The organism is Bacillus cereus group sp. MYBK15-3 (genome assembly GCF_051916765.1).
GTDB classification, from domain to species: Bacteria; Bacillota; Bacilli; order Bacillales; family Bacillaceae_G; genus Bacillus_A; species Bacillus_A cereus.
In genome coordinates this window covers 115,343-212,018 of record NZ_JBQAHG010000007.1, presented here as the reverse complement: position 1 = coordinate 212,018, position 96,676 = coordinate 115,343, and the positions used below count along the sequence as shown (strand labels likewise).

The window sequence follows — 96,676 nt, the reverse complement described above, 5'->3', positions numbered from 1 at the left end:
GTTCATCCTGAGCCAGGATCAAACTCTCCAATAAAGTTAGTTTGTCTAGCATCTAAAATAAAAATTGACGTTTCACGTTGTTTGTTTCGTTCAGTTTTCAAAGAACTACTTAGTCGCTCATTCGCGACTTCCTTATGTTAACATCTTCATTTTTCAATGTCAACTAAGTTTTTCAATTTCTTTTTTGTCGTTTTCTGCGTTTCCGCATCAGCGACGGTTATTAATATATCATGCAGTATATACAGGGTCAATACTTTTTATAAAAAAATTTCACATCCCGTTAAAAACTTTAAAACCGCTGTAAAAATCATTATAGCGTCCATTCATTCTTCATGGTCCCCCTCCTATTCATTTCATATCTTATCCCTTTATCAATTTACATGAGAGTGAAAATTCTAAATTTTATGTTATATTATTAGTATAGGAGCGTGGTGAGAATGAGCATTAAGTATTCAAACAAAATCAATAAAATCCGGACCTTTGCATTAAGTTTAGTATTTATCGGCCTCTTCATTGCATACTTAGGTGTCTTTTTCCGCGAAAACATTATTATTATGACAACGTTTATGATGGTTGGCTTTTTAGCTGTTATCGCTAGCACTGTCGTTTACTTTTGGATTGGTATGTTATCTACTAAGACTATCCAAATTATTTGCCCAAGCTGTGATAAGCCAACAAAAATGCTCGGCCGTGTCGATGCATGTATGCACTGCAATCAACCTTTAACACTAGATCGAGATCTAGAAGGAAAAGAATTTGATGAAAAGTATAATAAGAAGAGTTATAAATCATAAGTATCAAGGGAAATACGAATTTGCAACACTACAAACGTTTCAACTCATTAAAAAGTTGATTTATTAAAAAATCAACTTTTTAATTGTTTTATTAAATTTATTACACCTATTTTTTCGAAATAACAGTAAACATCCCTGTCATATTAGGCGAATAATCTTTAAAATCATATTTTTCGTAGAATGATGTTTTACCTTGCGACGCAAACAAACCAATGAATGCTTTATCTGGAGCATTCTGATTTAAGTATTCTACTAAAGTATTCATTATTTTCTTTCCAATACCATTCTTTTGATACTCTGGATGAACCACTATATCTTGAATATAGAAATAGATAGCCCCATCACCAACAATTCTCCCCATGCCGATGATTTGATTATTATCCTTGACTGTTATACAGTAAATCGAATTTTGAAGTGATATTTCCGCCACCTCAAAGTTCATATAGTTAGTCCATCCCACAGAATCACATAAATATTTATATTCTTCCAATGTTGGAATGTTATTTTTAATCTCATATTTCTTCAAAATGTCCCCTCCCAGAATTCATTTCCACCAATACAAAGTAAATTCGACAAACTTTTATCTAACCCTCCTTACTAACTTAGCACTGTAAATCCCGATTAACCTCACGCTAATCCTTATATAATAAAGAAAGAGGCTGACGTATAGCCGTCAGCCTCTTTCTTTATTATATATTACGCCTTATGACACTCTGGACAAACGCCATAAATTTCTAAGCGATGACTATTGATAACGAAGCCTGTCGTTTTCGCAGCTTCCTCTTCCAGCTTTTCCAAGCCTCCATAAGGAAAATCAACAATCTTACCACATTTTTCGCAAATCACATGATAATGTTGACTTGTAACATAATCAAATCTACTTGAAGCGTCTCCATAAGTTAATTCCTTTACAAGTCCAACCTCTTTAAACACACGTAAGTTATTATAGACAGTTGCAACACTCATATTTGGAAACTTACCTTCTAATGCTTTATAAATATCATCCGCTGTTGGGTGCGTCATTGATTCCACAAGGTACTCTAAAATAGCATGACGCTGTGGAGTAATGCGTACACCCGTATTTTTCAGCATTTCTAGCGCTTCTTTTAATTCTTCTTTGACCACCGTCATGCACCCCGATTCTATACGGATTATTATTTTATAATTCTTATAAAGAGTGTACTCCTTTTCTTATAAATCGTCAATATTTCTACTATAAGTATGTAGTTTATTTTTATATTCAGGACTTGTTTTTATGTATCTTTCCCTTTTTTCTTCATATATTCCATAGAAAAAAGTGCGACATAATCGCACTTGGAATACTATCATCTGAGGAGGTATGCCCTACACTTCCACTTTATGTAAGGCAGTAAAATATGTATAGACACTTGCCTTGTTTCTACATATTTTATCCCCAATGTAGATTTATTTTATATAAGAAAGAACATCCTCAATATGTCCTTTCACTTTCACTTTACGCCACTCTTTTACAAGTTCACCGTCTTTATTAATAAGGAATGTAGAACGCTCGATTCCCATATACTCTTTCCCAAAGTTCTTTTTTAACTTCCAAACATCGTATAACTCTGCTACTTTATGATCTTCATCTACTAAAAGTGTAAATGGCAATTCATGTTTCTCAATGAATTTCAAATGTCTATTCGCTGAATCAGGACTTACTCCAAGAATAACCGTATCCTTCTCTTGAAATACTCCATACGCATCACGAAAATCACATGCTTCAGTTGTACATCCTGGCGTCATATCTTTCGGATAAAAATAGAGAACTACATTTTTACCGCGGAAATCAGCTAGGCGAACTTCTTCTCCGTTACTTCCCTCTAATGTGAATTCTGGTGCCATTTCTCCTACTGTAATCATAGTTATCACTCCTACTCTTTTCCTTTACTATAACAAATGCTTCCTTATTTTTCATTGTCTATTACAGACCTCATCACAAAAGCAAAAGGGAGTGTATATCCAATTAGCGCTTCTGCGATTGCAATCCATCGCCCAATTCCAATCGGAGATATGTCACCATATCCAACAGACAATAAAGTAACTGCGCTAAAATATAAACAAACTTCGACGAGTTGAAAAGAATGAGCGTTCAAACTTTCTCCGTCCTCTTTCAAAACTGCGAAACCCATTTCCTCTAATACAACGTAACTTAATCCAAATGCGATTAGTACTGTTGTATAGATTAAAAATAATGTGGCCAAATTATAGAGCGAAAAAAAACGCGTTGAATCCGAATAGGAACTCCATAATAATTGGACACTTTTCAAAATAGCGATTGCTGCAATTAATAGAATAAATCCCCATAACATGTCCTCCACCTCATTTTATATGTATGAGGTGGAGAACTGATTTATCCCTTAGAAACGAACAAGCTTCTATAATTAATTACCCGCGCCACGATACCTTTTTACCCCTTGGTTCCAGAGGGTGATTGCAATCGTAAAACAGATAATACCAACCATTGGCGTCGCAAATGCATAACTATTCCATTCTGTTTTTCTTAAAAAGTATGCCCCTGGATATACTCCAACAAATGCAAACGGTAAAACAAACGTTAAAATGAAACGAATTACACGATTATAAATATTAACAGGATAGCGCCCGTAATTACCTATGTTATACATAAGAGGCATAATTGAACTTTTCGCATCCGACCAAAAACCAAGGCTCGCCAGCGTAACAAATATCCCTCCATATACAAGTGCTCCTCCTCCTACCATCAATATAAATAAGAAGAAATCATACCAGTAAAAAGATAATTGTAACTCCACAGCTGCATATCCCATTACAACAATCCCTGTAATAGCTCCAATTAAAGATTCAAGTTCCATTCTTTCTAATATAATTTGAAATAGGCTATGGATCGGTCGCGTTAATACACGATCCATCTCCCCTTTAATAATGTATCGATCATTAAAATCCCATATATTAAAGAAAGCTGAAAAGATGGCAAATGGTACTAAAAAGAAACCATAAATAAAGATTACCTCTTCTCGACTCCATCCCTTCAATGCTTGTGTATGCCCAAATACAACGAGAATAAATATTAAATTAACTGCTTGAAGCGATAAATCAGAAAGTAAACCAACGATAAAATCGCCTCGATACTCCAATTTCGTTTTTATATATTGACTTGCATATTGTAAAAATAAGTTTATATATAGCATCTCATCATCCCCCTTGTACAATTAGACGTTTTCTCGCCGTTCTCCACATGAGTACAATTGGAATAATAAGTACAATCGCCCAAATCACTTGAAATACTAAAGCCTCATACAACTTACTCCCCTGTATACCTTCAGAAAAAATCATACTTGGAATATAACTAATAGCCTGAAACGGTAAAAACATCATTGCTTTTTGGGCCCATAACGGATAAAAACTAATTGGTAATAATAGACCTGAAAATAAATCAATAACAACGCGTTTTGCATACATAATTCCACTATTATTAAATAGGAAAAACGTAAGCATTCCCGTCATTAAATTAATTTGTGTATTAATAATAAAGCTAAATATTAAAGATAAGAAGAAATATAACCAAGTTTGAAAATTCGTTGTAATTTGCAACGAAAATAATAACGTAACGATAACCATGCCTGGAATGGAAAAGAAGGCAAAACGGAATATTCCCTCGCCAAGACCTTGCATAACTTTCATTCCCAAATAGTTATACGGACGAATTAATTCTACAGCCACACGTCCTTCTTGAATCTCCATCGCAATTTCCCTATCTATATTATTAAAATAGAAGGCACGTGCCATCCACGCGATTGCGATATACGTGGTCATTTGCGAAATAGATAAACTTTCAATATTCTCTTTTCCGCTATAAATTGCTTGCCATAAAAAATAGTAAGCACCGATATTAATCGTATAAATTAAAATCCCGCTATAGTAATTTGTACGATACGCAAGCATCATTAAAAAGCGAATTCGAATCATTTCAATATACTTACCCATGCGTAATACCTTCTTCATAAATGTTACGAATAATTTCCTCTGTAGACACTTCGTTAATTTTTAAATCTTTAATTTGAAATGCTTGTACTACTTTAGAAATAAGCATTGAAATAATAACTTCTTCATTCGGAATTTTTGCAACCCATGCATTTTCCTCTTTCGCTTTCGACCAAACAACATGATTATCTGGCATAACCATTGATAAAGCCTGATAGGAAACTGGTGCAACAAACTGAAAGTGAATTTCCTTCTCTGCTCCCCACTGCGTACGAAGATTACTTAAAGAACCGTCATACATAATATTCCCTTCATCCAGCATGATAACGCGCTCACATAAAGCTTCAATATCAGTAATATCGTGTGTTGTTAATAAAATTGTTGTTTTATAACGTTCATTCATTTCTTTTAAAAATTCACGTATTTTCAATTTCACAAGTACATCTAACCCAATTGTTGGCTCATCTAAAAATAATAACGGTGGATTATGAATTAAGGCTGCCGCTAATTCACAACGCATCCTTTGACCAAGAGATAATTTTCGAACTGGTTTATCTAATAAAGGCCCTATATCTAACGTTTCAATTACGTGCTCCATATGCTCCTTATACTGAGCGTCTGATACACCGTACACTTTCTTTAATAAACGAAACGATTCTTGTACTGCAATATCCCACCAAAGTTGCGAACGCTGTCCAAAAACAACACCAATTGTTCTTACAAATTCTTCTCTTTGTTTATGTGGGTTCATTCCATTTACTGTGATTTGCCCTGATGTCGGAGTTAAAATCCCCGTAAGCATTTTAATTGTTGTTGATTTACCAGCACCGTTCTCACCGATATAACCAACCATTTCACCTTGCTTTACAGTAAAAGATACATCATTTACTGCTGGTACTATTTTATAATTACGATTTAATAAATCGCGAAATGCACCCTTTAAGCCCGGACGACTTGAATAGGCTGTAAACTCTTTACGTAACCCTTGTACCTCAATTACCGATTTCATAATCGGACCCCCCTCCTAAATGTCACAACGAATAGTTTACCCAACTGCCTGCGCTATCACAAACAATACGTCTTTTCAAAAAACATGTTAGAATAATACATAGATTTTTGTAAGGAGATGAATTGTAGTGAAATTCACAAAGTCAGAAGCATTACATAAAGAAGCTTTAGAGCATATCGTTGGCGGTGTTAATAGTCCTTCTCGTTCTTTTAAAGCAGTTGGCGGCGGCGCTCCTGTTGCTATGGAACGTGGGAAAGGCGCTTATTTCTGGGATGTAGACGGAAATAAATATATCGATTATTTAGCAGCATACGGTCCTATTATTACTGGACATGCTCATCCGCATATAACAAAAGCAATTACAACAGCTGCTGAAAATGGGGTACTTTATGGAACACCAACAGCGCTAGAGGTAAAATTCGCAAAAATGTTAAAAGAAGCAATGCCTGCATTAGATAAAGTCCGTTTTGTAAACTCTGGTACAGAAGCAGTGATGACAACGATTCGTGTTGCTCGTGCTTATACAGGCCGCACAAAGATCATGAAATTCGCTGGTTGTTACCACGGTCATTCTGATTTAGTACTTGTGGCAGCTGGATCTGGTCCTTCTACTTTAGGAACTCCTGACTCAGCTGGCGTACCACAAAGTATTGCACAAGAAGTTATTACCGTTCCATTTAATAATGTAGAAACTTTAAAAGAGGCTTTAGATAAATGGGGTCATGAAGTAGCAGCTATCCTTGTAGAACCAATCGTTGGAAACTTCGGTATTGTAGAGCCTAAACCAGGATTCCTTGAAAAAGTGAATGAACTTGTTCACGAAGCTGGCGCACTAGTAATTTATGATGAAGTTATTACTGCTTTCCGCTTTATGTACGGTGGTGCTCAAGACTTACTTGGTGTGACACCTGACTTAACAGCGCTTGGTAAAGTTATTGGCGGCGGCTTACCAATCGGTGCTTACGGTGGTAAGAAAGAAATTATGGAACAAGTTGCTCCGCTTGGACCTGCATACCAAGCTGGTACAATGGCAGGAAACCCTGCTTCTATGGCATCAGGTATCGCTTGTCTAGAAGTACTTCAACAAGCAGGGCTTTATGAGAAATTAGATGAACTTGGTGCAATGCTTGAAAAAGGAATTTTAGAGCAAGCAGCGAAACATAATATCGACATTACATTAAACCGTCTAAAAGGGGCTTTAACTGTATACTTCACAACAAACACAATTGAAGATTACGATGCCGCACAAGATACAGACGGTGAAATGTTCGGTAAATTCTTCAAGCTTATGCTTCAAGAAGGAGTTAACTTAGCACCTTCTAAATACGAGGCATGGTTCTTAACTACAGAACATACAAAAGAAGATATTGAATATACAATCGAAGCTGTCGGCAGAGCATTTGCTGCCCTAGCAGACAATAAATAATCCCGTCATTAAAAGGAAAAAAGAAAGCTCACCTTTCTTTTTTCCTTTTTTCTATTTCATAAATTCCGTATTAATAGTATAATTATTCATAATTATCTGTTTTATATTCTTTTACAGCATTACTATCTCTGTGTACAAGGTGATTCGCACCTTAAATAGTAAGATTATTCTAACTTTTACAAGAGGGGGGATTGACGGATGCTCAATAAAAAAAATACATGGACACCGTCTTTATTTCGAGATTATAGAAATGCAGAACATGATGCGTGTGGAATCGTTTCCGTTATGGAGAAACGAAAAATTGCTACAAAAGAAAACATTGACCTTTGCATACAATCACTCGTCAAAATGAATCATAGAGCTGGTTTCATTAATGGTGAGGGCGATGGCATCGGCATTCACATTGATATACCAAAAACGCTTTGGAATGAAAAACTAAAAAGTAGCGGATATAATCCAACGATTGTGGATCATCCCCACTTTATCGTTGGACATTTTTTTCTAAATAAAAAAGAAGACATTACTGCCTTAAAAGATTATATTCGTACGCAATTAAACAACAAAAACTTTACTATCATTTTCGAAAGTGATGATGTAACAAACTCAGATGCACTCGGTCCACTTGGTAAACAAGAAGAACCTTTATTTTGGCAAGTTGCCCTTATCGCAGAAAACGAAATTACAAATATTGAGCAAACATTATTTTCTGTCACAATAAAAATAGAGGAAAACGAAGCAATTCATGTTGCTTCATTAAGTCGTAATCATGTTGTATATAAAGTTCTAGGTGCTGGTGATACGCTTGTTGCCTACTATAATGATTTACAACATCCGCTTATCGCTTCAACTATGACATTAGGACATAACCGCTACTCTACTAATACATTATCTAATTTTTTTCGTGTACAACCATTTAGCATTCTCGGACATAATGGTGAAATTAACACAATTGCGAAATTACGCGATCAAGCTGAAATGATTGATGTACCACTTACTGCAGGAGGCAGTGACTCTCAAGATTTAAACCGCACCTTAGAAACCCTACTTGTTCAATACAACTACAGCTTATTTGAAGCAATGGAAATTCTATTCCCACCAATTATTAATGAAATTAAACTTTATGAAACACCTTTACAAGATTTATATACGTATATACGTGAAGCGTGGGGACATTTTGCCCAAGGACCAGCTGGCATCATTTCCCGTTTTAAAGATGAAGCTGTTTTCAGCGTTGATTCCCTTGGATTACGCCCAGTATGGAAAGTAGAGACAGAGAGCTCTTATATTTTCTCTTCTGAACCTGGAGTTGTATCACCAACTAAATATGTAGCAGAACCAAAACCACTCGCTCCTGGAGAAAAAGTCGGATTAAAATGGAATGAACAAGATGAACTTGTTCTTTATGAATATGACAAATATCAAATCCAAGTATATAACCGTTTTAAAAAGCGAATTGATACTACCAATTACCATTTAAATTTATCTATCCCTGAAACGAAAAAAATCCAAGGGCTATGTGATTCTGTTCAAGTTGAAACGAAACAATACGTCGCTTTCGGATGGGACCGAGAACATATTCAACTCCTTGAACAGATGGCAACAAAAGGCGTTGAGCCAATACGCTCACTTGGGCATGACTCACCACTTGCCGCACTTGATACTGATAGACGAAATATCGCTGACTTCATTAAAGAAAGTGTAGCTGTTGTTACAAACCCTGCAATTGACCGTGACCGTGAAATTGAACACTTCTCTACACGTACTGTACTTGGAGAGCGTCCAAGTTTATTAAGCGGCGCAAAACGGCCATTTGTAGTTGAAATGCTTTCACCAATTATTTTAGAAGGCAGCGTGGCACAACCTATTGCAGAGGAATTACACACAATTACGTACGAACAACTCATAGAGCTATTTAAAACTCATAACTCTATCGCCACAATCTCTGCTACATTCAGCTCGTCAGAAACTCTACAATGTGCATTAAGCCGCATTAGTTCTGAAGCGATAGCTGCTGTTAACAATGGTGCTTCCCTACTAGTATTAGATGACGCAAAAGCCCATCTAAATGAGCGATTGTGGATTGATCCACATTTAGTTACTGCTAAAGTACATCAAGCATTAAGTGAAAATAAATTACGCCGCAATTGTTCTCTCGTTATACGTTCTGGTGCCCTTCGCTCCTTACATGACATTGTCACGCTATATGGATTAGGAGCAGATGGTATTAATCCATATTTATTATTCGCGACTGTAAATGACGGAACAAAAACACCAATTACGAATCTGTATAATGCACTTAATAAAGGATTAGAAAAAGTCATTTCAACAATTGGAATTCATGAGTTACGTGGTTACGGACGTCTCTATTCATCTATTGGGTTACATGAAGAAATCGCAAATATATTACAGATTACAAATTTCTTCGGTTCAAATGATTTAGCTTTTTCACTTGAATCACTTGTTGAAGATGCAAAAATGCGAGCGGATGATTATAACAATCCTAAAATTAGAATGCGAAAATCATTTCATATATTCCCGCGAATTTGGAAAGCAATCGGCGATGTTGCAAAAGGAAATTCTTATGATGATTACCGTGACAAGTTAAGTGAACTAGAAGAGAATAATCCCATCGCAATCAGACACCTTGTTCAAACGAAACAAACAAAACATGTCGTTCCAACTGAAGAAGTATCTATCGGCATTAAAAACCATGATTTTCCATTTATTATTAGTTCTATGTCATTTGGTTCTCAAAACGAAATTGCCTTTCGCGCATATGCAGAAGCGGCCGATCAGCTAAATATGATTAGCTTGAACGGTGAAGGCGGCGAAATTAAAGATATGATTGGAAAATATCCACATACACGTGGACAACAAGTGGCATCTGGGCGATTTGGAGTAAATGCCGAACTACTAAACTCATCGAACTTAATTGAAATCAAAATTGGTCAAGGCGCAAAGCCTGGGGAAGGTGGGCATTTACCTGGTTCAAAAGTAACAGCCAAAATCGCTGAAGCACGTAATGCGACAATTGGCTCAGATTTAATTTCACCTTCTAATAACCATGATATTTATTCAATTGAAGATTTAGCTCAAATGATTACGGAAATTAAAACAGCTAATCAACTTGCCAAAGTAGCCGTGAAAGTCCCTGTCGTTCCTAATATCGGAACAATTGCTGTCGGTATCGCCAAAGCTGGTGCTGATTTTATTAACATTAGCGGATTCGATGGCGGAACAGGTGCTGCACGTATTCACGCCTTGCAACATGTAGGTCTTCCTGTAGAAATTGGTGTTAAAGCCGCTCACAACGCTTTATTAGAAGCGAGCATGAGACATAAAGTAGAGATTTGGGCAGATGGTGGTATTCGAAGTGTAAATGATGCCTTGAAAATCATGCTTCTCGGAGCAAACCGTATTGGATTTGGCACACTATCAATGATTGCAATCGGCTGCACTACTTGCCGTGGGTGTCATCTAGATACTTGCCATGTCGGAATTGCAACACAAATCGAGTCTGAAGCACAAGCAAAGGAACATGGGTTACGCCGCTTCGTCCCACGCGAATTAGAAAGCGCAGTTACTGGCCTGCTAAATTTATTCACCTCTTTCGGTATAGAACTAAAACGATTAACAGGACAGCTTGGGTATACAAATTTACAAGCAATTGTTGGGCGTTCTGATTTATTAGAGCAAGTTCGAGGCGAAAATTTATTAAACTTACGTAATTTATTACAAATAATAGAACATCCATCTGTTACAACAACAGATGGTGTACCAGAAAAACAATTTAAGACAGTTCATTCCGCTGACTCAAAAGAATTAGTAGGCGTTGGTGTAGAGCAACGCGTTATGGGTGGTCTAGAATCATGTTATCGCGTTCGCAGTAAACTATATGAAGCTACTCAACTTGAACCACTTACATTAAAGTATACGAATGGTTCTATTCCCGGAAATGGGTTAGGCGCTTACAATAGTGAAAATTTATTTATACACGTAAATGGCGGCGCACAAGATGGCATTGGTAAAACTTCCTTTGGTGGTGGGATTTATATAACGAAATCAAAAGGAAAAGACGGAGTATATTATAACGGTTCTGTCGGAAAAGGATTTGGATATGGTGCACAAAAAGGGGCACTATACGTGCAAGGGAACGCTGATGCTCGCGCTGGCATTCGCCTTTCTGGGGCAGACATGATAATTGGAGGTAGAATAACAAAACCACTCCGTGAAAAAGAGCAAGGAAATATAGGGGCATACTCCAATATTAAAGGTTTTGCTTTTGAATATATGACAAATGGGCGAGCGCTTGTTTTAGGTGACCCTGGTCCATGGATTTGCGCTGGCATGACTGGCGGTGTTGTTTATTTGCGTCATGATTCAAACTTAGGCCTAACAGAACAGGCCTTAAAAAGAAGAATTGCAAAAGGGGCAAATGTTACATTACAACCAATTAGTAAAAATGGTTTGAAAGATGTAACTGAATTATTGCTAGACTATATTCGTGTACTAAACGAACATGAGCAATATGAGGAAGTTGCTTTATTAACAGCATTATTAGATGATATACAGAACCAGTTTTTTGAGATTATCCCGAAAAAAGAACAGGCAGACCCATCTATCTCAACAGAGTAAAATGAGTAATTTTCATTATTAAGAAAAAATTGACGAAGTACGCTTCTCATAGTAATCTATAGTAACAATTTGAGACCTGCTGAAATTCAGCAGGTTTTTTTACTAAAAACTGATGTTTAAAAGGAATTAGGAAAAATTATAAAGTGAAACTTTAATTAGCCCACACCAATCGAGCGTTTACCGGCATCTAGCTTCTAATTTTTGAGGCAGGAATCTTACTACTCACAATTAGCGGGATAAAATGAACACTAATTTCTTTTAACGTCACTAAAATATCACTTGCTAACATATTGTAATGAATGTATAGTATCATGTTGTACATTCATTATGACAAGAGAAAGGATCTTATTAAGGGTATGAAACTTGGTGCTCGCATTTTAAAAACGGGTATTGCCATCACGTTAGCTTTATTTGCTTGTATTTTACTTCAATTACCGAGTCCGGTATTTGCGGGAATTTCAGCTATCTTTGCTGTTCAACCGTCTGTATACCGTTCTTATTTAACAGCACTTGAACAAATTCAAGCAAATGTAATTGGTGCGATATTTGCTATCGCATTTGCTACTGCTTTTGGACATAATCCTTTTATTATTGGATTAACATGTATATTAGTAATTGCTCTTACATTACAATTACGATTAGAAAACACAATATCAATTGCTTTAGTAACAGTTATCGCCATTATGGAGTATCAAGGCGAAGATTTCTTTAGTTTTGCCTTACTTCGATTTGCGACGATTATGATTGGTATTATTGCGGCTTCACTTGTAAATTTAGTATTTATGCCGCCAAAATATGAAACAAAACTTTATCATCGTATCGTTGATAATACAGAAGAAATTGTAAAATGGATTCGAATGAATAGCAGGCAGGCTTCTGATTTTACAACGCTAAAAACTGATATTGATCGTATGAAAGAAAAAATGATCAAACTAAATCATTACTATTTGCTGTATAAAGAAGAAAGAAGCTATACGAAAAAAGTAAAGTTCGCAAAAATTCGTAAGCTCGTTTTATTCAGACAAATGTTAGCGACAACAAGCCGTGCTTTAAGTACGTTAAAATCATTACACCGTACTGAAAATGAACTGCGCTATATGCCAGAAGAATTTCAGGAATCTATCCAAAACGAACTTGACTCATTAACGCATTATCATGAACAAGTTTTATTAAAATTTATTGGTAAAGCAAAAAAACAACAATCAGTTGAAATGCTTGATGAAGTTGAAACAGGTAAACAAGAATTAATTGATATCTTTATGGAATATCAAAATAAAGACGATGAAGAAGCATATAAAACATGGTTACATCTCTTCCCTCTTATTTCTTCCATCATTAACTATAGTGAAGAAGTAGAGCATTTAGATTTGCTTGTAGATAGCTTCTACACATATCATAAACCAGAAAAAGAACTCCAAATCGATGATAAAAAAGAAGACGAATAAAAAAACAGCTCCTTTTATGCTAAAGGAGCTGTTTCTGTTATATGTTGAAGTTGATATAAATTGTAATAAAATCCTCTTTTTCGCATTAACTCTTCATGAGAACCAGTCTCTTTAATCTCACCGTCTTCAATGTAAATAATCGTATCAACATGTGTAATCGTCGCTAATCGATGTGCAATTATAATCGTTGTCCGGTCAGCAGCTAACGTCTGAAGCGCCTCTTGAATATACCTTTCATTTTCTAAATCTAATGCTGAAGTTGCTTCATCTAATATAAGTACCGACGGATTCTTTAGAAACACTCGTGCAATTGCCACGCGTTGTCTTTGCCCGCCTGATAGCTTCACACCACGTTCTCCAACGACAGTATTATAACCATCTGGTAAGTCTATAATAAAATCATGAATTTGCGCAGCTTTGGCAGCTGCAATCACTTCTTTCTCTGTAGCTTTCGGATTTCCATATAAAATATTAGCTCCAATTGTATCGCTAAACAATAAATTATCCTGCAGTACAATTCCAATATGACTACGCAAATTTCTCATATTGTACTTTCTTACATCTATGCCATCTACATAAACCGCGCCTTCAGAAACATCATAGAAACGCGGGATTAAACTAGCAAGAGATGACTTTCCTCCCCCACTCGCTCCTACAAGCGCTACTTTCTCTCCAGGCTGCATAGTTAATGACAAGTTGTGTAATATCTCTTTTTCATCTGCATTATAACGAAAAGAAACATTTTCAAATACAATTTCTCCATTTAATTTTTTCGTTTGTACCGCATTTGGTACATTAACAATATCGTATTTTTCATCTAACAGTTCAAACACACGGTCCATCGATGCAAAAGATTGTGTTAATGTTGTAGATGAATTAACAAGGCGGCGAAGCGGACTATATAAACTATCCATATATCCAACAAAAGCTACCATCGTTCCTAGCGTTAACTGCCCTTGAATTACTTCATATGCTGCAAAACCAATCACAAGTAACGGACCTAAATCGGTTAACGTATTTACTGCCGAAAATGTTCTTGCCGTCCAACTTGTATGGGTTAATGCTTTCGTTAAAAATTCATTATTTCTTTTTTCAAACTGCTTCCCCTCATACTCTTCTAACGCAAAGCTACGTGTCACTTGCATTCCTTGAATACGTTCATGCAAATACCCTTGCATCGTCGCTAACGCTTGTGAACGCTCTTTCGTCAATTTCCGAAGACGTCCGAAAAAATATTTCACTGCAATTACATAAATAGGTAAAATCAATAACGCAACAAATGTTAATTTTATATTCATAGAAAACATAACAATGATAGCAATAGCAATTGTTGCAGTATCTAACCAGACGTTCATCAAACCAGTAATTACAAAATCCTTCGTTTGTTCTACATCATGGATGACACGCGAAATAATCTCCCCTGTTTTTGTATTGGAGTAATAACGTAAACTTAACTTTTGTAAGTGACCGAAAATATGCTTCCGCAAATCATACAGTATTGTATTTGCGATACGTTGGGCGAAATATTGACGATAATATTCAATCGGTGGTCTTAATACCGCAAAAATAAAAAAAGCAATTCCAATCGCTGTTATTAATTGAGATGTTTTATCTTGAAGTGAGCCCGCGCCTTGAATTACATCATCGATAATATACTTTAATAACCACGGCATAATAAGTGGGATACCGAACTTAACTAGTCCAATAATAATTGTAATAGCAATAAGCCATCGATATGGTTTAACAAATTGTAAATATCTTTTTATGCCTTGCACATAATCCCCCCTCTAATAGGACAAACCTGCCGGGAAGCCCCCTGCAGGTTTGTTTTAATTTCTGTACATTAAATATCGTTCATACCACATATCTACGAAGTCTGGTGCAAATGGACCTTTTCTTTGATGAATCCACTGTGTTAAATGTGCTACATTTCGTTTTAAAATTGTATCAATAACAGGTGGATACTGCATAATTTGACTATGTTTTTCATACTCATCTTCATCTAGAAGCGTATATGTCATATCTGGATATACTTTAATATCTAAATCATAATCAATATACTTTAATGCTTCAGGATCATACGCAAAAGGTGAGCTTAAATTACAATAATAATATACGCCATCTTCCCTAAGCATCCCAATCACATTAAACCAATAGTTGGCATGAAAATAACAAATTGCTGGTTCACGAGTAATCCATGTTCGGCCATCCGATTCTGTAACTACTGTACGATCATTCGCTCCGATTACAAGACTCTGTGTCCCTTTTAAAATTGTTGTTTCTTCCCACATTCTATGAATGGAGCCATTATGTTTATAACTATGTATTTGTACTTTTTCTCCTTCTTTGGGAAATCCCATATATGCTCCCTTCTTTCAACTGCAAATGCCCTTTGAACGGCATTCACTTTTTTTCTATTATAACTTTTTTGTCGAAATTTTAAAACTAAAGGGATAAGACTCTATTTTTCAAACTGAATATGCAGGAGGTTTATCGTTGAATACTATGCCCCAACTCTTCTTAAGAGATAGGGATTGTACTGCATTATTTATAAGCGAGGACATGTAATAGAAAAAGCCCTTCTCTATTTCCATACAAAGAAGGACTTTTCACCTGAAGATAACAATATATCTTACCCTAAATTTGAAATCATTTTTTCAGTTGCAAAAGATTGAATTACACTATTCGTTTGTTCTTCAAATTTCTCATGTAACATCTTCAACGCTACTTCTGTTCTATATATTTCCTGACGGATAAAATGCAGTTCTTTTTTATCGCACGTATCTTTTTCATTCATTTCGATTTGTTGATACTTCTCTAGATGTGCTTGTAACTTTAACAACTCATCCATCGTTTCTAATTGCTCCCCTACCAACTTATCAAAATCGTTCATTACTTACCCCCTTTTGGACTTATTCATCAGTTATTATTCCTAATTACATAATTCTAATTGTTAACTTCCTTCTCCTTTGACTACATTTGTTGACTTATTAGAAGTTATGTCGTTCGCTTTCTTTTCATTACAACGATCCACGCAAAAAGAAAACACTTCTCCCGAATTAGAGAAGTGTTTTTCTTTCATTACTGATTTGAGCTAGAAGATTGTGATTGTTTTGCAGCTGACTTAGCATTTTGTTTTTTCACAGAATGCACGTCTGTTTCAGTTGCAAATTCTGTACCATAACTAGCGTTTGCACTTTGTGCACCAGAAGCTTGTGCTTTCTTTGCTTCTGATTGTGCGTTTGCTTGTTTTACAGCTTGTACATCTGTTTCAGTTGAAAACTCTGTACCATAACTAGCATTTGTACTTTGAATGCTAGCACCAGAAGTTGCTTTGTTATAACCTTGTTGTTTTTTACTCATCTTTCTCACCTCCACAATCAATAATGTAACCAATTCACTTAGAAGCTATCCGTAATTTTCTTTTTTAAAATTTCCGCATATAACTTTTGTTACTCATTCAAACTATAGAAAATGGAGGTGTAAATATGTATATAGGACGCGATATGACTGAACTAACGATGATTTCAAAAAATGAATGGAAAGAAGATGAATTAGCTTATTTTCATCACTCACTACAACAGGTTCTGCCTTATTTAAATGTAGAAGGGCAAAGTATTTACAAAGAAATTGTAGTAGAAATCGAATCAAGAGGCGGCTTACAAGAAGGTGAAGCTAGTTGGACTCATGGGACAAAAATTTCTTACGATTAAAAAAGTGTTCCCTAGATTGGGAACACTTTTTTATTTATTGCATTGTAATTTTCTCCACACAATTTTCATAAATAGTACGGTGTGATTTTGAGAAAGGTAATTGCTCAAATACCTCTTTTGATACAAATTTTAATGTATCTGTATCAACAATATTACCTGTTACTTTTCCGTAAAATACAAATATATCCCAAGTACGATGTGTAAACGTATGTTGTACATTCATTGCGTATTCATCAATAGAAACCTCGAGCTCAAATTTTTCTTTCATATAATCTATAAGCTGTTCCTTCTGATTTCGAATACTTTCTCCAAGTTCCACATTCGGAAACTCCCACATGTTAGCTAACAAACCTGTACTTGGACGTTTATTAATAACGTAACGACCGTCTTCAGTTTGAAGTACACCTGCAACAATAGGTACCATTTTAGGAGCTTTCGCTTTACTTTTTACTGGTAATTCTTTTTGAACACCTTCAGCATATCCTCTGCAATGTTCACGTACAGGACAAAGTAAGCATGCTGGATTTTTCGGAATACAAATTAGTGCACCTAATTCCATCAATCCCTGATTAAAATAAGATGGGTTTTCTACTGAAATAATTTCACGCACAATCTCTTCAAAAACTTTTCGAGTCTTTGGTTTTGCAATATCATCCCATACTGATAAAATACGAGATAATACACGCATAACATTTCCATCAACTGCCGGCTCTGGTATACCATATGCGATACTTAAAATAGCACCTTTTGTATATGGTCCGACTCCTTTTAACTTTTCAATTTTCTTTACATCACTTGGTACAACTCCGCCGTATACTTCTTTTACCTCTTTTACTGCCGCATGTAAATTACGTGCTCTAGAATAATATCCTAAACCTTCCCATGCTTTTAATACTTCTTCATCATCTGCATTCGCTAACGCTTCAAGTGTAGGAAACTTCCCCATAAAATTTGCGTAATATGGTTTTACAGCTTCTACTCTTGTTTGCTGTAACATAATTTCAGAAACCCAAACGCGGTATGGATCTTTATTCTTTCTCCATGGTAAGTCGCGCTGTTCTTCTTCAAACCAACCAATTAAATCATTTTGAAACTGCTCTATATTAAAATTGTTTAGTATTTCAAGTGTCAAACTTGATCCCCCTCATTTTTTTGCATATAAGTACTATTATAAAGATTTTAGGAAAAAATTTAAGTAAGATGATACAGGAAATAGAAGGCAAAGGACTTGAGGTATCGAATAAAAAGAGTTACATTAATAAAAAACGGAGGTGGATTTCTATGGACACAGCCACTCACCTTGTTATGGGTATCACTTTAGGTAGCTTAGCAACATTAGATCCAGCCATAGCACAAAGTGATATTGGCCCCCAAGCTGTTATGCTTGCTACAATTGCTGGTTCCAACATTCCTGACATTGACACAGTTTTAAAATTGCGTAATAACGCTAAATATATAAGAAATCATCGTGGGATTACTCATTCTATTCCTGCGGTAATTCTTTGGTCATTCCTTATAAGTGGCATCTCTTTCGCCTTCTTTTCAGACGCTCCATATCTTCATCTACTGCTTTGGTCATTTATTGCTGTCTTCCTTCACGTCTTTGTAGATATTTTCAATGCCTATGGTACACAAGCATTACGGCCTTTCACAAAAAAATGGGTCGCACTCGGCGTGATTAATACATTCGATACCGTAATTTTCTTTATCCATATACTTGCAATTGCTTGCATGCTCGTCGGTTCTCATAAGGGATATACAGCTTTAGCGGCATATATATTAATGATTGTTTACTATATCGGACGGATTATGATGCACAGAAATATAAGAAGCGTTGTACACAAACGTTTCAAAAATGTCGAAAAGATTATCATTTCTCCTTCTTACCGATTTTACCATTACCATTTAGCAATCGTTACGGCTGATTATTACTACGTTGCGAGATGGCACCGTGGTAACATCATGATATATGATAAGTTCGATCGGGTACCGTTCCCAGACAATAATATTATGCGAGCAGCTAAACAAGATGAAAACATCTCGGCCTTTCTATCTTTCTCTCCTGTATATCGCTGGGATATTTTTGATCATGACCATTATTATGAAGTACGATTCATTGATTTACGATATCGAAGTAAAGATTATTATCCATTTGTTGCAATCGTTCAGCTCGACCACAATTTAAATATTATTAGTTCCTATACAGGATGGATCTTTAGTGAAGAAAAGCTTCGAAAAAAACTGGAATTACTTCCACATTAAAAAAAGCGACTTAAGTCGCTTTTTTTAATGTTTCAAATGATCTTCTTGATTAATTAAATGACTATACTTCGGATTATTTGTACGCATTTCATGAAGGCGTACACCATGATTATTAATCCATGATCGTACCACTTGTTCTGTCATTTCATCGCCTTGATAACGACCTGATTTTGCATAAGTTGTTTGAAAATCTTCCCATAGTAACTCAACCCACGCACGAGCTTGTGCGTAAGAAAGCTTGTCATTCTTGTCTAATAATTCTTTCGTTAATGTTTCATAAATATCATTCATATTATAATCTCCTTTTACCTATTTATCCCTTCATTTCTAAAGGATAGTTTCTTCAATTTTGCACATTCTATAATTGATACTTCTTAAAGAGGTATCAACCGATAATGAGGAGGGCGTTCGTAATGGGTAAACAAGCCGAATTTTGGTCTGAGTCAAAAAACAACAGCAAAATCGACGGTCAACCGAAAGCGAAATCACGCTTCGCTTCGAAACGACCTAACGGCACAATTAACACGCACCCACAAGAACGTATGCGTGCTGCAAATCAGCAGGAAGAGTAATACAAATTAAATTAACTTCCTACACGAGGTGATAAAGATGAGCTACCGTGATCGCTTAGATAGTCGTTCTGAATTATTTAACCATACGTGGACTCGTCCAAAACATGCGAAAGCGCAAGTTAACGGACAGACGCAACAAACCCAGTCTCTCATTATATTGGCAAATGAATGTAAAAAACGCCAATTTTAGAATCTCCTATCTCCTTTAACGCCTACCAAAGATGAAAACCAGAGAGATATATGCTCTCTGGTTTTTATTTTTCTTGCAATAAGGAAATTGGTATGCCAATCTCTTCATTATCATTTTGCTTATATCCCCAAGCAAATACCCCATTGAAATACGTAATTTTAAATAATACACCAGGTTCTTCTACTAATTCATATGTTTCACCAATACGGAATTTGTTTATATCCGTCATATAAGCACGAGCCATTGCCATTTTTCTCATTAATACATCAAATTCATTGACAATCCCAAGCTGCTCAGCTTTTACTGCTTGCTCCTTCAAAGCGCCAATTTCTTCCCTTAGCTCATGCGGTGTCATTTCACTGTAGCGTTTTGGCATATTCATCTTATTCTCCTCATTCCTCTTCGCGTTTCATTTGCAAAAATATCTCGATTTCATCAATAGAGAATCCTTTTCGATATAACGCTTGTTTCATCTTGTTTTCAAATGTCCATCCATCATGCTTCTTATATTTCTCATAATATTTATTCCCATGATAGTGTAACGCTTCTTGTTGCTTTTCGTCATCTTTTTCGTCTTTCAATTCTTCCAAACAAATTTGAATTACTTCTCTAGAATATCCTTTTCGAACAAGCATCTCATCTAACTTTAGTTTCATTTGTAAAAAAGAATGTTTTTGATAAGATTTTTTCTTCTTCTCTATGAGAAACAAGGCATTCTCAATTTGCTTTTCCTTCGGATATTCTTGTAAACTATGTGTAATAATTAAATCCTGAACACCTTTATTTAATAACTCTCTTTTAATAACAGTTGGACCTTTTCGATTCACATTACTTTGCGTTCGCGTATATAAAACAGCATACTCTTTATCATTAATATATCGGTCATGTAATAATTTCGAAACGACTTCAGAGATGATGGCCTGTCCCACTTCTTTTTTTCGTAAAAAATCTTCTATTTCTTGTTTTGTTCTCATTTGATAGGATAAATAGGAGATTGCTTGTAAATATGCTTTTTGCACTTCTTCATTGTACAAAATATTTCCTAACTCGATTTCATCAATTTCTAAGCCTTTTTGTAATCCATGTTTTATTAAGATTACTTGATCCACACTAAATCCGTACTCTTCGCCTTGACCTTTATCAATATAAATATTAAATCGTTCTTTCGATCGTTTTTGTACTTCTATTTTTGTAATGACAGCCATACTCTCACCTCTCTATTATTTTAACATAGTCGAGGAACATTTTTTCTTTTCAAGAATATATATAATGAGGAGGAAATACTTGTGAAAATCGCAATTTCTGGTGGTACAGGCTTTATCGGTAAATCCCTTTCTACTTTTTTTATTCAAAAAGGATATACTGTTTACATTCTCACACGAAAAAAAACTACTGAAACTTCCGATCCTAACCTTCAGTATGTTCAATGGACACCAGATTTACAAACCTTCCCCCTCTCTTCTATTGATGTAGTTATTAATCTAGCCGGAGAGTCTATTAATAGTAGATGGACAAAGCAACAAAAGAAAGCCATTTTAAACAGTAGAATTCAAACAACAAAAGGACTCATTAAACAATTGCAGGGACTCCATACAAAGCCACACACATTTATTAACGCAAGTGCTATTGGATACTATGGAACGTCTGAAATAGAGTCTTTTACAGAACAGCATGAGACTCCTGGAAATGACTTTTTAGCAAATACAGTATATTCATGGGAACAAGAAGCATCTAAAGCACGTTCTCTCGGAATACGAACAATCTACGCAAGATTTGGAGTTGTATTAGGTGCAAATGAAGGAGCTCTTCCAAAAATGCTACTTCCCTATCAATTCTATATCGGCGGCACCATTGGTTCTGGGAAGCAATGGTTATCATGGATTCATATAGACGATGTCGTTCGTATGATGGATTTCATTATACACAAAAAAGAAATTGATGGTCCTCTTAATATGACAGCACCAACACCTATAAGAATGAAGGAATTTGGAGAAACCATTGCAACTATAATGAAAAAGCCTCATTGGTTGCCTGTACCTTCTTTTATCATTCAAACTTTATTAGGTGAAATGAGCATACTTGTACTAGAAGGGCAACGTGTATTACCCATTAAAGCAATTGAACATGGATACCAATACACATTTCCAGAAATAGACCATGCATTACAAAATATACTTTCGCATACAATGTAGTACTTCTAAAACACAATTTTACATGGGCTCTTTCAAAACTTTCATTTTCTAGGATCCGAAGCATTACCATACAAATAACCTTTCAGTTACTTTCCCTTAACTTCCATTAGCATTATAAAGTAACAGAAATGAGGTACCTATGAAAATATTGCTCAAACAAGCCATTGTATACCCTATTACATCTCAAAAGTTTCAAGGAGATGTACTCGTTACAGGAGAGCGAATTACCGAGGTCAAACCTTTTATTCCACCTACTCAAGATATGACCGTTATAGATGCACGAGCACTCCATCTCTTACCTGGCTTTATTGATGTCCATACTCACCTTGGTCTCTATGATGAAGGTACTGGTTGGGCTGGAAATGATGCCAATGAAACATCTGAAGTTTCAACACCACATATTCGTTCTTTAGATGGAATCCATCCTTTCGATATTGCCTTTCAAGACGCTGTACAAAACGGAATTACAACCGTTCACGTTATGCCTGGCAGTCAAAATATTATCGGGGGTACTACTTGTGTAATAAAAACAGCTGGAACTTGTATTGATCATATGATTATTCAAGAACCTGCTGGTTTAAAGATTGCCTTTGGAGAAAATCCTAAAAAAGTCCATAGTAATGGAACAAAAGAATCCATTACACGTATGGGGATTATGGGGTTACTTCGGGAATCATTCTATGAAGCACAACACTACGGGCACGAAGCTGATTTTCGAATGCTTCCTATTTTAAAAGCACTACGTCGTGAAATACCCGTACGTATCCACGCTCACCGAGCAGATGATATTAGTTCTGCTCTACGCTTTGCAACAGAATTCAATCTCGATTTACGCATTGAACATTGCACAGAAGGACACTTTATTGTTGAAGAACTTTCAAAACACAATTTGAAGGTTTCAGTTGGTCCCACTCTGACACGCCGTTCTAAAATCGAACTAAAAAATAAAACATGGGATACTTACCATATATTATCAAAAAATGGTGTGGAAGTTTCTATCACAACAGATCATCCTTATACACCCATTCAATATTTAAATGTTTGCGCTGCTGTTGCAGTAAGAGAAGGGTTAGACGAGAAAACAGCACTAGAAGGAATCACCATATTCCCAGCACGAAATTTGCGTTTAGAGGATAGAATTGGAAGCATCGAGGTTGGAAAAGACGCCGATCTCGTGCTATGGACTCATCATCCTTTCCATTATTTAGCCAAGCCTGTACTAACTATGATTGATGGAAAAATAATTTACAAAAAAAATAAAAAAAACTAGTTTATTTTTTTGACTAGATAAAGTATTATACGATTATAAACTGAATGAAACCATAATCAATTTGTGTCGTGATTATCATTTTCAAATTGATGAATGGGGAAGGCAAATGGTGCGCCACCAGCGTTAGAAACTGGTTCTAGTGGGTTCGATTCCCACCCCGAAATTTTTTAAAGATTGATATAAAAATTTCGAGGGTGGGGTGTTTTTTCGTCATGCTACCCTCGTGTGAGGAGGAGTTAGTATGTTGAAAAAACGCGACTTACACGACAGCCACGTTCTATACGAGTTAATGGTGGATCCAGCTGTCTTCCCTTTTGTGCGTCAAAAGGCTTATTCTTATGAAGAATATTTATTCTTAACGAAACAAACGATTGAAGCTGAAGAGCGTGGTGAATTAATTTCACGCACAATTTTAGATGAATGGGGTAACCCTATCGGAACAATTACTTTATTTGATGTGCAAGAAAAAGCTGGATTTCTCGGGACATGGCTTGGCAAACCATATCATGGAAAAGGCTATAACAAATTGGCAAAAGATTCATTTTTTAGTGAACTTTTCTATGAATTAGATATTGAAACAATTTTCATGCGTATTCGTAAAATAAATATTCGTTCTATTAAAGCTGCAGAAAAACTGCAATATGTGAATCTAGCAAACGAAACAAGAAAAGCCGTATATGATGAAATTAACGCAAACGAAGAAGTGTATAACTTATATGAAATTCCAAAAGATCAATACACACTTGCTACAATGCGAGATACAACCTTCCAAGATGCTCATCAATTAAAAGAAGCGTAATCTAAATTTTCTGAAATGATAATCAATCGTTAACATTTTCCATATGCGTATATCCCCTCATGTCTTTGGAAACGATAAATAGTAACTTTAAGACACGAGGTGATTTGTAATGGATAAAAAGAAACGTGATAAAGCAAAAAACACATTATCTAGTACACAAGAAGTTCTCTATCAACGCGAATTTCAAAAAGCAGATCGTGCAGCAGGATATCGCTCGAAAAGCATTTAAAGTGAAAATGAATAATTAGAAGTTTCCCCCCTAATTATTCATTTTCATTACATAATTTTCTCGACTGATAGAAGTAAGCAAAAAAGCCCCTTATACATAAGGGACTTTTTTGCTGTGGACAACTTTATCCACAAAACCGATGAAATTGTTAGTAATTTTCAAAAACATTTAATATTTTTCTATATTAAAGCATATATCAGCTGTTTTAATTGTGGATATTTTTCTAAAAATTGTGGACAATGTGGATATAGTTGTTAATATTCCGACTTTACTGTTTAATGAAAGCGCAATCCTTTTGTGGATAACTCACTAAATTTTCTTTAAAAATAATAAAGAACCCTCTTTACATATACAAAGAGGGTTTCATATTAAGTAAAAGATTGTGCAAGAGCAGGTGATTTAATAGGTATATGACGCGGTTCTGCATGATTTTCCGCCAAAATTGCATCTACAATATGGCCAGCTGGCTCTGGAAGATAGATGCTTTTCATTGCTTCTTTCATTTGAAGAAGCTTCACATCATCTTGTAATAATGCCTCTGTTTTTGCAAAAACCTCACTATCATCGCGAATGACAACTGCTGCTCCCTTTCTTTCAAAGTACATCGCATTTTCATTTTCTTGTCCTGGAACAGGCTTATATAAAATGACAGGTACTTGCAACGCTGCTGCTTCACTTAATGTTATTCCGCCTGGCTTTGTAATCATACAAGAAGTAACACGGAATAATTCATCAATATTTTCAACATACCCAAACACTTTTAATGCATCGGAATTTTGCTTCTGTAAACTTAATAAATCCTGTTTTAAAGCTTCATTTTTCCCACAAACGACAACTACTTGTAAATTAGGCACTGACATAAATGATTGGCATAGTTCTTTTACATTTCCTAATACCCCATGAGCACCTGCTACAATTAGTAAAATCTTTTTATTCTTACATAACTGATATTTATTATATATGATTTCTGGATTTACCTTTAACTCAAAACTACTCCGAATTGGAATTCCTGTTTCAACAATTTGTTCCGCAGGTACACCGATATCAACCATCAATTCTTTCACATGATCCGTTGCAACAAAATAACGATCTACTTCTCGATGAATCCATATTTTGTGCACGCAAAAATCCGTTAATACGTTATAGACAGGAATTGAAATACCTGTTTGTTTCTTTAATTCTGGTACAGCGATAATTGGAAATGTATTAATTACAATATCTGGTTTCTCCACCTGTAAAAGTGTTTTCAAACGTTTCCTTCCAAAGTTCGCATACCAAGATGCTATTTTCTTATCATAAATTTTTTCTACCCCGTAATAAAACAAACGATATAATTCTTTTCCTATTGTATAACTTTTTAAATATAGATATTTTGTAATGTCAGTTATAAATGGATGTGATTCTCCAAACAAGTCGCATACAATAACATCTTCAATTCCTTTTTGGCGAAATGTTTGTTCTAATGTTTTTGCTACTTGCACATGACCATTACCGTAATGTGCAGTTAATATTAAAACCTTGGGGTTTTTTATCAAACAAATCCACTCCTAGCTTTTTGTTTCTCCATATTGCATATACGACAATAGGAAAAACATTTTCCTTAAAAATTACATAAACAGATTTTAATAATTCCCTTTCAGCTATGTACCTGTCGTGGATATGCAAAGCATATAAGATTGACCCCTTAATCCTATCTGTGCTCATATCTTTACATTATACTTTCCTATAAGAGCTTTCGCAATAACTTACAAATGTTCTCTATTCCATGATACTCACTCTTTTACTTCTTAATTCTTTTTACTATTTTGATTTCCCTTTACAATTATGTAAATTTCTCCATTTATTCCGTACAAAATTATGGATATTCTATTTTCAGTATACTCTTTTATCAATATATACTCTAGATTTTATTGTAAAGAAAGCAAAAAGCCTAATCCAATATTTGGATTAGACCGCTTGTAAAATATATTTAGCATGTTCTACATTTTTCTCAGTAGGTGGTTCTACATTTGCGAGTGGATACTTGTGTCCAAGCGCCTCCCATTTATATACACCAAGCTTATGATATGGTAACACTTCAACTTTTTGAACATTAGACAGACTTTGAATAAAGCTAGATAGTTTTTGTAGATCCTCTTCATTATCCGTAACACCAGGAACTAATACGTGTCGTACCCAAATCGGTTTATTCTTATCCGATAAATAACGAGCAAATTGTAAAATATGTTCATTTGGTTTCCCTGTTAATTTACGATGCTTTTTGGAATCGATATGTTTCAGATCCAATAAAACTAAATCTGTATAATCCATTAAAATATCTAGCTTATTTTGGAATTCTGGTTCCTCAGAATAACAACCACCAGAAGAGTCGATTGTTGTATGGATACCAGCCTCTTTACACTTTTTAAACAACTCAATTAAAAAGTCTAGCTGTAATAATGGCTCTCCACCGCTAACTGTTATACCGCCTCCGGAAGCTTCAATAAATGGAAGGTAACATGTCACATCCTGCATCACTTCTTCAACTGTTATTTCTTTACCTTTACCGATTTCCCACGTATCAGCATTATGACAATATTGACAACGTAATAAACACCCTTGTGTAAATATGACATAACGAATCCCTGGGCCATCAACAGTACCACAAGACTCTACAGAATGTATTCTTCCTTTTACCATGTTACTTCCTCCTTTATTGAAACAGCCTCCCTTCGCTATATATTAAGAGCGAAGGGACACTTTTTTCATTTACATGCTTTCATGCATTGTACGGTTAATTACATCAATTTGTTGTTCACGAGTTAATTTAATAAAGTTTACAGCGTAACCAGATACGCGAATTGTTAATTGTGGATATTTCTCAGGATGTTCCATTGCATCCATTAATGTTTCACGGTTAAATACGTTAATATTTAAGTGGTGGCCTTCTTTTACTGCATAGCCATCAAGCATTGATACTAAGTTACGTACTTGTACATCATCTTCTTTACCAAGTGCTTTCGGAATAATAGAGAATGTATTAGAAATACCATCTTGTGCATCTTCATATGGTAATTTAGCCACAGATAATAATGAAGCTAATGCACCTTTTGTATCACGTCCATGCATTGGGTTCGCACCTGGTGCAAATGGTTCTCCAGTACGGCGGCCATCTGGAGTATTACCAGTTTTCTTACCGTATACAACGTTAGATGTGATTGTTAAGATTGACATTGTATGAACAGAATTTCTGTATGTTTTATGTTTACGAAGTTTATTCATAAATGTTTTTACAAGATTTACAGCAATCTCATCTACACGATCATCATTGTTACCGTATTTAGGGAAATCTCCTTCAATCTCGAAGTCAACTGCAATACCATTTTCATCACGAATTGGTTTTACTTTTGCGTATTTAATTGCACTTAATGAATCTGCTACTACAGATAGACCAGCAATACCTGTTGCCATTGTACGAAGAACGTTTGTATCATGAAGTGCCATTTCAATACGTTCATAGCTATATTTATCATGCATGTAATGGATAACATTTAATGTGTTTAAATATAGACCCGCCAACCATTCCATTGTCATATCAAACTTATGCATAACTTCTTCATAATTTAATACTTCAGAAGTAATTGGTGCGTACTCAGGACCAACTTGTGCTTTAGATTTTTCATCTTTACCACCGTTAATCGCATATAATAATGCTTTCGCTAAGTTTGCACGAGCTCCGAAGAACTGCATTTGTTTACCGATTCTCATTGCAGATACGCAACATGCAATACCGTAATCATCGCCGTATTCAGGGCGCATAATGTCATCATTTTCATATTGAATTGCTGATGTTTTAATAGACATTTTCGCACAGTAGTTTTTAAAGTTCTCTGGTAATTGTTTAGACCAAAGAACAGTTAAGTTTGGTTCTGGAGCTGGTCCTAAATTATCTAATGTATGCAAGAAACGGAATGAGTTCTTTGTTACTAATGGACGACCATCTAATGCCATACCACCGATAGATTCAGTTACCCAAGTTGGGTCACCAGAGAATAATTCATTATAATCAGGTGTTCTTGCGAATTTCACAAGACGTAATTTCATAATGAAGTGATCTACAATTTCTTGTACTTCTTCTTCTGTTAAAGTACCATTTGCTAAATCTCTTTCAATGTAAATATCTAAGAATGTAGAAGTACGCCCAAGACTCATTGCAGCCCCGTTTTGCTCTTTAATCGCTGCAAGGTATGCGAAGTATAACCATTGGAATGCTTCTTGCGTGTTTGTTGCTGGCTTAGAAATATCGAAGCCATGAGAAGCGGCCATTTCTTTTAACTCTTGAAGTGCACGCATTTGCTCAGATAACTCTTCGCGTAAACGCATTGTATCTTCGCTCATTACACCGCCAGTTAAATTTAAATCAGCTTTTTTCGCTTCAATTAAATGATCAATACCATATAACGCTACTCGGCGATAGTCACCGATAATACGTCCACGTCCGTATGCATCTGGAAGACCCGTAATAACACCTGATTTACGTGCATTTCTCATTTCTGGTGTGTATGCATCAAATACACCTTGGTTATGAGTTTTTCTCCAATCTCTAAAAATACGACTAAGTTCTTTATCCATTTCGTATCCATAAGATTCACAAGCTTGTTCTGCCATACGAATACCACCATATGGTTGTAAAGAACGTTTAAATGGTTTATCAGTTTGGAAACCGACTACTTTTTCAATATCTTTATTTAAGTATCCAGGGGCATGTGATGTAATAGAAGAAACAATTTTTGTATCCATATCAAGAACGCCACCGTTTTCACGTTCTTTCGTTGTTAAATCCATTACTTGATCCCAAAGTTGTTTCGTTGCTTCAGTTGCTTCTGCTAAGAAAGATTCGTCTCCTTCGAAAACGTTTACATTATTTAAAATGAAATCGCGAACATCAATCTCTGCTTTCCATTTTTCACCTTTAAAGTTTTCCCATGCGTTTTTAACATTTTCTAATACTTGAGTCATCCTAATCTCCTCCATTTTTGATTAGTACAGGACTAAGATTTTTTATATAACAGCTTACACACTTAGAATACTACTTTTTTACGAAAGTGAACGAAATAGTTGTGACATGTTTGTGAAATATTGAGCAAACTACTATATATATAGTGTTAACTTCATTTAAAAGTCTTTAAAATTAACCCTTTCCTTAATTGTATTTTTTTGGTATCCTTATATACGAGTCCTATTTTGTAATATAAGAACAATACCCATTGTAGAGCTGTAATACTCTTATCTCCTAATCTGTTATAGTTTTTATAACAGAACAAAAAAGTGTACACATGTTGTACACTTTTTTTGTTACTTCTATAAAACATCTCTTTTTCTATTGCCATCATAGAATCCGCCACGATTGTCTGTTAATGAAATTATTTGCTCTAGCCCCTCTATATGATCACCTATAATTCGAAGTACAGCTGGAGGGTGACCTATTTTTGCGAAATGTTCACTGGGACGAATACGGTTCATCTTATCAACCTCAACACGATATACACATGCAATTTCAAATCCAGACAGAAGAGCCTTCACTTGTGCTACACAAGGTGACAATAAAGATTTATACCCAATTGCTTTCAAACACTTTTGGCTAAATGCATTAGGTACCGCAATAAGTGAGCCTACCCCTAAATCCTTTCTATCACAAGCTAAATTTAGTGCATACTTAAATGCAGTTACAAGATGAAGCGGTACTCTTAAATCTAAATAATGATTTAAATCATTTAATGCGACGTCCTTTCCATCTGCTATAGCTTTTGCAAAAGGATATAGCTCACTCGCTGGAATAACAAAATCGCCGTCTATAAATAACACAATTTCTCCTTTTGCAAAATACGTTCCAAGTGAGCGCCCCACATCATTTCCGAGTGCTTCTTTATATACAATTGTCGTTGCCCCTTTGTCTTTTGCAATTTTTTTCGTTTTATCTGACGAACCATTTACGACAACGATAATTTCGAAGGGTTCAATTTTGCGAAGCTCTTCTATAACGTTTCCGATTGTTTTCTCTTCATCTTGTACGGGAATAACAACAGATAGTTGCTTTCCTTTATACAAATTAGATGTGACGCTCCATCCTTGATAAAACTCTTCAAAACTTAAAGTATGATAGCCACTATCCCTTTTCCTATTTCCATCATAATATCCTCCGCGCTCATCACTGCTTAATATCCGTGCCGCTACTGCTTCTATATGATCACCTATCATTCTTTTTTCAGATTGGGAAAGATTTGTTCCATATGCAGCATGTTGGAATGGACGAAATTTATTTGGCGTAATAACGTCAATGGCGCAATGACGACTAATTCTCCATTTACTTTGAAGTAGGCGTAAATGAGCCACAATAGGATTAACAAAACATTCATATCCGATGCTTTGAACGACTTCTTTCGTCAGCGCATGAGGTACATCTAATAAAGAATTAATTTTTAATTCTTCACGCTCTAACATTGCATTTAATATTTGGCGCCATACTGTAATAGAAGTAGGTTTTTGCCTTTTTAAAAATAATGCATCCAAATTATTTAAAACTACATCTGCCTGATCGTATAAAATCGGATTAAGGAATAATTTTAATTTTGAAGTTTGAATAGCAAAATCACCATCTATAAATAGTAATACATCACCTATCGCATGTTTTGCGCCGACTGCACGTCCAACATCGTTCCCTAGTAGCTCTGTATGTTTGATTACTTTACACCCTAAACGATCTGCAACATCTTCTGTTCCATCATTACAACCGTTTGCTACTACAATAATTTCTACTGGATTTAATGGTCTTACCGATTGAATAACGTCTGAAATCGTATCGACCTCATTACATGCAGGAATAATAACAGATAATGACTTAGCCATTGTTTTGTTCACGAAACCACTTAATTGTTTCCTTCAATCCGTTTTCCCACGTTACTTTCGCCTGAAATTGAACAAGCTTTTTTAATTTTGTTACATCTGGTCTTCTATTTGGAATTTCTTCAAAACCATGAGGATATACTTCTTCAAAAGGCACTTGTACAATCTTCGAAGAAGAATTCGTTAATTTTTTAATTACTTCTGCTACTTCTTTTATACTCTGTTCATTCTCAGAACCTATATTAATAATCTCACCATTTACCTTCTCATCCATTGCCCGAATTGTTGCTTCTACCGCATCACTCACATACGTAAAACAACGTGTCTGCTTTCCATCTCCATATACGAGAATGTCTTCGCCTTGCAAAGCCGCACTAATAAATCGCGGGATTACCCCTGCATACGGACCATCTTTCGCTCTTGGACCATAAATATTAAAATATCGAACAATCGTTACCGGTAAACCTTCTAATGCGTATCCTAAACATAATGTCTCTTCCAACGTTTTACAAACTGCATAACTCCAACGAATTTTAGAAGTTGCCCCGTATAATCGATCTCCCTCTTCAGAGAAAGGCGGCTTGGCCTTACCATATACTTCTGAAGTAGAAGCAAAAACTACTTTCTTCTTTCCTTTTAACGCTGCTTGTAAAATATTTCTCGTCCCATCAAAATTCGTTTCTATGAGCTCTATACTTTTTTCCATTGTTGTTTTCACACCTAAAATTGCTGCTAAATGAAACACGACATCATGCTGATCTACTAATTCATAAATAGAATTTTTATCTAAAACACTTATTGGAATAACACGGATTTTTTTCATTAACTCTTCATGGTACTTATTTTTACCTTTATAAAAGTTATCCACAACAGTGACCTCATAACCTCTTCTCATCAACTCTTCAGCTAAATGCGACCCGATAAATCCGGCCCCACCTGTAATTAAACATTTCTTACTCATTTACTCACCTTCTTTACAATCCCGCGTGTATCTATTACTCGGTCCATTCCTTTAAAAAGCTTCCAATCAATATTAGAATGATCCGTTAAAATTAAAATACAATCCGCTTTTTTAACTTTTTCTTTATCTAAAGAAACAGATTGATACACCTTATCTCCAATTTCCGCGAAAGAAATATAAGGATCATGATATTCTATCTCGTATCCTTGATTTCTTAATAATTGAATAATCGGTAACGCTGGTGATTCTCTCAAATCATTTACATCTTTTTTATACGCAATCCCTACAATTAACACCGTTGCAGGTGATTGCACCACACTTTTTACTTTCCGGACCATTTTCTCTGGCATTTCTTCATTAATTATATGTGCTGCCTCAATTAATTGACTAATTGCCCCATTCTTTTTTATTCTCCATTGAAAATATAAAGGGTCTACTGGAATACAGTGTCCCCCTATCCCTGGCCCTGGCCAATATGGAGTAAACCCAAATGGTTTTGTAGATGCCGCTTCAATGGCCTCATAAAAATCAATGCCTAAACTTTCACATAGTGTGTTTAGTTCATTTACTAAAGAAATGTTAACTAAGCGCTGAATATTTTCAAATAGCTTACACATCTCTGCTACTTTCGGAGAGCTAACAGGTACAACTTCGTCAAAAATGGTACTATATAAATCCTGTACCTTTTGTCTACACTTTTCTGTTTGTCCACTAATAACTTTTGGAATAGCTTGAACTGAATATTGACTATTTGCTGGATCAATTCTCTCAGGCGAATATCCGATATAGAAATCTTCCCCTACCTTGTTACTATTTTGAGAAATAATAGGTAGGATGACTTCTTCAAGTGTGCCTGGATATGTGGAGCTTTCAAAAATGAAGGTTTGTCCTTTTTGAAGGTTTTGTTGTATATAATGCGAAGCTGAAATGAGGGCACTTAAGTCTGGTTCTCTTTGTTCATTAATTGGAGTCGGGACAGTGACAATAACATAATCACTACTTTGAAAATCAGCAATGCCTTGATCCGGTGTGTTTACTGTTAATTTTTTTTTCGTCAATAAACTTTGTAACTCTTTAGAAGAAACATCTGGAATATAACTTTCTCCTTTTATAATTGAGTCTATTTTTCTAATATCTTTATCTAATCCAAGTACTGTATGCCCTCTTTCTGCAAAATGTACCGCTAAAGGAAGGCCAACATACCCTAACCCAATAATAGCTACTTTACTACTATTCATTTGTATTCTCTTCTTCCCTTCTCAATTGTTGAATGATATCTCTATCTCTATCTCCATCAGTAAAGCCACCACGTTCGTCCGTACGTTGTAATAAATACGTAACCGCCTCAAGTTGATCACCGAAAATACGATCAAACGCTGAAATACGCCCATTTACAAATTCGTGTTGCTCTGGACGTACTTGATTTGTTTTTATAACATCTACTAACTCTACTGTTGTAATAGAGAATCCTTCTAAAATAGCTTTCACTTGTGCTAATGGCGGAATGATAAGGGAGTTATATCCTATTTTCTCTATTACCTTCTTATGAATGGCATGTGGTACAGCAGTTAGTGAGTTATTCCATAAATCTGGTCTTTTCGCTACCAAATTCAAAAAGTATTTTCCCATACTAATTGGATCCGCTGGATGAAACATATCTAATAAGCATTGTAAATCATTTAACACCACGTCATTTCCATCTTCAACAGCATGTAAAAATGGAGTGAGTTTTTTTGCTGGAATAACAAAATCACCATCAACGAATAAACAAATATCTGCCGTAGCATGCATGGCCCCTATTGCTCGTGCTACATTATGTCCAAGCGCCTTCGTAAATTCAACTACAATAACATTCTCTAGCTTTGCCTGTTTAACAGTCTCAACATCTGCTCCATTCGCGACAACTATAATTTCATCTACACCTGCTTCTTTCACTTCTTGTATAACAGACCTTATAGTTATTTTTTCTTCTGATACCGGGATAATGGCACTATATTTCGCTTTTTTCTTTTGTAATAAAACTGGTTTATACTTTCCTACAAACGCTCTATCTCTATTGTCCTCTGAAAAACCACCGCGATTACCGTATGTTTCGATTACGTATTGTAAAGCACGCAAATGATCACCCATAATACGACTAGTCGCTTTCGGATAAGGCGAGCCAGGTGATGTGCCCGTATGGACAGGACGAACTTTATTTGTGTAAATGACATCAACTGAAGCCATATCAGAAATATCTACTCCTCTAGACATCGCCATCGCTTGAAATAATGCTGGATCTGCTAAATTCCACCACCCCAGTTTTTCAATCACTTTACGACTTATCGCATGTGGTATTGCAATTAAAGATCCTACAACAAACTCCTTCTTGTTCAAATAACGATTTAACATATATTTTCCAACCGTCGTATAATGCGGTCTCATCTTCAAATAAACGGACCATGTTAAATTATTTAAAACAATCTCATGTCCTTGCTGTATTCCTTTAATAAAATTGTATAATTCTTCACTTTTCATGACGATATCACCATCTAAAAATAAAACAATTTCACCTTTTGCTTCTCTAGCACCAATTGCCCGTCCCACATCATTACCAAGGGAATATCTATAATAAATTACACGGCAATTATGCTGTAGCGCTATTTCTTTCGTACCATCTGTCGATCCATTATCTACTATGATAATTTCATATGGTTCGAGCTTTCTTACTTCTACTAAAACTTTTGATAAAGTACTTGCTTCATTATGCACTGGAATAACAACTGACACTCTCATACTTGTATCACTCTTACCCTTCCAAGCGAACATAAGCAATAATAGGAATACGCACAACTACATCTTCTGGTGGTCCATAAGAAGGAGAAGTACGAACAATTACTGCCCCATCCGTCACAGATAAAAGAACGCCTGCAATGATTTCTACAGCTGTCACAACTTGCACTAGTTCCCCAACATGGTTACGTAATTCATCAGTAAATAACATATATAACGCTCCTTTCTTACGCTTCTTTAATTGATATAATACTTGTAAATGGTAATAAAACTTCTGTTCCTATTCCTTCTTGCAATGTTAAGAAGTCATCACCAACTGCTACAATAACGCCTGTTAACTGTCCCACTGTCACAGTAATTTCTACGTTTTTACCTAAATACTGCTCTGCAATTTCTTTAAAAGGTGATGTAGTACATTCTTTTAAAATTTTACAAATAATAGATTGAAATCTACTTGATTCAATAACTTCTTCAGTAGCTTGCTTAGAGTTTCTTTGGATAAATCTCGCGAAGTTTTGTGAAAATAAAAGTCTTTCCACAGCAGGTAATAACTTATTATCTAAAAAATATTCTAATTGCCTATTAAACACTCTCGATAATTTATGCCAATATTTTCTGAACAGACACATACACTTCTCCTCCTATTATTTTTAGATTATAAAATTTCACATCCATACATCTTAATGTATACAAAATAGATATTTTTGTGATAGGTAAGACATACATTTTCTAAAAGAAATATTTGGTTCAAGGCATAAAAAAAACTATCCAAAAGGATAGTTTCTTACACTTCAATATTCCGCAATATCGAATAAATATCGTTATTCACTTTACCAAATGATTTAATGTTATTTTGAATGTTAGATAATAAAACAACATATACACTACCATTTTTACTAAATCCGTTTAAGCAATTCCATCCTGGCATTACACCGTGATTCGAATAGCTTCCTGGGTCTACGTACCATCCAAACCCGTAATCCTTTTTTCCACCCGTAAACATTTGATCGTAACTCTCTTTTGAAATTAATTTACCAGAGAATAGTGCTTCGTTAAATAAATATAAATCATGCGCACTTGTGTATATATCACCACAACCATATAGTTGTGACATGCTCGGAATATTAGGTGTTGTCATATTATTATTTACTATTTTATAACCCGTTGATGGGAATCTTGTTTGTTCTAACGCTGTACCAAAACCAGAATGTTTCATACCAGCAATAGCAAAAATATGTTGTTTAATATATTCTTCGAGCGACTGTCCACTTACCTTCTCGGCAATGTATGCAAGTATAGAGTAGTTCGAATCAGAATACTTCCACTTCTCTCCTGGATCACCGATACGCTTTTGATTTCCTATCCGCTTTATCAGTTCTTCATGAGAAATATCTTCTTTTCCCTGCTCATATTCGGGAATCCCTGATGTATGTGTTAATAGATGTTTTAGCTGAATACTATTACCTTGAGGAAAATTTGGAATATACTTTGCAACAGTATCTTCTACTTGTAATTTATTTTGATCTTTCAACTGCATAATAGCAGTTGCTACAAACGCCTTTGAAATAGAACCAATATAAAAAGTCGTCTCTGAATTATTCGGTACTTTCTGTTCTTTATTTGCCATACCGTACCCTTTATTCAAAAGAACTTTTCCGTTCTTCACAATAACAGCTGTCCCGCTAAATCCTGCGTTTTGTAAATACTGGTCCAATTGAGCGTTTTCATTAATTTCTTGAGGTGGTCCCTCGGGAAGCTTCTCCACAGCTTGCGCTTGCTTCACTTGTTCTTCCTGCTCTTTTTGTTTTTGCTTCTGTACTTCTTGTTTCTTTTTTTCTTCTTTCTTTTTTAGCTCTTCTTGTTTCTTCATTTCTGCTGCCGCTTTTAAAGTTTCTTCTTTCTTATTATGCGCAACAATTTTTGTATACATGAAATATACAAGTGATAATAGTAAGACGAGAATGATTGTTCTTTTTATGTATACAATCGGCCGACGTACTTTCCCATTCGCATTATTTTTTTCCTGATCCATAATTGCTTTTTTCCCCTTACTCACCAATAATTTAATTCCTTTACTAAAGATTCGTTTTAGTAGATTATGGATAATCCACTCTATATCATCCCTACTTTATCACGCACTGCACATATTACCAACCTATATGTACAAAAAAGAAAAAGAAAATTTACAAAAGTAAGATTCCCGTTAAATTATTAACAAAAAAAAGAGGATATCCTCTAAAAAATTGATGTTATCAATCTTTTTGGACATCCTCTTATCTCATTATTTATACGTGTTTTTTCATATCATCGGCAACAGATTCAACATTTGTACCTACGATAACTTGGACACTTGTATTACTTAATTTCATAACACCTTTTGCACCAGCACGTTTTAATGCTGCTTCATTTACTTGACCAGCATCTTTTACTTGTAAGCGTAGACGTGTTGCACAGTTATCAATAACTGTTAAGTTTTCTTTTCCGCCTAAAGCTGCTACGTAAGTTTCACCAATTGAACCTGCAACTGGTGCCTCACCATCTTCAACTAACTCATCGTCATCTTCACGACCAGGAGTTTTTAAATCGAACTTCTTAATTAAGAAGTAGAATACTATGAAATAAATTGCTGCGTAAATTAAACCGATACCTGCTAGTAAGACTGGTTTTGTTGCAATACCGAAGTTTAAAGCGTAATCGATTGCACCGGCACTAAATGAGAAACCATCATGAATGCCAAGCGATGTTGTAATGAATAAAGAAAGACCTGTTAATACAGCATGAATACCATATAATACTGGTGATAAGAACATGAATGAGAATTCAATAGGCTCTGTAATACCAGTTAAGAATGAAGTTAATGCTAGACCAGCTAACATACCAGTAACTGCTTTACGCTTTTCTGGTTTAGCAGCTGCAATCATTGCGAAACATGCTGCTGGTAAACCGAACATCATAACTGGGAAGAAACCAGTCATAAACATACCTGCTGTTTTGTCACCTGCAAGGAAACGAGCAATATCACCATTAACAACATTACCTGCTGCATTTGTAAAGTCCCCAAATACAAACCAGAAGTATGTGTTCATTACGTGGTGTAAACCAATTGGGATTAATAAACGGTTTAATAAACCAAATAATCCTGAACCAATTGCACCTAAATTAACAATTCCATGAGCTAATGCATCAATACCATTTTGAATTGTTGGCCAAATTTGTGCAAATAGAATTCCTAATATCAGCATCACGACTGATGTAACAATTGGAACGAAACGTTTTCCAGCAAAGAAACCTAACCATTCTGGAAGTTTAATCTTATGGAATTTATTATAAAGAAGTCCTGCTATAACACCAACAATAATACCACCTAAGACTTTCATATCTACTTTAGTCGATAATTCAGCAGCCTTAGATACTTGTGTCATTGTATCCGCAAGCTTAGATGGATCTACATTTGCGCTATTACCTATTAAATCTTGGACTTTACTTAATTTACCTTGTAATTCAGCAGTTGAATACCCTTTGCTAAGTGCATCAATACTATTTTTCATAACAAGATAACCAATTGCACCTGCAAGACCTGCTGCACCACTACCATCCACTGAAAGACCGATTGCAATACCAATTGCAAAAATAAGTGCTAAGTTATCAAAAACTGCTGCGCCGGCCTGTGCCATAACAGGAATATCAAATACATCTGGTTGCCCTAAACGAAGCAATAATCCTGCTGCTGGTAGTACTGCGATCGGAAGCATTAAAGCTTTACCAATACGTTGTAAAAACTGCAACATTTTAATTCCCCCTAATCAAATTTATGAAATCGTTATCATTATAAGTACGCTTTAGAAAACGCTTTCTATTACATAACCATAATAACATATAGTTGTATAGATGTGTAGTTTTTATTTCTGAACTTTTTATGGATAAATCTCCTATTTCCAAACTGTTATATAAAAGGAAAATTCTCCTTTTTAAAATACAGAATACTCGAAACGAAAGACCTATTATAGCACATTGAACTTTCGTTTTATCATTCCACTTTTTCATGTTATTATTTATTTCCGAGCATATCGGGAAAAGTAAACTTAGTTAATTCAAAATAGGAGCGTTGGTACTATGCAGTGCATTGAAACAAACAACTTACAACAGTTGTTAGAACAAGTAAAACCATATACGAAAAAAGGAAAACTTGCTACTTATATCCCCGAACTAGGAAATGCAAATCCAGACGATTTAGGGATTGCCATTTTCCATAAAGAAACAGAATATATCCATGCAGGCAACTCACAAACACTATTTACTCTTCAAAGTATTTCCAAAGTAATTACACTTGCCCTTGCCCTTTTAGACCGTGGTGAAGAATATGTATTTTCTAAAGTTGGAATGGAACCAACGGGTGACCCATTTAATTCTATTATTAAGTTAGAAACGACAAGTCCATCCAAACCCCTTAATCCAATGATAAATGCAGGGGCCTTAGCTATTACAAGCATGCTAGCAGGAAAAGATAACGAGGAAAAAATGGAACGTATTCTTCATTTTGTACGTGAAATAACAGATAATCCTACTATTAATTATTCCTCTAAAGTTGCCGATTCAGAACTAGAGACAGCTTACCTAAACCGTTCACTTTGTTATTATATGAAACAAAACGGAATTATCGATTGTGATATTGAAGAACTTATGGATTTATATACTCGTCAATGCGCAGTTGAAGTAAACTGCATCGATTTAGCACGTATCGGCTTAATTTTTGCAATGGATGGATATGATCCATATAAGAAAAAACAAATTATCCCTAAGCATATTACAAAAATTTGCAAAACATTTATGGTCACATGTGGTATGTATAACGAATCTGGTGAATTTGCAATTCGTGTTGGTATTCCTGCAAAAAGTGGTGTAGCCGGTGGTATTTTTGGCTGCGTAAAAGGAGACATGGGAATCGGTATTTTCGGACCAGCTTTAGATGCAAACGGAAATAGTATTGCCGGTTTTAAAATTCTTGAACTTCTTTCTGCTCAAGAAGGTTGGAGCATTTTTTAATCGCGAGTTATCCTGCTATACTAGCAGGATTTTTTATTTCGCCAAAACCTCACTTTTGTCAGTTATCAATCCTCTTACAAAAACAGTGCTGAAAGTTTCTCTATATCATGCATATTTGTTCCCCCCTCCTGAATAATATAGTACAACCTAGCGCTATATGTGGAGGTGTGAAAGATGAAACTAATATTTCAAATGGGAAAACAACCTGTTCTTGAAAAAACAATCCTTCTTTTTATATTGAGTATTGTAGAAAGCTTGAAGTTAAAAGTTGTTTCACTCGACGAAGCTCACCGATACATATTCAATTTAGAAGTACTTGAATTATTAATGGATCGGAACATCGATGATCAAGTACTTGAACTTATTCATTTCGGGATGGGACTTGAAGACATTTATCATGTGCTTCCTGAAGAACTTGAGCATACGATTGAGGAATTAAAGTGGCTTTGCATTCAAGTATTAAGTGAGTACAGTATGCATGAAGAATCCGAACAATTAATTGAAGATATACGGTAAAAAAGCACCTATGTAGGTGCTTTTAATGTTTTTTTAAACTATTTTTATACGCCTCAATATTTACTGGTAGCTCTTCCTCTTCCAAAGTATGTTCATTTACATCTTTATGAATGAACGCACCTTTAGGTGGTTGATGATCATGCCCTTTTTTCTTATGATCAAATGCTTTCCCGCGTCCCATACAAATCCCCCTTTCTTAAAAGAAATCCGTATTAGTATGGAGAAAAGTACGTCGATATATGCAATCTCTTGCTGTATTTCCAAGGAAATACTCGAACCTTGTTTTCTACTCTCCTTACAACAACTGATCGATCCCAATAAGAATTAATAATAGTCCTGCGATAACTGTCGCCCATTTCCCTAAGTATTCTGCTAAAAATCGTTTTCCTACATACGCAAAACCACTAATACAAATAAAACTAAACACCCCAGAAATAGTCGCTGTAAGCCAAAGATTTAAATTTGTTACCCCTGCATCAAATCCACCTGCAATATTATTAATAGACAACGCAACTCCTAAAACAATTGCTTCTGAGAAACTAATTGTTTTAGAACCATCAAAATCTGCTTTTTCCGGATCACGTAAAATGCCCATAAGTACATTATCATCTTTAGAACCTGCAGTATTTTTTTGACCCAAGAAAGGCTGGCACAAAATAAACACACCGATTACCCCTAAAACGATTGCTCCAATCAGATTTGCTGTAAACTCTGAAATAAATAACGCAATCCAGTTTCCAAAAAATCCAGCTAGTAAAGTAAATAAAAATCCAAAGAATGCGATGATAAAATTGTTAAACCACGAAATACGAATTTTACGAATGCCATATGCAATTCCAACACCTGCATTATCTAAATTAGAAGCGATCCCGATTAAAAAAATTGAAAATAAGCCTGCCGTACTCATAAATAGTCACCCCTTTTTCTCACTTTTCAATGCATATTATGAAAATGTTGAGCAACTGTGCCTGTCTGTTTCATATACTTGTAATAAATGCTCAATATTTTTTCAATACTAAAAAAGGAGTGCCTACACTATGGCTAATGAAAACCCGAATGATCGGCTTGGCAAATTAATAAAAAAACTTTTAAAAGAACGCGCCTTATCTATGCGCCAACTAGGAATACTTACAAATATTGATCCTGCGACAGTCTCAAGAATTATTAATGGTAAACAACCGCCAAAACAAAAACATCTACAAAAATTTGCAGAATGTCTTCAAGTTCCACCCCAATTTTTATTTGATGAAATGTACCCTGATTCTCCTCACATTAATAAAGAAAAAACAGATATGTACACATCTCTTGATACCATTCAGCAAACGCTGCAATCCTCTAACTTATTCGATTTCGATTACACTACAACTCGCGTAAAACAAGAACTCGAAAATTACGAACGCTATGCCCAGACAACAGAAGGCGAAAAACGTATTCATGACAGTTTCGCAAGCAAATTAGAGCAAATTGATAGTGCTGGTCCTTTTATTGAACAATTAACAGATATGTATCAACAATTTTGCAATGAAACCATTTCAAAAGAAGAACGTGCAGTTCTTGGAAGCGCATTACTGTATTTCATTTTATCGACAGATATTATTCCCGACTATCTCTTTCCAATTGGCTATTTAGATGATGCGATCGCCGTTGAATTAGCAAAAGAGAAATTACTTGAAATAAAACGAAAAACATAGCAAAATAAAGAACTATTTCAGTTGTTTATTTTCACCTCTGAAATAGTTCACTAAAAAATCGTACAAGTATACATACTCGTACGATTTTACTATACAAATCTATTTTTTCGTGTGGCACCATTCATATATAAATGCTGTTATTACTTTTGTAAATTCAATTAACTGTTCAATTTCAACTTTCTCATTTACAGAATGTGCTTCTTCTAATGTACCTGGTCCATATATAATCGCTGGAATATGAAACTCACTAAACCAACCGCCATCAGTTACCGTTGCAGACATATCTAAAATTGCATTTTTTGATAAAATAGACTCGTGTACTGAGCTAAGTTTTTTTACAGCTGCATGTTCCCTATCTACTTCTAATGAAGGGAAAATTTCACCACGATCTACAATCATTGATTCTCCGCCCCACTTAAATTGTGGCGGATTTTCGCTTAACCATGGATCGGCAGCTGCTACCTTTCCAATATATTCTTCAATTTCTTTTATTATTTGTTCATGTGTTTCGTTCGGATAGAAGTGCACGGTTATCCATAACTGGCACTCATCCGCAATAAACGCCGCATGCCTTCCCCCCTCAATAACAGCTGGATTAATTGTTGTTGTTCCAGATGGATAGCCTTCATATGTTTTCATGACTGCCCAGTGACGCTCTAATTCTTGTAAGCTCTGCACAATTTTCATCATTTTTTCAATCGCACTCGCTCCAAATAAACGTCCTCCAGCATGGATCATTTGTCTGCGCGTTGCATCATGAAACGTTTGCGGACTTTTCACTGTAATCCATCCAGTAATTACACCACCTTGCCCTTGCATATGTAAATCACTCGTATCCACTACGACTGCAAAGTCAGCATCGTAACCTCGCCTGCAGCATTGAAGTGTTCCTGCCTCTCCAACTTCTTCCCCTATTACTGATTGAAAGATTAAATCTCCAGGTAATTCAATACCAGCTTCTTGTAAAAGTTGAATGGCAAATAGCGCTCCAGCCAGCCCACCTTTCATATCTGCTGCGCCACGTCCAACTAACCAGCCATCTTTTATAAATGGATCAAATGGATCTGTTTCCCACGCCTCATCTGCTGACACTTCAGCTACATCCATATGACCATTAATAATAAGACTTTTATATGAGTCACTTTTTATTCCTTTTTTTACCCCAACAACGTTCGGATCATTCGGATATACATCCCATTTATTAATACTAAAATTTCGTTTTCTTAAAAACTCTGCAACAAATTCTTGCGCTTCATTTGTATTTCTCGCTGGCGGTGCTGGTGTTTCAAAACGAATTAATGTTTTTGTAAGTTCTAACAATTCCTCTTTCCTTGAATCTATTTGTTTTAACAACTGCGAAATTTCTCGATTCATCGCTAATTCCCCTTTGCATACATAGTATGTTTCCAGCTTTATTTTCACAAAAAAAGAGACTGTTTACAATTTTACAGTCTCCTAATTGATCACTATTATAAACTCTCTACTTCCGTTGTATTTGTCTTTTCAATATGCTCTACATTACTTCCCTTATTTCTTGTAGCACGATAAAACAGTAAACAAACAATCATAAATGGAATACCACAATACAATGCCATTCTTTGTTCTGGAATAAAGGCCATGCCAACGATTACTGTTACATTTAATACTAACGCAAGCAGTGGTACGAATGGATACAGCGGTGTTTTAAATTTCAGGTCTTTCACATCCCCGCCCTGCTTTATGTATGACCTTCTAGCTAATAAGTTAGATAGAGCAATAGATGCCCAAACTAGTATCGCTCCAAATCCAGCGATAGAAAGCAGCCATAAATAAACTGTATCTTCCGCATAAATACCTGATAATAATGAGAGACAACCTACAATTGTGCTTACAATCAATGCATAAATAGGAACACCGTTTTTAGATAACTTACCAAAAATCGGACTAATCATTCCTTGATTAGACATAGACCATAGCATACGAGAAGTTGCATATAATCCTGAATTCGCAACGGATAGAACTGCTGTAATAATAACGAAATTTATAATATCGGCTGCATAAGGAATACCAATTTTATCAAATACAACTACAAATGGACTTTCTATTACTCCTGCTTGCTGCCAAGGGAATAGTCCAGCAAGAATAAAAATAGATAGTACAAAGAAAACAAGTATACGCCAAACTGTATTGTTAATTGCCTTCGGGATCGTTTTCTCTGGATTTTCACTCTCACCTGCTGCAATACCAACTAGTTCTGTTCCTTGGAAAGAAAAATTAACTGCAATCATCGTAATTAAAATGGCTGATAATCCATTCGGAAACAGTCCCCCGTAATCAGTAAAGCTAGAGAATATCGGTGCTGGTTCATTTCCTTTCATATCTAGAAAACCAAACATTGCCGCCCCGCCTAAAATAATAAATGCAATAATTGTAATTACTTTAATACTTGCAAACCAAAATTCCACTTCCGCAAAACTTCTTGAAGATAACGCATTAATAGCAAAGAGCAGTACCGCGAACACTACACACCAAATCCATGACGGTACATCAGGAAACCAACGTTTCATCAAAATACTAACTGCAATTAATTCAATACCTATCGTAGCAGACCAGTTTAACCATGACATCCATCCCACTACATAACCTGCTGCAGGGGAAATATGCTTTGTCGCATACGTTTGATAAGACCCTGCGTCAGGCATCGCAACAGCTAATTCTCCAAGACAGAGCATCGTTAAATACATTACAAATCCACCGACAAGATACGCTACAATTGCTCCTCCAGGTCCAGCCTCATGAATCGTATAACCTGACCCTAAAAAAAGTCCTGTACCAATAACTCCACCGAGTGCAATCATAAATATGTGCCTACTTTTCAATTCTCTTTTTAATCCTTGGTTTTGATCCATCATATAAATCCCCCCTTTTCACTTTGCCAACCCATTTAATGTAAGCGTTTTTAAAAGTATTCATTGTAAAAATAATGATTGAAAAGAGCAAAAATACACGTCACTTACATTAATCACTGCCTGTTACTAAAAGGTCATCCCTTACTGTTATTAATAATTTTTGATCAGCAATAGCTTGTCCTTCTACTACTTCTAATGATTCAATATAACCACTGATCCCTATCTTAATTTCTACTTTCTGTTTATCTATTGTTTCAATTAACGCTAATTTCTCCCACTCGTATACGTAAGAACTTTCCGTAACAAATAACTTCTCTACTTTTCCATAACAAGGACTATACACACCTTCTATAACTGTCTTCACTTTATAAATTCCTCCCTCTTATTAATTGACACCAAAACGTTGTATATCCTGTAAAAATTCATATTCTCCCCTCTAGAGATTTCGAATATTATTTATGCAAAATACGTACCAAGTCTCTAATTCATATATTAAATGAGAGTTTCATACAAAAAAATGTGCACAACCGCAAAATTTTTCGATCATTTAAAAAGTTTTAAACGAAAAATAGCAAAATTTTTTTGCGATTTTATAAGAATTTTAATAAAATTATAAAAAGTCAGTCTTCATAGGGTGAAATGAGGAGAAGATGTTACATGCATACAGAAGAAATTAATTTCAAACAACTTATTGAAATGAATATGCTATATGAAACTTTAATCAATGAACTCGATATCGGGATTCATATTATTAATGAGGAAAGTAAAACGATTGTCTATAACCGCAAAATGATGGAAATTGAATCAATGGAACGCTCAGATGTATTATATAAAAGTCCTTTAGAGGTATTTGCATTTGAAGAAAATAAAAATAGTACTCTTATAGAGGCATTAAAATTTGGAAAAACAAAGAAAAATATAAAACAAACGTATTTTAACAATAAAGGACAAGAAATTACAACGATTAACGATACTTTCCCTATAATAGAAAATGGAAAAATTAAAGGCGCTATTGAAATATCAAAAGAAATTAGTAACTTAAAACAAACGATAAAAATAAGTCCTTCTCGAAAACAAAGCACTAAATTTACCTTTGATCACATAATTGGTGATTCTGAAGCCATTCAATCAATCATTACAGAAGGAAAAAGAGTAATTCGTACATCTTCCTCCATACTTCTCGTAGGGGAAACAGGCACTGGTAAAGAACTATTTGCACAAAGCATCCATAATGAAAGTCAGCGTTCAACCAAACCCTTTATTTCACAAAACTGTGCCGCTATACCTGATACCTTAATGGAAAGCCTACTATTTGGCACAAATCGAGGTGCCTTTACAGGAGCAATAGATAAATCAGGCTTATTCGAAGAAGCGAACGGAGGAACTTTGTTATTAGATGAAATCAACTCATTAAGTCCAGCACTTCAAGCGAAGTTACTACGAGCTATACAAGAAAAAACAATACGAAGAATCGGAGGCACACACGAAAAAGAAATTGATGTTCGTATTATAGCAACTATCAATGAAGATCCTTTCGAAGCCATCGCACATAATCGATTAAGAGAAGACTTATATTACCGATTAAGCGTCGTTACTTTATGTCTTCCGCCTTTACGTGAAAGAAAAGAAGATATTCCAGATCTTGTTCAGCACTTTATTGAAAAATATAATACTCAATTTGGGCTCAATGTAACCGATGTAGATGTAAATGTAAGAGAATTTTTCTATGCATATGATTGGCCTGGAAACGTACGGGAGTTGGAACATATAATTGAAGGTTCCATGAACTTGATAGAAGATGAAACCATCATTACAGCGTTTCATATGCCTACTCGCTTTCGTGAACGAATAAAAACAGAATTCAATATGCAACATGCACTAACTAATCACAATACTCATGCACCTAAAACTTTAAAACACACAATAGAAAAAATGGAAAAGAACTACATTAATCAAATTCTTAAAGAGAATCATGGCAACATTTCACAAGCTGCAAAATTTTTAGGATTAAGTAGGCAAAACTTACAATATCGAATTAAAAAACTGCATTTACACATATGAAATAAACATGTCTCCAAGTGCAAAAACAACTTGGTAAAATATGTTATAATAAACATATAACATGCTAGAAAGGGGCTATATATGAGTAATGATAAAAAATTAAAGTTATTACACTACTTATACCTTCTCCCTGCTGTTCTATGTATAATGTTATTCATTAATGGTGATATGAGTAGCTTTCCTTATGCAAAGCTATTAGGAACAATTAGTGGCTCCTTTGCAGCTATTATGCTTGCTGCTTTTTGGAATTTGAAGCTACGTATAAAAAACGAGAAATCTTCGTAATACTAAAAAAATCGAGCTACTTAGCCCGATTTTTTTATTTGCCATTAAAACTCAACATTCTCTAAATACAACCCACTTGCCTCAGCAAGACAATTAATTTGATTGCGCTGCTTTTCCTCTAAAATGTTTGGAATTGCTTCAGCGTCTAATTGTCCTAATCCAACTTCAATTAATGCCCCGACAATTTTTCTTACCATATTATGAAGGAAGCCGTTACCACTTACTCTAATTTGTACAAACCCTGCCTCTTCCATCACATCAAGTGTATATACTTCTCGAACCATAGATTTTTTCTTTGATTTCGCATTTGAAAAAGCAGTAAAGTCATGTGAACCAACTAAATGTTTCGCAGCTGCTTTCATGCTTTTCACATTTAATTTTTTATTCACATGCATGCTGTATTTACGCATAAATGGATTTGTATGCTCTTCATTCCAAATTTTATACAGATATGTTTTTGCTTTAGAATTGTAACGAGCATGGAAACGATCATGTACTTCTTCCACATTCGTAATGCTAATATCATTAGGTAAATATTGATTTAAATATTTTTTCACTTTATGTTCCACTAACTTCTCATCACTTTGAAAGTTAGCAACTTGATTCAAAGCATGTACACCAGCGTCTGTTCTACTACAACCAATAATTTCAATTTCTTTTCCGACCATTTCAGATATGACACTTTCGATTTTTCCTTGAATTGTATTATCGTTATTACCGAGACGTTGCCATCCTTTAAAACGTGCGCCATCGTACTGAATTGTTAATTTATAATTATGCATAATATTCTCCTTCATAGAAAATATTCCCTCATACCATGAGGGAATATTAATAAACTTTACTTTCTAACAAGCTTCACTACATTTTCTACGTGAGCTGTATGCGGGAACATATCAACTGGTTGCACATACTCCACTTCATAGCTCTTCATTAATGCTTGTACATCACGTGCTAATGAAGAAGGATTACAAGACACATACACAACTTGTTTCGGCTTCACCTTTAAAATTGTTTCCAGTAATTTATCATCGCAACCTGTACGTGGTGGATCGACAACAATTACATCTGGACGCCATCCTTCTTTTACCCATTTCGGTAACCATTGTTCAGCTTTACCTGCTTCATATTTCGTATTTGTAAATCCGTGACGCTTTGCATTTTTTCTTGCATCTGCAATCGCTTCTGGAATTACATCCATACCACGTACTTCCGCTGCATCATTTGCAAGCCAAAGACCGATTGTACCAACGCCACAATACGCATCTACAATTTTCTCATCGCCTGTTAACGCAGCGGCTTTTTTTGCTTCATTATATAAAACAACGGTTTGCTCTGGATTCAACTGGAAGAACGCACGTGCTGATAATTCAAATGATAAATCACCAAGTGTTTCTTGAATTACTTCTTTTCCAGCTAATTTAAATGTTTTGTCGCCAAAAATAACAGATGTTTTACGCCAGTTTACATTTTGCATAATTGATTTAACCGCTGGCATCTGTTTTTGTACTTCTGCAATAAATTGTTCTTTATTTGGTAATTCTTCTTTTGTTGTAATAAGTGTAACTTGTACTTCACCTGTTTGAACTGCAGTACGTGTTACAATTGTGCGTACTAAACCTTTTTGTTTTTTCTCATTGTAAATAGAAACATTTAATTTTTCTAAAATACGTCTTACAACTTTTGTCGCTTCATTCGTTGCTTTATGTTGAATCATACAGTGAGCGATATCAATTAACTGATGTGAGTTTTGTTTATATAGCCCTGTAATAACCTTTTCGTCTTTACGCCCCACTTGTAATTGACTCTTATTACGATAATGCCATGGATTTTCCATGCCAAGCGTTGGACGAATTTTCTCTTCCATACTATTTTTCATGTACTTCTCAAATGCTTGTACAACGATATCACGCTTTTGATTCAATTGTTCTTTATAATCTAAATGTTGCAGCTGACAACCGCCACACTCCTCATATACTGGACACGGTGCTTTCACACGATGCGGTGAAGCTTTACGAACTTTTTTCACTTTCGCTTCAGCGAAGCCACGCTGAATTTTCGTTGTTTCTGCAACAACTTCTTCTCCTGGTAATGCCCCTGGAATGAAAACAACTTGTCTCTTAAAATAACCAACGCCTTCTCCGTTAATCCCAAGACGTTTAATTGTCACAGGAAACGTTTGACCAACTTCCAACTTACTCTCATGTTGCTTTTGTATCATTATTACACCTCTACTCTATACTTTTCCATAAATATAACGCTGCATAACTGCAGTATGGTTCACACTCTTGTTTCAATTTTTCTAAAAATGCATCATCAGGTTTATCATCTAATTGAAATATACCTTGCACTGCACGCTGAATCCCAATGTCCGCTTTCGGGAACATATTTTTCCGTCCAAGCCCAAACATTAAAAAGTTTTGCACTGTCCATGCACCAATTCCCCTAATTGGCAACAATTGTGCTGAAATGTCTTCTTCCGTCCCATTTTCTATACTCGCTAAATTTAATGTACCACTGACAATACTTCGACCTAATCCTACTATATATTCAGCCTTTCGCTGACTAAACTTCTGCTCTCTCAATTCTTCTATTGAAATATTTGCTACTATTTCCGGAGTGGGGAAAAAGAATACACCGTTCTTCTCTGTTCCATACCGTTTCACAAATTGTTCTGTTAACACAGTAGCAAATTTCAAATTTATTTGTTGGTGAATGATACAGCGAAGCAGACAAGCAAAATAATCAAATTCTAAAATAATTGGAGTATAAGCATATGTTTCAAATAGTGGACGTAATGATGTGTTTAAAAAATGATTTTGTATATCTTGAAACGGTTCATTCCAATGAAAAATGGCTCTCATTCGTTTCATGACTTTCTCCGGATTTCCTGTCTGACTAGAAATCCAAAACTGTGGATTTTGAACAGTACCAATCCCTTGTAAGCGAACAACAACCTGTTCCTCGTCGATACAAAGCGGGATATAAATAACTTTCTCATCTAATTGAATGACGTTAAGAGGATCAAAAGATAAACGTTTTAATACCTCTTCAAAATGATACGGATACTCTAACGTAACATGCTCGCTCCACATACGTTTCCCCATCCTTTTTACACATCATTATAGCATGAGAAAACCGTAAGCATACATGCTTACGGTTGATTGCCTTTTACTAAGTCATCTAGACTTTTAAAATGATACCCTTTCTCGCGCAAATCATCAATGATTTTTGCAAGTGCTTCTGCATTATCTTTTGATATTGCATGAAGTAATAAAATAGATCCTGGATGAATCATCGTCATAACATTATTATGCGCATATTGCCATCCTCTTTGCTGATCCACTTTCCAATCCAAAAATGCAAGTGACCAAAATACATTATAATAGCCCATTTCTTTCGTAAGAGCTAACGTTCTTTCACTAAATACACCGCGCGGAGGACGTACATATTTCACTTCTTTTTGCCCAGTTACTTTTTTAATTTCTTCTGTTACACTCGTTAATTCTTCACGAAGTTTCTCATCACTTACCGCTGTAAAATCAGGATGACTCCAAGAATGGTTTCCAATAATGTGTCCTTCATCCTTCATTCTTAACAATAAATCTTTTTGTGTTTTAATGTAATGTCCCGTTACAAAGAAAGTTGCTGGTACTTTTTTCTCTTTTAATACATCTAATATTTTCCCTGTGTATCCATTCTCATATCCATTATCAAATGTTAAATAAATATCTTTTTTCTTCGTATCTCCTAAATAAAACCCGCCATTTTTTTGTAGTAAATCTGTATATAACTTTCCTGCATCTGGTACTGTTTCATTTTTAGGACGCGGGATTCCCCAGTTATGTGGAGTATTTGTATAAGCCAGTGCTGAAACTGGAACAAGTGCCATCATAATTGAAAAAATGAGACCGATATATAACCATTTATATTTCATAAATAGTCTCCTTTCCATATATAATCGTACTTGTAGTTTCTGTTGCAACGCATTCTTTCATGCTGAACATGTTTTTCTATATATACCAAAAAAATGCATCTCGAATCATTCGAGATGCATTTTTTATTTACTTAAATACTGGCTCTTTAAAGCTAGCTAATTTTTCAAGTGATGTTTTATCAACATCTGCATGTAAGCTATTACCATGAGAGTCCATCGTTACAACTGCTTTAAACCCGTCGATACGTAAATGCCACATTGCTTCTGGAATACCAAATTGTAAGAAATCAACATCTTTCACTTCTTTAATACATTCAGCATAATATTGCGCTGCACCACCGATTGCGTTTAAATATACACCGCCATGTTCTTCTAAAGCCGCTAATGTTTTCGCACCCATACCGCCTTTTCCAATGACAGCGCGAATACCGAATTTCTTCATAATATCGCCTTGGTACGGTTCTTCACGAATACTTGTCGTTGGACCTGCCGCTTTAATTTGCCAATTGTCATTTTCATCTTTCACAACAACTGGACCACAGTGGTAAATAATTTGTCCATTTAAATCTACTGGACAATCATTATCCATTAAATGCTTATGGATTGCGTCACGACCTGTATACATCATGCCATTAATTGTTACAACATCACCAACGCGAAGTTCACGAATTTGCTCTTCTGTAATTGGTGCTTGTAATACAATCTCACGTTGCTCTGTTTTTTCTTGTACTTCATGCTGAAGTGTATCTTCCCCTTCTTGATATAGCCAATCCATAATGTCTCCTGTTTCAGGATGGATTTTCACACCAAGGCGACGATATGCCCAGCAATTATACGCAACAGATACATAGAAACTAGCTGGCAAACGATTATAGACGCCAATTTTACAACCAAGTAAAGTTGTTTCTCCGCCAAATCCCATCGTACCAATGCCAAGCTTGTTCGCATTTTCTAATACGTACTCTTCAAGATGTTGTAACTCTGGTACTGGATTGACATCATCTAATGTACGGAATAATTGATTTTTTGCTAATTCATAACCTGATGTGCGGTCTCCCCCGATACCAACACCAATTACACCAGCGCTACATCCTTGCCCTTGTGCTTGATATACTGCATGAAGAAGGCATTTACGAATCCCTTCTAAATCACGGCCAGCTCGTCCAAGTCCTTCTAGTTCACACGGTAAGCTATATTGAATATTTTTATTCTCACAGCCACCACCTTTTAGGATTAAACGTGCATCAATATAATCTTTTTCCCATTGTTCAAACTTAATCACCGGTGTACCTGGTCCTAAATTATTTCCACTATTGTCTCCAAAAAGAGAATCAACAGAATTGGGACGAAGTTTACCATCTTTTGTCGCCCGCTCAAGCGCATTATAGATAGCTTCCTTCAACTTTAATTGATTCACACCAACTGGTGTATAAATTTTAAACGTTGGCATCCCTGTATCTTGGCAAATCGGCGAGATGTTATCATCGGCCATTTTAATATTATTTGTAATTGTGCCAAGTGCCATCGCAGAACGAGTCCCTGCATTTTCTCGCTCTTTCGCTTGTTGAATCGCACGACGAACATCTTTCGGTAAGTTCGTTGACGTTTCAACAATTAGTTGATACATGCTTTCTTGAAGCTTTTCCATTGTTACTTCCCCCTCAATTGTGAACGCTACCAAAACGTTATGAGCTGAAAATTCAATTGTTATGCTCTTTAGCTATTTATTTCACGCTATTAGAGCATAAATGAAATTTTTCACAACTTGATTATACCTCTTTTTCTATCGTCCTTCTATTACCCGAACAGAAAAAGGCTACCAAATTGGAATTGGTAGCCTTTTTAATATATTATTCGTCTTTTTTAAATTGCTCACATTTTAATTCTAATTCATCTAACATTGCAAGAAGACGATCTACATCTTCTAATTCTACTTCTTCGGGTTCAATTGTATCAATTACTTCAATGAACATATTTAAACGTTCTTTTAAATATACTAATTGTGTATCTTTATCTTGAATTGCTTTTCCCATGAAGGCACTCTCCTTTTAATTCGAGTTGCTTTTATTATACCGCAAAAACGATTGCTATGGGCATGAAATTTCATCAATTTTGTCATAGTCATCCACTATAATGTAAGCCCTCTCTCTTTTCATGATAAAAAGTTTCACTTTATAAAAAGCACATATTCTTCTATTATAGAGAATGGACAAATTGTTATTTCAATAGTCAAAGGAGTATTTCATATGACGATATCACAAAAAATGAAGCCGATTACTCCTTCTTACGATCCATGGGAAGCGTATATGGACCTTGAAGAGTACGGCAAACTACTATTAACAAATGTTGAATTTACAACGACGACGTTATGCAATATGCGCTGTGAGCATTGCGCTGTTGGTTACACGTTACAGCCGAAAGACCCAAATCCGCTTCCGATGGATCTTTTATTAAAACGATTAGATGAGATTCCTCATTTACGTTCTTTAAGTATTACTGGCGGAGAACCTATGCTTTCAAAAAAATCCGTCGACAACTATGTAACACCACTCTTAAAATACGCCCATGAACGAGGCGTTCGCACTCAAATCAACTCTAACTTAACTATAGATTTAGCACGTTACGAACAAATTATTCCTTATTTAGACGTATTGCATATCTCTCATAACTGGGGAACAATCGATGACTTCGTTGAAGGCGGATTTGCAATGATGGAGCGTAAACCTACTTACGAACAACGTGCAAAATTATTCGAAAGAATGATTACAAATAGTAAGGCTCTATCAGATGCAGGTGTACTTGTATCTGCCGAAACAATGTTAAACAAAAGAACTCTACCACATATTGAACATATTCACCGCCAAATCGTCGAAGAGATGGGCTGTAAACGTCATGAAGTTCATCCAATGTATCCAAGTGACTTCGCGAGTAATCTAGAGATTTTAACAAAAGCTGAAATTCGTGATGCGATTGAGCATTTACTAGAAATTCGCGATGAAAATGTATGGATGTTATTTGGAACTTTACCTTTCTATGCTTGTAGCGATGACGAGCGAGACATTGCCACATTTAAAAAGTTACAAGAGAGCAAAAATGTAACTGTTCGTAACGATCCAGATGGTCGTTCACGCTTAAATGTAAATATTTTTGATGGCAATATTATCGTTACTGATTTTGGTGATGTTCCACTTCTAGGAAACATACAAACAAACACATTACAAGAAGCTTATGAAAAATGGAGCGCTTCAAAAACAGCAAAATCATTAAGCTGTCACTGTCCTGCAGTAAAATGTCTTGGACCAAATGTTCTTGTAAAAAACAGCTACTATCCGACAGAAGATTTCTTATCAAAAACAGCAAACATTACATTATAAAAAAACGTCAGCTTATAAGCTGACGTTTTTTCATGTTATTGCGAGTGGGAAGAAGAAATGAATTTAAAATACAAATGATCATGAATTGGAATAGCAGCTCCAATTCCTTGAGAAGTAATATTTTTCACAACAAGTCTTTTTTGATTTCCCTTTAATACAAGATACACTTCTCCAAATGTTACTTTTCCTTTTTCATTTACTGCTGGTGTATAAGCGTATAAATATCCGAGTTGACTCGGACTAATATTATACACACGCTCATGTCCAGTACCATAACCAATGGTCGTTTTAAACGAAAGGGGGAATTGTACTTTTTCAAGTGCTTTGAGAAGCATCATTTTTTTCACATCTGCAGCATCTTTCATATCTGCTGTTAAATCGCCTTCAACCGTCTTTTGTGTTTCTTGCTTATAGCGAAGTGGATATAGGCGATCTCCTCCACGATTATCGTAAACATTGCGATTTACTTGTTTATATTCCCAATTAACCGATGTATCAATCGATTCATAATGTAAAGCCCATTGCCCTAAATAAATCTTTGCTCGGTACCCTACCGCAAGCGGCGCATTCGAAATTGTCGTTTCATTAAACATTCGAATTAAGTCCGGATTTTCAATTTTAATATTTGCTGTTTTTAATAATTCTTGAGCAAACTTACTCGGCTGTAAACGCGGTAAATCTTGCGCATCATTTGGAAATGTATTGTCTTTAGAAATATTTAAAACAGATGAAGGCATTTTTGTTCCTACTGTTGTCTTTGCAAAACTCATGTTAGGAAATAATAAAATAAACGAGACCATAGTTGAAAGACATATGCTGTATACTCGTTTCACCTGTCTGGCTCCTTCCTATGTAGGTATATATACTACTTCGTTTATTGTTTTCTCTGAGTGCAATTGTTATGCCTATTTTTCATAATAAATAAAAACCAATTCCCATAATGACATACGCCGCTAGTAAAGTGCCACCTTCAAACCAGTTTGTATCTCCATCATTTGAAATCGCAATCGTTAAGAAAACAGCTGTAATCATAGACACAAGTTCTGGTATGGTAAATACTAAAGGCATCCTTTGCGCGAAGAACATAGATAGCAATACTAATACAGGAGCAACAAACATGGCGATTTGTAATGTAGAGCCTATTGCAATTTCGACTGCAATATTTACTTTATTTTTATAAGCCATAATAATTGCAGACGCATGTTCCGCTGCATTCCCAACAATTGCAACGATAATAACCCCTATAAATAACTCTGACCAGCCAAATGACTTTGCAACAGTTTCAAAAGTATGTACGAGTGCCTCTGACACATAAGCTACTGCCAGTGTTGCTATCGCTAAAATAAGGAGCGCCTTCCCTTTTGACCACTCTGGCTCTTCTTCATGCGCTACTTCGTCACTTTTATGTTGATATACACCACGGTGCGTAACTAACTTAAATAGTAATGCAGCAAGGTACATGATAATCATAATAATAGAAACACCTATACTTAATTGATACGTCTTGCCAGCGTTCATCTTCATTGAAAAGATCTCTGGAATAACAAAGGCCACAACAACAGCAAATATTAATAAAGCTGAATTATGCCTTGCATCATATACATTAAAACTTTGTCTTTTGTATTTAAGACCTCCAACAAAGAAAGATAACCCTCCTACCAATAATAAATTTCCAAGTACAGAACCGGTTAAAGAAGCTAACACCACTTCAATTAACCCTGCTTGAAGTGCAAAAATTGAAATGATAAGTTCAACAGCATTACCGAAAGTAGCATTTAATAATCCGCCTATTCTAGGACCAGAAACAATTGCTAGACTCTCTGTTGCTCTCCCCATAAAACCAGCTAATGCGATAATCGTAATACAATACACAGCGAACATAATTGTTTCTGGCCAATGAAGTGTTTTTCCAAGTACAGATAGTGGTACACCTATAAGCGCTACTATAAGAAATATTTTATTAAACATGCTTTTCATCCTTCCATCGTATGTATTTCTCCTCAATATTATTATTATTCTTCTCCTAACTTGTCCGATTTCATCACAATTACGTTTAAAAAATCGGATTGAAGAAAACAGTATGAAAGATATTTAAATTATCTTGTTTAAACAGACAGAATTATAAATTGTGAAAAGGGGTTAAAATTATGCACTTAAAAGAAAAAATCGCAACTATTATTCAAGGTCAACGTACCGGTGTATTATCTACAGTACGAAATGAGAAACCTCATAGCGCCTTTATGATGTTTTTCCATGAAGATTTTGTACTATATGTTGCAACAGATCGACAATCAAAAAAGATAACAGATATTGAACAAAATCCTAATGTCCATGTACTACTCGGACGAGAAGGAAAAAAATTAGATGAAGATTATATTGAAGTTGAAGGGTTAGCTTCAATCGAGGAAGACTCAACATTAAAAAACAAGTTTTGGAATAATAGCTTAAAACGTTGGTTACTCGGTCCTGAAGACCCTAATTACGTATTGATCAAAATCAATCCCGACACAATTTATTACATTGATGGTGCGGGTACGACGGAGCCTGAGTTTTTACGACTATAAAATAAAACAAGCCCCCCCTTAGGTGGGCTTGTTTTGTCGAAAAGTTCTTTTAAAAAAAATAATAAAATAGGTGGAACTTTCCAAAGATTCTGTTATATAATAGCAGTAACTTAAATAAACTGTATTAAAACAGATTGAGAGGAGAAATAAAATTGATGAAGAGAGAAGAACGCAAAAATATGATTGAATTTATTGAAAAGAAAAAAGGGATTGAGCGTGACGAATTATTGTTTATGACAGACGATGAAGTAGAACATATTTATAATGTAACGTACTTTTTATATGAGGAAATTGCAGAGTAGTATAATAATCCCCACCTTATTAAAAATATAAGGTGGGGATTATTTCGTTATTTAGCCCACTATTTACAGGCAGTAAAACTCCCACCTTAAAATTCAGGTGGAGCAAGAAGTTAAGTTGAAGTCGCGCTTTCTATAAAGCTCAATTGCTTCAACTTTATACATGAGAATCATTTTCATGTATAATACTGTAAGATTGGAGGAATTTTACTATGAGTTCGTGGCTCTTATTTGCACTATTATCAGCAATTGCTGCTGCCCTTGTATCTATTTTTGGAAAGTTTGGTTTAGACGGCATCGATGCAAACGTTGCAACAACAATTCGATCTATTATTATGGCATTATTTATGATAGGCGTTATTATCATACAAGGTAAATTTCAAAATATCGGCGACGTACTGCTAAATAAAAAAGCACTGCTATTTATCACATTAAGTGGGGTTGCAGGTGCTTCGTCATGGCTATTTTATTTTCTTGCCCTCAAAACAGGAAAGGTTTCACAAGTAGCTCCTGTCGATAAATTAAGCGTCGTATTTTCTATCATTCTCGCTATGATTATCCTCGGTGAAAAGTTAAACTTTATGACCGGTGTTGGTGTAGTCTTTATTACAGCTGGTGTATTATTTATTGCTTTCAGCTAAAAAACCGCTATTAGCGGTTTTTCTTTTTCTTTATGTACAACCATACAACACATGTAACAACTGCTGAAATTAATAAAATCCATATTCCATAATGATGTAAACTATACTCAACGAAGCGCCACTTCTCGCCTAACTTCCAGCCAAGCCCAATAAAAACACTTATCCAAATGAGCGCACCACCGTAAGCGTACAAACAAAAACGCCAAAGTGTCAAATTTGATACCCCAGCAAAATATGCCGTTAAATGACGTACTCCCGGTATAAAATAACCAATCATTAAAAGAAATGGCCCATATTTTTCAAATAAAATATGTGTTTTTTCAATGTGATGTTCTTTAATTCTAATTTTCGGCCCATATTTCTTTAAAACAGGGAGCCCAAGTTTTAAACCTAATATGTAGCTTAACGTGATCCCTAACATCGCACCAGCCATCCCACTTAAAAAAGCAGCAGTTCCTGACATAACTCCTTTTGAAACATTATAACCAACAAAGGTCAATAAAAACTCGTCTGGTATCGGTAATCCGACAATCCCACCAGCCAAAGCTATAACAATTCCAAAATAGCCATAATGCGCGATTAACTCGCCAATATGTTGTTCCATTCGGAAGACACATCCTATGCACGATCGTTATTCCACATTGTACCCTTTCTATCTTTAAGGCAAACATGGTATACATATTCACTATACATTGTTTTTATAATGAACTCTACTTCTATTCTTTCCTTTAACAGAGATAAAGTGAAACTTTAATCAGTGGGAGTTTTGTTCATCCTCTACTAATTATTAACCTATGCCAATCTTGCTTCTACAGACATCCCGACTCCCACATAACTTACTTACATTCAACAATTTTGAGATTAGATTCTTACTGCCCGCAAATAACCCGATAAAAAATAAAAATTCATATGCGTGTTTTTTTGTTACAATAAAGGAAAGTTACTTTTCGCAACGGTTTAACTCTCAAGAAAAATGATATATCTAGCAAAAACATAGTTTGGTCTATATAATGCAACTTCTACCTATTAAAAGAACATACACCCTTTTACATACGACATCATTTTTCTAAATTATACAGGGGGGAACGAACATGACCATTGAAAATCAATTTATTCAAAAAGTTTACTATAAAACATTTTTAACAGAAGAAACTTCTACTCCTGCATCCGAAGTACTCGGTGAAGCATATATAAATGAATCTAAAAATGAATTCTCCAACATTTCTAATATTCGATTTGCTCAAGGTGAATTTTATTATCAAAATAAAGATTTTGAAGCAGCTATATTTAAATGGGAAAAAGTAAATAATGCTCTTGCACTTTGGGCGACAAAAAATATTGCAGATGCTTATTTTGAACTAGGATTCTTACCAAAGGCAGAAGAAATTTATCAATCTATTCAAACGGAAGATACAACTCTTACGATGGAGGTTTCCTTACAACTTCTTTCTCTTTATATCGAACAAGATCGTTTAGGACTCGCTTTTAAGACGATTAGTGAAGCTGTTGCATTCCAACCGGATTATCCAAATATTACTGCAATTGCACGTTCTTTCTATGAAAAACAAGAAGATTGGAACAACGCTATCGAACTAGCTGTTCAAGAAGGTATTCGAACACAATCTTTACACTGGTTTGATACGTTAATAAATTACATAAACAAAGGATTTACAAAAAATATTAAGCCTGAATATTTCTATGAGTCTTTAAAAGCTCTATATGCTGTTGATCAAGCTCAATTTAAAGAACTTGTTATTGCTCTTTGGAATAGCTATCAACATGAATCCTTATACCTTCCTTGGATTCAAAGTATTAATCATTTATTCTTGCATATTGAAACAGACAATAATGACGATTGGAATGAAATTTCTACTCGCTATCAAGAAACATACTTTGCATTAATTACCGGAAATCATTTTATGCATGAATTAAACGGACTTGTACCAAATTTATTAACAAATTGGTTTAGTTTAACGAAAGCAAAAGATTCTCTAGTTGTCTCTGCAGCAGTGTTAGCATGGAATGAAGTCTCACCTACAACTTTAGAATCATTACTTGTAAAAAGTGCTGGATCCTTACTTTCTAATACATCAGCTGAAGCAGATGTAAATATGGAAACAGTTTCTCATTTATTCGAAACAATCGCTGTATGGGCTGAGAAAAATGATGTAGATTTAAGTCATCAATTTACGCTACTAGTCCATGAACTATGTGATTTAAATGTCACACCACTACTAATAGCTGGAACTAGTGACCATGATAAAACATCATTTGTTAATTCAATATTGGGAGAGAACATCTTAACTGAAACTTTAACAACTCCTATTCTATTTAAAGACGCTAGTCAAACTGAAATAACAGAATTTACCGAGTTAGATATACGAAATATCCCTAACCTTGATGAATTCCATCAAATAACGGCTACATCTGCTCAGTCAGAAATTGAGAAAAAATGTATAGAAATTAAGCTACCAAGTAGGTTTTTAAGAAAAAATAAGTTTACATTTCTTCTTACACCATCCATTCAAGAGCAATTGGATAAAAACAATGCATACTTTGAATACTTACAAGCAGCAGATAGTCTTGTTTACGTATTAAATTCTTCTTCACCATTGCATAGTAAAGAAATTGATACATTAATTTATTTACGTGAACAAGTACCAAACTTACAAATTCACTTCGTATTACACACAAATAATACGACTACTAATGAAAAACTAATTAGTAAACTTAAAGTACATTTTCCAGATGCACAATTCTTCCCATACTCTCCTTCGCAAGAGAGTAGCCAGCAACTTGGAGATGTAACAGAATCTATTCTCTCTACTCTTGCAAAACGCGATATAGAAAAAGAACGTATAGAAAAGCTAATATGGTTTACACAAAAGACAATTGCTTATCTCATAAATGAACGTGTGGAATTAGAAAATACATTAGTAAAATCCGTACGCTGGAATAAACACATCTCAGTGAAACTTACCGGATTTATTAATAACCTTACTGCTCTTGAAAAAGATAAAATTCGCTCTATTACCGAATCCTATCTTTTAACGAAAGAAGAAATTACACGAGATATACATTCTCAAATTCCTGAATTATTACAGAGTTGCTCTGATCTTGTTCAAGAAGATAGTGATTTCAAACTAGTTCATGAAGAATTAAATGCTGCAATGAATGAACGTGTTCAAAAGCATGTACAACAGGTACTTCTTCCTAAATTTACTGGGTCTATTCAAGAATGGATTGAAACCGCACATAATGAATTTATTCAAGCTCAAGCTTATTTAGATGAAATGAGTGAAACGTTTAATAAATTATATAAAGAAGAACGTATGAAACTTCCTTGCGATTTCAAATTATTAGATGATTGGAATCGAGATGTTGCACGAATGACAAATCGAATTACAGTAACGAACATCAATATTTTATTACGCTTTACACCGACACAGTTTTTCTTAAAAAGTGCCGGAAAATTATTTGGTAATATGCAAAAAAACCAATCTATGCTCGCCAACAAATATAAACAATATATTGAAACAGAAGACTATACAGAAATTGCTCACACAATTTCCAAACAATTCTTCCTTCAATTTGAAGTATTTGAAGGTGCATTAGAACGTGATATCATGATGTTCTTCAAAGATCCACTTAATATATTGAAACAAAATGTAGATGCAGCTCAACTTGAGATACAGGAAGACGAGCAAACATTAGCGACGCTAAGAAGCAATCCAGAAACATATCATGATCCTTTGGCGTTATTTAAACTACAATTACTACAACATAAATTTGTTTTAAGTACTACAAAGAAACATGAAGATATCTTTGTATCAAACGAATCTCCTATTGTTTAACAAAAAAACCAAGCAAACTAAAATTTGCTTGGTTTTTTTTACTTTATTATTTTCATATGTTCAAACGGATAATAAATGCCTGCTAACTTTCCTAACACATCTTCTCTATCAATAAAACCTAAACCATTTCTACTATCTTTACTTATTAAGCGATTATCTCCCATAACAAAAATCTTATTTTCAGGAACTGTAATCGGTCCAAAGTCCTCTGTTAAATTCATAAGTTTTTTTTCTGCTTGTTTTTTATTACTATCCAAATACTCTTCATCTTTCACTTCATAATTTACATATAATTGATCATTTCTCATCTCAATTATATCTCCAGGCAATCCAATCACTCTTTTGACATAAAAATTATCTGTTTTCACAACAATAATATCTTCTCTCCCATAGCTTTCAAATTGTTTTGCTAACTTATTAACAATCACCTTATCTCCATCTTGCAACGTTGGCCTCATAGATGCTCCTTTTACAGTCGTCGGAAAAAACACAAAAATTTTCGCCAAAAACACCAATAAACATGCAATTGCAATAGTTCCAAAGAATTCACGCCAACGTTTTTTCTTTTGCATCATTTCACCAACTCATCATCTTTTTACTTTTATTATAAATAATACGACCGATGATTTTCTACAAAATTCTGAATTATAAAATTATAATATTAGAAATTTTAAAATAAAAATACTGATCAAATTAACAAGCAAAAAAGATACTCTCAAAATAGTCTATCCACTATTTTTGAGAGTATCTTTTTATAATCCCACATATATAATACACATTTGAGCAGCTACATATGTAAACCAAATCCAAAGTGGCTCATACTTCAATTTACGCCCTCCGATATCTGTCACGCCAATAATGAAATCAGAAATTACAAACAGTAAGCCACCAAACGCTGGTATCCACCATATCCCTGTATTTTCATAATATAAGGCGAATGCAAAGCAAGCCATTCCTCCAACCCACAATCCGTAAATTAGAGCTCCTATCGTAAACAACTTATCCTGCTTATCATTTCGGATAAAGAAGAACCATCCTACAATTAGAAAGAGCCCATATACGAGTAAGCCAATCCAAAAACCATTCCATGAAATTCCTGTTTGCAAAAATGCTTTTACATAAAAACAATGAGCAAGAGCGAAAGTAACCATCCCTCCAATTAATCGATGACCAATTGGAATCAGCCCAGCCATAAACAAATCTCCCACAGTCGATAAAGTCATACCAAGTGCAACCCACGTACTATACTCTACAGATGGATCTTGTAACCATATGCAAATTGCACTACCTGTTAAAGAAAAACTAAGAATAAGACGAATTGCTAAAGGTAACGGCATATTATCTTTCGTTCTTTTTGTCTGCCCCATTGCATAAATTGCACCAATAAAAAAAAGAAATATTTGCCCAATTAACACCACATAAAGTAGATTCATAATATTTTCTCCTCAATAAATGCTTTTTGTATCTTTTTTCGTTACACTTAGTCTATTATCCTTTTTCTATAAAAAAAGAAGAACAGTACTGTTCTTCCATTGTAATCGCTTTTCTGCTCTCTATGCTACTTGTTTTTCTTGCTCCATTTTTTGCTTAGCTGGTGTCCTATTTACCACAATGATTCCCGCGGCTACACATGCTAAACCGAGTAGCACAAATGAATGAATTGCTTCACCTAAAATCATGCTCGATAATAACACACCAAATACGGGTATAAAGAACATATACATAGATACTTTTCCAACCTTGTTATACTTCATAATTGTATTCCAAATGTAAAAACCAGCTGCAGATAAGAAAGATAAATAAATTAGCATAAGTAGTGCATGTAGACTAAATGTAAATGGCATGACTCCAACTTGTAAAGCCCCTATACATAATAATCCTATAGAACCAAAAATCATTTGGTATGCTGTCATATAACCAATATCTAATGTTTTACTACCTTCTTTTGCTAATATGTTTCCATATGAATACAGCATTGCTGCACTAAGAAGTAATAAGCTTCCGATCCCAAAATGAAATGATAAGCTACCATCACTCGGCACATTTACTAAAATGACGCCACAAAAACCAATAGATACCCCAATTAATTTTCTCATATTGAGAGCATCATCTTTATATAAAAAATGGGCGAGTAAAATTTGAAAGAATGATGATGTTCCTGAAATGATAGCTCCTTCAATTCCTGAACTATAACTCATTCCAATGTAAAAACAGATATATTGAAGAAACGTTTGGAATAAACCAATTTGTATTAACTGTTTCCCTGTTCCTTTTTTGAAGCTCATATCTTTTCCTAACACTTTAAAGAATAATAAGAGCATGACTCCAGATAAAAAGAAACGATAACCGGCAAATAATATTTGCTCTCCAACTTCTTGTGGTTGAATTCCAAGTTCAACATAACTTAATTTAATAAAAGGAAATGCGCTTCCCCATAAAAAAGTTGCTACTATTGCAGCAATAAATACGCCAATCGGATGGGTAAAAATTTTCTCTGTCTTCACTTGTTGTCTTCCTTTCCGACCTTTTTATGAACAATATTCATATATACCAGAGGAGTTGCGAAAACACAAGTTTTCCGTTTATACTTGAAACAAAACCGTACCATCTCATAAAAACATATGATATACTATAGAATAATTACAACATAAGAACTATTAAAAACAGATTCAACAGAAATGCTGCTATCCATTATGGATGGCAGCTTTCGTCGTTTTATAGGGGTTTCGATTTTGATTATTTTTCTCAATAAGAATGCGGAAGGAGCGGGTAGTAATGAACTCAGAAGTAAAAACGTTACAGTCAAAAGAAACAATTTCCCATCCCTCTTTATGGGACACATTAAAAAAACATTATGAACTTGTATTTGCAGTAGCATCTGGTATTTTTATTTTAGTTGGCTGGTTATTCACAAAGAACGATGTAATGAATGTAGGTATTACTTGCTATATCCTTGCTTATATAGTTGGTGGATATGCAAAAGCGAAAGAAGGCATTGAAGATACGATTGAAGAAAAAGAGCTAAATGTTGAAATGCTAATGCTCTTTGCAGCTATTGGTGCTGCAATTATTGGCTACTGGGCAGAAGGGGCTATCTTAATCTTTATCTTCGCGCTCAGCGGTGCTATGGAATCTTATACATTAAGTAAGAGCCAAAAAGAAATTTCCGCTCTTCTTGACTTACAACCCGAAGAAGCATTACGCATTTCCAACGGAACTGAGGAACGTGTTCCTGTTGGAGAGTTACAAATTAACGACATTATTTTAATTAAACCAGGTGAACGTGTTCCTGCTGACGGTACGATTCATAACGGTGAAACAAATATCGATGAAGCAGCAATCACGGGAGAACCTATTCCAAATGAGAAAAGACATGGCGATGAAGTATTTGCAGGTACTGTAAATTTACGTGGTGCTATCGAAATTAAAATTACGAAGCCGAGCGATCAAACATTATTCCAAAAGATTATCCGTCTCGTCCAAAGTGCACAAAGTGAAAAATCACCATCACAACTATTCATCGAAAAGTTTGAAGGAACATACGTAAAAGGTGTACTACTCGTTGTTGCGCTTATGATGTTCGTTCCTCATTTCTTACTTGACTGGAGCTGGAATGAAACGTTTTATCGCGCTATGATCTTACTTGTAGTCGCATCTCCTTGTGCACTCGTTGCTGCCATTACACCAGCAACGTTATCTGCAATTTCTAACGGAGCAAGAAATGGAATTCTCTTTAAAGGTGGCATACATTTAGAACGCCTCGCTTCAGTAAGAGCAATCGCCTTTGATAAAACAGGTACATTAACGGAAGGTAAACCTACCGTAACAGATGTATATGTTCGAGAAAATATAACAGAAAAAGAAGTACTTTCTATTACAGCATCCATTGAAAGTCACTCTACACATCCTTTGGCTGAATCTATTGTTAAATATGCACAACATGCGTACGACATTACATTAAAAAAACCTGAAAAGGTTGAAGATGTAACTGGTTTTGGGCTAAAAGGAATATTCGAAAACAACGCTTATAAAATAGGTAAAGCTGATTTTATCGGTGAAGAAACAAAAACATTTCATAATGGTATTTCTGCCTCACTTGAAAAGGAAGGTAAAACTGTCGTTTATATTAGTGATGAGGGAGGCATTCTTGGACTTATCGCTTTAAAAGATACGCTTCGCCAAGAAACAATAGCTGCTATTCGTGAATTACAAAGCATTGGTGTCGAAGCAATTATGATTACTGGAGATAATGAAGAAACGGCAAAAGCAATTGCCTCTGAAAGTAATATAAAGGAATATTACGCATCATGTTTACCAGAAACAAAAGTTGAAACGATTAAAAAGTTAAAAGAAAAATACGGTACAGTAGCAATGGTCGGAGACGGTATAAATGATGCACCTGCACTAGCTACTGCTAGCATTGGTGTCGCAATGGGAGAAGGAACAGATGTAGCTTTAGAAACTGCGGATGTTGTACTGATGAAGAACGAACTATCTCGTCTTTCCCAAGCAATTCGTTTATCAAAACGAATGAACCGTATTGTGAAGCAAAACGTAATCTTTTCGCTAGCCGTTATTGCCATGCTAATTTGTTCAAACTTCTTGCAATTTTTAGCTCTTCCATTCGGTGTTATTGGCCATGAAGGAAGTACGATTCTTGTCATTTTGAATGGCTTACGATTATTAAAAGGCAGCAAATAAAACGGGTCCCTCATAGAGGACCCGTTTTTTTTAATGATAGCTATTATGACCGTTCGCACTGCTACTCGTTTTATGCTTTGGATGCGAACTGCTCTTTTGTTTATTATTACTTTTATTGTTATGGTTCTTTTTATTATTACTCATGAAATATCCCCCCTGTTCCTTTTTATTATGGAACAAGAGCTCATTATTCATTACGGGAATTATTGTCACCGGTTCTATAATGGTGGAGTAAACCATTAATTTCACCGCCAAGTAAAATTACCCATCCAGTTAAGTAAAACCATAACATTAAAATAATGATACCACCGAGACCACCATATGTATTGGCGTAATTCGCAAACTTATCTACATAATAAGCAAATGAGTACGATACCACAATCCATCCTACAGTAGCAAATAACGCCCCTGAAATAACTTCTCTTCTTTTTAACTTTCGATCTGGGGCAAATGTATATAAGAAACTAAACAAAGCAAATAGCACGAAGAAACTCGCTACTAATCGTGTAATGCTCCACACGAAAGAAAAACTATCTGATAAACCGAGTGCTTTAAACACTGCTGCTCCAATAACTTGTCCGAATACCGGAACAATTAACGCAAAGACAATCATAAAAATAATGGCTAATGTAAACACAATTGATAACGCTCTTGTTGTAATAAAAGAACGTGTTTCCTTCACGTCATAAGCGCGGTTAAAAGCATTCATAACCGCATTAACACCATTTGAGGCAAACCATAACATGGATAATAAACCAAATGATAATAAACCACCATTTTGCTGGTTTACAACTTTATCTACATTTACCTCAATTAAGTTCATTGCATCATCTGGTACATAAACCTCTAATAAACTAAGCACATCCTCTGTTTGAATGGGAATAAATCCAAGAAGCGTAATTAAGAAAACGAGCCCAGGAAAAATTGCAAGCAAGAAGAAATAAGCGAGCTGTGCTGCCAAGCCCGCTACATCATCGCGCATCGTCCGGTCATATAAATCTTTACCAAACGAATAAGTACGATTTCTTCTCACCTTTTCTAAAATTTTTCTCATATATGTTTAAACGCTTTTCTTCTCTTCTTTATCTTGCTTTAACTCAATGTACGCTTCAGTTTTTTTTTCCACTGCATTTGAGTCTTTCATAAATAATTCACGCGCTTCTTTCATACCACCATCTTCAGCAACTACTGGCTCTTCTTCTGCTTTCAGCTCATCTACCTTTGGAGATACAGCTTGAATTTCAATCGTTTCTGGCTTTTCTTCTGGCTCAACTTTTTTCTTACTAAAAATTTCTTTCGTTTCTTTTAACGTCTCTACAACAGATGGCGTTAATTTTTTAATTTCTGCTACTTTCGCTTTTACCACATTGAAATCAGCAAGTTCGCGTCCTTTATCTGTAACAGTTTGCACTTTTTCTTTGATCTTTGCATTTTCACCAATTTCAATCATCTTTGTTTTTGCTTTTTCTGCTGTATTTTTTACTTTTTCACGGTTTTCTTTCTTTAACATGGATACAGCTACACCTGCCGCTACACCAATCGCAATGTTTCGAGCAATATTATTTTTCTTTGCCATATTCCTTCACCCTTTCATTTCTTATGTTAGAAAGTATTTCTTTCTAAGCTTCCTCATATTCCTTGTTCATTTCGAATGAAAGCTAATAGCTTTGCACACCCTTCTGTTACAAGGTCATATACTTCTTGGAAATTCCCTGTATAGTAAGGGTCAGGAACGTCTGTCCAGCCACCGTCTGGAACAAAGTCGGACAGCCTACCAATATAGCCTCCAGTTTTACCTAAACTTTTTAAATCTGCTATATTCTTGTTGTCCATGGCAATAATATAATCAAACTTTGTTAAGTCTTCTTTTTCTACTTGCCTTGCTTTAATTCCTTCAAAAGTGACTGCATTTTCTTTTAAAATTTTTTGTGTTCCTTTATGTGGCGGATGGCCAACATGCCAATCTCCAGTTCCTGCAGAATCAATGACAATTTTCTCTTCAAGTCCCTCTTTTACGACAAGATTTCGAAAAATCGCTTCTGCCATCGGAGAACGGCAAATGTTCCCAAGACAAACAAACAATACTTGAACCATACTTTTGTTTCTTCCCTTCTTGGTGCATTTCTTAATATATACTTATAGTATAAACAACCAATTATTAAATATAAAGGAAATCCCTACTAATTTAATGGGATTGAAAAGATTCATTAACGAAAATGATAAAAAATGTTAAGATAGCCTTATGTTATTTTAAAGGGGGACACTTCGGTGGATTTATCCGTAAAGTCAGAAGAAAACGTTGAATATATGGTCGAAGCTATTAAAGAAAAATTACGTATGGTTAATGCTGGAGCGATGAGAGCTGCTAGTTTTAACGAAGAAATGTACGAAGATTTACGTGACATTTATGATCATGTTATGAAACGTGAAACATTCAGCATTAGTGAAATGCAAGCTATTACAGAAGAATTAGGTACATTAATTAAAAAGTAAAAAAGCCTCTCTTATATGAGGCTCTTTTTTATTTCCAACAAATTCATGACAACTCATCTCTTTCCCTCAACCAACTGTAAAATATTGTACAATAGAAGTAGAACCTCATCTTAGATTTTTTCTCCATACATACTACTCACAAATAATAGCAACACTACCATTGCTAACTGTTTTTACTGGAGGTGCTTACTTATGAGCAATTGGTACAGTAAGACGAAAGATCAAACATTAATTGACCTAGAAACAAACGAACAACACGGTTTAACAGATGAAATTGTAAGTGAACGTTTAAAGCAATACGGTTCTAATGAATTAGCTACAAAACAAAAACGCACTTTATGGCAGCGTATTTTCGCCCAAATTAATGACGTCCTCGTATATGTCCTTATTATTGCTGCCCTTATTTCTGCCTTTGTAGGTGAATGGGCGGATGCCAGTATTATCGCGCTTGTTGTAGTTTTAAATGCTGTTATCGGTGTTGTCCAAGAATCTAAAGCAGAACAAGCTTTAGAGGCACTAAAAAAGATGGCAACACCTAAAGCTATCGTCAAGAGACATGGTGAACTAAAAGAAATTCCATCTGAACACGTCGTTCCAGGGGATATCGTTATGCTCGATGCCGGACGATATATCCCATGCGATTTACGCCTTATTGAAACCGCAAATTTAAAAGTTGAAGAATCTGCTCTAACTGGTGAATCTGTCCCTGTTGATAAAGAGGCAATCTACCACCCTTCCATGCAAAGTGATGAACAAGTACCACTCGGCGATCAAAAAAACATGGCCTTTATGTCTACTCTTGTAACATACGGAAGAGGCGTCGGTGTTGCTGTTGAAACTGGAATGAACTCACAAATTGGTAAGATTGCTACCCTTTTACATGAAGCAGACGATGATATGACACCACTTCAAAAAAGCTTAGCACAAGTCGGAAAATATTTAGGCTTTGTCGCTGTAGCTATTTGTATCATTATGTTCCTCATCGGTTTTTTACAAGGCCGGGATACGTTAGAAATGTTTATGACTGCTATTAGTTTAGCCGTTGCAGCTATTCCAGAAGGCTTGCCAGCTATCGTTTCCATCGTTCTTGCAATTGGTGTGCAACGTATGATTAAACAAAACGTTATCATTCGCAAACTACCAGCTGTTGAAGCCCTCGGTTCTGTCACAATTATTTGTTCAGATAAAACAGGTACGTTAACGCAAAATAAAATGACCGTTACTCACTTTTATAGTGATAACACATACGATCGCTTAGAAAGTTTAAATGTAAATAATGATGCGCAACGTCTATTGTTAGAAAATATGGTGCTATGTAATGATGCGTCTTATAATAAAGAATCACAAACGGGAGACCCGACTGAAATTGCACTTCTCGTTGCTGGAACCACTTTTAACATGCAAAAAGATTATTTAGAAAAAATACATGAACGTGTTAACGAAGTACCTTTCGATTCAGATCGTAAAATGATGTCAACCGTGCATACATACGATGAAAGCTACTATAGCATGACGAAAGGCGCTATCGATAAGCTCTTACCTAGATGTACCCACATATTTAAAAACGGTAAAATAGAGGATCTAACAGAGGCTGATAAAAATCAAATATTAGAAGCTGCTGGGGCAATGTCTCGAGAAGCTTTAAGAGTGCTTTCATTCGCATTTAAACAATACAATTCAAGCAATGTGGATATAGATCATCTCGAAGAAAACCTCATCTTTATTGGTCTTGTCGGTATGATTGATCCACCGCGAACTGAAGTAAAAGATTCCATTACAGAATGTAAAAAAGCCGGTATTCGCACAGTTATGATTACTGGAGATCATAAAGATACCGCCTTTGCGATTGCCAAAGAACTTGGTATTGCTGAAGAAATATCTGAAATTATGATTGGAACTGAATTAGATAACATTTCAGATACAGAGCTAGCAAGCAAAATTAATCACTTGAATGTATTCGCGAGGGTCTCTCCAGAGCATAAAGTGAAAATTGTAAAGGCATTACGCGCGAAAGGAAATATCGTTTCTATGACTGGTGATGGCGTCAATGACGCTCCATCTTTAAAACAAGCAGATGTTGGCGTAGCGATGGGCATTACAGGAACAGACGTTGCAAAAGGGGCAGCAGATGTCGTGTTAACAGATGATAATTTCTCATCTATTGTGAAAGCCGTTGAAGAAGGTAGAAATATTTATCGTAACATAAAAAAATCAATTCTCTTTCTACTCTCTTGTAACTTCGGAGAAATTATCGCTTTATTTTTAGCGATTTTACTCGGCTGGGCAACACCACTACGACCTATTCATATTTTGTGGGTGAATTTAATTACAGATACACTGCCTGCATTATCACTTGGGGTTGATCCTGAAGATCCAGATGTGATGAAGGAAAAACCACGACATGCGAAAGAAAGCTTATTTAGTGGCAGCGTTCCTTTCCTGATTTTCAATGGAGTTATCATTGGACTTTTAACGCTAATAGCTTTTATCGCCGGAGCAAAATTCTATACTGGAGATACAAATTTATTCCCTCTTTTCCCAGAGCGAATTGATGAAGATGCTCTATTACACGCTCAAACGATGGCATTTGTCGTTCTTAGTTTTTCTCAGCTCGTTCATTCATTTAACTTGCGTTCAAGAACGAAATCCATTTTTTCAATTGGGGTATTTACAAATAAATATTTAGTCTTCTCTCTTCTTATCGGTATTTTAATGCAAGTTTGTATCATCTCTATCCCACCTCTTGCAAATATATTCGGTGTACATGCATTAACGATGCGAGATTGGGGATTTGTTCTCTTATTAAGTATCATTCCACTTGTTGTGAATGAGATTATTAAATTAGTGAAGAGAAACTAAAAGGCAATGAGGAATAGTCCTCATTGCCTTTTCATTTACCCTTGTAATTCTTTTTTAATGTTCTCAGTTAATGTAGCCATACGTTTGCGGCTTTCTTCACGCTCACGTTTGTTTTGCTCTTCAATTTGTTGTGTTTCTTGCATACCTCTTGAAATAATGTTCCAAGTTTCCTCAAGCGTTTCCATCTTAATACTAGAAGAACCTGATAATCTTGCTACTTCTACACTTTGCGTTGCGATATTTTGTGCATTTTTCTTAAGTAATTCATTTGTACGGCGATCCAGTTCAGCCATAGAATCTGCAACAAGCTTTTGACGCTTCGCATTTACCGCTTGAATGATACCATTTTTAAAAATAGGAATCGTTGTAATAAATGCTGTATTAATTTTACCAATTAATTTATTATTACCACGTTGAATCATACGAATTTGTGGTGCTGTAAGTAACGCAACCATACGTGCTTTTTCTAAATCATCAATACGTTGCTCTAAAATTTCAACAGAGTTTTTAAGCGACTCTAATTCAATACCTGCTAATTGATCATTATTACGCACACGCTCTTCATACATCGGAACTAATTCTGTATTTAAACGCTCTAATAGCATTTCTCCTGCTACTACGTACTTCTCTAAGTCTAAATAATATTTTAAGTTTTGCTCATACAAGCCATCTAACGTACCAATTGATTTTTTCATCTCATCTTGGTACTTCGTAATTTCCACATATACTTTATCAATTTCACGGCCCATCGTTTGATACTTGCTAAAAATTTGTTCTATCATTTTATCCGCTTTTTTGAACATACGTGAGAAGAAACCACTTTTCTCTTCCGCAAAGTCTTTGCTATCAAATCTGTCCATAATTTTACCAAGCTGTTTTAATAATTCACCAGAATCTTCTATCTTTGATAATGACATTGTATGTAAAATTTGATCAGCAAAACGTGAAATTTCCATAGAAGGTTCTTTTCCAAGTTCAATTAATTCTAATTGATCTTTAATATCTACCGCATTATAAATACGTTGTACATCCGCATCTTTTCTAAGTTGTAAGCGAACATCTTGTGCTGTTTGCTCATTTAATTCTGTTTTCGGATCTAGTACGACTGGGTTATTCATATAGTATTCTCCCTTTCCTTATAAAAATGGACGAAATAGTCCTTTTATTGTTTGTGATAAATTTTTATAAGCTGATGAACCATGAAACTCAAGATCGAAATTAACCTCTTCAAGCCAATGGGAATCAAATGCCCCCGCTTCAATATACGGTTCAATATCGTTTCTTCCCGTTGGATTGAAATGGAATACATCTACTCCAATTTGATTTAAAAATAGTAATAAAACAGCATCAGAACGAGTTAACTCTCCACTCTTCTCATTATTAAATATAACAATTTTCGGTACATCTTGTGAATAATCAAATTTCTCAAGCTGTTCTAAAATATTCGGTGGTATTTGAGAAAGTTGCGCGAAAACATATAGCGCTACATCTTGTTTCGTCTCTTTCGCAATTGGTTTGCACATTTCACTTTCACACGTATGGATAATCGCTTCTGCAATCCCATGTTGTAAACCTTCCGGTAAACGCTTATGCGGCCACCAATGGCTATTCATAATTAAATCAGGATGTAATTTCCCCCCACGGTCTAATGCATCTCGGTAATGATATTGGAAATTTGCTTTTTGTTCTTTCGTAAACGGGAATGTATTAATTAATAAACTATTATCAAATGATGTAACAGCCTTTAATCGTTGAAAATACTCTTTATCATTCTTTGAAACACCTGATATTTTCGCAAATAAAGAAGGGATATAAATGTGTTTATTTTCAACAAAGAATGTCGGACGTACAAACGCCTTTTCTTTCGTAATTAAAAAGAGTTCATCATATGTTGTTTTTAGTGTACGAGCTACAGGCGTATAGGAACGGAATTGCCACGGCTTGTACAGCAGTGAATTATCGTGGTGAAGTACTTGCTCAATTTCTTTTGAAGCTTGATACGCTACTGTTGCCACACGCTCGCGGCGGCGATCTGGAAATGGTTCAAGAGAAATACGGCCTGGATGAGACACAATAAAGGTCCTTCCCTCTTCATCGACATTCTCAAATCCATCTTTTCCTTCTGGATGATAATAAAGCACATCACAACCGAGCATAATAAGAAAGTATAAGAAATATATACGGCTTTCCTGTGCATCACCATACCAAACGATACGCGGCATTTGTTTCTTATAGTTAATTGTAGAGAACCACTTCGCTACGTAATTTTCGCTTAGTTTAATTATGTCGATTAAGAAACGACGGAAGCCTTCTGTCTTTAAAGACTGATTATGTTGTTTCTCATATAATTTCAATAGTGAAATAAACGTCGTATGTATGTAATGCTGTAAATCAGGATTGTCTACTTTCGGTAAAAGTTGTTTCCCAGATAAGTGTGCAACTAACCTATTTACTGTCAGACCATTTGGTGCTTCTTGATGTAATCCGAACACTTCTTGAATATGACGAAGCTTTTCCGAATCAATCACTTTGTTTAAATTTTGTTCGTGTAAAACTTCGATTCCTTTCGCTTCACTATAATCAAACAGTTCATTAAAATATTCATCTACATCATTAGGAACGCCAAGGATTCGACATGCTATATAACTAAATTTCATCTCATTCTCTGTCAGTTCATATTGTGGACGTTTTTCTAAAAGCGTTTCAAATTGCTTTAAATCTGATTCATCTTTTAATGCATATGGTTGAAGTGTAAAACGTGAAAACACAACAGTTCACCTCCAAAAACATTTACGTTTTTTCTAAGTCCTTCTTCTATTATAAACTATTTTTGGTTATAAAAAATGGGCGCTCACAAAACGAGCAAACCCATTTCAATTATTTATTGTCTTCTTTAGTAGCTGCAACTTCTTCTTTAGCTTGTCCAGAATTCTTCATGTAGTGAATTATAAATGTTGCTCCAAATGCTACAACTAAAATAATAAAGAATAGTGTATGACTAATCTCAATCTCGATTAAAGACAGTAACATTTTCGATGCAATAATTAAGATTAAAATGTATGCTGTCGTTTCAAGCTCTGGAATACGCTCTAACAATTTCAAGAATACACCGGCAATACCACGCATCATTAAAATACCTAGCATTCCGCCTAATAATAAAATCCAAACTTCATTAGATACACCAAATGCAGCAAGTACACTATCTACAGAGAATGCGATATCCATTAATTCGACCATTGCAACTGTTCCCCAGAAGACACCGAACATTCTGAAGAAAATACTGTTTTGGTTCATACCATGAGCTTCCTCTTCTTCACCTGCACCTTTACGCTTATCAATAAAGTATTTTACTGATAACCAAGCAAGGTAAAGTGCACCAAGAAGTTTTACCCACCATAATTTAATTAAGAACATTCCAATTCCAATTGCAATAAAGCGGAATATATAAGCTCCAATAAGTCCATAGAATAATGCTTTTTTACGTTTCTCTTCAGGAAGGTGTTTTACCATTACTGCTAACACAAGTGCGTTATCAGCAGATAACAACCCTTCAAGTACAACAAGTGTACCAATTAATCCCCAAGATACTGGATCTTGCAACACTTTAATCCACATGTCCAAGTCGAAAAACTGAGCATACGTATCAAGGATTCCTTGCAAAATACTCATCTTACCTTTATCCCCTATTCTTTGCTAGATTTATAGAAAGGTCAAAAAAAGGAAACGAATATCGTTTCCTTTCTATGCATCCAAGCCATACGCTCTTACAAGCGCACCTAAACCACCTTGGAATCCACTTCCTACTGCATTAAACTTCCACTGTCCATTATGACGGTATAATTCACAAAAGACAACTGCTGTTTCGATGGAGAAATCTTCCCCTAAATCAAAACGAAGAACTTCTTCATTCGTCTCTTCATTCGCTAAACGAACAAACGCATTTCCTACTTGTCCAAAGTTTTGACTACGGCCTTCCGCATCATAAATCGTAACTGTAATAGCAATTCTGTGCACATCTGCTGGAACTTTCTTCAAATCTACAACAAGTTGCTCATCGTCACCTTCACCTTCACCTGTACGGTTATCTCCTGTATGTAAAACAGATCCACAAGGAGACTGTAAATTATTATAGAAGATAAAATCAGTTTCCTTCGTACATTTTCCGTTTGCATCTAATAAAAAGGCAGATGCATCTAAATCGAAATCGGCTCCGCCGTCATAAGATTTAATATCCCATCCAAGACCAATTACTGCTTTTGTTAAACCAGGGCTTGTCTTACCTAAATCGATTTTCTGGCCTTTTTGTAATTGAATAACCATCTATATTCACCTCTATATTTTTATCTTTAAAAATATATCCATCAGTAAACATACATTTCACCGATGGATATACAAATCAAATCTATTACTCTACATCTAAACCAAAGTTATTACATAGAGACGCTAATCCACCTTGGAATCCACTTCCGATTGCATTGAATTTCCAGTCACCTGCATGACGATATAATTCACCTACTACTACGGCTGTTTCAATAGAGAAATCTTCTCCTAAATCGTAACGAATTAATTCTGCATTCTTTTCTTCGTCGAGAATACGTACGAAAGAATTAGAAACTTGTCCGAAGTTTTGGCTACGGCCTTCTCCATCATAAATTGTAATTGTGAAACAAATACGTTCGATGTGAGCAGGAACATTTTTCAAATCTACTTTAATCGCTTCGTCATCGCCTTCACCTTCACCAGTGCGGTTATCTCCTAAATGCTCTACAGCACCATTCGCACCTTTTGGATTATTATAGAAAACGAAATCTTCAGCTCCTGAAACTTTACCATTCGCACCTACTAAGAAAATACTAACATCTAAGTCGAAATCGTTTTGTCCGTCATAACGATTCGTGTCCCAACCAAGTCCTACAAGAACTTTCGAAAGACCTGGATTCGTTTTTGTTAAGTCTACCTTTTGTCCCTTTTTCAATGAAATTGATGCCATATACAATTCCTCCTCGGTTATTTTATTGATAACGTGATACAATCTCACTTAAGTTTTTATCTTGCGTGCCTTCTCCAACTGCTGAAAACTTCCATTCACTTCCGTGACGATACATTTCACCTGCAATTAGAGTCGTTTTGCCAGCATAATTATCCGATAAATTATAGCGTGCTAATTCTTCACCAGTTTGCGGGTTTTGAATACGAATATATGCATTACGAATCATCCCGAAATCTTGACGACGATTTACACAGTCATAAATATTTACAACGAATACTAAACGATTAATACGGCTCGGAACTTTATGTAATTCTACGAAAATTGTTTCGTCATCACCAGCGCCTTCACCTGTTAAATTATCTCCTGAATGAATAATACTACCACAAGTAGAAAGTTTATTTCCGAAGTAAACTAAATCATTTTTGTTTAAAAAACGATCTCCTTCTAACATAACAACAGATGCATCACAATCTACATTTGGTTTACTTCCAAATAATGAAGACAGAAATCCACCTGATTGCCCAATTGGATCCCAGCCTAAGCCAACCTGTAGTTTTGCTACTTTTGGTTGTCCTTTCGTTAAATCGATCTTTTGACCTTTTTCTAAAATAATAGGCATGAAGTTTCTCCCTTTCTACAAAGCATTTTCCAAATCGGAAAATATTGTATTCTTCTCTTATATTGTAGCATTATTTACCTAGCGATAAAAAGGATAAATTCTCAGTTATATGAAAACATTCATATAATTTACTTATGATGATGTAAGAAGTGGTAAATAGCACCAATCATTCCTGCACAATTACCGTTTTGTGCAAGTTCAATCTCACAATTATTATAAATCTCTTGATTTAAGTATTTACTAATTTCTTCTTTTACTTCTTTTAAAAACTCATTTCCTCTATCGGTAATTCCTCCACCAATAATAATCGTTTCTGGATTAAAAATATAAGCAAGATTACTAATTCCGATTGCCAAATGTTTAAAGAAGATCCCAACTGCTTGAGCAACTTCTCTATCTCCTTTATCATACAACTCAAAAATTGTTCTCCCATTCCACTCGCCTTTGCCTTTATATTTTCTTACAAGCCGAATTAATCCTGAAATCGAAGCAACCTCTTCAAACGTTTTTCCTTCTATTAGCATATTCCCCCATTCACCAGCACTAAATGAATGTCCTCGGTACAATTCTCCATCTATAAAAATTGCTCCCCCAACTCCTGTTCCAATGGTGAGCATAATAAAGTTCTCTTTCTCTCTTACACTACCATTCCACTTTTCTCCAAACGCTGCACAATTCACATCATTGTCAATCGATACTGGAACTTTTAATATCTCTTGCAATCTATCAATAATAGGAATAGTACTATATCCCGGAATATGATCCGCGCCTCCCGTCACAATTCCCTTATTAATATCAACAATTCCCGCAGTGCTAATACCAATTCCGGCAATAGTATGTTCATTCATTAATTTTTTTGATAAAAGAATGAGTTTTTGAATAATTTGTTCTCCGCCTAAATGAATTTCTGTTGCAACTGTTTTACGCTTTAATACTCTCCCTGCTTCTGAAATAATGCCATACTTAATTTGCGTACCGCCAATATCAAACGCTATATACTCTTTCATCTACTGCCACTTCCTCTACCGTTATGAATGTAAATTCTCCACCTCTATTATTTGTAGGAAATCTACATTAACTCTTTTCTGCTTTGACAAATACACCACCTTTTTCTATATATAGTTTTTTTTGCATAAAACTCTTTTTCCTAAGAAATATTACAAAGGGATGTATTTTAGATGGAACATTCATTTCTTAGGAGGAAAACCATGACGAAAATCTTCATTTTAGCATCAACACTCTCTCTATCTTTTTTTAGCGGTTTAAATATCGGTAATGCTGCAACTGAAAACTTCCAACCATTAACAAACGCTATTGTACAAAATAGCGATCATTTTGCAGAAGGAAACTCAAAGGATAATAATAAACCTCCAGGAAATAACGGTTCTCAGGACGATAGTGGTTCTGGTGGCAGTGGCTCTGGTAGCAATGGTTCTGGTGGCAGCGGCTCTGGTGAAAACGGTTCTGGCGGTAACGGTTCTGGTGGCAGTGGCTCTGGCGGCAACGGTTCCGGCGGTAACGGTTCTGATGGCAGTGGCTCTGGCGGCAACGGTTCTGGTGGCAACGGCTCTGGTGGCAATGGTTCCGGCGGTAACGGTTCTGATGGCAGTGGCTCTGGCGGCAATGGTTCCGGCGGTAACGGTTCTGATGGCAGTGGCTCTGGCGGCAATGGTTCCGGCGATAACGGTTCTGGTGGCGATGGCTCTGGTGGCAACGGTTCTAGCGGCAGTGGTTCTGGTGAAAACGGTTCCGGCGGTAACGGTTCTGGTGGCAATGACTCTGGTGGCAGCGGTTCCGGTGGCAGTGGTTCTGGCGGTAACGGTTCTGGTAGCAACGGCTCTGGTGGTAACGGTTCTAGTAGCAACGGCTCTGGTGGCAGCGGTTCTGGTAGCAACGGCTCTGGCGGTAACGGTTCTGGTGGCAACGGCTCTGGTGATAACGGTTCTGGTGGCAATGGTTCTGGTGGCAGTGGCTCACACGGCGGTAATGGCTCTCAAGGTGGCAATCGTGTTAAAGGTGATAGCAGTTCTCAAGGTGGTAATGGCTCTCAAGGCAATCGTGTTAAAGGTGATAGCAGTTCTCAAGGTGGTAATGGCTCTCAAGGCAATCGTGTTAAAGGCGATAGCAATTCTGAGGAGGGCAAAGGTTCTCAAGGGGATAATGTAAAAGATAATACAAAAAAACAAGGTGATAAATTACCTAATACTGCAACGCATTACCCTATATCTATTTTAATGGGTCTTTCAACATTCCTAATTGGTATGTTACTGTTTATTCGTCGTAAAAACGTAAAATAAGAGCAGCATCCTTCCATCAAAAGAATACATGAAATACAGTATAAAACTAAAAAGGACTTTGGATTATATTTTATTATGCAGCCCAAAGTCCTTTTTATCACCTATCAGAAAAAGTATTAATACGCTTTTCCCCAATACACCATTTGTTTAGCTTCTTTACCACAACAAATGCATTCTTCAGCTAAATGCTCTTGCTCAAAAGGCATACAACGTGAAGATACTCCAACTTCTTCTTTTAGTTTTTCTTCACAAGCTAATTCCCCGCACCACATTGCCTTAATAAAGCCTTGCTTTTCGTCAGCTATTTTTTTCATCTCTTCGAAATTTGTCGCAACATACGTATTCTCATCGCGAAATGCTTTTGCTTTATTAAATAAAGCAATATGAATTTCTTCAAGTAATGCTGGAATACGTTCTTCTAATTGATCCATTGGTACAAACTCTTTTTCCTTCGTATCTCTTCTTACAAGTACAACTTGATTCTTTTCAATATCTTTAGGGCCAACTTCTAATCGAATTGGAATCCCCTTCATTTCATACTCATTAAATTTCCAGCCTGGTGTTTTATTACTAGCATCTATTTTTACTCGTGCAACCTTTTGAATATGTGCTTGTAACTCTATTGCTTTTGCTAAAACTCCTTCTTTATGCTGAGCAATTGGTACAATAACAACTTGCACTGGAGCGACTTTTGGTGGCATTACAAGTCCATTATTATCACTATGAACCATTATTAGCCCGCCTATCATTCTTGTTGATACACCCCAAGATGTTTGGTGCACATATTGCCACTTACCGTTACGATCTAAAAACTTAATATCAAATGCTTCTGAGAAATTCGTCCCAAAGTTATGAGAGGTTCCTGTTTGAAGTGCTTTTCCATCATGCATTAAACTTTCAATTGTATAAGTTGCCTTTGCTCCAGCAAACTTCTCTTTTTCTGTTTTTTGTCCTTTAATAACTGGTATTGCTAAATAATCCTCACAGAAAGAAGCATATAAGTTTAAAATATTTAATGTTTCAGCCTGCGATTCTTCTGCCGTTTCATGGATTGTATGACCCTCTTGCCATAAAAATTCAGTCGTACGAAGGAACGGCCTAGTTGTCTTCTCCCAACGAACTACTGAACACCACTGATTATATAACTTTGGCAAATCATTATAGGATTGCACAATTTTTGAAAAATGCTCACAGAATAAAGTTTCAGATGTAGGACGTACACAAAGTCTTTCCGCTAACTTTTCATCTCCACCATGCGTAACCCATGCTACTTCCGGAGCAAATCCTTCAACATGATCCTTCTCTTTTTGCAATAAACTCTCTGGGATAAACATTGGCATATATACATTTTCATGGCCAGTTTCTTTTAACTTCTCATCCATCACCTTCTGCATATTCTCCCATAAGGCATAACCATACGGACGTAAAATCATGCACCCTTTTACACTTGAATAATCAACAAGTTCGGCTTTTTTTACAATATCGGTATACCACTGCGCAAAGTCCTCTTCCATCTTCGTAATGGCTTGCACTTGTTCTTTTGCCATAGTCAGTCTTCCTCCTTCTAGAAAATACAAAAAAGCCCGCGTCCCTAAATAGGGACCGAGCTTTGCCGGCGTTACCACCCTGATTCATGCACAAAAATTGCGCATGCTCTCTTTTTGATAACGGGAAATTCCCGCTGCATATGCAGAACTCAAAGGCAGGTTCCATATTGCCTTTTTAAGAATCTTTCAGCCTGGCGGATTCTCTCTCTGCTAAAAAGGTTGAACATGTACTAGTCCTTTTTCATCGTTATAACGAAATAAATTTGTTGATTATCATAATACAAATTCTTTTTTAAAACAATAGCTAATTTTCTTATTATTATATATTCTTTTCGTTTTTTACAGTTTTATACGTAGCTTTTCCGCGTAATTTTCACAAGTTGATGTGCAATCATACCGATAAGTGTACCAAGTAGGACAAAGAAACCAATAAATCCATATCCCATTCCTTCCCACCCACCAATAACCATCATTGTAACGGGAAAGGACGCTAAGCAAAGAAGTATTAAACTAAGTGCAAATATAATATCGAACTGTTTGTCTGGAAACCGTTTCTTTAGTAAATATGAAATAGCAAATACAAGGATAATCGTAATTCCACCAATGATGTAAAAGATACCAAATCCATCTAACCAATCCATAGTGTTTCCTCCTTCCATAGATTCCCTTATACTTAATTATATGTTTAATTTTTCTGAAAATAAATAATAAATTTTCACCTAAAAATATATTTTTATTACTAGGTATTAATAGTAATATATAAGAATAGGTTTTATATAATCAGGAGGGAACTTTATGGATAAAGCATTAACAAACCACGTCATTATTTTATCATTCGACTGTTTATCAGCTTTAGATTTTCCTATACTACAAAAACTACCTCATTTCCAATCTCTAATAAAAAAGGGCACGGTTGTCGAAAAAGTAGAACCAATTTATCCTTCTGTAACATATCCAAGCCACTCAACAATTGTAACTGGTAATTACCCTAACAAGCACGGTGTTGTTAGCAATACGTTACTTCAACCAGGGCGTGAATCACCTGATTGGCATTGGTACCGAAAATCAATAAAAGGAACAACATTGTATGATGAAGCGCGCAAAGCAAATTTAACGACAGCCGCCCTTCTATGGCCTGTTACTGGAAGAGCGAACATCGATTACAATTTACCAGAAATTTTCCCCAATAGACCTTGGCAAAATCAAGTGTTAGTTTCCTTATTTAGCGGTAGCCCACTATACCAATTAGATTTAAATCGTCGTTTCGGCCATATAAGAAATGGTTTATCACAACCAGAGCTGGATGATTTCGTCCTCGCCTCTGCTGTGCATACAATCCAGACGAAAAAGCCTAATGTCATGTTTGTACATTTCACCGATCTAGACACCCAAAGACACTATCACGGCTTTGAATCTAACGAAACAATAGCTGCTATCCAGAGACATGACGAACGTCTAGGGAAAATTATTCAAGCACTAAAAGAAAGTGACCTATACGAAGAAAGTACAATTATTGCCCTTGGTGATCATAGCGCTTTAAGTGAAAACAAATCCATCCAATTAAATGTGCTATTCCATCAAAGAGGACTTATATCTCTTAATAAAAAAGGAAAATTAGTAGACTGGAAAGCCTATTGCCAAAGTTGCGACGGCTCTGCCTATGTATATGTAAAGGACAAAAATGATACGGATACAATTCGCGAGGTACAACTACTCCTTGAAGACCTACTTCAAAATAAACAAAACGGAATTGAATTTATACTTCATGATGAAGCTGCCAAAGACTGCGGTGCAGACGGTAATTGTTTATTCATGTTAGAAGCACGAGAAGGGTATTATTTCACTGAAAACTATACAGGAGATTTCATAAAAGAAATTACTGAAAAAGATGTTACGCCTAGTAAAAAATATACATTTGGTACGCATGGATACTCTCCAACAAAACCTAACTATGAAACAATTTTTATCGCTGCTGGGAAAGGAATAAAAAGTGGCTTTACCGTCCCGTATATGAGACTTATTGATGAAGGTCCAACTATCGCTAGACTACTCGGTTTACACTTAGGTAAAACAGACGGAGCAATTGTAGAGGATTTACTCCAATTGTAAAGAACTGTGTATATATGTAAAAGTTATGTAAAATTCATCACTGTTTCTCTTTTTATAATTTTTATTTTTGTACACTGTTAGTAAAACAAATTTAAGGGGGAACATTATATGAAAAAAATGTCCAGACAAGAAAAAAGCTGGATATTATACGATTGGGCGAACTCTGTATACTCGCTCGTCATTACAACTGCATTATTTCCAATTTACTTTAAAGCAGCTGCAAAAGAAGCTGGACTATCTGGGGCAACTTCAACAGCATATTGGGGATATGCAAACTCATTCGCAACACTTTTAATTTCTATACTTGCTCCTATTCTTGGCACAGTTGCTGATTATAAAGGATTTAAAAAACGTTTTTTCACATTCTTCTTTGGACTCGGTATCGTATTTACAAGTATGTTAGCAGTCGTTCCAACCTCTCAGTGGTACTTATTGCTAGGGTGCTATATGCTCGCCTTAATCGGCTTTGCTGGAGCAAACATTTTCTATGATGCATTTTTAGTAGACGTCACTTCTGAAGATAGAATGGACCGAATTTCTACAAGAGGATTTGCATTAGGTTATATCGGGAGTACAATTCCTTTTATCGGTTGTATCGCTCTTATTATTCTTTCTCAAAAAGGAACTATTCCCTTATCGGTCGGCATTGCTAGTCAAATTTCCTTTGCAATAACAGCTCTTTGGTGGGGGTTATTTACAATTCCAATGCTAAAAAACGTAGAGCAAACACACTATATTGAGCGTCATCCAAGACCTATTAGAATGAGCTTCAAACGTCTTGCTGATACTTTTAAAAATATTAAAGAATATAAAACTGTATTTATGTTTCTAATCGCTTACTTTTTCTATATTGACGGAGTCGATACAATTATTACTATGTCTACCGCTTACGGAACCGATCTCGGTATTAGTGCAACGAATCTATTAATCATATTATTTGTAACACAAATTGTCGCTTGTCCATTTGCTTTACTATACGGAAAATTATCTGAAACATTTACTGGCAAAAAAATGCTATATGTCGGTATCATTATTTATATCATTATTTGCACATATGCTTATTTTTTAAAAACGACACTTGATTTTTGGATTTTAGCAATGTTAGTTGCTACATCTCAAGGTGGTATTCAAGCACTAAGTCGTTCATACTTTGCAAAACTAGTACCAAAAGAATCTGCTAATGAATTCTTCGGATTTTATAATATATTTGGGAAGTTTGCCGCAATTATGGGTCCGGTATTAGTCGGTGTTACAACGCAATTAACAGGAAAAACAAACGCTGGTGTTCTTAGTATTATTGTTCTATTTATTATCGGAGGATTCTTACTAACTAGAGTTCCAGAAAATAATACATCCGTTACACCACCTAGTCCAAAGACTAAAACGCTATAAGAAAAGATCCTCTTCTCATAAGAAGAGGATCTTTTTTATTTTTAAAGGTGCGCCTTATAATGAACGACTCTACTGCTTGTACAAAAATAATTTATCAACAGTTGTTCCTAATACTTCAGCTAAACGGAACGCTAACGCTAAGCTTGGATCATATTTATTATTCTCAATTGCATTTATCGTTTGTCTAGAAACCTTACATTTATCAGCTAATGCGCCTTGTGAAATATTATTTTCAGTGCGTAATTCATAGATTTGATTTTTCACACCATTGCTCCTAACCTGTAAAATCGTTTTTACAACATCAGTATATAATTGGCTCATATAGTTGTCAAAAGTTCCTCAAAGAAAAAAGGAGCAATATTGCTCCCTTACAATAGTTATTTTGAAGCTAATGAATTTGTTAGTGCCTCTTTGTTAGCGATATCTTCTTTCTTTATTTGCATACGTACAACTGGCCCTATCGCTAATAAAATAAGTGCCATCGCTATACAAAACACAGTAACTAGTGAAGTTAGTTCCTTTAATCCTCCAGCTAATGAAGTTCCAATTAGCATTGCCCCCATAAACAGTGGTAAAATCGTTCCATTTACTCTTCCAACCATATTTTCTGGTACAAGTTGAATCATAAGCGTACCGACAACAATATTAACACAAGCTAAACAAATACCTGTTCCAAATCTCATGAAACTAGTAATCCAAAATGATGTAGATAGCCCTTCTACTAAAAATGAAATGGCTAATATACCCATACCGAATACAAACATCTTTTTCGGATTCACTTTTGAAGCGAAAACTGCAGCAACAATACCACCGAGTAACATACCTATTCCGTCAGCTGCCGCTAAATATTGAACAGCTTCTTTTTCCATACCTAAACGTTCAATTACAAGGAATACTTCTAATGGATTCGTTAATCCAACAGCTAAACCCATAATTGTAAAAGTGATCGTAATCATACGTAAATTTTTCGTATGAAGAACATACTTCCAACCTTCTTTTATATCATTTTTTAATGAGTCTCTCGCCACCTGCTCTTTTTCAACCCATTTTGGTAAGAATGAAAGGGCGATAGCAGATAACAAAAATAAAATGATTAAGCTATATAGTGATGTAAATAAACCAAGTTGTGTATACACAAGCGATCCTACCACTGGTCCAAAAATCAGAAATAATGACTGTAATGTTTGGTTAAATGCAATCGCATTTGCTACCTCTCCTTCTTTTACATAGCGCTTAAATATACGCGAAGATGAGGGCTGAGAAAACTGACCTACAATCGCGGAAATGAGTGTTGCAAAAAATATAGCCTGCCAATAATCCAGCTTTAACAACAAGACAATTCCTATAATAGACAGTACACTTAATACATCTCCAGCGACCATTGTTCTTTTCGGATTCCAGCGATCAGCTAGCGCACCACCGATAAACGAGAAAATAAAAATAGGTGCATATTCCATAACTGATAACAACGAAACAGAAACTGGATCATTATTCGTTCGCTCCATTATAAAATACAAAAGAGCCATATTTCTGATCCAAATTGCAAATTGTTGTAAAATATCAGACGCCATAACGAGCATAAATGCTCGGTTTTTAAATAAAGCGTTCATTTTCATTCCCCTTTCACAAACCGACCGTTCGGTCTAATTTTTTTTGTAAGAAAAGCAACTGACCTATTATTCAGCTGCCATTCCTTTTAACAATACATCTATTGCCTTTTTATAAATACGTTTCAGCTCTTTATAATCTAATTCGTAGTAAAGCACTCCAAGTCCTGATAATAATCCGTTTACAATATACATAAGATCACGAGTATTATCTTCACGGAACTCTCCAGACTCTATACCTACTTCAATTAATTTCTCAAACATAACATATGATTCTCTAGTTAAAGCTAACAGTTCATCCAGAATCTCTTTACTTACAACTTGGCTCATAGAGAATTCCTCTATTGCATTTGAAATTGGTTGCTGTATGTCCTCTACATGATATTCGGCGAGACCATATAGTTTTTCAGTACTAGTGCTATACAACTTCTCTTTTTCATTCCATTTTTCAATCCAATCATACGTATGCTGTTTCACTACAAATAAAAATAATTCTTCTTTACTTTTAAAGTGATAATAAATACTTCCTTTACTTCGCTCTGTAATTTCACAAATCTCTTCCATAGATGTAGCTGCGTAGCCCTTCTGTGAAAATAGACTTTCTGCTTTATATGCAATTTCTTTCTTTATCTCTTCTGCGCTTCTTCTCATATTCACACCTCTTTAAACCGACCGTTCAGTCTAATAATAACAAATCAAAAACCTCTATCGCAAGAGGCTATATTCCTTATTTAAGAAAACGTACTTTCAAACCAATTTCGAATCATATGTATGGTTCCAAATTTAAATGCTAATTTAACAAGAAATACGCCTCCCGCAGCTAATAAAAATAACACTACTTTCCCCTTATTTTTCACTTTCGGTTCCCTTTTCATTTCCATTCCCCTTAGTATGTTAAAAATATTAAACAAACGTTTGTTTAACTGTGTTTATGCATATGTAAGCCGACTAATCAAACGTTTGTTTAAAAAGAAATACGCCTATATAAGGCGCATTTTTATCAATCACCACCGCCACCGCAGCTTCCTCCGCTATCTCCCCCAAAAGATCCTCCACAATCATGTGAGCCGCCATCATGCGAGCTATCATTATCAGATCCAGCAAAGAAAAATAATGGTGATGAGCTGTTAGATGAATTATGAATGTTATTTTGTTTTGTAAGATTTACCTTCTTTTTGTTCGATCGAACTGCTGTTACGATTGTTCCAACTACAACAAATAATAGTATGACAATAATAAATTCCATTTAAAAGCCTCCCTTATTCCTCGAATAATTGAATGGTTCTCTCTAGATTTTCAAGTGAAATGAAGCGTGATTCACGAAGAATTTCTTTTCCATTATGAAATAATAAAATTGTTGGCCCTGTAAATACTCCATATCGCCCCGCAATCTCCTGCATGTCTTGTAGTAATATCTCTATTTTCTCTACGTAATCATAATTCTCTAATACGCAATTTACTTTTCTTAGCATAACATCACAAACACCACAATTTTCCGTTTTAATAAACAGAAGTACCAATTGTTGTTCTTCGATATAGGTCGCTAATTCTTCTATCGTTTTAAATGTAGTCATCTTATCCCTCTTAGCGTAATTTACGAAATACTTTGTCTTGATACATACGAAAAGCTGAACTATCTTTAATCTTTCTCTTTTCCATTACCTGCTGAAAACGAAGCGTTTTTGCTGTTAACTCTTCTCCTAATCTCTTTCTCTCTTCTTCATCATAACAGCAAGCAATTAGATCCTCTATTTTTAATATATCTTTTTGTAGTTCCATTTCTGGTGGAATCATTCCCGCATTTTTTAAAATTTTATAACTCATTCTAAGTTCTGGAGGTACCATTGAAAGATCTTCTAATTGTAGTGGTTTTCCTTTTCCCGGAAGATAATCAAGATCACCATTCCTTATTGCTTGTCGAATTTTTTCTTCAGCAATGTTCAAAAACACATCCACACTATTCCCTCCTTTACATATTTTTACTATTATTTTACATGATATTTCCTTATCTTTCTACGTCTTTAATAATTGGCTCCATACAATTTTTTCTCAAATTTATTCATAATGAGCTTTTTCCTCCCATACCGATTTTTCGTTTTCATATATAGTTTGTATTCAAGCCTTTTTGTATTGAGAAAGTCTTTTTCAACTTAATAAAGCGTTTACACTAAATCTTACATTTGTTACGATTTAATCACCCCCAGCTCCCTTGTATAGACTTCGTGATGTCTGATCATTTTATCTAGACGTTTCACACGTCTAGATTCATTTTGATTTATTGGCGTATGCCTTTAAATATATCTTTTATTTTGAAAGGAGAAATGGCTATGAGGTCTCAAAAATTCACACTGCTATTACTATCCCTACTACTTTTCTTACCTCTTTTTCTCACAAATTTTATTACTCCAAATCTCGCATTAGCAGATTCACCAAAGCAAAGTCAAAAAATTGTTGGATACTTTCCTTCGTGGGGCGTTTACGGACGTAATTATCAAGTTGCTGACATTGATGCATCAAAACTTACTCACCTTAACTATGCTTTCGCGGATATTTGTTGGAACGGAAAACATGGAAACCCTTCTACTCATCCTGATAATCCAAATAAACAAACGTGGAACTGTAAAGAATCTGGTGTACCATTACAAAATAAAGAGGTTCCTAATGGTACTCTCGTACTCGGTGAACCATGGGCTGATGTTACCAAATCGTATCCTGGCTCAGGGACAACTTGGGAAGATTGCGATAAATATGCCCGTTGCGGAAATTTCGGGGAACTAAAACGATTAAAAGCTAAATATCCTCACTTAAAAACAATTATTTCCGTTGGTGGCTGGACTTGGTCTAACCGCTTTTCTGATATGGCCGCTGATGAAAAAACAAGAAAAGTATTTGCTGAATCTACAGTAGCTTTTCTTCGCGCATATGGGTTTGATGGCGTAGATTTAGACTGGGAATATCCGGGCGTTGAAACGATTCCTGGTGGTAGTTATCGTCCTGAAGATAAACAAAATTTCACTCTCCTTCTTCAAGACGTCCGAAATGCTTTGAATAAAGCAGGTGCTGAAGATGGCAAACAATATTTACTAACAATCGCTTCAGGTGCAAGCCAACGCTATGCTGATCATACAGAACTAAAGAAAATTTCTCAAATACTCGATTGGATTAATATTATGACATATGATTTCCATGGCGGATGGGAAGCTACTTCTAATCATAATGCAGCTCTATATAAGGATCCAAATGACCCAGCAGCAAATACGAATTTTTACGTAGATGGTGCTATAAATGTTTATACAAATGAAGGTGTTCCAGTCGATAAACTAGTATTAGGCGTACCCTTTTACGGACGTGGCTGGAAAAGTTGTGGCAAAGAAAATAACGGACAATATCAACCTTGCAAACCAGGTAGTGATGGGAAACTTGCTTCTAAAGGTACTTGGGATGATTACTCTACCGGTGACACAGGTGTGTATGATTACGGTGATTTAGCAGCCAATTACGTTAATAAAAATGGTTTTGTACGCTACTGGAATGACACAGCTAAAGTACCTTACTTATATAATGCAACTACAGGCACATTTATTAGCTACGATGACAATGAATCTATGAAATACAAAACAGACTATATAAAGACGAAAGGTTTAAGTGGAGCAATGTTTTGGGAACTAAGCGGAGATTGCCGTACAAGTCCAAAATATAGTTGCAGTGGTCCAAAATTACTTGATACGCTAGTAAAAGAATTACTTGGTGGACCTATTAGTCAAAAAGATACTGAGCCACCAACGAATGTTAAAAACATTGTAGTTACGAATAAAAATTCAAACTCAGTTCAATTAAACTGGACTGTATCTACTGATAACGTAGGAGTTACGGAATATGAAATTACTGCTGGAGAAAAGAAATGGAGTACAACAACAAATAGCATTACAATTAAAAACTTAAAACCTAATACGGAATACACATTTTCGGTAATTGCCAAAGATGCTGCTGGAAATAAATCACAACCTACCGCTCTTACTGTCAAAACGGATGAAGCTAATACGACACCTCCTGATGGAAATGGTACTGCTACATTTTCAGTCACTTCGAATTGGGGCAGCGGTTATAACTTCTCGATTATAATTAAAAATAATGGAACGACTCCTATTAAAAATTGGAAATTAGAATTTGATTATAGCGGCAATTTAACACAAGTTTGGGATTCTAAAATTAGTAGTAAAACAAATAATCATTATGTAATTACGAACGCAGGATGGAATGGTGAAATTCCTCCTGGTGGATCTATTACAATTGGCGGTGCAGGAACAGGTAATCCTGCCGAACTTTTAAATGCCGTCATTAGCGAAAACTAGACGTAATATCCATTAATTACTTCAATAAAGTTTGAATTTAGGTTTGAGCAATACCTCCTAAATTCAAACTTTTAATTTTATAAAAAATCAAAAATATCACAATAACCTATTATAATTATATTTAATTTCTAATATGAAGTTTATATGGAGTTCATTTGAATTTTACATGAATTTCCTTTAATTTCTATTGTCTTCCTATAATATCCATATTATCCTTTACATAAAGGAATTATTTTTATTCCATTTTGAACTATCTATATATATAAAGAAAGATAGTCACCTGTTAGGGAAAGGCTTTCGTATTATAAATATAACAAAAGAAAAAGCACGCTTATAAGCGCACCATAAGAGTGCTTCTTCATACAATTCTCATGTAAGAGTTCTCGAAAATCATGTTAATCATAAAGAAAAGGCATTAGCTCATAAAAGCTAATGCCTTTTCTTTATTCATATTGTTCAGCATTCCATTCTTCTATATTTCATAATTTTGTTATCTACGATTCATAGAAAGAAGGTTCATGTGAGACAATTAAAACCGTTCCTTTGTATTGTTGTAACGCTTCCTGTAAAGCCATCTTAGTTTCTACATCCAAATGTTTAGTCGGTTCGTCTAAAATTAAAACATCAGCTTTTTCTATTTTTTCATATAAGGAGCTAACACACTTAAAATCTCTTCTTTATCCTTTTTTAATTCGAGTGATGTTAACATATCCATCGTTCTCGGCCTAAGTAATTTCACTTGTACCTCGCCAACTATTGACGCTGGTCTTTGAGATAAAATAAATACGCGATCTGAAAGCAAGATTGCCTCATCTAAGTCATGTGTAACCATAACGATTGTTTGCTTCTCTTGATGCCAAGAGTTTAAAAGCCAGCTATGTACTTCCATTTTTGTAAATGCATCTAATTTACCAAAAGGCTCATCAAGCAGCATAATTGGCTTTTCACATAAATATGTGCGCAGAAAACTAATTCTTTGACGCATACCACCAGACAATTCATCTGGATAATGGTTTGCATATTCATCTAGTTCGAACTGCTTTAATGCTTCCATTCCTTCTGTTAGCCTTTGTTTTTTCGGTTTCCCTTCAATTTCTAACGGAAGAACGATATTTTGCAAAGCTGATCGCCACGGTAGCAATAAATCTTGTTGTGGCATATAACTAACAACATCTTGCTCTTGTACTTGCTTATCGTTATACGTTACGTTCCCACTTGTTGGTTTTTCAACATTTGCAACCATGTTTAATAATGTGCTTTTCCCGCAACCACTCGGTCCTACAAAGGAAACAAACTCTCCCTCTTGTATAGAGGCACTAATATTCTCTAATACATTCTTTCCGTCGAAAGATTTTACTATATTTTTTATTTGTAATCCGCTCATTTTTCACTTGGAAGGAATTCATTTGTAAAAGCACCTTTTACATCGATTTTCTTTTTAATAACTTTGTTGTCATATAAGAAATTCATGTAATTCGTCCAAATTTCTTCCTTCTGTACTCCCCATGCTTTAGCATCATCTTGATACTTCGTACTTAACCATTTTTGGCTTTCTTGAACTAAATCTTTATTCACATCTGGAACAGCTTTAATTAAAATATCAGCAGCCTCTTTCGGTTCCTTAATTGCAAAATTATAACCTTCTGTCGTTGCACTCATAAACTTTTTCACAAAGTCTTTATCTTGCTTCGTATGTTTTTCACTCGTAATAATAACAGGACTATAGAAATCAAGCGCTGGATCTAAGTCCTTCACCATAATCGTATTTAACTCTTTTCCTTGGCGCTTCGCTTCAATACCATCCCAACCGTAATAAATCCATTCGAAATCTGCATCACGACCGATTGATTTAAAGAAATCTGTTTGTCCTAAGATGATTTTTTCAACTTTATTAAAATCAGCTTGATGTTTATCCATAATCGTCTTTAATGTCGCTTCTTCTGCTGGTCCTCCCCAGCCGCCGTAACGTTTGCCTTCAAAATCTTTCGGGGACGTCATATTATCTTTCTTCAGCGATGCAAACGCTGAAGTGTTATGCTGAATAATCGCTCCTACAGATACAACAGGAATTCCTTCTACACGAGCTAACGTTACATTTTCTTGTGCACTTATTGCGAAGTCTGCTTTTCCTGATGCTATCATTTGCTCTGCTGTTACATTGTCACCTGGTTGAATAATTTCTACATCTAATCCTTGCTTTTTGTAATAATCTTTCGTTTTCGCTACATACAAGCCAGTATGATTCGTATTTGGAAACCAATCTAATACTACTTTTACTTTTTGATCTTTACTTGCACTTTCTTCTTTCTTCGCCGGATTACATCCAGCCACACCTACCGCTACTAAGGCAGCTAACATAACTTTCAAACCTTTTTTCATTTTCTGCCGTCCTTTCTATATATCCATGGTGCTGTTATTCTTGCCATAAACTCTACGATAAAATACAGGCATAATGTCACTATAACGATGATTGCTGCAACACCAAATACTCGGGCAGTCAAAAAGGATTTTGTAGCCCTCGTAAGCATAACGCCTAATCCTTCACTTGCACCGAGCCATTCTCCGATAATTGCCCCCATTACGCTATATGTAACTGCAATTTTTAAACCTGAGAAAAAGTATGGGAGCACTGCTGGAAATTTTACCTTCTGGTAAACTTGCCATTTCGTCGCCTTCATTGTTTGTAACAGTTTCAGCATATTTTTATCTACTGTTTGAAAACCTTCTAAAATACTAAGCGCAATTGGGAAGAAACAAACGAGTATTACGACCATTACTTTCGGCAACATCCCATATCCAAACCAAATAATAAATAGCGGTGCAAGTACAACAATTGGAATTGTTTGCGAAATAACGAGCAATGGATTTATTAAAATACGAAATAACGGTATAACGTCCATAATAATTGCGATGCTCGTCCCCAATAAAATCGCAAAGAATAGTCCAATTATAACTTCCTGCAGTGTTTGCATCGTATTTGGTAATAGTAAATCTTTCATCCCAATTAATTCTTGAACAATGGCAGAAGGCTTTGGTAAAATCCACGGTTCGATTTTAAATAATGAAACAGATCCTTCCCATATCGCAATGAGAAGGATAAGCCAAATAGTTGTAATAAGTTTAGATTGCTTCTGGTTTTGCATATTCATCACGGTACTTCCAAACCTTTTCATCTATCGTTACACCAGTGCTTGGACGATAATGGATTTTAATAGAAGTAATCACTTCTTCTGCTCCAGCATCGACGCAAGCTTGTTGCGCACGTTTAACGACATCAAGAAGTACATCTAATTCTCCTTCCAAAGTTGTTTCCATTGCCCCTACTTCATAACGAACTCCCGATTGTTGCACAACTTCAATTGCTTTATCGACAACAGAATATACATCTTTCGTTTTCGCTTGTGGTACTACTGAAAATGACATTGTAACTTGTTGTGACATAATAAAATCCCCCTTATAAAATTAAATTTCAAAAATAAGAAAAGGCTTTCCTACTGCGTAGGAAAGCCTTGTATGCAAGTTATTACAGAATAACATATGCTACATCACTTTAAGTAACTCCCTACGCTGGCATTATCCAGATCAGGTTGAGGGTCGATGTTTACTTACATCCTCTCAGCCAATTGGCTCCCCGGTCCTTAATTCGTTTTCATTGTAGCATGATTTATTTTATTGAACAAACAAAAGCATGCATAATCATTTCATTATTTTTGGAAAATAACCAACTTTTTCACCATGAGCTAATAACTGCTGTATAAATTCTTTATTAATTGCTGGTACTATCAATTCTTTTTTCTTAATCCATTCATTCGTTCTACGCGTACCCATTACAATTTCAGATTGCTGTGCTCCATCTCCTGCAACTTGAGAAGCAATTAACTCTGCTATTACTTCATTTCCCTTCGCTAATGCAAGTCCGGTATTTACATATTCTGAAAGTGGAACCATTTCAAGATTGTATCCACACTCTCCAATTAGCTGTATAAATTGTTCAAACTCAATTTGATGTGGATGACAAATATGTAACGTCTCTCCTACAATTTGCGCATCTTGTAAATACGATACAATTGATTTACTAGCAAAATCAATTGGTGTGAAATCAACTTTCCACTTCACATTTGGTGCTTTCCCAATTAATAGCATTGTTTTAATAAGACGATAAAATGCGTTTCCTTCAATATTTTGTTGGAACGAACCTGTTTCTGAATGACATGCTAAATTACCTGCACGATAAATATTTCCGCGCAAACCATTTTTCATTGCTTCACGAACAATGTTTTCCGCTTGTAGTTTACTATTTGAATATACATTCTCTAAGTCTACACTGTAATTAAAATCACCAGTTTTCATGTATGTATCCCATTGATCTACCGCTAATTCTAACGGGATACCAATTGTAGAAATAAAATGGAATGTAGCACCTTTCTCCGCTAATGCTAGCATCCGGCTAGTTCCTTGGACATTTATATTTTCAAATTGTTTTACATCTCCAAAATGTCTTACATCTGCACCGCAATGAATTATCGTATCCATCTTAGAACTGATGAACATAAATTCTTCTTCACTCATCCCAAGATACTCTTCTCCCAGATCACCAGCTACGGCCTGTATACGGTGTAACCATTCTTCACATACATCATTAAAGTAGCCTGTTAATGTATTTATAATTCTTTGCTGCACATCTTTGGTTGGTCTTACTAAACAATAAATAGTAGCAGATGTATCTCTCAACAATTCATATAATATGTGTGATCCTAAATAACCAGTAGCTCCTGTTAAAAAGACATTTGAAATCTGGGTTTCTTCCAAAACGTTTGCATACGTGATAGTATCTGGCTCGTGAATCACTTTATATTCACGAAATACTTCTTCTTTCTCTACTTTTACTTCTCGCTCAATTCGAGCTAATCCATATATCGTTCTTTCTTTAAAGAAATCTTGAATTGTTAAATGTGAGAAATTTTCTTTTAACAATGTTAAGACTCGTAATACTTTTAATGAATGTCCACCAATTGTAAAGAAATCATCATGCACTCCAACTTTTGAAATTCCTAATACTTCCGCCCAGGCGTTCGCTATTTGTTTTTCTGCTTTATTAGAAGGTGCAACATATTCTTGTAGCCGAACCGGTTCATACTTTTCTTCTAACTGAGCTAACTTCTTAACATCAATCTTTTTATTAGGTGTAAGTGGTAATTCATTAATATAAATTAGTTTAGATGGCACCATATAATCTGGTAATTGCTCTTGTAACTGATAAACTAATTCTGGTATTTCTTTTTTATTTAAAGTTGTATAGAACGCGATTAAATATTGGCTACCTTCCTTACTCTTCTTAGCAAAAACAGCATTTTCTTTTATATTATGATTTTGAGAAATTTTACTTTGGATTTCTCCTAGTTCAATACGATGTCCTCTAATTTTTACT

At 35.3% G+C, this 96,676-nt stretch carries 97 protein-coding genes, 1 pseudogene, 1 riboswitch and 1 other annotated feature (1 of these 100 only partly in view); of the genes and pseudogenes, 29 read left to right on the top strand and 69 right to left on the bottom strand.

What is annotated here, in order from left to right:
* The first annotated feature begins 437 nt into the window (after nucleotides 1-437).
* Nucleotides 438-794, top strand: coding sequence for a YgzB family protein (locus tag ACTFR8_RS25675; RefSeq protein WP_000025058.1), 357 nt, complete (start codon nucleotides 438-440; stop codon nucleotides 792-794).
* A gap of 106 nt (nucleotides 795-900) precedes the next feature.
* On the opposite strand, the gene ACTFR8_RS25670 is transcribed toward ACTFR8_RS25675, so the two are convergent.
* From ACTFR8_RS25670 to ACTFR8_RS25640, 7 genes are all read right to left on the bottom strand, one after another.
* Nucleotides 901-1,320 (bottom strand): GNAT family N-acetyltransferase, encoded by a 420-nt coding sequence (locus ACTFR8_RS25670; RefSeq protein WP_000759738.1) that lies wholly within the window; start codon nucleotides 1,318-1,320, stop codon nucleotides 901-903.
* 170 nt (nucleotides 1,321-1,490) lie between these two features.
* Nucleotides 1,491-1,919, bottom strand: a complete 429-nt coding sequence (perR, locus tag ACTFR8_RS25665; RefSeq protein WP_000237829.1) for a peroxide-responsive transcriptional repressor PerR — start codon at nucleotides 1,917-1,919, stop codon at nucleotides 1,491-1,493.
* A gap of 300 nt (nucleotides 1,920-2,219) precedes the next feature.
* Nucleotides 2,220-2,675: a thioredoxin-dependent thiol peroxidase gene (gene bcp / locus ACTFR8_RS25660; protein ID WP_000633710.1), complete on the bottom strand. Its 456-nt coding sequence runs from the start codon at nucleotides 2,673-2,675 to the stop codon at nucleotides 2,220-2,222.
* Between the two features lie 44 nt (nucleotides 2,676-2,719).
* On the bottom strand, nucleotides 2,720-3,124 hold the full coding sequence (locus tag ACTFR8_RS25655) for a potassium channel family protein (protein ID WP_000964343.1): 405 nt from the start codon (nucleotides 3,122-3,124) through the stop codon (nucleotides 2,720-2,722).
* 72 nt (nucleotides 3,125-3,196) lie between these two features.
* On the bottom strand, nucleotides 3,197-3,982 hold the full coding sequence (locus ACTFR8_RS25650; protein ID WP_000965776.1) for an ABC transporter permease: 786 nt from the start codon (nucleotides 3,980-3,982) through the stop codon (nucleotides 3,197-3,199).
* Between the two features lie 4 nt (nucleotides 3,983-3,986).
* Nucleotides 3,987-4,778 carry an ABC transporter permease gene (locus ACTFR8_RS25645; protein ID WP_000521519.1) on the bottom strand — a complete coding sequence of 264 codons (792 nt, stop codon included), beginning with the start codon at nucleotides 4,776-4,778 and terminating at the stop codon, nucleotides 3,987-3,989.
* Nucleotides 4,771-5,784, bottom strand: coding sequence for an ABC transporter ATP-binding protein (locus tag ACTFR8_RS25640; RefSeq protein ID WP_000843658.1), 1,014 nt, complete (start codon nucleotides 5,782-5,784; stop codon nucleotides 4,771-4,773). Before ACTFR8_RS25640 ends, ACTFR8_RS25645 begins: the two co-directional genes overlap by 8 nt.
* Before the next feature lie 127 nt (nucleotides 5,785-5,911).
* Here ACTFR8_RS25640 and hemL point away from each other — a divergent pair, with 127 nt between their 5' ends.
* The 3 genes from hemL (at nucleotide 5,912) to ACTFR8_RS25625 (ending at nucleotide 13,290) form a co-directional block, all read left to right on the top strand.
* Complete coding sequence (hemL, locus tag ACTFR8_RS25635) at nucleotides 5,912-7,210, top strand: glutamate-1-semialdehyde-2,1-aminomutase (protein ID WP_000673236.1); 1,299 nt, start codon at nucleotides 5,912-5,914, stop codon at nucleotides 7,208-7,210.
* A 198-nt stretch (nucleotides 7,211-7,408) separates the two neighbouring features.
* Nucleotides 7,409-11,845, top strand: coding sequence for a glutamate synthase-related protein (locus ACTFR8_RS25630; protein WP_252209776.1), 4,437 nt, complete (start codon nucleotides 7,409-7,411; stop codon nucleotides 11,843-11,845).
* A gap of 356 nt (nucleotides 11,846-12,201) precedes the next feature.
* Entirely contained in the window at nucleotides 12,202-13,290 is a 1,089-nt protein-coding gene (locus tag ACTFR8_RS25625) for an aromatic acid exporter family protein (protein ID WP_000765787.1), read from the top strand.
* Nucleotides 13,291-13,304: 14 nt separating this feature from the next.
* Here the strand turns inward: ACTFR8_RS25625 and ACTFR8_RS25620 are convergent, their stop codons facing one another.
* The 4 genes from ACTFR8_RS25620 to ACTFR8_RS25605 form a co-directional block, all read right to left on the bottom strand.
* A complete protein-coding gene (locus ACTFR8_RS25620; protein WP_001161601.1) occupies nucleotides 13,305-15,065 on the bottom strand; it encodes an ABC transporter ATP-binding protein in 1,761 nt (586 codons plus the stop codon).
* A gap of 54 nt (nucleotides 15,066-15,119) precedes the next feature.
* Nucleotides 15,120-15,650, bottom strand: coding sequence for a nucleoside tri-diphosphate phosphatase (gene ntdP / locus ACTFR8_RS25615; RefSeq protein ID WP_000506624.1), 531 nt, complete (start codon nucleotides 15,648-15,650; stop codon nucleotides 15,120-15,122).
* Between the two features lie 272 nt (nucleotides 15,651-15,922).
* A complete protein-coding gene (locus tag ACTFR8_RS25610) occupies nucleotides 15,923-16,183 on the bottom strand; it encodes a YgaB family protein (protein WP_000997575.1) in 261 nt (86 codons plus the stop codon).
* Between the two features lie 188 nt (nucleotides 16,184-16,371).
* Nucleotides 16,372-16,653 carry a gamma-type small acid-soluble spore protein gene (locus tag ACTFR8_RS25605; protein WP_000039046.1) on the bottom strand — a complete coding sequence of 94 codons (282 nt, stop codon included), beginning with the start codon at nucleotides 16,651-16,653 and terminating at the stop codon, nucleotides 16,372-16,374.
* A gap of 125 nt (nucleotides 16,654-16,778) precedes the next feature.
* On the opposite strand from ACTFR8_RS25605, the gene ACTFR8_RS25600 reads away from it, so the two are divergent.
* On the top strand, nucleotides 16,779-17,003 hold the full coding sequence (locus ACTFR8_RS25600) for a hypothetical protein (protein ID WP_000275436.1): 225 nt from the start codon (nucleotides 16,779-16,781) through the stop codon (nucleotides 17,001-17,003).
* A gap of 34 nt (nucleotides 17,004-17,037) precedes the next feature.
* Here ACTFR8_RS25600 and mutY read toward each other — a convergent pair whose 3' ends face one another.
* A complete protein-coding gene (gene mutY, locus ACTFR8_RS25595; RefSeq protein ID WP_000171395.1) occupies nucleotides 17,038-18,135 on the bottom strand; it encodes an A/G-specific adenine glycosylase in 1,098 nt (365 codons plus the stop codon).
* A gap of 149 nt (nucleotides 18,136-18,284) precedes the next feature.
* On the opposite strand from mutY, the gene ACTFR8_RS25590 reads away from it, so the two are divergent.
* Entirely contained in the window at nucleotides 18,285-19,265 is a 981-nt protein-coding gene (locus tag ACTFR8_RS25590; protein WP_000379106.1) for a metal-dependent hydrolase, read from the top strand.
* A 24-nt stretch (nucleotides 19,266-19,289) separates the two neighbouring features.
* Here ACTFR8_RS25590 and ACTFR8_RS25585 read toward each other — a convergent pair whose 3' ends face one another.
* On the bottom strand, nucleotides 19,290-19,556 hold the full coding sequence (locus tag ACTFR8_RS25585; protein WP_000998166.1) for a YfhJ family protein: 267 nt from the start codon (nucleotides 19,554-19,556) through the stop codon (nucleotides 19,290-19,292).
* Nucleotides 19,557-19,678: 122 nt separating this feature from the next.
* Here ACTFR8_RS25585 and ACTFR8_RS25580 point away from each other — a divergent pair, with 122 nt between their 5' ends.
* Both ACTFR8_RS25580 and ACTFR8_RS25575 read left to right on the top strand, forming a co-directional pair.
* Complete coding sequence (locus ACTFR8_RS25580; protein WP_000517891.1) at nucleotides 19,679-19,837, top strand: small, acid-soluble spore protein K; 159 nt, start codon at nucleotides 19,679-19,681, stop codon at nucleotides 19,835-19,837.
* Between the two features lie 37 nt (nucleotides 19,838-19,874).
* Nucleotides 19,875-20,027: a YpzG family protein gene (locus tag ACTFR8_RS25575; RefSeq protein ID WP_000122093.1), complete on the top strand. Its 153-nt coding sequence runs from the start codon at nucleotides 19,875-19,877 to the stop codon at nucleotides 20,025-20,027.
* Between the two features lie 64 nt (nucleotides 20,028-20,091).
* Here ACTFR8_RS25575 and ACTFR8_RS25570 read toward each other — a convergent pair whose 3' ends face one another.
* Nucleotides 20,092-20,409 carry a YfhH family protein gene (locus tag ACTFR8_RS25570; RefSeq protein ID WP_001057024.1) on the bottom strand — a complete coding sequence of 106 codons (318 nt, stop codon included), beginning with the start codon at nucleotides 20,407-20,409 and terminating at the stop codon, nucleotides 20,092-20,094.
* Nucleotides 20,410-20,419: 10 nt separating this feature from the next.
* Nucleotides 20,420-21,232 carry a recombination regulator RecX gene (gene recX / locus ACTFR8_RS25565; protein WP_000268502.1) on the bottom strand — a complete coding sequence of 271 codons (813 nt, stop codon included), beginning with the start codon at nucleotides 21,230-21,232 and terminating at the stop codon, nucleotides 20,420-20,422.
* 81 nt (nucleotides 21,233-21,313) lie between these two features.
* On the opposite strand from recX, the gene ACTFR8_RS25560 reads away from it, so the two are divergent.
* The 4 genes from ACTFR8_RS25560 to ACTFR8_RS25545 all read left to right on the top strand — a co-directional run bounded on the left by ACTFR8_RS25560 (nucleotide 21,314) and on the right by ACTFR8_RS25545 (nucleotide 24,517).
* Nucleotides 21,314-22,219, top strand: coding sequence for a TIGR01777 family oxidoreductase (locus ACTFR8_RS25560; protein WP_000684380.1), 906 nt, complete (start codon nucleotides 21,314-21,316; stop codon nucleotides 22,217-22,219).
* A gap of 139 nt (nucleotides 22,220-22,358) precedes the next feature.
* Nucleotides 22,359-23,489: an amidohydrolase gene (locus tag ACTFR8_RS25555; protein WP_000698314.1), complete on the top strand. Its 1,131-nt coding sequence runs from the start codon at nucleotides 22,359-22,361 to the stop codon at nucleotides 23,487-23,489.
* 241 nt (nucleotides 23,490-23,730) lie between these two features.
* Nucleotides 23,731-24,288: a GNAT family N-acetyltransferase gene (locus ACTFR8_RS25550; RefSeq protein WP_000914737.1), complete on the top strand. Its 558-nt coding sequence runs from the start codon at nucleotides 23,731-23,733 to the stop codon at nucleotides 24,286-24,288.
* 109 nt (nucleotides 24,289-24,397) lie between these two features.
* Nucleotides 24,398-24,517 carry a YfhE family protein gene (locus ACTFR8_RS25545; protein ID WP_000358482.1) on the top strand — a complete coding sequence of 40 codons (120 nt, stop codon included), beginning with the start codon at nucleotides 24,398-24,400 and terminating at the stop codon, nucleotides 24,515-24,517.
* A gap of 368 nt (nucleotides 24,518-24,885) precedes the next feature.
* Here ACTFR8_RS25545 and ACTFR8_RS25540 read toward each other — a convergent pair whose 3' ends face one another.
* From ACTFR8_RS25540 to ACTFR8_RS25480, 13 genes and pseudogenes are all read right to left on the bottom strand, one after another.
* Nucleotides 24,886-26,052, bottom strand: coding sequence for a diglucosyl diacylglycerol synthase (locus ACTFR8_RS25540; RefSeq protein WP_000594688.1), 1,167 nt, complete (start codon nucleotides 26,050-26,052; stop codon nucleotides 24,886-24,888).
* Nucleotides 26,053-26,464: 412 nt separating this feature from the next.
* Nucleotides 26,465-27,196 (bottom strand): pyruvate formate-lyase-activating protein, encoded by a 732-nt coding sequence (gene pflA, locus ACTFR8_RS25535; protein ID WP_000238467.1) that lies wholly within the window; start codon nucleotides 27,194-27,196, stop codon nucleotides 26,465-26,467.
* 69 nt (nucleotides 27,197-27,265) lie between these two features.
* Nucleotides 27,266-29,515, bottom strand: a complete 2,250-nt coding sequence (gene pflB / locus ACTFR8_RS25530) for a formate C-acetyltransferase (RefSeq protein ID WP_000195464.1) — start codon at nucleotides 29,513-29,515, stop codon at nucleotides 27,266-27,268.
* A gap of 152 nt (nucleotides 29,516-29,667) precedes the next feature.
* Nucleotides 29,668-29,889: a hypothetical protein gene (locus ACTFR8_RS25525; RefSeq protein ID WP_002094217.1), complete on the bottom strand. Its 222-nt coding sequence runs from the start codon at nucleotides 29,887-29,889 to the stop codon at nucleotides 29,668-29,670.
* Nucleotides 29,858-31,402 (bottom strand): glycosyltransferase family 2 protein, encoded by a 1,545-nt coding sequence (locus ACTFR8_RS25520; protein WP_252210022.1) that lies wholly within the window; start codon nucleotides 31,400-31,402, stop codon nucleotides 29,858-29,860. Before ACTFR8_RS25520 ends, ACTFR8_RS25525 begins: the two co-directional genes overlap by 32 nt.
* Nucleotides 31,395-32,360, bottom strand: a complete 966-nt coding sequence (locus tag ACTFR8_RS25515; RefSeq protein WP_000037016.1) for an NAD-dependent epimerase/dehydratase family protein — start codon at nucleotides 32,358-32,360, stop codon at nucleotides 31,395-31,397. The genes ACTFR8_RS25520 and ACTFR8_RS25515 overlap by 8 nt, the downstream gene beginning before the upstream one ends.
* Nucleotides 32,357-33,598: a nucleotide sugar dehydrogenase gene (locus ACTFR8_RS25510; RefSeq protein WP_047385561.1), complete on the bottom strand. Its 1,242-nt coding sequence runs from the start codon at nucleotides 33,596-33,598 to the stop codon at nucleotides 32,357-32,359. Before ACTFR8_RS25510 ends, ACTFR8_RS25515 begins: the two co-directional genes overlap by 4 nt.
* Entirely contained in the window at nucleotides 33,591-35,135 is a 1,545-nt protein-coding gene (locus ACTFR8_RS25505; RefSeq protein ID WP_047385559.1) for a glycosyltransferase family 2 protein, read from the bottom strand. Before ACTFR8_RS25505 ends, ACTFR8_RS25510 begins: the two co-directional genes overlap by 8 nt.
* Nucleotides 35,136-35,148: 13 nt before the next feature.
* Nucleotides 35,149-35,343: a hypothetical protein gene (locus ACTFR8_RS25500; protein WP_000899469.1), complete on the bottom strand. Its 195-nt coding sequence runs from the start codon at nucleotides 35,341-35,343 to the stop codon at nucleotides 35,149-35,151.
* Nucleotides 35,344-35,359: 16 nt separating this feature from the next.
* Nucleotides 35,360-35,761 carry a hypothetical protein gene (locus tag ACTFR8_RS25495; protein ID WP_000335544.1) on the bottom strand — a complete coding sequence of 134 codons (402 nt, stop codon included), beginning with the start codon at nucleotides 35,759-35,761 and terminating at the stop codon, nucleotides 35,360-35,362.
* A gap of 155 nt (nucleotides 35,762-35,916) precedes the next feature.
* Complete coding sequence (locus ACTFR8_RS25490) at nucleotides 35,917-37,164, bottom strand: serine hydrolase domain-containing protein (RefSeq protein WP_252209774.1); 1,248 nt, start codon at nucleotides 37,162-37,164, stop codon at nucleotides 35,917-35,919.
* A 253-nt stretch (nucleotides 37,165-37,417) separates the two neighbouring features.
* Entirely contained in the window at nucleotides 37,418-38,920 is a 1,503-nt protein-coding gene (nagE, locus tag ACTFR8_RS25485; RefSeq protein ID WP_000938903.1) for an N-acetylglucosamine-specific PTS transporter subunit IIBC, read from the bottom strand.
* Nucleotides 38,921-39,061: 141 nt separating this feature from the next.
* Nucleotides 39,062-39,176, bottom strand: a pseudogene (locus ACTFR8_RS25480) (transcriptional regulator).
* Between the two features lie 69 nt (nucleotides 39,177-39,245).
* Between ACTFR8_RS25480 and glsA the strand changes: the two are divergent.
* Together glsA and ACTFR8_RS25470 are read left to right on the top strand one after the other, a co-directional pair.
* Complete coding sequence (glsA, locus tag ACTFR8_RS25475) at nucleotides 39,246-40,175, top strand: glutaminase A (protein WP_001149850.1); 930 nt, start codon at nucleotides 39,246-39,248, stop codon at nucleotides 40,173-40,175.
* Nucleotides 40,176-40,349: 174 nt separating this feature from the next.
* On the top strand, nucleotides 40,350-40,691 hold the full coding sequence (locus ACTFR8_RS25470) for a DUF3969 family protein (RefSeq protein ID WP_000766604.1): 342 nt from the start codon (nucleotides 40,350-40,352) through the stop codon (nucleotides 40,689-40,691).
* Between the two features lie 22 nt (nucleotides 40,692-40,713).
* On the opposite strand, the gene ACTFR8_RS25465 is transcribed toward ACTFR8_RS25470, so the two are convergent.
* A complete protein-coding gene (locus ACTFR8_RS25465) occupies nucleotides 40,714-40,872 on the bottom strand; it encodes a hypothetical protein (RefSeq protein WP_000532409.1) in 159 nt (52 codons plus the stop codon).
* A gap of 114 nt (nucleotides 40,873-40,986) precedes the next feature.
* The gene (ytaF, locus tag ACTFR8_RS25460; RefSeq protein WP_030022841.1) at nucleotides 40,987-41,598 is read right to left on the bottom strand and encodes a sporulation membrane protein YtaF; all 612 of its coding nucleotides are present in this window, start codon (nucleotides 41,596-41,598) and stop codon (nucleotides 40,987-40,989) included.
* Between the two features lie 130 nt (nucleotides 41,599-41,728).
* On the opposite strand from ytaF, the gene ACTFR8_RS25455 reads away from it, so the two are divergent.
* Nucleotides 41,729-42,382: a DUF1232 domain-containing protein gene (locus ACTFR8_RS25455; RefSeq protein ID WP_100619381.1), complete on the top strand. Its 654-nt coding sequence runs from the start codon at nucleotides 41,729-41,731 to the stop codon at nucleotides 42,380-42,382.
* 99 nt (nucleotides 42,383-42,481) lie between these two features.
* On the opposite strand, the gene ACTFR8_RS25450 is transcribed toward ACTFR8_RS25455, so the two are convergent.
* The 3 genes from ACTFR8_RS25450 to ACTFR8_RS25440 form a co-directional block, all read right to left on the bottom strand.
* Entirely contained in the window at nucleotides 42,482-43,756 is a 1,275-nt protein-coding gene (locus tag ACTFR8_RS25450) for an acetylornithine deacetylase (RefSeq protein WP_001078357.1), read from the bottom strand.
* A 95-nt stretch (nucleotides 43,757-43,851) separates the two neighbouring features.
* Nucleotides 43,852-45,273 carry an amino acid permease gene (locus ACTFR8_RS25445; protein ID WP_000969243.1) on the bottom strand — a complete coding sequence of 474 codons (1,422 nt, stop codon included), beginning with the start codon at nucleotides 45,271-45,273 and terminating at the stop codon, nucleotides 43,852-43,854.
* Nucleotides 45,274-45,379: 106 nt separating this feature from the next.
* Nucleotides 45,380-45,634 carry a biotin/lipoyl-containing protein gene (locus ACTFR8_RS25440; RefSeq protein ID WP_000859489.1) on the bottom strand — a complete coding sequence of 85 codons (255 nt, stop codon included), beginning with the start codon at nucleotides 45,632-45,634 and terminating at the stop codon, nucleotides 45,380-45,382.
* 293 nt (nucleotides 45,635-45,927) lie between these two features.
* Here ACTFR8_RS25440 and ACTFR8_RS25435 point away from each other — a divergent pair, with 293 nt between their 5' ends.
* Together ACTFR8_RS25435 and ACTFR8_RS25430 are read left to right on the top strand one after the other, a co-directional pair.
* A complete protein-coding gene (locus ACTFR8_RS25435; RefSeq protein ID WP_000556698.1) occupies nucleotides 45,928-47,331 on the top strand; it encodes a sigma-54 interaction domain-containing protein in 1,404 nt (467 codons plus the stop codon).
* A gap of 81 nt (nucleotides 47,332-47,412) precedes the next feature.
* The gene (locus ACTFR8_RS25430; protein WP_000063854.1) at nucleotides 47,413-47,616 is read left to right on the top strand and encodes a hypothetical protein; all 204 of its coding nucleotides are present in this window, start codon (nucleotides 47,413-47,415) and stop codon (nucleotides 47,614-47,616) included.
* Nucleotides 47,617-47,660: 44 nt separating this feature from the next.
* Here ACTFR8_RS25430 and truA read toward each other — a convergent pair whose 3' ends face one another.
* The 6 genes from truA to ACTFR8_RS25400 all read right to left on the bottom strand — a co-directional run bounded on the left by truA (nucleotide 47,661) and on the right by ACTFR8_RS25400 (nucleotide 53,583).
* Nucleotides 47,661-48,398, bottom strand: coding sequence for a tRNA pseudouridine(38-40) synthase TruA (truA, locus tag ACTFR8_RS25425; RefSeq protein WP_000553118.1), 738 nt, complete (start codon nucleotides 48,396-48,398; stop codon nucleotides 47,661-47,663).
* Nucleotides 48,399-48,454: 56 nt separating this feature from the next.
* The gene (gene rlmD, locus ACTFR8_RS25420; RefSeq protein ID WP_000615200.1) at nucleotides 48,455-49,834 is read right to left on the bottom strand and encodes a 23S rRNA (uracil(1939)-C(5))-methyltransferase RlmD; all 1,380 of its coding nucleotides are present in this window, start codon (nucleotides 49,832-49,834) and stop codon (nucleotides 48,455-48,457) included.
* Nucleotides 49,835-49,844: 10 nt separating this feature from the next.
* Complete coding sequence (locus ACTFR8_RS25415) at nucleotides 49,845-50,708, bottom strand: DNA-3-methyladenine glycosylase family protein (RefSeq protein ID WP_088046116.1); 864 nt, start codon at nucleotides 50,706-50,708, stop codon at nucleotides 49,845-49,847.
* A 59-nt stretch (nucleotides 50,709-50,767) separates the two neighbouring features.
* Nucleotides 50,768-51,550, bottom strand: coding sequence for a delta-lactam-biosynthetic de-N-acetylase (gene pdaA, locus ACTFR8_RS25410; RefSeq protein WP_030022826.1), 783 nt, complete (start codon nucleotides 51,548-51,550; stop codon nucleotides 50,768-50,770).
* Nucleotides 51,551-51,677: 127 nt separating this feature from the next.
* The gene (gene fumA / locus ACTFR8_RS25405; RefSeq protein WP_000413523.1) at nucleotides 51,678-53,198 is read right to left on the bottom strand and encodes a class I fumarate hydratase; all 1,521 of its coding nucleotides are present in this window, start codon (nucleotides 53,196-53,198) and stop codon (nucleotides 51,678-51,680) included.
* 202 nt (nucleotides 53,199-53,400) lie between these two features.
* A complete protein-coding gene (locus ACTFR8_RS25400; protein WP_000513558.1) occupies nucleotides 53,401-53,583 on the bottom strand; it encodes an SE1561 family protein in 183 nt (60 codons plus the stop codon).
* Nucleotides 53,584-53,796: 213 nt separating this feature from the next.
* Between ACTFR8_RS25400 and yfkAB the strand changes: the two genes are divergently transcribed.
* Nucleotides 53,797-54,924 (top strand): radical SAM/CxCxxxxC motif protein YfkAB, encoded by a 1,128-nt coding sequence (yfkAB, locus tag ACTFR8_RS25395; protein ID WP_000156023.1) that lies wholly within the window; start codon nucleotides 53,797-53,799, stop codon nucleotides 54,922-54,924.
* A 35-nt stretch (nucleotides 54,925-54,959) separates the two neighbouring features.
* Here the strand turns inward: yfkAB and ACTFR8_RS25390 are convergent, their stop codons facing one another.
* Entirely contained in the window at nucleotides 54,960-55,757 is a 798-nt protein-coding gene (locus ACTFR8_RS25390) for a YfkD famly protein (RefSeq protein WP_001986305.1), read from the bottom strand.
* A 79-nt stretch (nucleotides 55,758-55,836) separates the two neighbouring features.
* Nucleotides 55,837-56,892, bottom strand: coding sequence for a calcium/proton exchanger (gene cax, locus ACTFR8_RS25385; protein ID WP_030022808.1), 1,056 nt, complete (start codon nucleotides 56,890-56,892; stop codon nucleotides 55,837-55,839).
* Nucleotides 56,893-57,071: 179 nt separating this feature from the next.
* Between cax and ACTFR8_RS25380 the strand changes: the two genes are divergently transcribed.
* The 3 genes from ACTFR8_RS25380 to ACTFR8_RS25370 all read left to right on the top strand — a co-directional run bounded on the left by ACTFR8_RS25380 (nucleotide 57,072) and on the right by ACTFR8_RS25370 (nucleotide 58,428).
* Nucleotides 57,072-57,488: a pyridoxamine 5'-phosphate oxidase family protein gene (locus tag ACTFR8_RS25380; protein WP_000550220.1), complete on the top strand. Its 417-nt coding sequence runs from the start codon at nucleotides 57,072-57,074 to the stop codon at nucleotides 57,486-57,488.
* Between the two features lie 155 nt (nucleotides 57,489-57,643).
* Complete coding sequence (locus ACTFR8_RS25375; RefSeq protein WP_000817786.1) at nucleotides 57,644-57,790, top strand: BH0509 family protein; 147 nt, start codon at nucleotides 57,644-57,646, stop codon at nucleotides 57,788-57,790.
* A gap of 209 nt (nucleotides 57,791-57,999) precedes the next feature.
* The gene (locus ACTFR8_RS25370) at nucleotides 58,000-58,428 is read left to right on the top strand and encodes an EamA family transporter (RefSeq protein ID WP_000100296.1); all 429 of its coding nucleotides are present in this window, start codon (nucleotides 58,000-58,002) and stop codon (nucleotides 58,426-58,428) included.
* Between the two features lie 10 nt (nucleotides 58,429-58,438).
* On the opposite strand, the gene ACTFR8_RS25365 is transcribed toward ACTFR8_RS25370, so the two are convergent.
* On the bottom strand, nucleotides 58,439-59,032 hold the full coding sequence (locus tag ACTFR8_RS25365; protein WP_000434878.1) for a DedA family protein: 594 nt from the start codon (nucleotides 59,030-59,032) through the stop codon (nucleotides 58,439-58,441).
* 487 nt (nucleotides 59,033-59,519) lie between these two features.
* On the opposite strand from ACTFR8_RS25365, the gene ACTFR8_RS25360 reads away from it, so the two are divergent.
* The gene (locus tag ACTFR8_RS25360) at nucleotides 59,520-62,282 is read left to right on the top strand and encodes a tetratricopeptide repeat protein (protein ID WP_030022792.1); all 2,763 of its coding nucleotides are present in this window, start codon (nucleotides 59,520-59,522) and stop codon (nucleotides 62,280-62,282) included.
* Between the two features lie 38 nt (nucleotides 62,283-62,320).
* On the opposite strand, the gene lepB is transcribed toward ACTFR8_RS25360, so the two are convergent.
* The 3 genes from lepB to ACTFR8_RS25345 form a co-directional block, all read right to left on the bottom strand.
* Entirely contained in the window at nucleotides 62,321-62,857 is a 537-nt protein-coding gene (lepB, locus tag ACTFR8_RS25355; protein WP_044584100.1) for a signal peptidase I, read from the bottom strand.
* A gap of 177 nt (nucleotides 62,858-63,034) precedes the next feature.
* Nucleotides 63,035-63,715 (bottom strand): lysoplasmalogenase, encoded by a 681-nt coding sequence (locus tag ACTFR8_RS25350; protein WP_001051070.1) that lies wholly within the window; start codon nucleotides 63,713-63,715, stop codon nucleotides 63,035-63,037.
* A 120-nt stretch (nucleotides 63,716-63,835) separates the two neighbouring features.
* Nucleotides 63,836-64,786, bottom strand: coding sequence for a DMT family transporter (locus ACTFR8_RS25345; protein ID WP_000845728.1), 951 nt, complete (start codon nucleotides 64,784-64,786; stop codon nucleotides 63,836-63,838).
* Nucleotides 64,787-65,057: 271 nt separating this feature from the next.
* Here ACTFR8_RS25345 and ACTFR8_RS25340 point away from each other — a divergent pair, with 271 nt between their 5' ends.
* A complete protein-coding gene (locus tag ACTFR8_RS25340; RefSeq protein ID WP_001083772.1) occupies nucleotides 65,058-66,983 on the top strand; it encodes a heavy metal translocating P-type ATPase in 1,926 nt (641 codons plus the stop codon).
* Nucleotides 66,984-67,170: 187 nt separating this feature from the next.
* Here ACTFR8_RS25340 and ACTFR8_RS25335 read toward each other — a convergent pair whose 3' ends face one another.
* From ACTFR8_RS25335 to ACTFR8_RS25325, 3 genes are read right to left on the bottom strand one after another with little or no spacing between them, the layout of a single operon-like run.
* Complete coding sequence (locus tag ACTFR8_RS25335) at nucleotides 67,171-68,037, bottom strand: YihY/virulence factor BrkB family protein (protein WP_001226536.1); 867 nt, start codon at nucleotides 68,035-68,037, stop codon at nucleotides 67,171-67,173.
* 6 nt (nucleotides 68,038-68,043) lie between these two features.
* Nucleotides 68,044-68,559, bottom strand: a complete 516-nt coding sequence (locus tag ACTFR8_RS25330) for a DUF4075 domain-containing protein (protein ID WP_001085388.1) — start codon at nucleotides 68,557-68,559, stop codon at nucleotides 68,044-68,046.
* Between the two features lie 53 nt (nucleotides 68,560-68,612).
* Nucleotides 68,613-69,077, bottom strand: coding sequence for a low molecular weight protein-tyrosine-phosphatase (locus ACTFR8_RS25325; protein WP_000250916.1), 465 nt, complete (start codon nucleotides 69,075-69,077; stop codon nucleotides 68,613-68,615).
* Between the two features lie 174 nt (nucleotides 69,078-69,251).
* Between ACTFR8_RS25325 and ACTFR8_RS25320 the strand changes: the two genes are divergently transcribed.
* Together ACTFR8_RS25320 and ACTFR8_RS25315 are read left to right on the top strand one after the other, a co-directional pair.
* The gene (locus ACTFR8_RS25320) at nucleotides 69,252-69,476 is read left to right on the top strand and encodes a DUF1128 domain-containing protein (protein WP_000366196.1); all 225 of its coding nucleotides are present in this window, start codon (nucleotides 69,252-69,254) and stop codon (nucleotides 69,474-69,476) included.
* A 192-nt stretch (nucleotides 69,477-69,668) separates the two neighbouring features.
* A complete protein-coding gene (locus tag ACTFR8_RS25315) occupies nucleotides 69,669-72,335 on the top strand; it encodes a cation-translocating P-type ATPase (protein ID WP_000073694.1) in 2,667 nt (888 codons plus the stop codon).
* Between the two features lie 35 nt (nucleotides 72,336-72,370).
* Here the strand turns inward: ACTFR8_RS25315 and ACTFR8_RS25310 are convergent, their stop codons facing one another.
* The 7 genes from ACTFR8_RS25310 to ACTFR8_RS25280 all read right to left on the bottom strand — a co-directional run bounded on the left by ACTFR8_RS25310 (nucleotide 72,371) and on the right by ACTFR8_RS25280 (nucleotide 78,951).
* A complete protein-coding gene (locus ACTFR8_RS25310) occupies nucleotides 72,371-73,453 on the bottom strand; it encodes a toxic anion resistance protein (protein WP_001064405.1) in 1,083 nt (360 codons plus the stop codon).
* Nucleotides 73,454-73,471: 18 nt separating this feature from the next.
* Nucleotides 73,472-75,103, bottom strand: a complete 1,632-nt coding sequence (locus ACTFR8_RS25305) for a YceG family protein (RefSeq protein WP_000492867.1) — start codon at nucleotides 75,101-75,103, stop codon at nucleotides 73,472-73,474.
* Nucleotides 75,104-75,212: 109 nt separating this feature from the next.
* Nucleotides 75,213-76,004 (bottom strand): TerC family protein, encoded by a 792-nt coding sequence (locus tag ACTFR8_RS25300; protein ID WP_000025688.1) that lies wholly within the window; start codon nucleotides 76,002-76,004, stop codon nucleotides 75,213-75,215.
* Nucleotides 76,005-76,076: 72 nt separating this feature from the next.
* Nucleotides 76,077-76,655, bottom strand: coding sequence for a TerD family protein (locus ACTFR8_RS25295; protein WP_000236642.1), 579 nt, complete (start codon nucleotides 76,653-76,655; stop codon nucleotides 76,077-76,079).
* An 85-nt stretch (nucleotides 76,656-76,740) separates the two neighbouring features.
* A complete protein-coding gene (locus tag ACTFR8_RS25290) occupies nucleotides 76,741-77,325 on the bottom strand; it encodes a TerD family protein (RefSeq protein ID WP_000146726.1) in 585 nt (194 codons plus the stop codon).
* A gap of 22 nt (nucleotides 77,326-77,347) precedes the next feature.
* Nucleotides 77,348-77,944: a TerD family protein gene (locus ACTFR8_RS25285; RefSeq protein ID WP_001121586.1), complete on the bottom strand. Its 597-nt coding sequence runs from the start codon at nucleotides 77,942-77,944 to the stop codon at nucleotides 77,348-77,350.
* A 128-nt stretch (nucleotides 77,945-78,072) separates the two neighbouring features.
* The gene (locus ACTFR8_RS25280) at nucleotides 78,073-78,951 is read right to left on the bottom strand and encodes an ROK family protein (RefSeq protein ID WP_000666106.1); all 879 of its coding nucleotides are present in this window, start codon (nucleotides 78,949-78,951) and stop codon (nucleotides 78,073-78,075) included.
* A 201-nt stretch (nucleotides 78,952-79,152) separates the two neighbouring features.
* Here ACTFR8_RS25280 and ACTFR8_RS25275 point away from each other — a divergent pair, with 201 nt between their 5' ends.
* On the top strand, nucleotides 79,153-80,241 hold the full coding sequence (locus tag ACTFR8_RS25275; protein ID WP_252210021.1) for an LPXTG cell wall anchor domain-containing protein: 1,089 nt from the start codon (nucleotides 79,153-79,155) through the stop codon (nucleotides 80,239-80,241).
* Between the two features lie 116 nt (nucleotides 80,242-80,357).
* On the opposite strand, the gene proS is transcribed toward ACTFR8_RS25275, so the two are convergent.
* Both proS and ACTFR8_RS25265 read right to left on the bottom strand, forming a co-directional pair.
* Complete coding sequence (proS, locus tag ACTFR8_RS25270) at nucleotides 80,358-81,788, bottom strand: proline--tRNA ligase (protein WP_001040974.1); 1,431 nt, start codon at nucleotides 81,786-81,788, stop codon at nucleotides 80,358-80,360.
* Between the two features lie 47 nt (nucleotides 81,789-81,835).
* Nucleotides 81,836-82,042 (bottom strand) — a binding site (T-box leader).
* 93 nt (nucleotides 82,043-82,135) lie between these two features.
* A complete protein-coding gene (locus ACTFR8_RS25265; protein WP_000383853.1) occupies nucleotides 82,136-82,429 on the bottom strand; it encodes a YesK-like family protein in 294 nt (97 codons plus the stop codon).
* Nucleotides 82,430-82,583: 154 nt separating this feature from the next.
* On the opposite strand from ACTFR8_RS25265, the gene ACTFR8_RS25260 reads away from it, so the two are divergent.
* Both ACTFR8_RS25260 and ACTFR8_RS25255 read left to right on the top strand, forming a co-directional pair.
* Entirely contained in the window at nucleotides 82,584-83,897 is a 1,314-nt protein-coding gene (locus ACTFR8_RS25260; protein WP_069604731.1) for an alkaline phosphatase family protein, read from the top strand.
* A gap of 108 nt (nucleotides 83,898-84,005) precedes the next feature.
* Complete coding sequence (locus ACTFR8_RS25255) at nucleotides 84,006-85,289, top strand: MFS transporter (RefSeq protein WP_000738812.1); 1,284 nt, start codon at nucleotides 84,006-84,008, stop codon at nucleotides 85,287-85,289.
* A 69-nt stretch (nucleotides 85,290-85,358) separates the two neighbouring features.
* Here the strand turns inward: ACTFR8_RS25255 and ACTFR8_RS25250 are convergent, their stop codons facing one another.
* The 7 genes from ACTFR8_RS25250 to ACTFR8_RS25220 all read right to left on the bottom strand — a co-directional run bounded on the left by ACTFR8_RS25250 (nucleotide 85,359) and on the right by ACTFR8_RS25220 (nucleotide 88,852).
* Nucleotides 85,359-85,610 carry a helix-turn-helix transcriptional regulator gene (locus tag ACTFR8_RS25250; RefSeq protein WP_002023181.1) on the bottom strand — a complete coding sequence of 84 codons (252 nt, stop codon included), beginning with the start codon at nucleotides 85,608-85,610 and terminating at the stop codon, nucleotides 85,359-85,361.
* 56 nt (nucleotides 85,611-85,666) lie between these two features.
* Nucleotides 85,667-86,899, bottom strand: coding sequence for an MFS transporter (locus tag ACTFR8_RS25245; protein WP_000992567.1), 1,233 nt, complete (start codon nucleotides 86,897-86,899; stop codon nucleotides 85,667-85,669).
* Between the two features lie 66 nt (nucleotides 86,900-86,965).
* Nucleotides 86,966-87,547: a TetR/AcrR family transcriptional regulator gene (locus tag ACTFR8_RS25240; RefSeq protein ID WP_001254433.1), complete on the bottom strand. Its 582-nt coding sequence runs from the start codon at nucleotides 87,545-87,547 to the stop codon at nucleotides 86,966-86,968.
* 80 nt (nucleotides 87,548-87,627) lie between these two features.
* The gene (locus ACTFR8_RS25235) at nucleotides 87,628-87,771 is read right to left on the bottom strand and encodes a hypothetical protein (RefSeq protein ID WP_016111322.1); all 144 of its coding nucleotides are present in this window, start codon (nucleotides 87,769-87,771) and stop codon (nucleotides 87,628-87,630) included.
* 125 nt (nucleotides 87,772-87,896) lie between these two features.
* Entirely contained in the window at nucleotides 87,897-88,142 is a 246-nt protein-coding gene (locus ACTFR8_RS25230; protein ID WP_000394369.1) for a hypothetical protein, read from the bottom strand.
* 13 nt (nucleotides 88,143-88,155) lie between these two features.
* Nucleotides 88,156-88,470, bottom strand: coding sequence for a thioredoxin family protein (locus ACTFR8_RS25225; RefSeq protein WP_000206517.1), 315 nt, complete (start codon nucleotides 88,468-88,470; stop codon nucleotides 88,156-88,158).
* 10 nt (nucleotides 88,471-88,480) lie between these two features.
* Nucleotides 88,481-88,852, bottom strand: coding sequence for a J-domain-containing protein (locus ACTFR8_RS25220; protein WP_050821541.1), 372 nt, complete (start codon nucleotides 88,850-88,852; stop codon nucleotides 88,481-88,483).
* A gap of 371 nt (nucleotides 88,853-89,223) precedes the next feature.
* Here ACTFR8_RS25220 and ACTFR8_RS25215 point away from each other — a divergent pair, with 371 nt between their 5' ends.
* Nucleotides 89,224-91,248 carry a glycosyl hydrolase family 18 protein gene (locus tag ACTFR8_RS25215; RefSeq protein WP_252209773.1) on the top strand — a complete coding sequence of 675 codons (2,025 nt, stop codon included), beginning with the start codon at nucleotides 89,224-89,226 and terminating at the stop codon, nucleotides 91,246-91,248.
* A gap of 634 nt (nucleotides 91,249-91,882) precedes the next feature.
* Here the strand turns inward: ACTFR8_RS25215 and ACTFR8_RS25210 are convergent.
* The 5 genes from ACTFR8_RS25210 to ACTFR8_RS25190 form a co-directional block, all read right to left on the bottom strand.
* Nucleotides 91,883-92,632, bottom strand: a complete 750-nt coding sequence (locus ACTFR8_RS25210) for an ABC transporter ATP-binding protein (protein WP_252209772.1) — start codon at nucleotides 92,630-92,632, stop codon at nucleotides 91,883-91,885.
* Nucleotides 92,629-93,627, bottom strand: coding sequence for an ABC transporter substrate-binding protein (locus ACTFR8_RS25205; protein ID WP_252209771.1), 999 nt, complete (start codon nucleotides 93,625-93,627; stop codon nucleotides 92,629-92,631). The genes ACTFR8_RS25210 and ACTFR8_RS25205 overlap by 4 nt, the downstream gene beginning before the upstream one ends.
* Nucleotides 93,624-94,397, bottom strand: a complete 774-nt coding sequence (locus ACTFR8_RS25200; RefSeq protein ID WP_001057164.1) for an ABC transporter permease — start codon at nucleotides 94,395-94,397, stop codon at nucleotides 93,624-93,626. Before ACTFR8_RS25200 ends, ACTFR8_RS25205 begins: the two co-directional genes overlap by 4 nt.
* Entirely contained in the window at nucleotides 94,369-94,689 is a 321-nt protein-coding gene (locus ACTFR8_RS25195; RefSeq protein ID WP_000082906.1) for an MTH1187 family thiamine-binding protein, read from the bottom strand. The genes ACTFR8_RS25200 and ACTFR8_RS25195 overlap by 29 nt, the downstream gene beginning before the upstream one ends.
* A 101-nt stretch (nucleotides 94,690-94,790) precedes the next feature.
* Nucleotides 94,791-94,892: riboswitch (TPP riboswitch) on the bottom strand.
* Between the two features lie 52 nt (nucleotides 94,893-94,944).
* Nucleotides 94,945-96,676, bottom strand: partial view of a non-ribosomal peptide synthetase family protein gene (locus tag ACTFR8_RS25190; RefSeq protein ID WP_252209770.1) — the 3' end only. 1,850 nt of this gene lie beyond the right edge of the window; the window shows 1,732 of its 3,582 coding nt (coding positions 1,851-3,582); its start codon lies off the right edge, out of view; it ends in the stop codon at nucleotides 94,945-94,947.

Bases quoted from the DNA above. Each gene is read 5' to 3' on its own strand.
- ACTFR8_RS25675 (WP_000025058.1), top strand. From the start codon at position 438: ATGAGCATTAAGTATTCAAACAAAATCAATAAAATCCGGACCTTTGCA.
- bcp (WP_000633710.1), bottom strand. From the start codon at position 2,675: ATGATTACAGTAGGAGAAATGGCACCAGAATTCACATTAGAGGGAAGT.
- ACTFR8_RS25655 (WP_000964343.1), bottom strand. From the start codon at position 3,124: ATGTTATGGGGATTTATTCTATTAATTGCAGCAATCGCTATTTTGAAA.
- ACTFR8_RS25650 (WP_000965776.1), bottom strand. From the start codon at position 3,982: ATGCTATATATAAACTTATTTTTACAATATGCAAGTCAATATATAAAA.
- ACTFR8_RS25645 (WP_000521519.1), bottom strand. From the start codon at position 4,778: ATGGGTAAGTATATTGAAATGATTCGAATTCGCTTTTTAATGATGCTT.
- ACTFR8_RS25640 (WP_000843658.1), bottom strand. From the start codon at position 5,784: ATGAAATCGGTAATTGAGGTACAAGGGTTACGTAAAGAGTTTACAGCC.
- ACTFR8_RS25630 (WP_252209776.1), top strand. From the start codon at position 7,409: ATGCTCAATAAAAAAAATACATGGACACCGTCTTTATTTCGAGATTAT.
- ACTFR8_RS25625 (WP_000765787.1), top strand. From the start codon at position 12,202: ATGAAACTTGGTGCTCGCATTTTAAAAACGGGTATTGCCATCACGTTA.
- ntdP (WP_000506624.1), bottom strand. From the start codon at position 15,650: ATGGGATTTCCCAAAGAAGGAGAAAAAGTACAAATACATAGTTATAAA.
- ACTFR8_RS25610 (WP_000997575.1), bottom strand. From the start codon at position 16,183: ATGAACGATTTTGATAAGTTGGTAGGGGAGCAATTAGAAACGATGGAT.
- ACTFR8_RS25605 (WP_000039046.1), bottom strand. From the start codon at position 16,653: ATGAGTAAAAAACAACAAGGTTATAACAAAGCAACTTCTGGTGCTAGC.
- ACTFR8_RS25600 (WP_000275436.1), top strand. From the start codon at position 16,779: ATGTATATAGGACGCGATATGACTGAACTAACGATGATTTCAAAAAAT.
- ACTFR8_RS25590 (WP_000379106.1), top strand. From the start codon at position 18,285: ATGGACACAGCCACTCACCTTGTTATGGGTATCACTTTAGGTAGCTTA.
- ACTFR8_RS25585 (WP_000998166.1), bottom strand. From the start codon at position 19,556: ATGAATGATATTTATGAAACATTAACGAAAGAATTATTAGACAAGAAT.
- ACTFR8_RS25580 (WP_000517891.1), top strand. From the start codon at position 19,679: ATGGGTAAACAAGCCGAATTTTGGTCTGAGTCAAAAAACAACAGCAAA.
- ACTFR8_RS25575 (WP_000122093.1), top strand. From the start codon at position 19,875: ATGAGCTACCGTGATCGCTTAGATAGTCGTTCTGAATTATTTAACCAT.
- ACTFR8_RS25570 (WP_001057024.1), bottom strand. From the start codon at position 20,409: ATGAATATGCCAAAACGCTACAGTGAAATGACACCGCATGAGCTAAGG.
- recX (WP_000268502.1), bottom strand. From the start codon at position 21,232: ATGGCTGTCATTACAAAAATAGAAGTACAAAAACGATCGAAAGAACGA.
- ACTFR8_RS25555 (WP_000698314.1), top strand. From the start codon at position 22,359: ATGAAAATATTGCTCAAACAAGCCATTGTATACCCTATTACATCTCAA.
- ACTFR8_RS25550 (WP_000914737.1), top strand. From the start codon at position 23,731: ATGTTGAAAAAACGCGACTTACACGACAGCCACGTTCTATACGAGTTA.
- ACTFR8_RS25545 (WP_000358482.1), top strand. From the start codon at position 24,398: ATGGATAAAAAGAAACGTGATAAAGCAAAAAACACATTATCTAGTACA.
- pflA (WP_000238467.1), bottom strand. From the start codon at position 27,196: ATGGTAAAAGGAAGAATACATTCTGTAGAGTCTTGTGGTACTGTTGAT.
- pflB (WP_000195464.1), bottom strand. From the start codon at position 29,515: ATGACTCAAGTATTAGAAAATGTTAAAAACGCATGGGAAAACTTTAAA.
- ACTFR8_RS25525 (WP_002094217.1), bottom strand. From the start codon at position 29,889: ATGATGGCAATAGAAAAAGAGATGTTTTATAGAAGTAACAAAAAAAGT.
- ACTFR8_RS25520 (WP_252210022.1), bottom strand. From the start codon at position 31,402: ATGGCTAAGTCATTATCTGTTATTATTCCTGCATGTAATGAGGTCGAT.
- ACTFR8_RS25515 (WP_000037016.1), bottom strand. From the start codon at position 32,360: ATGAGTAAGAAATGTTTAATTACAGGTGGGGCCGGATTTATCGGGTCG.
- ACTFR8_RS25510 (WP_047385561.1), bottom strand. From the start codon at position 33,598: ATGAATAGTAGTAAAGTAGCTATTATTGGGTTAGGGTATGTTGGCCTT.
- ACTFR8_RS25505 (WP_047385559.1), bottom strand. From the start codon at position 35,135: ATGAGAGTGTCAGTTGTTATTCCAGTGCATAATGAAGCAAGTACTTTA.
- ACTFR8_RS25500 (WP_000899469.1), bottom strand. From the start codon at position 35,343: ATGTTATTTACTGATGAATTACGTAACCATGTTGGGGAACTAGTGCAA.
- ACTFR8_RS25495 (WP_000335544.1), bottom strand. From the start codon at position 35,761: ATGTGTCTGTTCAGAAAATATTGGCATAAATTATCGAGAGTGTTTAAT.
- ACTFR8_RS25490 (WP_252209774.1), bottom strand. From the start codon at position 37,164: ATGGATCAGGAAAAAAATAATGCGAATGGGAAAGTACGTCGGCCGATT.
- nagE (WP_000938903.1), bottom strand. From the start codon at position 38,920: ATGTTGCAGTTTTTACAACGTATTGGTAAAGCTTTAATGCTTCCGATC.
- glsA (WP_001149850.1), top strand. From the start codon at position 39,246: ATGCAGTGCATTGAAACAAACAACTTACAACAGTTGTTAGAACAAGTA.
- ACTFR8_RS25470 (WP_000766604.1), top strand. From the start codon at position 40,350: ATGAAACTAATATTTCAAATGGGAAAACAACCTGTTCTTGAAAAAACA.
- ACTFR8_RS25465 (WP_000532409.1), bottom strand. From the start codon at position 40,872: ATGGGACGCGGGAAAGCATTTGATCATAAGAAAAAAGGGCATGATCAT.
- ytaF (WP_030022841.1), bottom strand. From the start codon at position 41,598: ATGAGTACGGCAGGCTTATTTTCAATTTTTTTAATCGGGATCGCTTCT.
- ACTFR8_RS25455 (WP_100619381.1), top strand. From the start codon at position 41,729: ATGGCTAATGAAAACCCGAATGATCGGCTTGGCAAATTAATAAAAAAA.
- ACTFR8_RS25450 (WP_001078357.1), bottom strand. From the start codon at position 43,756: ATGAATCGAGAAATTTCGCAGTTGTTAAAACAAATAGATTCAAGGAAA.
- ACTFR8_RS25445 (WP_000969243.1), bottom strand. From the start codon at position 45,273: ATGATGGATCAAAACCAAGGATTAAAAAGAGAATTGAAAAGTAGGCAC.
- ACTFR8_RS25435 (WP_000556698.1), top strand. From the start codon at position 45,928: ATGCATACAGAAGAAATTAATTTCAAACAACTTATTGAAATGAATATG.
- ACTFR8_RS25430 (WP_000063854.1), top strand. From the start codon at position 47,413: ATGAGTAATGATAAAAAATTAAAGTTATTACACTACTTATACCTTCTC.
- truA (WP_000553118.1), bottom strand. From the start codon at position 48,398: ATGCATAATTATAAATTAACAATTCAGTACGATGGCGCACGTTTTAAA.
- rlmD (WP_000615200.1), bottom strand. From the start codon at position 49,834: ATGATACAAAAGCAACATGAGAGTAAGTTGGAAGTTGGTCAAACGTTT.
- ACTFR8_RS25415 (WP_088046116.1), bottom strand. From the start codon at position 50,708: ATGTGGAGCGAGCATGTTACGTTAGAGTATCCGTATCATTTTGAAGAG.
- pdaA (WP_030022826.1), bottom strand. From the start codon at position 51,550: ATGAAATATAAATGGTTATATATCGGTCTCATTTTTTCAATTATGATG.
- fumA (WP_000413523.1), bottom strand. From the start codon at position 53,198: ATGGAAAAGCTTCAAGAAAGCATGTATCAACTAATTGTTGAAACGTCA.
- ACTFR8_RS25400 (WP_000513558.1), bottom strand. From the start codon at position 53,583: ATGGGAAAAGCAATTCAAGATAAAGATACACAATTAGTATATTTAAAA.
- yfkAB (WP_000156023.1), top strand. From the start codon at position 53,797: ATGACGATATCACAAAAAATGAAGCCGATTACTCCTTCTTACGATCCA.
- cax (WP_030022808.1), bottom strand. From the start codon at position 56,892: ATGTTTAATAAAATATTTCTTATAGTAGCGCTTATAGGTGTACCACTA.
- ACTFR8_RS25380 (WP_000550220.1), top strand. From the start codon at position 57,072: ATGCACTTAAAAGAAAAAATCGCAACTATTATTCAAGGTCAACGTACC.
- ACTFR8_RS25375 (WP_000817786.1), top strand. From the start codon at position 57,644: ATGAAGAGAGAAGAACGCAAAAATATGATTGAATTTATTGAAAAGAAA.
- ACTFR8_RS25370 (WP_000100296.1), top strand. From the start codon at position 58,000: ATGAGTTCGTGGCTCTTATTTGCACTATTATCAGCAATTGCTGCTGCC.
- ACTFR8_RS25365 (WP_000434878.1), bottom strand. From the start codon at position 59,032: ATGGAACAACATATTGGCGAGTTAATCGCGCATTATGGCTATTTTGGA.
- ACTFR8_RS25360 (WP_030022792.1), top strand. From the start codon at position 59,520: ATGACCATTGAAAATCAATTTATTCAAAAAGTTTACTATAAAACATTT.
- lepB (WP_044584100.1), bottom strand. From the start codon at position 62,857: ATGATGCAAAAGAAAAAACGTTGGCGTGAATTCTTTGGAACTATTGCA.
- ACTFR8_RS25350 (WP_001051070.1), bottom strand. From the start codon at position 63,715: ATGAATCTACTTTATGTGGTGTTAATTGGGCAAATATTTCTTTTTTTT.
- ACTFR8_RS25340 (WP_001083772.1), top strand. From the start codon at position 65,058: ATGAACTCAGAAGTAAAAACGTTACAGTCAAAAGAAACAATTTCCCAT.
- ACTFR8_RS25335 (WP_001226536.1), bottom strand. From the start codon at position 68,037: ATGAGAAAAATTTTAGAAAAGGTGAGAAGAAATCGTACTTATTCGTTT.
- ACTFR8_RS25330 (WP_001085388.1), bottom strand. From the start codon at position 68,559: ATGGCAAAGAAAAATAATATTGCTCGAAACATTGCGATTGGTGTAGCG.
- ACTFR8_RS25325 (WP_000250916.1), bottom strand. From the start codon at position 69,077: ATGGTTCAAGTATTGTTTGTTTGTCTTGGGAACATTTGCCGTTCTCCG.
- ACTFR8_RS25315 (WP_000073694.1), top strand. From the start codon at position 69,669: ATGAGCAATTGGTACAGTAAGACGAAAGATCAAACATTAATTGACCTA.
- ACTFR8_RS25310 (WP_001064405.1), bottom strand. From the start codon at position 73,453: ATGAATAACCCAGTCGTACTAGATCCGAAAACAGAATTAAATGAGCAA.
- ACTFR8_RS25300 (WP_000025688.1), bottom strand. From the start codon at position 76,004: ATGAGTATTTTGCAAGGAATCCTTGATACGTATGCTCAGTTTTTCGAC.
- ACTFR8_RS25295 (WP_000236642.1), bottom strand. From the start codon at position 76,655: ATGGTTATTCAATTACAAAAAGGCCAGAAAATCGATTTAGGTAAGACA.
- ACTFR8_RS25290 (WP_000146726.1), bottom strand. From the start codon at position 77,325: ATGGCATCAATTTCATTGAAAAAGGGACAAAAGGTAGACTTAACAAAA.
- ACTFR8_RS25285 (WP_001121586.1), bottom strand. From the start codon at position 77,944: ATGCCTATTATTTTAGAAAAAGGTCAAAAGATCGATTTAACGAAAGGA.
- ACTFR8_RS25280 (WP_000666106.1), bottom strand. From the start codon at position 78,951: ATGAAAGAGTATATAGCGTTTGATATTGGCGGTACGCAAATTAAGTAT.
- ACTFR8_RS25275 (WP_252210021.1), top strand. From the start codon at position 79,153: ATGACGAAAATCTTCATTTTAGCATCAACACTCTCTCTATCTTTTTTT.
- proS (WP_001040974.1), bottom strand. From the start codon at position 81,788: ATGGCAAAAGAACAAGTGCAAGCCATTACGAAGATGGAAGAGGACTTT.
- ACTFR8_RS25265 (WP_000383853.1), bottom strand. From the start codon at position 82,429: ATGGATTGGTTAGATGGATTTGGTATCTTTTACATCATTGGTGGAATT.
- ACTFR8_RS25260 (WP_069604731.1), top strand. From the start codon at position 82,584: ATGGATAAAGCATTAACAAACCACGTCATTATTTTATCATTCGACTGT.
- ACTFR8_RS25255 (WP_000738812.1), top strand. From the start codon at position 84,006: ATGAAAAAAATGTCCAGACAAGAAAAAAGCTGGATATTATACGATTGG.
- ACTFR8_RS25250 (WP_002023181.1), bottom strand. From the start codon at position 85,610: ATGAGCCAATTATATACTGATGTTGTAAAAACGATTTTACAGGTTAGG.
- ACTFR8_RS25245 (WP_000992567.1), bottom strand. From the start codon at position 86,899: ATGAACGCTTTATTTAAAAACCGAGCATTTATGCTCGTTATGGCGTCT.
- ACTFR8_RS25240 (WP_001254433.1), bottom strand. From the start codon at position 87,547: ATGAGAAGAAGCGCAGAAGAGATAAAGAAAGAAATTGCATATAAAGCA.
- ACTFR8_RS25235 (WP_016111322.1), bottom strand. From the start codon at position 87,771: ATGAAAAGGGAACCGAAAGTGAAAAATAAGGGGAAAGTAGTGTTATTT.
- ACTFR8_RS25230 (WP_000394369.1), bottom strand. From the start codon at position 88,142: ATGGAATTTATTATTGTCATACTATTATTTGTTGTAGTTGGAACAATC.
- ACTFR8_RS25225 (WP_000206517.1), bottom strand. From the start codon at position 88,470: ATGACTACATTTAAAACGATAGAAGAATTAGCGACCTATATCGAAGAA.
- ACTFR8_RS25215 (WP_252209773.1), top strand. From the start codon at position 89,224: ATGAGGTCTCAAAAATTCACACTGCTATTACTATCCCTACTACTTTTC.
- ACTFR8_RS25210 (WP_252209772.1), bottom strand. From the start codon at position 92,632: ATGAGCGGATTACAAATAAAAAATATAGTAAAATCTTTCGACGGAAAG.
- ACTFR8_RS25205 (WP_252209771.1), bottom strand. From the start codon at position 93,627: ATGAAAAAAGGTTTGAAAGTTATGTTAGCTGCCTTAGTAGCGGTAGGT.
- ACTFR8_RS25200 (WP_001057164.1), bottom strand. From the start codon at position 94,397: ATGAATATGCAAAACCAGAAGCAATCTAAACTTATTACAACTATTTGG.
- ACTFR8_RS25195 (WP_000082906.1), bottom strand. From the start codon at position 94,689: ATGTCACAACAAGTTACAATGTCATTTTCAGTAGTACCACAAGCGAAA.